This is a genomic window from Vibrio sp. V09_P4A23P171 (assembly GCF_963875615.1).
Taxonomy (GTDB): Bacteria; Pseudomonadota; Gammaproteobacteria; order Enterobacterales; family Vibrionaceae; genus Vibrio; species Vibrio anguillarum.
Window position 1 is genome coordinate 1 of record NZ_CAWNMR010000007.1, and the last position, 83,914, is coordinate 83,914.

General features: G+C 44.3%; 66 protein-coding genes and 1 riboswitch. Of the genes, 40 read left to right on the forward strand and 26 right to left on the reverse strand.

Going from position 1 to position 83,914, the window contains the following annotated elements:
• Positions 1–247 precede the first annotated feature (247 nt).
• Positions 248–1,702, reverse strand: a complete 1,455-nt coding sequence (locus AACT23_RS02980) for an HD domain-containing phosphohydrolase (protein ID WP_094126900.1) — start codon at positions 1,700–1,702, stop codon at positions 248–250.
• A gap of 432 nt (positions 1,703–2,134) precedes the next feature.
• Between AACT23_RS02980 and AACT23_RS02985 the strand changes: the two genes are divergently transcribed.
• The 9 genes from AACT23_RS02985 to AACT23_RS03025 are packed head-to-tail and all read left to right on the forward strand — an operon-like array spanning position 2,135 to position 10,949.
• Positions 2,135–3,307, forward strand: coding sequence for a methyl-accepting chemotaxis protein (locus tag AACT23_RS02985; RefSeq protein ID WP_094126902.1), 1,173 nt, complete (start codon positions 2,135–2,137; stop codon positions 3,305–3,307).
• Between the two features lie 17 nt (positions 3,308–3,324).
• Positions 3,325–3,708 carry a response regulator gene (locus tag AACT23_RS02990; RefSeq protein WP_013856759.1) on the forward strand — a complete coding sequence of 128 codons (384 nt, stop codon included), beginning with the start codon at positions 3,325–3,327 and terminating at the stop codon, positions 3,706–3,708.
• Between the two features lie 9 nt (positions 3,709–3,717).
• Positions 3,718–4,029: an STAS domain-containing protein gene (locus AACT23_RS02995; RefSeq protein ID WP_013856760.1), complete on the forward strand. Its 312-nt coding sequence runs from the start codon at positions 3,718–3,720 to the stop codon at positions 4,027–4,029.
• A gap of 17 nt (positions 4,030–4,046) precedes the next feature.
• A complete protein-coding gene (locus tag AACT23_RS03000; RefSeq protein WP_017048611.1) occupies positions 4,047–6,242 on the forward strand; it encodes a chemotaxis protein CheA in 2,196 nt (731 codons plus the stop codon).
• A 35-nt stretch (positions 6,243–6,277) separates the two neighbouring features.
• On the forward strand, positions 6,278–7,897 hold the full coding sequence (locus AACT23_RS03005; RefSeq protein ID WP_094126904.1) for a methyl-accepting chemotaxis protein: 1,620 nt from the start codon (positions 6,278–6,280) through the stop codon (positions 7,895–7,897).
• A gap of 15 nt (positions 7,898–7,912) precedes the next feature.
• Complete coding sequence (locus AACT23_RS03010; RefSeq protein ID WP_228209078.1) at positions 7,913–8,461, forward strand: chemotaxis protein CheW; 549 nt, start codon at positions 7,913–7,915, stop codon at positions 8,459–8,461.
• Positions 8,445–9,323, forward strand: a complete 879-nt coding sequence (locus AACT23_RS03015) for a CheR family methyltransferase (RefSeq protein WP_017050553.1) — start codon at positions 8,445–8,447, stop codon at positions 9,321–9,323. The genes AACT23_RS03010 and AACT23_RS03015 overlap by 17 nt, the downstream gene beginning before the upstream one ends.
• Positions 9,323–9,841, forward strand: a complete 519-nt coding sequence (locus tag AACT23_RS03020; protein ID WP_017050552.1) for a chemotaxis protein CheD — start codon at positions 9,323–9,325, stop codon at positions 9,839–9,841. Before AACT23_RS03015 ends, AACT23_RS03020 begins: the two co-directional genes overlap by 1 nt.
• Before the next feature lie 34 nt (positions 9,842–9,875).
• The gene (locus AACT23_RS03025) at positions 9,876–10,949 is read left to right on the forward strand and encodes a protein-glutamate methylesterase/protein-glutamine glutaminase (protein ID WP_094126906.1); all 1,074 of its coding nucleotides are present in this window, start codon (positions 9,876–9,878) and stop codon (positions 10,947–10,949) included.
• A gap of 65 nt (positions 10,950–11,014) precedes the next feature.
• On the opposite strand, the gene AACT23_RS03030 is transcribed toward AACT23_RS03025, so the two are convergent.
• The 3 genes from AACT23_RS03030 to AACT23_RS03040 all read right to left on the reverse strand — a co-directional run bounded on the left by AACT23_RS03030 (position 11,015) and on the right by AACT23_RS03040 (position 14,747).
• The gene (locus AACT23_RS03030) at positions 11,015–11,314 is read right to left on the reverse strand and encodes a hypothetical protein (protein ID WP_017043621.1); all 300 of its coding nucleotides are present in this window, start codon (positions 11,312–11,314) and stop codon (positions 11,015–11,017) included.
• A 246-nt stretch (positions 11,315–11,560) separates the two neighbouring features.
• Positions 11,561–12,961 carry an asparagine--tRNA ligase gene (asnS, locus tag AACT23_RS03035; protein WP_026028293.1) on the reverse strand — a complete coding sequence of 467 codons (1,401 nt, stop codon included), beginning with the start codon at positions 12,959–12,961 and terminating at the stop codon, positions 11,561–11,563.
• A gap of 154 nt (positions 12,962–13,115) precedes the next feature.
• Positions 13,116–14,747: a methyl-accepting chemotaxis protein gene (locus tag AACT23_RS03040; RefSeq protein ID WP_088728877.1), complete on the reverse strand. Its 1,632-nt coding sequence runs from the start codon at positions 14,745–14,747 to the stop codon at positions 13,116–13,118.
• 305 nt (positions 14,748–15,052) lie between these two features.
• Here AACT23_RS03040 and queD point away from each other — a divergent pair, with 305 nt between their 5' ends.
• Positions 15,053–15,412, forward strand: coding sequence for a 6-carboxytetrahydropterin synthase QueD (queD, locus tag AACT23_RS03045; protein WP_010320709.1), 360 nt, complete (start codon positions 15,053–15,055; stop codon positions 15,410–15,412).
• Between the two features lie 89 nt (positions 15,413–15,501).
• Here queD and AACT23_RS03050 read toward each other — a convergent pair whose 3' ends face one another.
• Positions 15,502–16,701 carry an HNH endonuclease signature motif containing protein gene (locus tag AACT23_RS03050; RefSeq protein WP_064625287.1) on the reverse strand — a complete coding sequence of 400 codons (1,200 nt, stop codon included), beginning with the start codon at positions 16,699–16,701 and terminating at the stop codon, positions 15,502–15,504.
• Between the two features lie 620 nt (positions 16,702–17,321).
• Between AACT23_RS03050 and AACT23_RS03055 the strand changes: the two genes are divergently transcribed.
• The gene (locus AACT23_RS03055) at positions 17,322–21,059 is read left to right on the forward strand and encodes a M66 family metalloprotease (protein ID WP_176428610.1); all 3,738 of its coding nucleotides are present in this window, start codon (positions 17,322–17,324) and stop codon (positions 21,057–21,059) included.
• Between the two features lie 104 nt (positions 21,060–21,163).
• Here AACT23_RS03055 and AACT23_RS03060 read toward each other — a convergent pair whose 3' ends face one another.
• The 4 genes from AACT23_RS03060 to pabB form a co-directional block, all read right to left on the reverse strand.
• Entirely contained in the window at positions 21,164–22,525 is a 1,362-nt protein-coding gene (locus AACT23_RS03060) for an L-serine ammonia-lyase (RefSeq protein WP_088732494.1), read from the reverse strand.
• A 101-nt stretch (positions 22,526–22,626) separates the two neighbouring features.
• The gene (locus AACT23_RS03065; RefSeq protein ID WP_017047579.1) at positions 22,627–23,880 is read right to left on the reverse strand and encodes an aromatic amino acid transport family protein; all 1,254 of its coding nucleotides are present in this window, start codon (positions 23,878–23,880) and stop codon (positions 22,627–22,629) included.
• Positions 23,881–24,179: 299 nt separating this feature from the next.
• Positions 24,180–24,809 (reverse strand): CoA pyrophosphatase, encoded by a 630-nt coding sequence (locus AACT23_RS03070; protein ID WP_017044764.1) that lies wholly within the window; start codon positions 24,807–24,809, stop codon positions 24,180–24,182.
• 65 nt (positions 24,810–24,874) lie between these two features.
• The gene (gene pabB, locus AACT23_RS03075) at positions 24,875–26,266 is read right to left on the reverse strand and encodes an aminodeoxychorismate synthase component I (RefSeq protein WP_094126910.1); all 1,392 of its coding nucleotides are present in this window, start codon (positions 26,264–26,266) and stop codon (positions 24,875–24,877) included.
• A gap of 176 nt (positions 26,267–26,442) precedes the next feature.
• On the opposite strand from pabB, the gene AACT23_RS03080 reads away from it, so the two are divergent.
• From AACT23_RS03080 to AACT23_RS03115, 8 genes are all read left to right on the forward strand, one after another.
• Positions 26,443–27,963, forward strand: coding sequence for a fumarate hydratase (locus AACT23_RS03080; protein ID WP_010320695.1), 1,521 nt, complete (start codon positions 26,443–26,445; stop codon positions 27,961–27,963).
• A 103-nt stretch (positions 27,964–28,066) separates the two neighbouring features.
• Positions 28,067–28,252, forward strand: a complete 186-nt coding sequence (locus AACT23_RS03085) for a hypothetical protein (protein WP_010320694.1) — start codon at positions 28,067–28,069, stop codon at positions 28,250–28,252.
• A 145-nt stretch (positions 28,253–28,397) separates the two neighbouring features.
• The gene (locus tag AACT23_RS03090; protein ID WP_094126912.1) at positions 28,398–29,777 is read left to right on the forward strand and encodes a YcjX family protein; all 1,380 of its coding nucleotides are present in this window, start codon (positions 28,398–28,400) and stop codon (positions 29,775–29,777) included.
• Positions 29,774–30,799, forward strand: a complete 1,026-nt coding sequence (locus tag AACT23_RS03095; RefSeq protein ID WP_094126914.1) for a YcjF family protein — start codon at positions 29,774–29,776, stop codon at positions 30,797–30,799. The genes AACT23_RS03090 and AACT23_RS03095 overlap by 4 nt, the downstream gene beginning before the upstream one ends.
• A 122-nt stretch (positions 30,800–30,921) precedes the next feature.
• Complete coding sequence (gene tyrR, locus AACT23_RS03100; RefSeq protein WP_017043611.1) at positions 30,922–32,466, forward strand: transcriptional regulator TyrR; 1,545 nt, start codon at positions 30,922–30,924, stop codon at positions 32,464–32,466.
• Positions 32,463–33,044, forward strand: a complete 582-nt coding sequence (gene rimJ / locus AACT23_RS03105) for a ribosomal protein S5-alanine N-acetyltransferase (RefSeq protein ID WP_017043610.1) — start codon at positions 32,463–32,465, stop codon at positions 33,042–33,044. The genes tyrR and rimJ overlap by 4 nt, the downstream gene beginning before the upstream one ends.
• Before the next feature lie 65 nt (positions 33,045–33,109).
• Positions 33,110–33,583, forward strand: a complete 474-nt coding sequence (locus tag AACT23_RS03110) for a DUF2947 domain-containing protein (protein WP_010320690.1) — start codon at positions 33,110–33,112, stop codon at positions 33,581–33,583.
• Between the two features lie 141 nt (positions 33,584–33,724).
• On the forward strand, positions 33,725–34,711 hold the full coding sequence (locus AACT23_RS03115) for a GGDEF domain-containing protein (RefSeq protein ID WP_013856784.1): 987 nt from the start codon (positions 33,725–33,727) through the stop codon (positions 34,709–34,711).
• A gap of 10 nt (positions 34,712–34,721) precedes the next feature.
• Here AACT23_RS03115 and AACT23_RS03120 read toward each other — a convergent pair whose 3' ends face one another.
• From AACT23_RS03120 to AACT23_RS03130, 3 genes are all read right to left on the reverse strand, one after another.
• Positions 34,722–35,576, reverse strand: a complete 855-nt coding sequence (locus AACT23_RS03120) for an EamA family transporter (protein WP_026028721.1) — start codon at positions 35,574–35,576, stop codon at positions 34,722–34,724.
• A 142-nt stretch (positions 35,577–35,718) separates the two neighbouring features.
• Positions 35,719–36,942, reverse strand: coding sequence for an alanine racemase (gene alr, locus AACT23_RS03125; RefSeq protein ID WP_094126916.1), 1,224 nt, complete (start codon positions 36,940–36,942; stop codon positions 35,719–35,721).
• Between the two features lie 54 nt (positions 36,943–36,996).
• Positions 36,997–38,628 (reverse strand): methyl-accepting chemotaxis protein, encoded by a 1,632-nt coding sequence (locus AACT23_RS03130; RefSeq protein ID WP_176428609.1) that lies wholly within the window; start codon positions 38,626–38,628, stop codon positions 36,997–36,999.
• A gap of 404 nt (positions 38,629–39,032) precedes the next feature.
• Between AACT23_RS03130 and AACT23_RS03135 the strand changes: the two genes are divergently transcribed.
• The 3 genes from AACT23_RS03135 to AACT23_RS03145 are packed head-to-tail and all read left to right on the forward strand — an operon-like array spanning position 39,033 to position 42,257.
• On the forward strand, positions 39,033–40,451 hold the full coding sequence (locus tag AACT23_RS03135) for an SLC13 family permease (protein ID WP_176428611.1): 1,419 nt from the start codon (positions 39,033–39,035) through the stop codon (positions 40,449–40,451).
• An 8-nt stretch (positions 40,452–40,459) separates the two neighbouring features.
• Positions 40,460–41,797: an ATP-binding protein gene (locus tag AACT23_RS03140; RefSeq protein WP_094126921.1), complete on the forward strand. Its 1,338-nt coding sequence runs from the start codon at positions 40,460–40,462 to the stop codon at positions 41,795–41,797.
• Positions 41,784–42,257, forward strand: a complete 474-nt coding sequence (locus tag AACT23_RS03145) for a response regulator (protein WP_010317964.1) — start codon at positions 41,784–41,786, stop codon at positions 42,255–42,257. The genes AACT23_RS03140 and AACT23_RS03145 overlap by 14 nt, the downstream gene beginning before the upstream one ends.
• A gap of 50 nt (positions 42,258–42,307) precedes the next feature.
• Here the strand turns inward: AACT23_RS03145 and AACT23_RS03150 are convergent, their stop codons facing one another.
• Positions 42,308–42,517 carry a hypothetical protein gene (locus tag AACT23_RS03150; RefSeq protein ID WP_013856790.1) on the reverse strand — a complete coding sequence of 70 codons (210 nt, stop codon included), beginning with the start codon at positions 42,515–42,517 and terminating at the stop codon, positions 42,308–42,310.
• A 279-nt stretch (positions 42,518–42,796) separates the two neighbouring features.
• On the reverse strand, positions 42,797–43,009 hold the full coding sequence (gene cspE / locus AACT23_RS03155) for a transcription antiterminator/RNA stability regulator CspE (RefSeq protein WP_010317961.1): 213 nt from the start codon (positions 43,007–43,009) through the stop codon (positions 42,797–42,799).
• Between the two features lie 566 nt (positions 43,010–43,575).
• On the opposite strand from cspE, the gene AACT23_RS03160 reads away from it, so the two are divergent.
• Complete coding sequence (locus AACT23_RS03160; RefSeq protein WP_094126923.1) at positions 43,576–44,670, forward strand: NapC/NirT family cytochrome c; 1,095 nt, start codon at positions 43,576–43,578, stop codon at positions 44,668–44,670.
• A gap of 22 nt (positions 44,671–44,692) precedes the next feature.
• Positions 44,693–47,140 carry a molybdopterin guanine dinucleotide-containing S/N-oxide reductase gene (locus tag AACT23_RS03165; protein WP_094126925.1) on the forward strand — a complete coding sequence of 816 codons (2,448 nt, stop codon included), beginning with the start codon at positions 44,693–44,695 and terminating at the stop codon, positions 47,138–47,140.
• 69 nt (positions 47,141–47,209) lie between these two features.
• Here AACT23_RS03165 and AACT23_RS03170 read toward each other — a convergent pair whose 3' ends face one another.
• Complete coding sequence (locus tag AACT23_RS03170; RefSeq protein ID WP_094126927.1) at positions 47,210–48,670, reverse strand: DEAD/DEAH box helicase; 1,461 nt, start codon at positions 48,668–48,670, stop codon at positions 47,210–47,212.
• Between the two features lie 274 nt (positions 48,671–48,944).
• Here AACT23_RS03170 and AACT23_RS03175 point away from each other — a divergent pair, with 274 nt between their 5' ends.
• The 3 genes from AACT23_RS03175 to AACT23_RS03185 all read left to right on the forward strand — a co-directional run bounded on the left by AACT23_RS03175 (position 48,945) and on the right by AACT23_RS03185 (position 51,852).
• Positions 48,945–50,381, forward strand: a complete 1,437-nt coding sequence (locus AACT23_RS03175) for a 6-phospho-beta-glucosidase (RefSeq protein ID WP_026028850.1) — start codon at positions 48,945–48,947, stop codon at positions 50,379–50,381.
• A gap of 107 nt (positions 50,382–50,488) precedes the next feature.
• The gene (locus AACT23_RS03180; RefSeq protein ID WP_094126929.1) at positions 50,489–51,493 is read left to right on the forward strand and encodes a LacI family DNA-binding transcriptional regulator; all 1,005 of its coding nucleotides are present in this window, start codon (positions 50,489–50,491) and stop codon (positions 51,491–51,493) included.
• A gap of 137 nt (positions 51,494–51,630) precedes the next feature.
• The gene (locus tag AACT23_RS03185) at positions 51,631–51,852 is read left to right on the forward strand and encodes a hypothetical protein (protein ID WP_010319365.1); all 222 of its coding nucleotides are present in this window, start codon (positions 51,631–51,633) and stop codon (positions 51,850–51,852) included.
• A gap of 131 nt (positions 51,853–51,983) precedes the next feature.
• Here AACT23_RS03185 and AACT23_RS03190 read toward each other — a convergent pair whose 3' ends face one another.
• Positions 51,984–54,365 carry a glycoside hydrolase family 2 protein gene (locus AACT23_RS03190; RefSeq protein WP_094126931.1) on the reverse strand — a complete coding sequence of 794 codons (2,382 nt, stop codon included), beginning with the start codon at positions 54,363–54,365 and terminating at the stop codon, positions 51,984–51,986.
• 329 nt (positions 54,366–54,694) lie between these two features.
• Between AACT23_RS03190 and AACT23_RS03195 the strand changes: the two genes are divergently transcribed.
• Positions 54,695–55,033 carry a YggL 50S ribosome-binding family protein gene (locus AACT23_RS03195; protein WP_026028717.1) on the forward strand — a complete coding sequence of 113 codons (339 nt, stop codon included), beginning with the start codon at positions 54,695–54,697 and terminating at the stop codon, positions 55,031–55,033.
• Between the two features lie 109 nt (positions 55,034–55,142).
• On the opposite strand, the gene AACT23_RS03200 is transcribed toward AACT23_RS03195, so the two are convergent.
• Positions 55,143–55,775, reverse strand: coding sequence for an MSHA operon transcriptional regulator (locus AACT23_RS03200; RefSeq protein WP_013856799.1), 633 nt, complete (start codon positions 55,773–55,775; stop codon positions 55,143–55,145).
• A 253-nt stretch (positions 55,776–56,028) separates the two neighbouring features.
• Here AACT23_RS03200 and AACT23_RS03205 point away from each other — a divergent pair, with 253 nt between their 5' ends.
• Positions 56,029–57,231: an iron-containing alcohol dehydrogenase gene (locus tag AACT23_RS03205; RefSeq protein ID WP_094126933.1), complete on the forward strand. Its 1,203-nt coding sequence runs from the start codon at positions 56,029–56,031 to the stop codon at positions 57,229–57,231.
• Positions 57,232–57,299: 68 nt separating this feature from the next.
• Here the strand turns inward: AACT23_RS03205 and AACT23_RS03210 are convergent, their stop codons facing one another.
• From AACT23_RS03210 to AACT23_RS03220, 3 genes are read right to left on the reverse strand one after another with little or no spacing between them, the layout of a single operon-like run.
• A complete protein-coding gene (locus tag AACT23_RS03210; RefSeq protein ID WP_094126935.1) occupies positions 57,300–60,104 on the reverse strand; it encodes an Hsp70 family protein in 2,805 nt (934 codons plus the stop codon).
• Positions 60,105–60,152: 48 nt separating this feature from the next.
• On the reverse strand, positions 60,153–62,051 hold the full coding sequence (locus tag AACT23_RS03215) for an Hsp70 family protein (RefSeq protein ID WP_094126937.1): 1,899 nt from the start codon (positions 62,049–62,051) through the stop codon (positions 60,153–60,155).
• Positions 62,051–62,683, reverse strand: a complete 633-nt coding sequence (locus AACT23_RS03220; protein ID WP_026028849.1) for a DUF2760 domain-containing protein — start codon at positions 62,681–62,683, stop codon at positions 62,051–62,053. Before AACT23_RS03220 ends, AACT23_RS03215 begins: the two co-directional genes overlap by 1 nt.
• A 357-nt stretch (positions 62,684–63,040) precedes the next feature.
• On the opposite strand from AACT23_RS03220, the gene AACT23_RS03225 reads away from it, so the two are divergent.
• Both AACT23_RS03225 and AACT23_RS03230 read left to right on the forward strand, forming a co-directional pair.
• Positions 63,041–64,564 (forward strand): sensor domain-containing diguanylate cyclase, encoded by a 1,524-nt coding sequence (locus AACT23_RS03225; protein ID WP_094126939.1) that lies wholly within the window; start codon positions 63,041–63,043, stop codon positions 64,562–64,564.
• Between the two features lie 94 nt (positions 64,565–64,658).
• Positions 64,659–65,189 carry a 3'-5' exonuclease gene (locus AACT23_RS03230; RefSeq protein ID WP_047689084.1) on the forward strand — a complete coding sequence of 177 codons (531 nt, stop codon included), beginning with the start codon at positions 64,659–64,661 and terminating at the stop codon, positions 65,187–65,189.
• Between the two features lie 6 nt (positions 65,190–65,195).
• Here the strand turns inward: AACT23_RS03230 and AACT23_RS03235 are convergent, their stop codons facing one another.
• A complete protein-coding gene (locus tag AACT23_RS03235; RefSeq protein WP_026027231.1) occupies positions 65,196–65,639 on the reverse strand; it encodes a tellurite resistance TerB family protein in 444 nt (147 codons plus the stop codon).
• Between the two features lie 83 nt (positions 65,640–65,722).
• Positions 65,723–66,127 carry a hypothetical protein gene (locus tag AACT23_RS03240; protein ID WP_017042483.1) on the reverse strand — a complete coding sequence of 135 codons (405 nt, stop codon included), beginning with the start codon at positions 66,125–66,127 and terminating at the stop codon, positions 65,723–65,725.
• A 240-nt stretch (positions 66,128–66,367) separates the two neighbouring features.
• Here AACT23_RS03240 and hrpA point away from each other — a divergent pair, with 240 nt between their 5' ends.
• Complete coding sequence (hrpA, locus tag AACT23_RS03245) at positions 66,368–70,303, forward strand: ATP-dependent RNA helicase HrpA (RefSeq protein WP_094126941.1); 3,936 nt, start codon at positions 66,368–66,370, stop codon at positions 70,301–70,303.
• Positions 70,304–70,406: 103 nt separating this feature from the next.
• On the forward strand, positions 70,407–70,889 hold the full coding sequence (locus tag AACT23_RS03250) for a porin family protein (protein WP_017044743.1): 483 nt from the start codon (positions 70,407–70,409) through the stop codon (positions 70,887–70,889).
• Positions 70,890–70,978: 89 nt separating this feature from the next.
• Here AACT23_RS03250 and AACT23_RS03255 read toward each other — a convergent pair whose 3' ends face one another.
• On the reverse strand, positions 70,979–71,890 hold the full coding sequence (locus AACT23_RS03255) for a LysR family transcriptional regulator (RefSeq protein WP_013856811.1): 912 nt from the start codon (positions 71,888–71,890) through the stop codon (positions 70,979–70,981).
• Positions 71,891–71,988: 98 nt separating this feature from the next.
• Here AACT23_RS03255 and AACT23_RS03260 point away from each other — a divergent pair, with 98 nt between their 5' ends.
• Positions 71,989–73,392, forward strand: coding sequence for an MDR family MFS transporter (locus AACT23_RS03260; RefSeq protein ID WP_017047601.1), 1,404 nt, complete (start codon positions 71,989–71,991; stop codon positions 73,390–73,392).
• A 72-nt stretch (positions 73,393–73,464) separates the two neighbouring features.
• On the opposite strand, the gene AACT23_RS03265 is transcribed toward AACT23_RS03260, so the two are convergent.
• Positions 73,465–74,946, reverse strand: a complete 1,482-nt coding sequence (locus AACT23_RS03265; RefSeq protein ID WP_094126943.1) for a carboxypeptidase M32 — start codon at positions 74,944–74,946, stop codon at positions 73,465–73,467.
• 220 nt (positions 74,947–75,166) lie between these two features.
• Between AACT23_RS03265 and AACT23_RS03270 the strand changes: the two genes are divergently transcribed.
• Positions 75,167–75,799, forward strand: a complete 633-nt coding sequence (locus tag AACT23_RS03270) for a LysE family translocator (RefSeq protein ID WP_013856840.1) — start codon at positions 75,167–75,169, stop codon at positions 75,797–75,799.
• Between the two features lie 334 nt (positions 75,800–76,133).
• Here AACT23_RS03270 and AACT23_RS03275 read toward each other — a convergent pair whose 3' ends face one another.
• Entirely contained in the window at positions 76,134–77,513 is a 1,380-nt protein-coding gene (locus tag AACT23_RS03275; protein WP_017050528.1) for an alanine/glycine:cation symporter family protein, read from the reverse strand.
• 123 nt (positions 77,514–77,636) lie between these two features.
• Positions 77,637–77,730: riboswitch (glycine riboswitch) on the reverse strand.
• A 358-nt stretch (positions 77,731–78,088) separates the two neighbouring features.
• Here AACT23_RS03275 and AACT23_RS03280 point away from each other — a divergent pair.
• A complete protein-coding gene (locus AACT23_RS03280) occupies positions 78,089–78,247 on the forward strand; it encodes a hypothetical protein (protein WP_010319274.1) in 159 nt (52 codons plus the stop codon).
• 19 nt (positions 78,248–78,266) lie between these two features.
• Positions 78,267–79,001, forward strand: coding sequence for a chromosome partitioning protein ParA (locus AACT23_RS03285; protein WP_094124875.1), 735 nt, complete (start codon positions 78,267–78,269; stop codon positions 78,999–79,001).
• A 68-nt stretch (positions 79,002–79,069) separates the two neighbouring features.
• Here the strand turns inward: AACT23_RS03285 and AACT23_RS03290 are convergent, their stop codons facing one another.
• Positions 79,070–80,176: a M20/M25/M40 family metallo-hydrolase gene (locus AACT23_RS03290; RefSeq protein WP_094124876.1), complete on the reverse strand. Its 1,107-nt coding sequence runs from the start codon at positions 80,174–80,176 to the stop codon at positions 79,070–79,072.
• A gap of 559 nt (positions 80,177–80,735) precedes the next feature.
• On the opposite strand from AACT23_RS03290, the gene hppD reads away from it, so the two are divergent.
• From hppD to AACT23_RS03305, 3 genes are all read left to right on the forward strand, one after another.
• On the forward strand, positions 80,736–81,809 hold the full coding sequence (hppD, locus tag AACT23_RS03295; protein ID WP_017042492.1) for a 4-hydroxyphenylpyruvate dioxygenase: 1,074 nt from the start codon (positions 80,736–80,738) through the stop codon (positions 81,807–81,809).
• Complete coding sequence (locus AACT23_RS03300) at positions 81,802–82,932, forward strand: homogentisate 1,2-dioxygenase (protein WP_064625238.1); 1,131 nt, start codon at positions 81,802–81,804, stop codon at positions 82,930–82,932. The genes hppD and AACT23_RS03300 overlap by 8 nt, the downstream gene beginning before the upstream one ends.
• 23 nt (positions 82,933–82,955) lie before the next feature.
• Positions 82,956–83,914 (forward strand): fumarylacetoacetate hydrolase family protein (locus AACT23_RS03305; protein WP_094126945.1); only part of this gene is annotated, 959 nt, incomplete at its 3' end.

The window sequence follows — 83,914 nt, forward strand, 5'->3', positions numbered from 1 at the left end:
AAATTAAGGTATTTATACCTTTATGAAATATCCGTTACAACACACAAAACAGAAAAACTGAAAATAATTTATGTTGGCTAAGAATCATGAACAAAAAGGCGATTTTTTTAAAAAAACTCTATCATCCACCGTTTTCATGTGGGGAAATTAAATAGGTTTTACTTTGAGAAGTAGTCAGCTCAACGGCAAAATTCATCATCAAATACGATATTTTGCCGTTGAGCGGAGGAGCTACTGTAATAAGAGATTAATGTTTATCCTGATGGCGAGCGGCAATGGCGACAAATTGTTGTTCAACACTCAAAAAAGCCTCTACGACTTGTGGGTCAAAATGTGTCGCTTCGCCCTGTAGAATGATGGCTTTTGCTTCATCATGAGAAAACGCGGGTTTGTAAACGCGCTTTGAGATGAGCGCATCATATACATCAGCCAGTGCCATTAAACGGCCTGAGAGTGGAATCTCTTCCCCTTTGAGTTGTTTTGGATAGCCCGAACCATCCCATTTTTCATGGTGAGTGAGGGCGATTTCTTTCGCGATTGCTAAAAAGGAACTTGTGCCAAGGTGCTGCTCGGCAATCGACAGCGCTTGTGCGCCGATCTCAGGGTGTCCCTTCATAATAGTGAACTCATCATCGGTGAGCTTGCCGGGTTTCAGTAGGACGGCATCAGGGATACCGACTTTGCCAACGTCGTGTAATGGGGCTGATTTGTAGAGTAAATCAATATAAGTGGGCGTTAATAAAGGCTGATATTTCGGTTTTTGGCTTAGATATTGCGCGAGTACTTTGACATATTCTTGAGTACGTAAAATATGAGCGCCAGTTTCATTATCGCGAGATTCAGCTAAAGCGGCCAGGCTGACGATGGCGACATCACGCGTGGTTTTTACTTCATCCTGTGAGTTTTGTAGGCTATCCAACATTTGATTGGTCAACCAAGCCACAGAGCCTAACTCGTTATTTTCAAAAATTGGTAAGCGTTGTGCTATATCACCTTGAGTCACTTGGCATAGCGAATGCTCTTGAGCGTGCAATATTTGCTTCATCAGCCTTCCCCACTGCCAGAGGATAGCGATCACATAACCGCCCAAAACCAAAGAAACATAAATAAACTCTTTAATAATGCTTATCTTGCCATGCCCATTGATTAAACTGGCAGGGTTATGTTCAAGCCAAAAAAGATCTTTCACCGCGACCATCGTGAGTGTGGCTGTCAGAGTGATGATCATCAGCATCATTAACCCGATCATCTGCTTAACAATCGAATGCCTTTCACCTTGGAGTTGTTGACGATTCAATTGTACTGCGTGCTGGCGATATTGAGCTCGTTTGGCGATGAGTTGTAATAAGCTTCCGGTAAAGAAACCAAACAGTGTTAAACCAAATAGAATTTTTATATTGCTATCGATGGTGAATTGATAGCGCTGATTGTAGTAAAGGGATAGTGGAATGCTGACAAGAAAAAACAAAACACTATCGAGCTTCGCATACTGTTCTGTTTTTGCCCACTGGTGGTGAATAAAGAGATATCGACGCATTACCCATGCACAAAATACACTAATCGTCACATGGGCTGTGATTTCTAATGCGCTTAAACTGGACAACATCGGACAGATTCGTCCGCCATAGGTGGCAAATAGCAGCGCAGCTAAGAGGTAGAGCAGTGCGGTGAGTTGGCTGTTGTTTTGCTTGGTATTATTCATGAATTTGATTTCATTACAGTATGTGATGCTTAAGTTTAGGTGATTAAATTCGTTCGATGTTGTGTTTTCGTGATTAACCGATGTGCGGAGGATCAGAAAAGCGATGGATTCTAGTGATGTATTTCTAGGAAAGATAGCTAAATTAAATGAAGCTCATGTGATCCGATCAGTGCGTCATGTTATGAGAACAGAGGAGAGGGCTTAATGACGTTACTCAGCCGAACTTAACGAAAGTTAATCATTACTCTGGCTGATAAGAGTGGACTGTTTAAAATTACCTAACACAACAAAAGTAAAATTACATCTACCGACTACATTGCAGATTCCTCCAAGCTTTCCTATCTTTAGTTATGAGCTCCAGGCGTTGCATAACAACTTCTTACATAACGTCATAGCTTTCGTCAGTGTTTTATGGCTAAAGGATAATAAATCATGCTCCTCATTAGGCTGGTACGTGTTTACGTGCCCTTAGTGCTATTGTCGATAGTTGCTCTTATGCCACAGCCAACACATTTTGGTGTTTGGGCTCTATTATTTGTTACTTTTGCTAGTGTTAGCTATGCAATTTGGAATTACGAATCCTTCATTTCCCAAGTCAAAGCTCAAAAAAAGACGATTGAACACCTTTCTCAAACACAAGAGATCCAACTGGATGGATATCATTCTTTAGAGCCTCTCTTTGCTCAATCTCTGCCAGTGTGGTCTCGTCATATTGATTTAGCCAATGTGCAACTTACCGATTCTGTTACTCAACTGAGCCAGCAATTTGGTGATCTTGTCACGCAGCTTTCACAAGCACTCTCCTTCTCGCAAGGCTCAACCTTAAAAGATGAGCGTAATTTAATGAGCGAAATTGAGCGTTGTCGAGCCATGCTTTCTAAAGCGGTTGATGAGCTTAGAGAAAGCCAAAAGACAAGAGAGCATATGCTTGATGAAATGCGCAGCCTTGATCAATACACAGTCGATTTAAAAAAAATGGCAACCGATGTGGTGGGCATTGCTGAAAAAACCAACTTATTAGCACTTAATGCTGCCATTGAGTCAGCCAGAGCAGGAGAGGCAGGTCGAGGTTTTGCAGTGGTGGCCGATGAAGTGCGTAACCTTTCACAGCGTTCAAGGGAGATCGCTAGCAGCATGACGGAGAAAGTGAACGTTGTCAGTGATGCGATTAATACTACATTTAAGACGGCTGAAATGGCTATTGCGGCTGAGAGTGAACAAATGGAACAAACCGAGCAGCGTATCGATTATGTCATTAACCACTTCCAAGATATGGCACAAACCTTACAGCAACAGTCTGAGCGGTTAAAAGAAGATGCATTTTCGGTGAAGGAAACAATCAGTAATGTGATTGTGAAATTGCAATTTCAAGACCGAGTAAGCCAAATATTAGAGCAAATCAGTACCAATCTCAAAGAACTCAGTGACTCATTAGAGCTGCTCAAACAAGACAGCAATCATGCGATCGCAGGCGAATTATCCCCGCAAAAATGGCTGGAAAAAATGACCAAGAACTACACCATGATAGAACAACATGAAAGCCACAAAGGCAAGGTTACTGAGGTGAAAAGCAAGGTGACTAGCACGGACATTACTTTCTTTTGAGAACCGTAAATGAATAAATGAGGAACTCTGTGATGAACAAAACGGTACTTGTTGTAGATGATTCGGCTTCAATTCGGCAGGTTGTGAGTATGACCTTAAAAGGAGCAGGCTATCAGACGATCGAAGCTCATGATGGTAAAGATGCATTATCCAAATTGGCCGGGAATCGTGTTCATTTGGTCATCAGCGACGTAAATATGCCGAATATGGATGGCATTACCTTACTTAAAGAGCTGAAGCAAAGGCCAGACACAAAATTTACGCCGGTGATTATGCTCACAACTGAATCTGAGGCATCGAAGAAAGAACAGGGTCGTGCTGCGGGTGCGAAAGCTTGGGTTGTAAAACCGTTTGCACCTGAACAGATGCTTGCCGCCGTAGCAAAACTGATCCAAGCCTAAGGGGGGATTATGCTGACTCCACACCAAACCGATGAGCAATTAATGTTAAAACTTGACGGTGAACTGACGATTTATGAGGCTCGAAATTTGTTTGAGCAGCTGACCCCTTTTGTGTCTCATAGCGAGAAGATCGCCATTGAACTTTCCCAAGTCACTGCTCTGGACAGCAGTTGCGTACAAGTATTGATGGCATTTAAAAAAGCAAGAATAGAACAGGGATGTGAACTGATTCATCACAGTGAAGTCGTGGTGGATGTGCTGGGTAAACTGGGGCTAGTGGGATGGTTTCATGACCCTATCGTTCTTTCGAGTTCACAATAAGACAAAGTGACAAGCTAATGACGAAGCCCCAGGGAGATACTATGGACGAAATGATGGCTGCGGCGCTCCAAACTTATTTTAATGAGAGTAGGGAGTTGCTTGAAGGGATGGAATCTGACCTTCTTGAACTGGATAGCGGGAATCTTGATGGCTTAAATGAGCGATTAAACGCAATTTTCCGAGCAGCGCATACTGTAAAAGGCTCAGCAGGGATATTTAACTTAAATGAGATCGTTCGTTTTACTCATAAAGTAGAAAGCTTGCTTGATTTATTGCGCTCAGAACAACTTAAGTTGCATGAAAAGCATATTTCCTTGTTGCTTGAGTGCCGCGATCACATGGTGAGCTTGATTGATGATGCTCAAACGGGGCAAGAGTCATCAGAAGATGACGTTACCGGACAGCGCTTAGGGGCCCGATTGTCTGAGTTTTTAGGTCAATCTGAACCAGAAAGTCATTCACCAACCACGGAATCTGAACCTGATCACACCGCACTCGATAATTTCTGCTGGCATATTTCTTTAACTTTCCCGCTTCATGCATTCCAAGATGGTATGGATCCGCTCTCTTTTCTTTCTTATTTAACTACGCTGGGAGAGGTTATTTATATCGAGGCGGTCGACCGAAAATTACCTGATTGGCACAACTTTGATCCGGAATGTTGTTATTTGGGTTTTGAACTGCGTTTCTATTCGCCGGCATCTAAACAACAAATCGAAGACGTGTTTGAATTCATTCGTGAAGAAGGTGACGTTCGCATCTTTCCACCCAGTGCCAAAGTGGGTGACTTCATTGAGCACATTCAATCAATGCCCGATGAAAATTATAGAATTGGCGAAATATTAGTTCGTTGTGGCGCGCTCACTGAGACTGAATTGAAGCGTGCATTGCAGCAACAAAGTGAGCGGCGAGAAGCGAGTTCGGACGCGATACCCATAGGCGAAATTATCACTCAGGCTGATGCTCAATTAGCACCCGTACTCAATGCGGCGGTCGATAAACAAAGTAAAGCCCGAGAGGCGCTAACCAAAGAGCAAAAAAGCTTGCGAGTGGATGCTGAAAAGTTAGATACCTTAATTAATTTAGTCGGGGAATTGGTCACCGCAGGTGCCGGCAGTGCATTACAGGCGGAGCTAATTGGCGAAAATGTAATGATTGAATCTGTTGCACGGCTTAATGGCCTTCTCGAAGAAGTCAGAGACGCGGCACTACAGCTTAGAATGGTGGCTATCGGTGCGACATTTGCCCGTTTTCAACGTGTTGTTCGTGATATGGCGAAGGAGCTAAACAAAAGTATTCATCTCACGATTACCGGTGCGGATACCGAATTAGATAAATCAGTGATTGAAAAAATTGGCGATCCTTTAATGCATTTAGTGCGCAATGCGATTGACCACGGCATTGAAACAGAGGAAGAGCGTGTCGCAAATGGTAAACCTTCTCACGGCACCATCACGCTCAATGCTTACCATGACTCAGGCAATATAGTGATCGATGTGAGCGATGACGGAAAAGGGCTCAACAGCGAAAAATTGCGCGCAAAAGCGATTGAAAAAGGGCTACTTGATGAAAACCAACTCGTGAGCGATGACGAGATTTTTCAGCTCATTTTTGAGCCCGGCTTTTCAACGGCCCAGCAGGTTTCCAATATTTCAGGACGCGGTGTCGGTATGGACGTAGTGAAGCGAAATATTACTGATTTGCGAGGTCGAGTAGAGATTCACAGCCTACTTAATCGAGGAACAACTATCCGCATTGTATTGCCGCTCACACTCGCGATCATTGATGGTTTCCTAATTGAAGTGAGTAGCGAAACCTTCGTTGTGCCATTGGATGCCGTTCAAGAATGCGTCGAACTTGATGACCAGTGGCTCAAAGATGGCCAAGGCAAACCTTATATTAATCTCAGGGGACAAGTACTGCCTTTAATTGATTTAAGAGTGCAATTTAACCTCACTGCGCGTCGCTCAAAACGCCAAAATGTGGTGGTGGTCAGTAGTGCAGGGCAAAGTGCTGGTTTGATCGTGGATAATTTGTTGGGGGAATTACAAACCGTAATTAAGCCACTTGGGCCGATTTTTTCACGGGTTAAAGGAATCAGCGGTTCGACTATTTTGGGCAGCGGGGATATTGCTCTTATCTTAGATATCGCCAGTTTATCGCAACATATTATGAAGGAAGAGTCGAAGCATCGCTTATTGGCAATGCACTAACTTGGCTCAATTACATCGTCAGAAAGGAATAGGCTATGTTTAAAAATATTTCAGTTAAATTCAAACTAAGTATGCTAGTTGGCATCTTAAGTTTGTTACTCATTGTAGTCGGATCACTCGGGCTTTATGGTATGCAAAAAACACTGCATGGGCTAGAAACGGTCTACTATGACCGAACCGTACCAGCACTGTCTATCGGTGACATTAAATCTCGTCTTCTGAGCAATCGTATAGCGCTGGCTTTTTCACAACTGTACCCAGAAGCGGATATTATTCGTGCTCAGATTGAGACGGTTGAGAACCACCTCAAAGTGATTGATGACAAATGGGGCAAATACAAGTTAACTAAATTAACCAAGGAGGAGGCTGAATTAGCAACACAATTTGAAGAACAAAATAAAGTCTTTGTTGAGCAAGCTCTACAGCCCACCATTGATGCTTTGCGACGTTTAGACATTGATGAAGCGACTCGCCTTGCGGTTGATAAAGTGCGCCCACTCTATGCACCCGTTGAAAAAACAGTAAATGCATTAATTCAGCTGCAATCTAATGAAGCGCAGAATGTTTATAACCATGAGGTTGAGCTTTATGACAACCTACAAATAATAGCCATTGGATCAATTATATTGGGGCTACTGTTTGGTATTGGATTTGCGGTTACCTTGATCCGCGGGATCTGTAATCCTTTAGAGCAAGCAGTGTCGCTGGCTAACCGACTCGCTGTGGGTGATTTAACAGGTAAAATTGAAGCGACGTCAGGCGATGAATTGGGTCGCTTGCTTGAAGCCATGCAAAAAATGGTGGCCAAGTTGTCAGACATCGTAGGTGAAGTGAATAGCTCAAGTAATGCATTGGCTTCGGCATCCGAAGAAGTTTCAGCTACCGCTCAGAACTTAAGTCAAGGGGCGAGCGAACAAGCGGCCAGTGTTGAACAGACTACCTCGTCGGTAGAGCAGATGTCAGCCTCAATCGCGCAAAACACTGAAAATGCGAAAGTGACCGATAGCATGGCAGGCAAAGCGGCTAAAGAAGCGAAAGAAGGTGGAGAAGCGGTAGCTAAAACTGTGTTAGCGATGAAATCGATAGCTGAGAAAATTGGTATTATTGATGATATCGCTTATCAAACTAACTTACTTGCGCTCAACGCCGCAATCGAAGCTGCTAGAGCTGGCGAGCATGGTAAAGGTTTTGCAGTGGTGGCTGCAGAAGTCCGAAAATTGGCAGAGCGCAGTCAGGTTGCTTCTCAAGAAATTGGTGAGGTTGCTAAAAATAGCGTTGGTTTAGCGGAACAAGCCGGAAAACTGCTGGATGAAATGGTGCCTTCTATTCAAAGAACATCCGATTTAGTACAAGAGATCAACGCAGCTTCAATGGAACAAGCAACCGGAGCAACACAAATTAACCAAGCGATGGAACAGCTCAACAGTATCACGCAACAAAGTGCTTCCGCATCAGAAGAGCTTGCGTCGACCTCTGAAGAGATGAGTAGCCAAGCACAGCAGCTCCAGCAACTAATGACCTTCTTCAAAACAGAAAATAATCGCCGTGAAGCAGCAAATAAATCTTCAGTTCACCATGAGCAGCAACGCCCTAAACAGAAGAAAGATGTTGAGTTTGTCTCTATGGACGATGAACCTGAGTATGTGCGCTTTTAGTGGCTGGAGGTGAATGTGGCTAATCTTATCCCGGTTGAGGCTAACTCGATGATATTGGCTAAGTCCAATACAGAATTAGCACAAGATCAACAGTACTTAACATTTCAGCTCAATGGTGAAATGTACGCCTTTGCGATTTTGCATGTTAAGGAAATATTAGAGTATGGCAAAGTAACTCAGGTGCCAATGATGCCTGACTACATTCAAGGCATTATTAACTTGCGTGGTGAAGTGGTACCTGTCGTCAACCTAGCTCGGCGTTTTTATCTTAAACCGCAAGAAGTGAATAAAAAGACTTGTGTTGTCATTATCGAAGTGACGAATGAAGAACAGCGTCAAGACCTAGGTGTTATGGTTGACAGTGTTTCTGAAGTCATTGAAATATCAAGTAAGTTTATGAGACCTGCCCCTAATTTTGGTACCAAGATCCGGACCGAATTTATTTGTGGTATGGCTCAATTCGATGAAGAGTTTGTCATTATTTTAGCGGAGGATAAAGTCCTATCTGTTGAAGAGTTGGCCATGATGGAACAGGTCAAAGAGCAGAATGAACTTGCAAGTTAAGCACAAATCTCAGCAACTTGGGAATTCAGCCATGGAGCAAATGCCCGTCATCAGTGATGCAGACTTTGAGTTGTATCGTGGCTGGATATATCAATCTGCAGGTATCGCACTAACACCTAGTAAGAAAGCGTTGGTGGTTGGGCGTTTAAGCGGGCGCTTAAGAGAGCTCGGTATAAGTTCATATCGGGAGTATTTTGAGTATTTGACGAAATTTAGCGATCAGCAAGTACGCAAACTTGAGCGGCAACGAGTCATCAATTTGCTGACCACCAATGAAACATACTTTTTCAGAGAAGAGGCCCATTTTGCTTACATCCAGCACCATCTCTTCACTGTATGGGGGAAAAAACAGATCCGTTGCTGGAGCGCAGCAAGCTCGACAGGTGAAGAGGCTTATTCTCTGGCAATGTTATTAGACAGCCGTTACCAAGGAGAATGGCAAATAGTTGGTACCGATATCAATAGTCAAGTGTTGCAAATTGCATCACAAGGTATTTATCCGATGCTACGCCATGAACATATACCGAAAGCCTATCTCAAAACGTATTGCCGAAAAGGCATCGATACCAAGCATGACACATTGAAAATCGTTAATTCATTAAGGAAAAAAGTGAAATTCGGATTAGCGAACTTACAAAATCAGTTGGATGAACTTGGTCACTTTGATCTTATTTTTTTACGTAATGTTATGATTTATTTTGATCAAAATACCAAACAAAGAGTCATTAGTAACGTTACGAGCCGATTAAAAAGTGGTGGTATTTTATTAATAGGCCACTCTGAAACATTAAACGGACTCAACTGCGATGACTTGCAATTACTGCAGCCGTCTATCTATCAAAAACGAGGGATTTGTGATTAATGGCGAACGAATTTTTACCTAAAACAGAGGCTCTGAACTTGATGCCTGGCGAGATATTCTTTGGTCATCACAGAGGTTGGATTCATACGCTGCTGGGTTCGTGCGTTGCCATTACGTTATGGCATCCAAAAACGCAGTTAGTGGGTATGTGCCATTATCTGTTGAGCCAGCGATCCGCCCTAGGTGGAGAGGCCAAACAACCTGAAGGCTATTATGCTAGCGATGTTGTGGCGTACTTTTCCCTTCAGTGCCGACGATATCAAATCAATCCTAAGGAATGTGTTGTTAAAGTATTTGGAGGTAGCACTATGTTTGCAGGTCACTACAGTAAAGTCGCTTCGATAAATGTTGCACAACAAAATGTGCGACTGGGTATGCAGTTACTGAAAGAGCACGGTTTTCAAGTAAGCCGCAATGATGTGGGTGGAAAGCGTTATCGTAAAGTATTTTTTGATGTCCAAAATGGTGATGTTTGGGTTCAATATGGGCGATCTTCTGCAAGAGAGGTAGCTTATTAATCAGCCATTGAGTGTCGACTTATAGAGGCATTACATGAAAAAAATAAAAGTATTAATCGTGGATGACTCCGCGGTTGTTCGGCAAGTGATCAGCGCTTTGTTGAGTAATGAACCTGATATTGAAGTGCTTACTCCTGCTTCTGATCCCATATTCGCTCAAAAAAAAATGGCTGTTCAATGGCCAGATGTGATTATCTTAGATGTAGAAATGCCTCGTATGGATGGTATTACGTTTCTTAAGCAACTGATGGCGGAGCATCCGACGCCTGTCATCATTTGTTCTACACTGACGGAACGTGGTGCGGAAGTGACTATGCAAGCATTGCAAGCGGGTGCGTTGACGATTATCACTAAACCCAAAGCAGGGTTGAAAGATTTTCTACAAGAAAGTCGGCAGGAAATGTTAAGTGCGGTGCGCGCCGCCGCACAAGCAAAGCTAGAAAATATTGTTAAACCCAAACCTCATGTACTCAAGAAAGTACAGCAAACAATGCCGAATCCGAATCACTCGACATTAACATTGAAGACCACACAAAAAGTGGTCGTGATCGGCACATCTACAGGTGGGACACAAGCTTTAGAAGCGATCTTAACAGCATTGCCAGCAGTCTCTCCGGGGATTGTTATCGTGCAACATATGCCCGAAAAATTTACCGCGATGTTTGCTGACCGGCTCAATGGGCTTTGTCAAATAGAGGTCAGGGAAGCAAAGAATGGCGACCGAGTTCTTCCGGGGTTGGCATTGATCGCTCCAGGTGGTCGTCACATGCAACTGAATCGAAGTGGTGCACATTATCAAGTCGAAATCAAAGATGGCCCCGCAGTTAACAGGCATAAACCATCAGTTGATGTACTTTTTCGCTCAGCGGCAAAACATGTAGGCCCTAACGCTGTCGGTTTTATTTTGACGGGAATGGGAGATGATGGCGCACGAGGTTTGCATGAGTTGAAAGAGAGCGGTGCCTATACAGTTGCACAAGATGAAGCAAGCTGCATCGTTTTTGGTATGCCCAAAGAGGCAATCGAACGTGGTGGTGCTTGTTCGGTGCTACCACTCAATCAAATAGCGCAGAAAATATTGCAACGAGCTTCATCGAGGCACTTATAGATCAGATCTTCATTTATTTTTAGTTGAAACCGACTTGTTGAGACGCTCCCAACAAGTCGTAGTAGTTACTTTTTTAAACCAATTTGAGATTCGATGGCTTCGGTTTCTATTTCAGGGTGTTCGGCGAGCTTTTCTGAAGCCCATTGATTGATATGCTTCAAAATAGCCGACACGGCATGTTTTTTTGTTGCTTGTTCATTTTCTGCCACATCTAGCGCTTGTTTAGGCTTTAAGCCAGTAGCATCTTCTGCGATATGAAGCCAATCAGGATGCCAGTAGTAAGGTTGACCAGAAGGGGTCATCCAGCCATGAACACCGTTTGTTTCACCATTGTACTGCAAATTATCTACATCATTTTTTTTCATATAAGTTCTCGCCATGGATTGATCTGAATACGTGGTTAATGTAACTCGGTTGCATAGCACAATAGAGTGAACATGATCATGTAATTGAACTAAATGTAACAAAGGAAGATGAAATTGAGGTGATTTTGATCTCATGTTTATTTGAAATTCACTCTATTGTTATTGAGAGTGAACACTGATTGTTGGGGAAATAAAAAAACCACCGAGTTTAACGTCGGTGGTTTTTACAAAAATCGTGTTTGATTTTTAGAAGTTTGCAGAGCGTGGTGTACGTGGGAAAGGAATCACATCACGCACGTTGCCCATACCGGTCACATAGGACACTAAGCGCTCAAAGCCAAGGCCGAAACCCGCGTGCGGTACAGTACCGTAACGACGTAAGTCGCGATACCAACTCATATGTTCAGGATCTATGCCCATTTCAATCATACGCGCATCAAGAACATCTAAACGTTCTTCACGTTGAGAGCCACCGATGATTTCACCAATACCTGGGGCAAGAACATCCATTGCAGCGACAGTTTTACCATCGTCGTTTAGACGCATGTAAAATGCTTTAATGTCTTTAGGGTAGTTCTTGACGATCACAGGCGCTTTGAAGTGCTCTTCAGCAAGGAAGCGTTCGTGTTCAGAAGAAAGATCAATGCCCCATTCAACATCAAATTCAAACTTACGGCCTGAATCGATTAGGATCTTCACAGCATCTGTATAGTCTACTTGCGCAAAATCTGAATTAACGAACTGCTCAAGACGAGTAATTGCCTCTTTGTCGATACGCGAAGCAAAAAACTCAAGGTCATCACGACGTTCTTCAAGAACGGCTTTGAAGACGTACTTCAGCATATCTTCAGCCAGTTTCGCGACATCGTTTAGATCAGCAAACGCGACTTCTGGCTCTACCATCCAAAATTCTGCAAGGTGGCGGCTCGTGTTTGAATTTTCAGCACGGAACGTTGGGCCAAAAGTGTACACTTTGCTTAATGCACAAGCATACGCTTCGGCATTTAACTGTCCTGAAACTGTAAGAAATGTCTCTTTGCCGAAGAAGTCTTCATTGAAATCGACATTGCCTTGCTCAGTACGAGGAAGGTTAGCGAAATCCAGCGTTGAAACACGGAACATCTCACCCGCACCTTCTGCATCAGAAGCGGTAATCAGCGGCGCTGACATCCAGAAATAACCTTGCTCGTGGTAAAAGCGGTGGATGGCTTGAGAAAGGGAGTTGCGTACACGAGCCACTGCGCCAATCACGTTGGTACGTGGGCGAAGATGCGCCACTTCACGAAGATATTCAATTGAATGGCGAGTTTTTGCCATTGGGTAGGTTTCAGCATCTTCAACCCAGCCAACAACCTTCACCTCAGTTGCTGCAAGTTCAAATGCTTGACCAGAAGCAGGGGACTCAACAATCTTACCTGTTACTTCGACAGAGCAGCCAGTAGTGAGCTTTAGCACTTCGTCATTGTAATTATTCAGATTATTAGGGACCACGGCCTGAATCGGGTCGAAACAAGAGCCGTCATAAATGGCAAGAAAAGAGATTCCAGCTTTGGAATCACGACGAGAACGAATCCAGCCTCGGACAGTCACTTCACTGTCAACGGCTAGCTTACCGCTCAATACGTCTGTTACAGGCGCGTAAGTCATGTTTGATATAGTCTCCATTGAGGTAAAAATTCAACCCAATGTTCAAAGGTATTCTCACTCTATAAAGTGGACAAAAAACAAGCGAAACATTGGGTTGCTTATTACTTTTTAATTCAATGGCACATATTACCTGTCAATTCGTTCGCATCAACCTTTATTGTCGATTCGTGGCCGAATTCTTAGCAGAAAGCGTAAATTGATTCATCAATGTTTCTAAGCGCTGCGATAGCTGTTTTAAATTGACGCTGATTTCTCGGGTTTGCGTTGCCGATTGAGACGTATCATCAGCATGTCGAGTAATGACTTCGATCTTCCCTTGAATTTCTTGGCTGACTTGTGTGGTCGTTCGTGTTTGATCTTGAATATTGTTTGCATGATCCAGCACCTGCTGCATCTCTTGTACGGCATTACTCATTGCGGAAGATAAAACTTCGACTTCATTTGAACGTTGATGCGCATGTGAGCAGACCAAATCAACTGAGGTGAGCGATGTTTCACTGTCACGTTGGAATTGAGCGATGATTTTCTCAATGTTTCCAGTCGCTTCTGCCGTTCGTGAGGCGAGTTTTCGCACTTCATCGGCCACGACCGCAAAGCCTCTTCCTTGTTCACCCGCTCGTGCTGCTTCAATCGCCGCGTTTAAAGCCAGCAAATTAGTTTGTTCGGCGATACTTTTAATCGTTTCAAGAATGGAGGAAACCAGCCCTGTCTGATTATTAAGTTCAGAAATTTTATCTTTCACGGACTCGATATCGCTCACTAAACCTTTGATATCAGAGCTAGCTGTATGTGCTTGCTGTGCACTTTGTTGAGCGACGTTAGCGGTATGTTTGATAAGCTTTGATGCATCAACGGTAGCTTGATTAACCGTCTGTTGTTGAGATTGCATCTCTTCAATATTTAGCTGGACGTCAGAGGTTTCACGCTGCTGATTTTTTGCCGCTTGGTTAGTTGTTTGTGCTACGTCGGTTAGCTGGTTTGCTGAATCGGCAAGCGAATGAGAGGTTTCTTGCACTTTTGCCAAACTGTCCGAAACCGTGTCCATTAAAGAGTTGATGGAGATCGCGAGTTGTCCGAGTTCATCTTTTTTGGTGCTGATAAGTCGTTTTGATAAATCTTTGCTCTTACTGATTTCACACATGAATCGTGACGTATGCTGGATAGGGCGAACAATCATCTTGCGGATCAAAAAAAGCGTGATCATAAATCCGATAAAGGCAATGGAAGCCATAATAATAACGGCAATGACAGTGTGAGTACTGATCATTTGGTTTACATGGCTCAGGTTATATTCAAGACGAATAGCCCCTAAAACGGTTCCTTCTTCCGCCATATGACAAGATACGCAGTTTGTGCCTCGGTAATCTAGGCTTGATTTCATCGGTAAGGCGACGACTAATCCTTTCCCCCAGGAAGCATTGAATGGTTCAATGACGGTTTCCCCGGCCAGTGCGCGTTTATCTATCTCGTCCATTGGCTGTTGATTTTCTTTTCCAGGACCATAAAGTTTACTGACCGCCTCTGAACGTAATACTCGCACCTGTTCAATACCATCTTGCGCGAGTGCCTTTTGGCGTAAGGTCTCTTTCTGAGCCATGGTACCAGTCAACATCATCATATTGAGGCTATCAAAGTAGTTACTCGCTTTATCGTGTAACTGCTCGCTCAACACCGAATTGAGCAGGTCACGTTGTTGTATATATTGATAGCTGGTTGATACCGTTAATACAAAAGCAAAAACGGTGATGAGCGTAAGTAGCAATTTAGACGTAATTGTTGAGTTCATGATAATTTTATTATTATTGAGAGGGTGACAGTGTAAATATAGCGTTAATATGCACTAGTGCAAAAGTTGTAGTCTTTGGAGTGTGACCCTATACATACTATAGGTTTAACAAATGTGATGTGGCACGTCATGATTCCCTATTAATGCTTAAAATATCACTCAAAGGCGTGGGATTTTCCGTTGTATCACCGTGATAAATTGTACGGTTTCATCTGTCTTGCAATGTAAACAAAGCTGTCTAGAAACTTGTTTCGTGAGTCTATATTCCTTAGTATTGCCTCTCTTTTAAAAGCTTGAGAACCAAGATGAAAACAGAATTATACAAAGAGTTTATGTTTGAAGCCGCGCATCGTTTACCTCATGTACCTGCAGGGCATAAGTGCGGCCGTTTACATGGGCACTCTTTTTTAGTTCGTCTGTATGTAGAAGGTGAGGTCGATCCTCATACTGGTTGGGTGATTGATTTTTCTGAAATTAAAGCGATATTTAAACCTATTTATGATCGTTTAGATCACTATTACTTGAATGACATTGAAGGGTTAGAGAACCCAACCAGTGAAGTGCTTGCGAAATGGATTTGGCAACAATTAAAGCCAAGCTTACCACTGCTCAGCAAAGTTGAAATTAAAGAAACCTGCACGGCGGGTTGTATTTATAAAGGCTAATACCAGTAGACAATTCCGAACAACAAACAATAAATAACAAGTAGATAGGCACTACTATCGCGCCTATCTACTTACCCAATATAAAGAGCCTAATGACCCCAAATTTGGCTTACATATTCAGGATGATCGATATAGGGATTCCGGTTACCTTGAAATTGATAAACGGCGTCATTGCGCTGGCGTTCTTTAGCACTCACAGGATCTTCTTGGTGCCAACGCTTTAGCATAGCCAGAGCCCAAGCTTCAAAAACCACGGTACTAGTACCATCAAGTATGGCATCAGCGTTGTCAGTATTTCCTTGCCAGCTGCCGATACGGTTCTCGTAGCGGGTTGCTATGTAAAAATAGGCGCGCGCTAGATCGCCTTTAAATTCATCAATAGGCTCAAATACGGTGCCATTATAACCTAGCGTATTGCTTGCACTGCCAAGTTTTGAACCATTACTTGAGGTATAAGTGATATGACCAACTTCGCCAAATGGCCAGTTACTGCGTTTTGCATTGACAAAACCATCAGTGGCAAACAAGTGGTGACCGTCGGAATTCATTGGCTCAACGCTGCCCCCAAACCAACTTTTAGGAAATGAGTGTTCCCTATTGTAACAATCGCCTTCTCGTCGATACTGACCACACTGATCGCTGACTTTAGTAAAACTAACACTGTCGTTGTTGTCAGGTTTCTCAGAATAGATATCTAACATTGAACCGTCATTCTCATAGTAGTTATCTATGTCTGCATTTTGTAATAGTGTCCAAATTGCGGAATAACCGCGGCTATTATGATTCTTTATGATGTTGTATAAGGCCGTTTTTAGTTCAAAACCTGTTTTTCCTATCGCGGCTTGATAATAGTCATGGTTAGCGGGAGGTGTTGATTCACCAAGTAATAAGCTGTTTGATTGGTTGTATTGAAATTCTCCACCAGAGGCCAGTATTTCCGAGCCTTTGGCTAAGGAATAAAGGCCATTGCCAGAGCCACAGCAAATACCATCACCATAACTGTCATGGATGGTGAATTGATATTCACCATCCGATAAGCATATTTCTTGACTATAAGATGTGGAGTCTGAGTAATTATTACCCGCATAAATAACCTGTGAGAGGCTGTTTTTTATTTCCCAACTTGTTTCAGAAGCATATTGATCGGTGGTTAAATTCAGAGTCAGGTTGTGAGCGCGACATGTCACATGGCTTGATGGTTGCTCAGCGTTACTATTTTCTGTCTGCGCACTGGTAAGGGGAGAGCAAAGCAGTGCCAGTAGGGTAAGGTATGAAATTTTCGTTGTCATAATTTTCTCATTGGATAGTTAAATCGCAACTAAGATAACCATTTGCTCAGTCAATAAATTAAACCTATATCGCATTTTAATTTGTTATGTATGTGATGTTTCATTATTTATGCAGGAGATCTCACGTTCAGAAGGCTGTGCAAAAAGGTGTTCATAAAAACTTACGCAGTCTGCATATATACAATCTCTTTTCTTACCGCGACTGACACGCTGCCGTTTAGTCAATATCTGTGCGATAAAATTGCCAAAAAAGTTGATCGCTTAATCCTCTCAATGCTCATGAACAATCGTAATCATTCTCTTTCGGTGTGCGTGTTATATTCTTAAGTATCATTGTTTCTGATTGATTTTAATAAAGTTATTTATTGTTTGTATGTATTTTTGTTGCACACTTTTTCGCGTGAATTCTCACTTTCAAGACGTCAACCTCATTGGGTTGGAACCCTTATCTCGTTACGGACATAGTGATTCTATCGAAATGAAATTAGGTAACTAATAATGAATCGGTAACCCAGTTGTCTATATCCGGAATCGATTGTTGCTTAACCAGCGCAGATTTCGTGGGTTGCTGCTGCTGAAATTCAGGCACGTCACTATAAACTAAAATGAGCAATCCAATGATGAATAAGAAACCATTAACGCTTCTGGTAGCAGGGCTACTGGGAAGCGCACCCGTTTGGGCGCAAAATGAGCTCACCTTGATCCAGATCGGGGAAAAAATCGTCGAGCGGTTAGAATCGATTAAAGCGACCGCCGAACGTGGAGAAGGGGTGTTTGAACGCAACGGTGAGCGTTGGATCCACTATAAAGGCTTCGATTATCGGCTTAGTTACAAAAATGATCTGCAATTCCCCTTTATACCTTATCAAAGTGGCGATGATACGCCTTATCGCAATGTGATCGACTTTGTCGATCAGAGTTGGGAATTCATGGTGTACGACGGCGGTTTTTATCTGATGAGCCGCGAATTTGGTGTTTACGAATCGGACGAGCAAGGCTGCTTTGTCGAATACATTCCTGCGGCACACGGGTCTAAGCGCGCCGATGGTAGCTATATTTGGCAACGTGATGTCATCTATCGTACCGAAACCTCTGATTGTGGTGCGTTAGTGAAGCCAGAGATTACCTCGTTAACCGTCTCGAGCCTGTCTGATGTCGGTGTGTCATTTGACTGGCTTGGGCAAAATGAAGCCGATAAGACTCAGCTCACCTTAACCAATTTGAGTGATGCGAAGGATGTTCGCCGCTATGATTCGGTTTCTGCGGGCTTTTTTATCGGTGACCTTAAGCCAGGCACATCATATGAGGTGGTGTTGAACTCGTGTAATCCAGTGGATTGTGCTGAGCCCAAGGTAGTGCGCTTTACTACTCAAGATGCTCGAGTCGGTTTTGCCGATGAAATCCCAACCCCGAACCATTTGCAAGGCAGTTTAGAGGGTGGGTTGGGCATTACTCAAACCCATACATCAGTCGCGCCGAATAGCAATGAGTTAACTGGTCAAGGTCATCTCGATGCGATCATGAACCGTGAAGCGATGCTGCTGTTTACCCCGCAACAAGGGGAAGAGATTAACCAAGTCCGCGCCGAAGTGTTCCTCGATGGCGAATTAGTGCACACCACCTTGATGCTGCCGCCCAGTGCTCTGGCCGCATCGGATCAGCCAGAGAATGGCCGTATGAAGGTGGTGTTCTCTCATCACGCTTGGTCACTGCCGCTGCAATGGAACTGGATGAAGCCGGAGCTCTCACTGCGCTTGACCGACAACTTAGGCCGTGAAGGTGTGCTCAGCCAAGGAGACATCCAGTTTGGTGGTGCGCCTGAGTTGGTGATTCAAAATATCGACATGGGCATGCTGACTCAACCGCGTAACCGCAATACGATGATTCAAAATCTTCCAACTTTGGCCGCGGATTATTTCCAAAAAATACCCGCGTCTAAATTGGTGATGGCTGACTACACTCCTGCCTATTTCCCTGTTGTCACTATGCCAAATGGTGTGGTCTACACCGATAAGAGTGCGAGTACGGGTGGTTGGCACAGCGGCGATATGCGTGAAGCGATCGGTAAAGCGTTGGTCTCTACAGGTGTTAACAACGCCAACGTCGGCATTGTGAGTAGTGCGGGTTATTCGCAGCAATACAACCGCCGCTACAACCACATTACCGCACACACCAACGTCGGGGTGTATACCAAAGAAGGTACAGATTTAGCTCAAGTTGTGGTTCATGGCGGCAGTGGCGGTGGCGGTAAAGTAACCCTGCAAAATACTACCGGCAATGAATGGTCCCATGAACTGGGCCATAACTATGGGCTTGGCCACTACCCATATATGGCGTCGATTCACGATATGGAATCTGGCTGGGGTTGGGATGCGTTCCAGCAACGCTTTATTGGTAACTTGCACTGGAAAGGCGACGTTTACACCCAACAGCAAGGTGACGATATTGTACCGCCGTTTAAAGATGCGTTCCGTTTCCTGCGTGATGCGCAAAATGGCGGTGAACAAGAGTACGTTGGCACCATCAGCCGCTTTACCTTGGATCATCCGGCTCAGTCGCGCAAAGCACAGCGTTGGATGAACAACGGTTTTAACCTTGATAGCAACAGCCCAAGCGGTTATGTGCAGTGGGATCAGAGTACCCAACGTTATAAAGCGGTAGAAACCGATACACCGAAACCGCAGCAAGTGGGCGTACCCGTAGTTACTTTATTGGGGATTTACGATCCGCAGAATGAGAACCCTAGCCAAATCTATCCTCTGATTTACTCGAATTATGGCAACGTGTTTGAGCTGCCACAGCCAGATCAAGGGGATTATCAGTTGGAAGGTTGGCAAGCGGTGGCGAACCTGACTCAGGCACAGCTCGATAGCGATATTTGGCAAACATTACGCATAGATGGTGAGCAGCAACGTTTGTGTAAGTTTACTTTCCAAGCGGCCAATGGCGATAGATCGCAGTTTGTCGGTGGGGTTGAACTCAGTACCGACCGTTGTTCTGTTGGACGCGATGTGACATGGAACATCAACGTGAACATGACCTCTGCGCAAGGCGAGTATGAACTGCTTTCCAAGTATGGTCGCGGAACGGTGACTTACACACCGACGGCCGATGTCGGTGAAGTGAGCCTATGTACACTCAATAAGTCTGGAAATGATCACGATGGAGCTGGATTTGTCGTTGGTAATCACTGTGAACAGGTTGCAGGTGTGATGCATAAAAATGGCCAAACGTGGCGCTATGCCATTCGTGGCGATGAAGTGTTGCGTCCTACTTACCAGGTTCAGGGCCAGTGTCAGTTGGATGTTGAATTTGCAGATGGGATCCACGAACAAGTTCGATTAAGTGCCTCTCGCCACGCTGGCAATGAAAGTAACAAGTTCCACGTTAACTTATCGATGGAGAATGGAGTACCAACTCAAGTGAGTTTGCATTGTTCGGATCGCGGTGGTGAAACAGAACTGACTCGAATGACGCCAGATCAGAACCCGCCGCTGGATAAGCTCAAAGGCCCAATCATCATTGGCCAAGAGTACGGTTACAGCCAAGTGGTCGATATGACACCAACCTTCGCACAGAATGAAACTCTGCTGAACACGGATTTTGCAACGATCGCTGAGTTTGATGCTTTTGTGGCCGAACACTATGGGCGTGGCGCTCTAAACAATGGCGTGACGAAAGCGGAGCGCCGAGCAGGGGCATTGTATGTCTACCCGAACCCAGAAACGGGCATGCATGATTACTTTGTAATGCGTATGGTAGATGCTGGCGCATTCCCGGCCGATCAAACCAGTAATCAAGGTTGGAAATACCTAGGTTCGGCAGATCGCTATGTGAACTTTGCTTTCAACCCAATCAAGCTCAATAGAGCGGCTGGTGTGAGCATTGAAGCGCGTGTACAAAGCTACTTTGGTGTATCTCGCTTATTGACATGGGATGAGCGTACCTCAACCACTTGGGATAAGGCGCAAAATGCGGTGTTTGTTGGGCAAATCGATGGTGAAAACCATTACTTTATCCAAAAACGCCCAGGAGAGGGGGAAGCTTTCCCGATGCTCGGAGAGTCAAACCTAGATTGGGTTTACCTTGGCAGCGACAGCACCATTCAAGCTTACCTTGCGGAATTAAATCGTGATTTAGCAAGCTTTGAACGTTCGTTACTGGAGTGGTATCAACAAGATGCGATGGGCGTGTGGGGCAGTGATGGCCAGCGTGGCCAAGTGAACGATATTTATCAATACGCTTTCCGTGGCGGCTATCATTATTACCGCTTGAAAGTGACTAAGTACGGTTATTTCCCTTACCCAACCGATCCCAATCCAACCAACAGTAGCTGGGAATATCTCGGTCAGTTTTAAGTTCCTCACGGGATCGTGAGGTAAAGTCGTAAAATGCGCCACTCGCTGTTAAGCGAGTGGCGTTAAGTTTTAATGAACGAGGTTTTTAAATAGGTAGGTGCTCGTTAGCAAACGACTTTAATCGCTAAACCACCTTGGGACGTTTCACGATATTTGGCGTTCATATCTTTACCTGTCTCAAGCATGGTTTCGATCACTTTATCAAGCGAAACACGAGGTGCCGATGAGCGGCGTAGCGCCATACGCGTTGCGTTGATCGCTTTCACGGCAGCAATACCATTGCGCTCGATACAAGGCACTTGTACTTGTCCCGCGACAGGGTCACAGGTTAAGCCCAAGTTATGTTCCATCGCAATTTCAGCGGCCATGCAAACTTGTTCAGGGCTTCCACCCATCAGTTCTGCAAGGCCCGCGGCTGCCATCGAACAGGCAACACCTACTTCACCTTGACAACCCACTTCCGCACCAGAAATAGAAGCGTTACGTTTGTAAAGCCCACCGATAGCGCCAGAGGCGGCAAAGTAACGGATATAGTCTTTTTCAGTAACGGTCTGAATGAATTTATCGTAATAGGCTAACACTGCAGGAATAATACCGCATGCGCCATTAGTAGGTGCTGTCACCACACGCCCACCCGCGGCATTTTCTTCGTTCACTGCAAAAGCGTACATGTTTACCCAGTCAACGACCGCCATTGGATCGTTAGTGGTTTTTTCTGATGTCATTAACTGTTGACGAAGTGCTGCTGCTCGGCGTGGAACACGAAGAGGCCCTGGTAAGATACCTTCAGTATTCATACCGCGGTCCATACATTCGCGCATGGTTTTCCAAATATTGGCAAAGTAAGTACGAACTTCTTCATCAGAATGCAGTGCTTTTTCGTTAGCCATAACCAGCGTACTGATGGAAAGACCACTATCTTTGCATTGGTTCATCATCTCGTCAGCGCTAGTGAAGACATAAGGAACTTTAATTGGGTTCTCTTTTTCTTTACCAAAGTTTTCTTCATCAACGATAAAACCACCGCCGATAGAGTAGTAGGTTTTTGAGTAAACGACCTCATCATCGATCCACGCGTGGATCTGCATGCCGTTTTCGTGCAAGGACAAATTCGTTTTGTGGAAATTCATTCCACCTTCTTTAGGAAACGATACGGTATGACAGTGCATACCAACGGGAAGACGCTCGGTTTCTTCAACGCGTGCGATAAAGCCTGGAATAGCATCGATATCAACTTTCTCAGGGGTATTACCAGCAAGACCCATGATGATAGCGATATCTGTGTGGTGACCTTTCCCTGTCAGTGATAATGAACCATAAACGTCCACGGTGATTTTAGTGATGTCGCGCAATTTTCCCATTGAACGTAAATCATCAATAAACTCTTTACCCGCTTTCATCGGTCCCACTGTGTGTGAGCTTGAAGGACCAACACCGATTTTATAGATATCAAATACACTAATCATATCGATTACCTCAAAAGTAAGCCCCCCTAGCTAAGAGGGAGGCTCATTATTATAGTTATGTTCTGTATGCAGTATTCATGACGGTTGATATAACCACCAGATTAAAGAGCGCCGTAGATTACAGAAGTAATAGCAGCAAGACCACAGATAGTTGTGAAAATCTGTACTGGTGCTGAAGTCTTGAACTTCGCCATTGCAGGGATCTTGTGCATTGCAAATACAGGCAGCAGGAACAAGATGCCAGCAATCATCGGTGCGCCCATGGTTTCAATCATGCCTAGGATGCTTGGGTTTACAATCGTTACGATCCAAGTTGTCAACACGATGAAGATCAGTGACATTTTTTCAATCTTGCTTACTGAGCTATTTGAGCGAGATTTAATCAAACCAACTAGGCCTTCATGTGCCCCTAAAAAGTGACCAAAGTAGCTAGAGGTAATCGCTGCAAAGGCAACAAGAGGACCCATGTAAGAGATGATTGGTGATTCATGGATGTTTGCTAGGTAAGAAAGCACAGAAATGTTTTGCTCTTTTGCTAACGCGAGTTGCTCTGGCGACAGAGACAGCACAACAGAAAACACGAAGAACATTACAAAACCCATCAGCATCATGGCCGAGCCACCAGTGATCATATCGGTTTTCTTAACCGCGTTGTCACCATGTTGTAGGCGTTGCTCTTTAGAGAACTGGCTAATGATTGGGCTGTGGTTGAATGAAAACACGATGATAGGAATTGCAAGCCAAACGATGGTTGGCATCGCAGACCAATCAGGTGCGACTTCAATCATAGAGGTGTTCCACTCTGGAATAAGGTAGAAAGAAAGTGCTAATAAAATGAAAACCAATGGATACACCATGGCAGACGTTGCTTTTAGCATCAGCTCTTTACCAAATACTACGCCAGCCGTCATTGCCACAATCAACGCACCAGAAAGTAACCAACGAGGAATCGATTCCATGCCAACTTGGTTAACAAGGAAGGAATCAACGGTGTTTGTGATACCAACGCCGTAGATAAGAACGATAGGGTAGATGGCGAAAAAGTATGCGAACGTAATAAGGTTTGCGCCAGTTTTACCAAAATGCTCTTCTACTGTGTCAGTAATATCAGAATCAACATTTTTTGAAGAAAGAACAAAGCGAGCTAAGCCTTTATGTGCGAACCAAGTCATTGGCGCCGCAATTAGGGCTAACATTACTAATGGCCAAAAACCACCCGCACCAGCTTTAATTGGAAGGAAAAGTACACCGGCACCAACGGCTGTACCAAAAAGTGAAAGACACCAAGTGAAATCTTTATAAGTCCACTTGCTAGAGGATTGTACGGCAGATGCCGACGAAGTTGTTGTGTTCATATTGTATTACTCATTTTTGGGAACAGGAAATAAGTCGAGCGCATTTTGCATAATTTTCTCATTCGAAAACTAGATCTAAATCATGTAACGTTCTGGCTTATTGAATGATATGTCAAAAACCCATTTTTGATCACGAAAATGGCGTGCTACATGTGAGTAATGTTAATGATTTGGATTAGTAAAAGTTATCAATATAATGCTTCGATTAACATTTATTCATGCCAAACGTTTGCTTTTGGGTGGGATAAGGAAAAATAATCATCCGTGTTATTTAAACTTATGTTTGGATAGTTTGAATATTAATGAGGTTGAATAACTTGTTTTTGCAAAACATGGATGATCTGCGCTGTCATCCCCCAAATAAAATGATGTTGATAAGGGATGGCGAAAACGCGATGTCGTTGATTTTTTACTTGAAATAATTCGCTATAGAGTTTGTTTCGATCAAACAGATGGTGGGCGGGAACTTCAAATATTTCGTCCACTTCATTGGTATCAATAATGGCCTTGTAATTGGGGTTGATAAAAGCAAGAAAGGGCGTCACTACAAATTTACTGACGGTAACCAATTCAGGCAGTTGCCCAAAAATAGTAATGTCGTTTGCTAAAATTCCAATTTCTTCTCTTACTTCACGAAGCGCAGTGATCTGCAGCGAGCCATCGACTTCCTCATATTTCCCGCCAGGAAAACTGATTTGTCCCGGATGATGTTTAAGGTGCGCAGCTCTCTTGGTTAATACCACATTTAAACCATTCTTCCGCTCAACAAAACCAATTAACACTGAAGCCTTGCGTAAGGTTTGAGGAGCAAGGTGTGCCACACGACGGATAGATTCTTCATGATAAGGCACAGGTTGTTGCAACTGAAAGCGCTGGATAAGCCGATCTTTTGTCAAGGGGGTCGCAGTCTGTACGCTGTTTCTCTTCATTTTCGTTACCTATTCGGATTTTGCGTCTACCTCTTTTTAGCCTAGTTCAATAAACCTTGGAAAGGTTAACGAGGTTGTTCGAGCACAGGTAAAATTCGGCTCAGTTTATCCAGTGTCTCCTGATATTCAAGCTCACACTGACTATCGGCAACAATACCGCCACCAGCCCAAACGTGCAGTTGTTGCTTCTCTGCCACCAAAGTTCGGATAGCAATACTGCTGTCCATTGTCCCGTGGCGGCTAATATAGCCGATGCTGCCACAGTAAGCGCTACGGCGGTGAGGCTCTAACTCCTCAATAATTTCCATTGCACGTACTTTTGGTGCGCCAGTAATTGAGCCTCCGGGGAAGCTGGCTCTTAATAGATCGGCCGCGCAATAGGCGGAATCAAGTTCTGCGCGAATGGTACTAACAAGGTGATGCACGGCAGGAAAACTTTCAATATCGAACAGCTTAGGCACATGTACAGACCCCGGCTTTGCCACACGGCCAACATCGTTTCGTAATAGGTCAACGATCATCAAGTTTTCTGCTTGATCTTTTTCTGCGCAAGCAAGGTCTGCCGCGTTAGCGGCGTCAATGCTGGGGTTATCGCTTCTTGGTCGGGTGCCTTTTATCGGCTTAGTTTCGATGATGTTGTGTTTGACCTGCATAAAACGCTCGGGGGAGACACTCAAAATCGCTGACTCCTCTAAGCGAATAAAAGCCGAAAATGGTGCGCAATTAAACGCTTCCAGTTTTTGATAAGCTTGCCATTCACTGCCTTCATAATGCGCTTGAAAACGCTGTGCAAGGTTGATTTGATAACAATCACCACTGAGCAAATAGTGCTGGATTTGCTCAAATTTCCGTTGGTAGCTCTCTTTACTCATGTTGGATTGCCAATCAGAGCGTAATGCAAAATGGCCGTTGTTTTTGGAGTTCTGAGTGTTGAGCCATTGCCATGCTTCATCAATATGATTGCCCACCACGTAGGCGGCTTGGTGCAAATGATCAACGACCACAGCCCATTGATAGAGACCAATCGCCATATCAGGTGTGGATAGATCGTGCTCAGCAAGCGTTGGAATTCGTTCTATCTGCCGCCCTAAGTCATAGGCAAAATAACCGAGTGCACCGCCCACGAAAGGAAGGTCTATATCGCTTTGAACATCGGGCAAATACTGCTGCTGCAACTGTTTGAGCAGTTGGAATGGGTCTACTTGAGAATCATAATGAGACTGCGGTTCGCATACCGTCGTTTTATCCCCTTGTGTCACTAAGGTGACCAGTGGTTCAGCGACTAAAATATCAAAACGGCTATCGATATGCGTCTTAGAGGCGGAGCGCAACAGCATAGCCCACGGGCAGTCTTCGATTTTAGAAAACAATTGGTGAGCGAGATCGACATGGTAAGTCAGTGCGTTAACTTGGATATGATTGAATTCGTTGTTGTTCATTTGCGTAATTTGTGACAAAGAGACCGATCACTGCATGGCGTGTTGAGTAAAGCAAGAGTATCATAAAATGCAAATTAAAAGCTGCTACTTGATTGAATCACATCAATAAGTTGATTTTTTGCTGAGAAGCTTACCGCTTATTGAATGAGGAACACGCAACAGTCAAGGGAAGCATAACAATAACGAGGCACGCAATGACGGTAATTCGCAAGCAGGATGTGATCAGCAGTGTCGCTGACGCTCTTCAATATATCTCTTACTACCACCCTCTGGACTTCATTCAAGCGCTAGAAAAGGCTTATCATCGAGAAGAGAGCCAAGCTGCGAAAGATGCGATCGCACAAATTCTCATTAACTCGCGCATGTCAGCAGAAGGGCATCGACCCATTTGCCAAGATACCGGCATCGTAACCTGTTTTGTTAACATTGGTATGAATGTGCAGTGGGAGTCTGATCTCACGGTGCAAGAAATGATTGATGAAGGAGTTCGTCAAGCGTACACCAATCCAGATAACCCATTGCGCGCTTCTATATTAATGGATCCTGCTGGTAAGCGTATTAATACTAAAGACAATACGCCTGCTGTCGTTCATATCAATATGGTGCCAGGAAATAAAGTCGACATCCAAATCGCAGCCAAAGGCGGCGGCAGTGAGAACAAAACCAAGATGGTAATGCTCAATCCTTCCGATGACATTGCTGAATGGGTAGAAAAAACCGTACCCTTGATGGGGGCGGGTTGGTGTCCTCCGGGTATGCTCGGCATTGGTATTGGCGGCACCGCGGAAAAGGCGGCTGTGCTTGCTAAAGAATCACTGATGGAGCATATCGATATTCAAGAACTGATTGATCGTGGTCCACAAAATGCGGAAGAAGAACTGCGGTTAGATATTTTTAACCGCGTGAACCGTTTAGGCATTGGTGCGCAAGGGCTTGGTGGCTTAACCACCGTTGTGGATGTAAAAATCAAAACAGCGCCGACTCACGCCGCGTCTAAACCTGTTTGTATGATCCCTAACTGCGCGGCGACCCGCCATGTTCACTTTACGCTAGACGGCACGGGCCCTGCTGAACTTACACCACCAAAGCTAGAAGATTGGCCACAAATTGTGTGGGACGCAGGAGCAAGCGCGCGCCGCGTCAACCTTGATGCGGTCACTAAAGAAGAGGTTCAAGAGTGGAAAACCGGTGAAACACTTCTTCTTTCCGGTAAGATTTTAACCGGCCGCGATGCCGCACATAAACGACTCCAAGCAATGTTGCAAAATGGCGAAGGGCTGCCTAAAGGTGTCGATCTTAAAGGTAAATTTATCTACTACGTTGGCCCCGTTGATGCGGTGGGTGATGAAGTTGTTGGTCCAGCAGGCCCGACCACATCGACTCGCATGGACAAGTTTACCGACATGATGCTTGATGAAACAGGCATTATGGGGATGATAGGCAAAGCAGAGCGTGGCCCTGCGACGGTGGAGTCAATCAAAAACCACAAAGCGGTCTACTTGATGGCGGTGGGTGGCGCGGCTTACTTAGTGGCGAAAGCGATTAAGAAAGCACGCGTGGTGGCATTCGAAGATTTAGGTATGGAAGCCATTTATGAATTTGAAGTTGAAGACATGCCAGTCACGGTTGCGGTGGACTCGCGTGGCGCGAATGCTCACCAAATAGGCCCAGACACATGGAAAGTGAAGATTGCCGAAGCTCAAAAGAAAGCTTAATCTGATCTCATCGCGTTCTCACGATAACTGCAGCTTAGGCTGCAGTTATCGTCTATAAATCAGTAGATAATTGAAATGCTCATTTGCAAAACTAGGAGGGTAGATGCCTCGTTTTATTAAAATATTACAAATTATTATCGCTATTGTGGTTGGGGTTTTCCTCGGCTATGACCTTATTCTACATGGCATCAGCATCTTCGATGATAAGTACGTCACAATTACCTGCGTGTTATGGGTGATGCTTGAGGCTGCATTGTTTGTGATTTATAAATTAATAGAAGATGATTGAGCCGATGTGAGCAGCTCAACACAGAACAGCGAATTTTTTGGCCAAAAAAGCCTAAGCCTCTGATTCTTGTCAGGGGCTTTTTGTTCATCTCTGATTAAGGTGAATACACATAAAGTAGCGTCATCAAATGAAGTGGAGTGAGTGAATGAAGCACATTCGTCGAGAAATGACTGATTTAATTAACCGTGGATTAGATTCGCACGTTCGAATTGCTGTCACGGGGTTATCGCGAGCGGGGAAAACGGCTTTTATTACCTCCTTAGTGAACCAATTACTGCACACCTCTACCCATGATAATTTACCGCTATTTTCCGCAACGCGTGACCGACGCATTGTGGGTGCAAAACGTGTCCCTCAAACTAACTTAATGGTTCCACGCTTTGCTTACGATGAAGCGATGTCACAGTTACACAGCGAACCGCCACATTGGCCTGTGCCCACTCGTGACGTCAGCGAGATTCGCCTAGCGATCAAATACAAACCTAAAAAGCGCAGTAAAAAATTATTTGGTCACACGGCCACACTTTATCTCGATATCATCGACTATCCGGGGGAATGGCTGTTGGATCTGCCTCTGCTCGAAATGACCTATGAACAGTGGTCAGAACAGCAGTTTTCAGCGCTAAGTGAACTACGTTCCTCATTAGCCGAGCCGTGGCTTGAAGGGTTAGCTAAACTTGATGTAATACAAGACGCCAATGAGCAAAAGCTTGCTTCACTGTCGATGCTGTTTACGGAGTATTTGCACGCGTGTAAAAATGCCGGTTTGCATTGGGTGCAACCGGGGCGTTTTGTGTTGCCGGGAGAGCTAGAAGGTGCGCCTGTTCTGCAATTTTTCCCATGCCGTAATCCGTACGGTGAAGACAAGCCGGCTCCCAATAGTAATTACAGCATGTTAAAAGCACGCTATGAAGAATACCAAAACAAGGTTGTGAAAGCTTTTTACAAAAATTATTTTGCCACGTTTGATCGGCAGATTGTGTTAGTCGATTGCTTATCTCCACTCAATGACGGCTACGACTCCTTTTTGGATATGCGTCGTGCGCTTGAACAGATTATGCATAGCTTTCGTTATGGTCGTAATGGTTTACTCAAGCGTCTGTTTGCACCCAAGATAGACAAAGTGCTGTTTGCCGCAACCAAAGCGGATCATGTCACCCCTGAACAACACCCGCATTTGGTGTCGTTACTGCAGCAGATGGTTCATCCTGCTTGGCAAAGCGCCGCCTATGAGAATATTGAGATGAGTTGCATCAGTATGGCATCGATACAGGCCACACAAGCGGGTTTTATTGATAGCGGTGAGCGCACCATTCCAGCCTTACAAGGTGTGACGCTCAATGGCGAAACTTTGACCATTTTCCCCGGTGATGTGCCGAAAAAGTTACCTAACAAAGAGTATTGGCAGCATCAAGGGTTTGAATTCACCAGTTTTAAACCAAGAGCATTTAGCTGTGATGAACCTTGCCCTCATATCCGTTTAGATAAAGCGTTGGAATATTTAATTGGAGATAAGCTGAAATGAGTGATTTAAAAACCAAGCAAATCTTTAATCAAAAATTAGAACCACAACAGAAGAGTACGCCAGAGCTTACGGCTCAACAGCAATTTCAAAATAATGAAGCCTTCATTCCAATGCCGATCAGCAATGAAGAGAGTGTTGCGGAAAAAGAGTTGGAGCAAATTATTCGCCCACCACAAGGTCGGAAATGGCGAGCTGCGGCGTTAGTTATAAGCTTTGCAGGTTTAATCGGTTGGCAAGCTATCGATTCAGTTATCACGGCGATTCAATCAGCGGACTGGTTAGCATTAGGCTGGGCGGGATTTATTGCTGGTTTGGCATCGTTAGGCTTAAGTACCTTAATCAAAGAGCTGTGGAAGTTACGAGCACTTCGCCATCATTTTAGTATTCAAGAGCAAAGCGAACAGCTTATGCAAACCGACAGCGTTGGCCATGGGCTCGCGTTCTGCCAAGCTCTAGCTAAACAAAGTGGCATAAAAACCGAAAGCCCAGCCTATGATCGTTGGTTAAACAGCGTTAATGCTTCACACAGCGATGCTGAAATACTCGATATGTACGATGCTATGGTGGTGAGTGAACAAGATAAACAAGCAACCAAAATCGTCTCACAATATTCAACAGAAGCGGCAGCACTAGTGGCAATTAGCCCTTTAGCCATCGCAGATATGTTGTTAGTGGCATGGCGTAATTTCACTATGATTGATCAACTAGCAAAACTGTATGGAGTGCCATTGGGTTACTGGTCTCGTCTCTCTTTATTTAAGTCAGTATTGGTTAATATGGCAGCGGCAGGTGCCAGCGAACTCGCCATCGACGCCAGCATGGATCTCCTTTCTATGGATTTAGCCGGAAAAGTATCCGCGCGGGCAGGGCAAGGTTTAGGAGTGGGAATATTGACCGCTCGTCTTGGTTTGAAAGCCATGGCACTGCTCAGGCCGATGACATGGCAGCCAGACAGAAAAGTGAAATTAGGGGCGATTCGCAAACAGATCGTCGCAAGAATCGCCGCGCTTACGGTGAAATAAGCAACATTTATCAAATAATATGCCCGAATGTGAACCTCAAAACATGAGATAACTTGACGCCATACAAGGCTTGATAGAAACTACTGTCAACTTTTCCTGACACTTTTTATTAGGATTTTTAAGTGCGTCTTGAAGTCTCTTGTGAAGATAGACTCGGTCTAACCCGAGAACTGCTCGATATTCTTGCATCGAGAAACATTGATTTGCGTGGGATTGAAATCGATGTCATCGGCATTATTTACCTCAACTGCCCTGACATTGATTTTGAAACATTCAGTGAATTGATGGCTGAAATTCGCCGAATTTCTGGCGTAAAAGATGTTCGGAAAATTCAATTCATGCCCATGGAGCGGCATAACACCGAGTTAATTTCATTACTCAACAACGTGCCTGATGCGGTGCTGGCGATTGATCTGAAAGGGTTTGTTGATATGGCAAACTATTCAGCACTATCGCTGTTTAACAAAACAGAGAAAGAGGTGATAGGGCAGCCCATTTCTGCATTATTACCTTTCTTTAACCTATCACGCTGGCTTGAAGGCAACAAAGCACGACAACGTGAGGAGATCGTGCACGATGGTCTCGATTATCTGATGGAGATGATGCCTGTTTATATTACGGGTGAGTCGAAAGAATCCACCTTGGCGAGTACCATGATGATGATTCGTTCTAAAAGCCCTAGCGGCGTCGTCGATGATGCTTTGCCCTTACACAATAACCTTGGTTTTGAACATTTTGTCGGAGTGTCTAACCGCCATAAAGCGCTCATTAGCCAAGCTAAGAAGCTGTCAATGCTTGATCAACCTTTGCTTATAGAAGGCGAAACCGGAACGGGTAAAGAGATGTTGGCCAAGGCTTGTCATAATCGCTCTCACCGTGCCTCCTTTCCTTTCTTAGTTCTGAGTTGTGCTTCAATGCCGGATGATGTTGCGGAAACGGAGTTGTTTGGTCATGCGCCAGGGTCATTTAATCATCAACAAGGCCATAAAGGTATTTTTGAACAGGCGAATGGCGGCACCGTTTTTCTTGATGAAATCGGGGAGATGAGCCCTCATTTACAAATTAAACTACTGCGCTTCTTGCAAGATGGTACATTCCGCCGCGTTGGTGAGGAGCATGAAGTTCATGTTAATGTTCGTGTGATTGCCTCGACGCGTCACAAGTTGGCAGATTTAGCCGAATCAGGCGCATTTCGTGAAGATCTTTTTTATCGTCTGAATGTGTTAACTCTCCGTATTCCTACTTTGCGTGAGCGGCCTAACGACATTCAGCCATTGCTTGAACTGTTCGTGGCGAAACACATTAAGAAAATGGGTATGGCCAAACCACTACTAGCGGAAGATTTGGCGGATCAGCTCTCTCATTACCAATGGCCAGGCAACGTACGACAGTTGGACAACATGGTGCTCAGGGCGCTAACGGAGATGTCTGATAATCAGTTAACAGTGGATCTCTTCCATCTGCCACAGCTTGAAACCGTTCATACTGGCAATACCCATGTCAATCTTGATGGCTCATTAGATGACATCATGAAAGAGTATGAATCTCAAATTTTGGAACGTTTATATCAGTCTTTCCCTTCAAGCCGTAAGTTGGCCAAGCGTTTAAACGTATCACACACCTCTATCGCCAATAAGCTACGCGACTACGGAATTAGGAAAAATTGATGCAGTCATGCAGCACCTTGTCTCAAGTGTATGAAGTGGATAATGATATTTTAGTGCGAACCGCAAAACTTGAAGATGCGGAGATGATCGCTGCCTATTTTACGAGTAATCGTGAACATTTACGGCCTTGGGAACCTAAGCGAGAAGCGGCGTTTTTTGAGGCTCACGGGTGGGCACAGCGGCTGATTAAACTTGGTGAGCTGCATAAAATGCAATTAGGCTATTATTTGCTCATCATCGATATTAACAGTGGTGACATGCTTGGCACCATTTCGTTCAGTAACCTCTCACGCTTTCCATTTTATGCTTGTAATCTCGGCTATTCGTTAGCGAAGAATGCACAAGGTAAAGGCATCATGGGCCGTGCATTAAAAATGGCGTGCCACTACATGTTTAAGGTACAAAACCTACACCGTATCATGGCTGGTTATATGCCAATCAACAAACGCAGTGAAGCGGTGTTGATGAAAATGGGCTTTCAGGCCGAAGGTCACGCTAAAAATTATTTGCTCATTGATGGCCAATGGGAAGATCACAACCTAACAGCATTGGTTAATGCTGATTGGCGCCCAAGCTAATGGGTTATCGTTTTAAAAGTAAAGCGGCTATATTCACAAGTCAGCTAAAACATTAAGGAAATTCAATGTCGTATTTGCCTTTGGATCAATACCAAAGAAAATGGATTTTCACTCACCAATCAATGCCAGTTCCTGAGCAAGATCTGGTGCATATTAAACCCATGTCTCAAGCCAGAGCGGCTCAGTTTTGGCTGGAAAATATCAGTGCTCAAAGCCCAGATTCAGAGAGGTTAAGTTCTCAAGATTGGCCTCGTAAAGCAGGCAGTTGGATCAATGAAATCAGTTGGATGAAAGAATGGGAAAGTGACGATGAATCATTACCCGTTGATATTTTGGCCCATATTGATTGGCAAAATGACGTGACCGTTTATTTTTGTTATGAAAAGTACAATATTATCGAAACCCAATGGTCGGTATTTAAAAAATACTGGAAAAATTTCTTATTTTACGATGATGGACCAATCTTATTGGGGCGTCGCCGTGCTCAAGCGTTATGGTTTGGTTCAAATGGCAAAGTCAAATTGGGTAATAGAAAGTAACGAATAAACGAATAAAAAGCAGCCTAGGCTGCTTTTTATTCGTTCTACAGTACTCGAAAGTTATTTAATTGATACAAACTTTATAACATCACGCTACCCATTCTTTCCTATACTGATCATAAGAGATGTTCGGGAGGGCGCATGGACGATAAAATTCTCCAGTCTGTTGTTGAAATTACGGGGCAGAAAAATGCGGTGTCATTGGGTTATTGTGTCATCAGCGCTCTAGTCGAGATGTTGCCTCTGAAATCGGCCTGCTTAGAACATTACATTGGACCTCATTCCTATGTCATTGCAAAAGCTACTATCTGTAGCCGGATACCTGGAAAATTTGAAATTAACTGGGAATATGAGGGCGAGACGGTTCCAAGTTATGAACATAACCATTCTGATATCGAGCCTAAAATAGAAGATTTAGGTACAAACGGATACCATTGCATTTACCCTATTGCGATCAACGATAGTTTTTCTGCTAGGTTGTCTCTGATTCTAAAAGTTCCGCCCAAACAATATCGAATGCTCATTGAAGGCTTTGTTAAAATTTACCAAAATTACGTTTTATTATTGCATGAAAATGAGCGTGACAAGCTGACAGGGTTGTTGAATCGAAGGACGTTAGAGGATAGGTTGCGCCTTAGCTTTGATGTGCTTCCTGAAACGGCGACAGTAGGCTCAGTGATGCCTTGGGTTGCCATCATTGATCTCGACCATTTTAAACGGATCAATGATAATTTTGGCCATCTGATTGGCGATGAAGTTTTGCTCTTGGTGGCTCAGCAAATGCAGAATTTTTTTCTTAATCAAGAACAACTGTTTCGGTTTGGTGGAGAAGAGTTCGTCATTATTTTTCCTGCCAGTGAGTATGAGGTCGTGCTAAACAGAACCGAGAGGTTTAGACAGCACATCGAGCAGTTTCGTTTTCCTCAGGTTCAACATATCACGCTTAGTATTGGTATCTGCTCTATCTCGCCAAGAGAATATCTCTCAACGATTTTAGATAGAGCAGACAAAGCACTCTACTTCGCCAAAAACCACGGCCGCAATCAAGTACAATGTTATGAAGACTTGTTGCGTAGCGGTGTATTCATTGAAAACGAAGAGGGGGACAGTAGTGCCGAACTATTTTGAACGGTTCACCTTATTTCTTCGCCGATAGCGTGCTACCCATTGAGGCAGTGATGATCATCGTAATGGCGATCCATTGCGTTAAGCTTAATTGTTCTTGAAGAATAATTAATCCAGCTAATGCGGCGATGGCGGGCTCTAAGCTCATTAACACACTAAAGTGTTGTGTAGACAAACGCTTTAAAGCCGACATTTCTAGGCAATAAGGTACGGCGCTTGAAAGAATCGCGACAGATAACGCCATAGGCAGTATTGACCACGTAAAAATAGACGCCTCTGATAATACAACGCCGATTGGAAACGCAAACAGGGCCGCAATCGTCATCCCTATCGCAACGGTTGCGCCTCCAGAACCGACACTCCCCGCCCTTTGACCAAACCATATGTAGGCTGCCCAGCATCCGCCAGCCGCTAAAGCCAGTGCAACGCCAATCGGATCAAGTGCATCGACACCCGTTAGATCGGGCAATAAAAAAACAATACCCAAAATAGCAAGCGCAACCCAAATCAGATCTTTTTTGCGTTTAGATGAGAGAAATGCAATGAGTAATGGCCCAGAAAACTCCAACGCAACCCCAATACCAAGAGGAATTCGTTCAATAGCAAAATAGAACATCAGTTGCATGCCACCTAGGCTTGCTCCGTAAATGATCATTGAGCGCCATTGTGAAAGAGAAAGTCGTAACTGCCATGGGCGAAAAATCATTAACAGTATTAATGCAGAGAGACCAACGCGCAGTGCAATTGTTCCACCTGGGCCAACAATAGGAAATAGCTGCTTGGCTAGTGACGCGCCAGATTGAATGGTGGTCATGGCCAAGAGTAGAGTTAACACAGCCAAGAATATAGGGGATTTAATCGGTCGCATGCGCATCCATATGAAATAAAAGGAACGGGCCGATTATGCCTGAAAAATAAAGGGGTTAATAGGAACAACGAGCGGTGAATTAAAAGGGGATACCGTGAGTGCAAAACACTCACGGACCAAAAGATAAATAAGTGGGCTTGGCTTAGTGGATGTAGAAACGTGGGTTTGCCGTTCCCCAAATCGTATACAGTTCAGGGAATATGAGCTCTGCATTTTCTTCCAGCTCACTGACAGTGATTCGGCCTTGCTTTTGCGCGCCAAACAAGGTGACTTCCTGATTAGGAAGGACGCCTTTCACATCGGTTACGTCAACCAATGTGGTGTTCATTGAGGTTACTCCAACCACCTTTGCTCGTTGACCGTTAATCAATACGTCACCGCGATTGCCCATTTTTCTTGGGTAACCATCTGAATAGCCAACAGGCAGATTTGCCAAAACACTCTCTTTGGTTACGCGGTATGTACTGTCATAGCCAACAGTGCTTCCTTTAGGAAGATGATGCAATGACGCAATACGTGTTTTGAATGAGACGATTGACGGATATTCCGGGTTAGTTGGTAAGTCGCCATACAGGACGCCGCCAGGACGTACCATATCGAGTTGTGCTTCCGGTACATTGAGAGCAGTGTAGGAGTTGGCAACATGCAAAATCAGTTCATCGCGTTTTAGGTTTGCTTGCTGAATCAACCAAGCTGAATTGGTATTAAAACTGGCCAACTTGCTGCGGATTTCGTCTGGATTGTAATTGGGGAAATGAGTCATTATCCCAACAATTTGTATGCCACTTTGAGTAGCAATCGCAATCGATTCTTGTTTTCCTGCATCGGTTGACATATCGATACCATTGCGTCCCATACCGCCATCATTTAATGCCAAATGTACTCTTATCGTTTTACCTTTTTGCTGGCTTAGCTGAGCGAGTTGCTCAGCTTGCATTTTGCTACCGATGAGCTCTTCGATATCTAACTCGACACTTTGTTCGATTTCATCAATGCTCGCAGAGCGAACACGCATCAACTGGCCTTTAAACCCGCTCTCACGTACGGCTCTAGCCTCTGCATTACTGGTAATTGCGATACAAGGGATCCCTTGCGCGAGAATAGTTGGCATTAAACCGCGAATACCGTTGCCGTAAGCATCAGCCTTCATCACGGCGCAAATTTTAGTTTGGCTGTTGATGTGGCTCTTAAACTGCTCAATATTTTGTTTGAATTGGCCAAGATCGATCTCAAGCCAAGTATTGGATTGCTGAATTTCTTGTATAGAAGGCTCACTGACGTTAAGGCTTAAAGGTGCAGAAGTCGCTGAAAAAGAGGGTAAAGCCATGGCAATTGACAGTGTAAGAAAAGAGGCTTTGAAATTCATTCTATCTCCTAGGTAAGTAAAAACAAGAAAGCCCCGTTAGGGGCTGACTCTATTTTAGTTAAGTTTGAAACGCCCCATTGCGTCTTGCAATGTGACCGATAATTGACTGAGTTCGTGGCAAGCTTGCGCCGTTTGTTCTGAACCCTGCGCGACTTCTTGTGAAGCCGTATGGATATTTTCAATGTTGCGGCTTAGTTCATCGGCAACGGAATCTTGTTCACTACAAGCACTGGCGATTTGTGTTCCCATATCCGCAATTTGAGCTACTGAGTTTTCAATTGAAACCATCAATTGCTGCGAGTGGGTTCCTTGAACGACGCAAGAGTCAATGCTGACGCGCGAACGTTCGGTTGCTTCTTTTGCTTCGCCTGCCATGGTTTGTAATTTTTCAATAATGGTTGTGATTTCGCCAGTTGAAGCTTGAGTTCTTCCCGCAAGGGTGCGCACTTCATCGGCAACAACAGCAAAGCCTCGGCCAGATTCACCAGCGCGGGCTGCTTCAATCGCAGCGTTCAGTGCCAATAGGTTTGTTTGCTCAGCGATGTTACGAATAACGTCAAGTACCACGTTAATTTGTGTGGATTGTTGTTCTAAATTTGCAACGGTTTCGCCAGCCTGACCAATAATTGTAGCCACTTGTTGAATGGAGCTCACCATCGCGGCATTGTCTGTCGCACCCTCTTTGGCTTTAGTGTTGGCACTACTTGCTTGTGATGCTGAGTCTTCCGTGTTGCGTGCTACATCGGCCACTGCGGCTTTCATTTGCGTCATCGCTGTTGCGACTTGTGTGATCTGATATTGCTGCTCTTTCATACCTTGAGCTGAGATATTGGAGATTTGACTCATCTCTTCCACAGCACTGCTTAGTTGTGTTACAGCGGAGATGATCTCTTCGATCAGTTGACGTAAATTGTTCTGCATCTTTTGTGAGGCATCGGCAAGTTCACCTAATTCGTCATTGCCAATAGCATTACGATCGATCTGTTTTGCTAAGTTACCTTCTGCAATCGCGTTTGCTTGGTCAACAACCAAACGCAAAGGCCCACAAATTATGCGAGTCAAGAAGAGGGTGATAATGACCATGACGACGATAATGGAAACATTACTGATACTTGATGAAGTGTTCAGTGTGTCAACTGCTTTAAGAATATAGCTTTTGTTGCCATCCATTGCTTTTTGCAAGATGCCAATCAGCGCTTTTATGTCGGCTTCAATTTTCGTGAAAGTTTCAAGCGATTGATTCAGTAGTTTGTGGGCATCGCTTTTATTATTGCTTTCTAAAGCCTGATTAAACTGAGTCACAATGTTGATATAACTATCCCAGTTACTCATCAGTTTTCTAAATGTCTGCTCTTCTTCGCCTGGCCAAACACTTTTACCATACTGTTTTAAACCTGCATCAACCTCTTGTTGTAATTGACGGCTAGTCACTAGGCGTTGTTTCACTTCGTTTATATCATCGGTGAGCAAGGAAGCAAACTGCGTACGACGCCAATAGGAGAGTTTATCTCCCATTGAATCTACGTGTTGTAGTGCAGGCAGTGTATCGTCGGCAAAATTCACCAACTGACTTTTGACTTCTTGGAGTTCGCTATATAAAAACCAAGCGAAGAGGATGTTGATTAAAGCGATGAGGCTAAATGAGCCTGCAATTTTCTGTCTGATGGATAGATTTTTTAAAAACATGAATGAGTTACCTTTGATTGTTTTTGTCAAAAGTCGCTTGAGCGAACAACATCCATTTACCGACAATGTGATCTACATCCTAATTGGTCGCGGATATTATCATGTTATCTATAAATTGACGATACCTATACTATTAAAGTAGCAGATGTTTGATTGTGCAAAGATAAAACGATTGATTAATTTTAATGATGTGAGGGTGGTTGATTATTGGTTTAACACCTAAGAGTGGTGAGAGGATTTGCAAGCGACCCCTCATTCTGAGTATTTGCCTTAGTGGTAATCGTTGTTCATTGATCTAACACCAAACTTTTTGCTGAGTAACTGTAACATAATGGCAACGTTGTTCGAGATTCAAGTACACCTCTAATTATCGTTTCTATGAGTACTCAGGAAGAGTTTATATGGTGCGTCCTTACTTAAAATTTATCATCCCTATTTTAGTTCCATTACTTATTTTATTGTTGCCTATGACCGCTTTCCCTTTTGAAGGGATGACCGTAATACAGCAGCGAGTGATTGCCATCTTTTTGCTCGCCGCTCTTTGTTGGGTATTTGAACCGATCCCAATCTATGCCACATCGGTAGTCGTGATCGTGCTAGAGCTCCTAATGGTATCGGATAAAGGTATCTGGTTTATGAGGCTTGCTGAGGGAGAAGCTCATTTTGGTGGCTTGCTAAAACATACTGATATCATGGCGACGTTTGCCAGCCCAATTATTATGTTGTTTTTGGGTGGCTTTTTCTTAGCCATGGCCGCCACTAAGTATCGCTTGGATGTCAACCTTGCACGAGTGCTGCTCAAACCATTTGGCCAGAATCCCAAGTATGTCATGTTAGGCTTGATGTTAATTACTGGCATCTTCTCGATGTTTATGTCCAATACCGCAACAACAGCGATGATGCTTTCCATCTTAACGCCAGTCATCGCAGTGTTTGGCCCAAAAGATCCAGGGCGAATTGCTTTTGCTTTGTGTATTCCGGTCGCCGCTAATATTGGCGGTATAGGTACGCCAATAGGTACTCCTCCCAATGCGATCGCATTGAAATATCTGGTCGGTGAAAATTTAATTACCTTTGGTGAATGGATGGCCTTTGGGGTGCCGTTTGTGATCATAATGATGGCACTCGCGTGGGTATTGATTAGCGCCATGTTTAAAGCAGAGCAACAAAAAATTGAATTGACCATTAAAGGTAAATTTTTAAAAACACCAAAAGCCATTATTGTGTATATCACATTTGCTCTGACCATTCTTCTTTGGTTGATGGGCTCAACCCATGGTATGAACTCTTATACTGTTGCACTGATACCCGTGGCTGTTTTTTCTCTTACTGGCATCATCAACAAAGAAGATCTAAAGAAAATTTCTTGGGATGTGCTGTGGTTAGTGTCTGGTGGTATTGCGCTAGGACTTGCATTAGACAAAACGGGGTTAGCGCAACTAGTGGTGAACAGCATTCCTTTTGCACAGTATTCACCTTACGTTGTTTTATTTGGTGCGGCATTTTTGTGTCTCATTATGGCCAATTTTATGTCACATACCGCCACCGCGAACTTATTAATGCCGATTATGGCCGCGCTTGGTGCTTCAATGACTTCGCTTACTCCATTAGGTGGAGAAATCACGTTGATTCTCGTGGTTACCTTTGCTGCATCACTTGGTATGTCATTACCTATCAGTACACCACCTAATGCGTTGGCGCATGCTACCGGGCACGTTCAAAGTAACCAAATGGCTAAAGTAGGGGTTGTCCTCGGTGTGATTGGGGTGCTGCTCAGTTTTGTTATGGTTTGGTTACTTCATGCGGTTGGTCATATCGGTTAGGTAGCATTATGTCGGATAAAAGACTTGTTGCACTCATTGATCGTTATTTTCGCCATCCTGAACGGATGGTGAAACTGCCTTCGGGAAGTATTGTCATTGAGCAAGAAGGTTATAATGATCGACTCTATTTCGTATGGTCGGGAGAATTGAGTGGCTATTACAATGAAAAAGGCGATAAACCGATAAAAGTTTTTTCAGCCGGTGCTGGTGCTTTTATTGGCGTGCACAGTTTTTTTTCTGGTGAATGGATAGCTTCTTCAACAGTGGTGGCTGAATCTACGGTAGAGCTTGCCTGGATCGACCGAACTACGGCTGTTTTAGAAGAAGATCAATATGGACCTTTAACCGCCCAGTTTATCCCCGTTATTGTGAATGAATTATCCCGCCGTCAACGACGCGCAACTCAAGAATCAGTGGCAAAAGAAAAAGCATTAGAAAGGTTATATTCGGCTGAGCAAATGACGACCTTGGGCCAGTTAGCGGCGGGCATTGCCCATGAATTGAACAATGCCATCGGGGTAGTGAGTAGCAAATCTGAGCGATTAGAAGTACTGTTTATGGAGCTGCTCGAAGAGGTTCATCCTGAAGCGAGCCTCTTTTTCGATTTTGGCTTGATGTATGGTCAGAAAGTATCGTCAAACGAAGCTAGAAGGCGAGGTGCTCTTTTCGAAAAGCAATACGCCCTGCCTAAAAATGTGGCAAGAGATTTAGCAAAAGCGGTTCCAGAAGACTACTTATCTTCGCACTGGCTGAAAAATCCACATTTAGCTATCCGTTATTGGCAAATGGGCCGTGACTTGCATGATTTACGTTTGGCCTCTAAACATACTGTTGGCATTGTTAAATCAGTAAAACAACTGGGCCGAACTGAAATTACTCAAGATGAAGAGTTCGATATTAACGATACGATCAATCGAGCATTGGCACTATTACAGAGTGATTTACGACGTGTCAGTGTCCGTATTAGGCCTGCTGCATTACCCTTATTTAAAGGATCTCAGACAGAGCTGGTACAAATTTGGGTAAACATCATCAAAAATGCCTGTGATGCCATGGCTAACATAGCAGAGCCAATGATAGAGATACAAACCAAATTAAGTAAACAACGTATATTGGTAACCATTGCTAATAACGGTCCTGAAATTAACGAAGCCACTAGACGGAAAATATTCCAACCAAGCTTCACCACCAAAAAAGGAGGGTTGTCGTTTGGTTTGGGACTAGGGTTATCAATAGTGAAACGCATTGTTTCTGGGTATGGTGGGAATGTCGTACTCAAAAGTGACAATGAAAGAACAATATTTAGAATTAAATTACCCACGGAGAGCGATTATGGAGAAGCTTAATATCATTTGTGTCGATGATCAAAGGGAAGTATTAAGTGCGATACTGCAAGATCTTCAGCCACTCACTTCTTGGTTGAATATTGAAGATTGTGAATCGGCTTATGAAGTATTGGATCTAATGGATGAGTTTGACGAACAAGGTGAGCATATTGCGCTGTTGATGTCAGATCATGTGATGCCAGGAAAGACAGGAGTCGAATTATTAACCGAAGTCGCAGCAGATTCCAGATTTAAGAAAACAAAGAAAATTCTGTTAACAGGGCAAGCAACACACACAGATACGATCAATGCGATTAACACTGCAGGTGTAAATAGGTATTTTGAGAAACCATGGAATGCGAAAGAGCTGGTAGATTGTGTTCGCACTTTAGTGACAGAATTCATCTTTGAAGTAGGTTTAGATTATAAAGACTATCACAACGAATTAGATCAGAAAATAGTGCTAGCAAAACTGAGATAAGTGAATAATGCCCAAATAACTTTAACGGCGGCTATTAAAGTGTTTGGGTATTAATCGATGATATTAAAATGGCCAATAAGCTTGTCATCAGCATTCAATATTTGTCCTTGAGAAGATTCTTCATCATAAATAAAATTGAGATGAAGAGTGTCTAAATTGCAATTTATCTGACTTAATATATGACGTGTCAATATGTCACTATTAAGTTGATGAATAGTCGCATTCCAAGAGCAATGTTTAATATTAAAATGAATATTCATAGTGAGCGTAATTTTTGTGTTGCTTTAGATTTAGCAAACCAAAAACGCTTTCTACCAGTTGTACGAGACATAGTAGATCTCCTTTGTAAAAATGAAAATATTACATAGATAGAAATAGGATTGTCAAAACGGTTTATGCAAAAATGGCTGAATGTTCGAACGGGATAAGCAGAGGGAACGGAGCAGAAGTTTGAGCGATAACGTTGATAACTATAATTTATAATCTAGGTAAAAATAAGAGCGCTGGCGTGGTGCCAACGCTCACACATTCATGCGAAATTATTCAGCACGTACGTTAGCAGCTTGAGGACCTTTAGCACCTTGTTCTACAACAAAAGATACTTTTTGGCCTTCTGCTAAAGTTTTGAAACCTTCAGAAGCGATAGCGCGGAAGTGTACGAATACATCTGGACCGCCGTTGCTTTGAGAAATGAAACCAAAACCTTTAGTTTCGTTGAACCATTTTACAGTGCCAGTAGTAGTGTTAGACATGTTATGTCCCTTATAAAAATAAAAAATTTTAAAATACAGGTGTTGCTTTGAGACGAATTATTTAAATGAGACCATGAAACTAGAGGACACTTTGAATTGAATCTGAAAGGGAACTTTGGCTTACTTGTTACATTAATAACCCTGTTCAACAGAGCGGACACATAATCGCATGGTCCTCAATCAAAGTAAAGCATTTATTTTAAAATAATTGAGCATTAGGAATCTGAGCAGGTTATTCGTGATTTTTGTTACTTTTCAAACCATTTTTAGTCAACATTATCAGTGATAAGGCTCTGCCTATCTTTGGGGTTTTTGTCTTTTATTTTTAATATCAATCTGTTGTGTTTTATGTATTTTTAATTTCTATCATCTGTGTGGCTATTTATTTTCTATTTTATCAATTTATAGGAAAGGTGACATAGGTCACGCCTGTTCCTTGTCTAAATTGACTACTGTCAAGTTGACATCCCTCTTTGGGGGTATGATTTCCTTATGGAATACGATGCGCATCACATAAATGCAACGTGTTCTGTCAAAACCACATCCGTTGAGATTTGTGAGGAATAATGAATATTAAAAAAAGAATGATAGTGGGAGTTCTTGCTATTGGGGTGCTGCTCGGTTGGTTAAGCCTTGGAGGGACTCATGTCATCTTAGAAAAAACGTCGAGTACGGAATTTTGTCTCTCTTGTCATACTATGCAAGCACCCTTTCAGGAGTATCAAGGCTCGGTACACTTCAGCAATGCCAAAGGCATCCGTGCAGAATGTGCTGATTGCCATATACCCACTGATACTATGGATTATTTAGTCACTAAAATCAGGGCGTCCAAAGATATCTATCATGAGTTTATTACCAAGAAGATCAGCACACCTGAAAAGTATGAAGCGCATCGAGCCGAGATGGCTGAAACTGTCTGGGCGCAATTAAAAGCGAACGATTCTGCGACCTGTCGTTCATGTCACAGTGAAGATGCGATGGAGATTTACGACCAAACGGTGCAAGCACAAAAAATGCATCAGTACGGTATCGACAATAATCAAACCTGTATTGATTGCCATAAAGGTGTGGCGCACATGCTTCCTGAAGTCAAAATGGACAGCCAAGCATTAGCCCATTTAGTCGAAGAGGCTAAGTTAACCCCTGTGGGCACTTCTATTGTTTATGCGATGCAATCTACGTCCATTTCTGATTTCGGAACGATCAATCCAGCGACGCCGCTGAAAGTATTGAATGAAAGCGATGGCAAACGCACCGTTGAATTGAGTGGTTATCAGATGCAAGGTGCAGAACAAGTCTTGTATATGGGTGAAGGTAAGCGTGCTGTGATTGCTATGTTAACTGAAGCAGGGCAAAAAGCATTGAGCGTAAAAGAGTATAACGAAGATGCCTACGGAAATCAGTGGCGTCAAGTAACACTTGCCGGGGACATCGACACGCCAGTGTTGGGTAAAATGGATTCGCTTTGGGCATACGCTGAGCAATTGGACAATGTTTACTGTTCAACATGTCATGCCAAAATTCCGAGTAACCATTTTACGGTTAACGCGTGGCCTTCTGTGGCAAAAAGTATGGGGGACCGTACCTCTATTTCCGCAGAGGATCTAGAAATCCTCACGAAATATTTCCAATATAATGCGAAAGATGTTGTTGCCCAATAAAAAATGAAATAAGGATTCAGTGATGACTACTCTCACACGTCGAAGTTTTCTAAAAAGCGCTGGTGCAACTGCAGGTGCGGTCGCTATTTTTTCGGTTAAACCTATGCCAGTTCTCGCTTCCGCACCGCGAGGAGCTGGTGTACTGACTGCTGGGCGTTGGGGCGCTATGCTGGTTGAAGTTAAGGATGGGAAAATTATTTCCTCCAAGAATGCATTGCCGCAAACCGTACCCAATAGTCTACAAACCTCAGCGCCAGATCAAGTGCATACTCAAGCGCGGGTCAAATACCCGATGGTGCGTAAAGGTTTTCTAGCCAATCCCCGTATGCCAGATGGTAAACGAGGAGACGATGAGTTCGTCCGCGTTAGTTGGGAAAAAGCGCTGCAATTAATCCACCAACAGCATGCCCGTATTCGCACTGCTTATGGAGCCGAGTCAATTTTTGCGGGCTCTTACGGCTGGCGATCCAGTGGGATTTTACATAAAGCCCAAACCCTACTGCAACGCTATATGAGTATGGCGGGAGGCTATTCGGGTCATTTAGGTGATTATTCTACGGGTGCTGCGCAAGTCATCATGCCTTACGTTGTAGGCTCAATAGAAGTGTATGAACAACAAACAACTTACCCTGTTGTACTTGAAAGTAGTGATGTTGTGGTGCTTTGGGGGCTTAACCCTATTAATACACTGAAAATAGCATGGAGCAGTACCGACGGCGCGGGGCTTGAGTTTTTTAATCAACTCAAACATTCTAAAAAAACCATTATCGCTATCGATCCTATGCGTTCGGAAACCATCGAATTTTTTGGTGAAAACGCTCAGTGGATTGCACCGCATCCTGGTACTGACGTTGCGATGATGTTGGGGATCGCCCACTCATTAGTTGAAAAGGGCCAACATAACCTCGAATTTTTGAATAAATACACCGCTGGTTACGACAAGTTTGAAGCTTATCTGCTAGGTCATTCTGATGGCACGCCAAAGACAGCACAATGGGCTGAGGCAATTTGTGGCGTTCCTGCCAAACAACTAGAGCTATTGGCTGATATTTTTAGCAAAAATAGAACCATGATCATGGCTGGTTGGGGAATCCAACGTCAGCAATATGGTGAACAAAAACACTGGATGCTTGTCACTCTGGCTGCAATGCTAGGGCAGATCGGTTTACCCGGTGGTGGGTTTGGTTTTTCATATCACTATTCCAATGGCGGTAACCCAACGCGAACTGCGGGTGTTTTACCTGCTATATCAGCGGCTATTGATGGTGGTTCATCTGCGGGTAATGATTGGGCCGTTTCTGGAGCAGTAAATAGTTTTCCTGTGGCTCGTATTGTTGAAGCGTTGGAAAACCCATCCGGTCAATATCAACACAACGGGCATGAGAAAACATTTCCTAACATCAAAATGATCTGGTGGGCAGGCGGTGCAAACTTTACTCATCACCAAGATACCAACCGTTTGATTAAAGCGTGGCAAAAGCCGGAACTCATCGTTATATCTGAGCCTTATTGGACTGCGGCCGCAAAACACGCTGATATTGTACTGCCCATCACGACGTCATTTGAGCGTAATGATCTCACCATGACAGGGGATTATAGCAATCAACATTTAGTGCCGATGAAACAAGCAATTGAGCCTCAATTTGAAGCGCGAAATGATTTTGATGTATTTGCTGATATGGCGGAGCTGTTAAAACCGGGCGGACGTGCAGTGTATACGGAAAATAAATCCGAAATGGAATGGTTGGCTGGTTTCTATAAAGGAGCTCAAGCTATCGGTCGCCAGAATCGGATTGCAATGCCTAACTTCAGCTATTTTTGGAAACAAAATCAGCTCATTGAGATGAAATGGAACGAAGCGAACGCGAAGTTTGTGCGTTATTCCTCTTTCAGAGAGGATCCTATCCTGAACCCTCTTGGTACACCAAGTGGCAAGATTGAGATCTTCTCCAAAACCATCGAAGGCTTCAAATATAGCGATTGCCCGCCACATCCTATGTGGATGCCGCCAACGGAGTGGGTAGGGAATGCTCAAGCCGATGAACTGCAATTGATGACATCGCATGCGGCTCATCGTCTCCATAGCCAGTTAAACTATGCGGCACTACGCGAGCAATATGCGATAGCAAACCGTGAACCGATCTGGATTCATCCAGAAGATGCAAAAGTTCGAGGGATCAAAGATGGCGATCTTGTTCGTGCTTATAACCAACGTGGCCAAGTCTTAGTTGGCGCGCTGATCACGGATGGAATTAAGCAAGGTTCGGTCTGTATTCATGAAGGGGCATGGCCCGATTTTGATAAACCTCATGGTTTATGTAAAAACGGAGGATGCAACGTACTGACCGCTGATATACCTACTTCAAGGTTAGCCAATGGCTGTGCTGGTAACTCTTCAATTGTGAAAATAGAGAAATATACAGGAGAGCCACTTCCTCTAACCGCATTCACACCGCCCAAAGGCGCGTAAAAGCAAAAAGGCCACTAGATGAGAGTGGCCTTTACTTTTTAATCAGAGAGTCGTAGTCAGTGAGTAATATCAGCTCGCCGCGATTTTGTTTGTTCTACGAGGTCTATTTTGTCCAGCCGATCCGCTTCTCGTGGGTTGGTTTGCACTTGGTTTGTTACTGTTTGAACGAGTGGAATTGGCCGCTTTCGGCTTTCTGTCATTAGTTTTGGTATTCGCGCTTATGCTGTGACCTTTTGCTACATCACCAGAGCGCTGTCCGTCATTATGTTCTGGTTTGTTCTTTTTCGGCTTTTTCGCTTTAATCGGTTGTAGCGAAGGAGATGCCGGTAATTTGTTCACTGGCGCAAAGCCTTCAACCTCAATTCGTTCTAGTAAATTTTGGGTAAGGCGCTCAATGGCAAACATGTCTTTTGCTTCATCGGCGCAGACCAAAGAGATCGCATTGCCTTCAGCGCCTGCGCGGCCTGTACGGCCAATTCGGTGAACATAATCTTCAGGGACGTTAGGCAATTCAAAGTTTACCACTTGTGGTAATTGGTCAATATCAATGCCGCGAGCGGCAATATCCGTTGCTACTAAAATGCGGATCTCACCACTTTTAAAATTGGCCAATGCCTTAGTACGTGCGCCTTGACTTTTATTGCCATGAATAGCGGCGGCGCTGATGCCACTGCCTTCAAGTTGTGCGGTTAAGCGATTAGCGCCGTGTTTAGTTCGTGTAAATACCAACGCTTGTTGCCAATTATTTTCTTTGATTAGTTGAATCAATAGTGCTGGTTTTTTCGCTTTATCTACAGGATGTACCCACTGTTTGACGGTTTTGGCGGTACTATTGCGTGGCGTAACCGAAATCTCGACTGGGTTATTAACTAACTCTTTCGCAAGTTGGCGAATTTCATCAGAGAAAGTGGCCGAAAAGAGTAGGTTTTGACGTTTTGCTGGCAGCAGTGCAAGGATCTTTTTAATGTCACGAATGAAGCCCATGTCTAACATGCGATCCGCTTCGTCTAAGACCAAAATTTCTAATTGGTTAAATTTAATCGCATTTTGGTTGTATAAATCCAACAGTCGACCCGGTGTCGCGACCAAGATATCTACTCCACGACGCATTTTCATCATCTGTGGGTTAACTTTCACACCGCCAAAAATAACTTCAGAGCGTAGTGGAAGGTTTTGTCCGTAAGTTGCCACATTGTCGGCAACTTGCGCGGCTAATTCACGTGTCGGCGTCAGAATTAATGCACGCACTTGGTTGGGGCCTACTTTTGGGCCTTTAATTAATAGATCCAAAATGGGCAGGGTAAATCCTGCTGTTTTCCCGGTACCTGTCTGGGCCGCTGCCATCACATCTTTGCCTTCAAGAACGGCTGGAATAGCTTGCGCCTGAATTGGCGATGGTGTTTCGTAACCTTGAGAAGCAACGGCTTTCAGGATGGCATGGGATAAACCCAGAGAGGCAAAACTCATTAAAATGTCTCGATATGTAAATAAGGAAGTGATCCGCATCACGTTGCGGAAAGGCGCAAGCATACAGTAGTCACAGCAAAAGTGCTACGGAATGTCTCTGTTTGCCACTTGTCAGTAACAAATAGTGCGTATTTTCTTCCGAGAACATTAGAATTATTAATTTAAATGTAACCGGTTTCCGAAACCGGTTACATTTTTAAGATAATCGTTTATGATGTCACGCAAAGTAGCAAAGCGATGATGTATTTCTATACAACGTGTCCACATGGCGTGAAATAGCATATTAGATCGACATAAGGGTACATTGAGTCAGCAAATGAAGACGAGGTAGATGACGATGGCAACGAATGGTTTTCCAAAAGATTTTTTATGGGGTGGGGCTGTAGCAGCACATCAAGTTGAAGGTGGATGGAACCAAGGTGGAAAAGGAGTCAGCATTGTCGATGTGCTCTCAAAAGGAGCGCATGAAGTACCTAGGGTGATGACCTCCGGTGTGGATGCAAATTATTTCTATCCTAATCATGAAGCCGTTGATTTTTATAGTCATTACAAAGGTGACATTGCACTTTTTGCTGAGATGGGTTTTAAATGTTTTAGAACCTCAATTGCTTGGACTCGTATTTTTCCACAAGGTGACGAAGTCTCGCCCAATGAAGCAGGGCTACAATTTTATGATGATCTTTTTGATGAATTGCTGAAATACGGCATTGAGCCAGTTATTACGCTTTCGCATTTTGAGATGCCATTCCACCTTGTACAACAATACGGGGGATGGGCAAATCGCAAGCTTGTGGATTTTTTCGTTAACTTTAGCCAAGTGGTGATGGAGCGTTATAAACAGAAAGTGAAATACTGGATTACCTTCAATGAGATCAATAACCAGCGAAATTGGGAATTCCCACTGTTTGGCTACTGTAACTCAGGGGTGATCTTCACTGAACATGACAACCCAGAGCAGGTGATGTACCAAGTCATGCATCACCAATTTATTGCCAGTGCTTTAGTGGTCGATCTTGGTCATAAGATCAACCCTCAATTTCAAATGGGTAGCATGATTCATATGATGCCGCTTTATCCCGCGTCGTGTCGTCCAGAAGATATGATCCGCTCTCAAGAAATGATGAGAGAGAAGTACTTGTTCAGCGATGTGCAAGTTCGTGGCTATTACCCAAGCTATATTTGGCGTGAATGGGAGCGAAAATCGATAACCGTTGATATGCTCGATGGCGATGAAGCGATACTGCGTAAGGGTTGTGCCGACTACCTTGCGATCAGCTATTACATGACAAATATTGTCTCTGATGATCGCAACGCTGAAGGTGAAACAACCAGTTTATTTAAACAAAGTCGCTTAAACCCTTATCTCACAGCGTCTGATTGGGGATGGCAAATTGACCCGGTAGGGCTTCGCTACGCGCTTTCTGAGTTGTATGAACGCTACCAGAAACCGATTTTTATTGTCGAAAATGGTTTTGGGGCGATCGATGAAGTCGATGAGCAAGGCCAAGTGCAAGACGATTATCGGATTGAGTATTTACAAGCACATATACGAGAAGTGAAGAAGGCCATTGCTATAGACGGCGTTGATGTCATGGGCTACACCCCTTGGGGCTGCATCGATTGTGTGTCGTTCACCACTGGTGAATATAAAAAACGTTACGGTTTCATTTATGTAGACAAACACGATGATGGTTCTGGTTCAATGGCTCGCAGTAAAAAGAAAAGCTTTTACTGGTATCAGTCCGTGATCAAAACCAATGGCGAACAATTATAAACGTGGAATGACAATAATAATTGTTGATTGAGAGCGTTCATCCAGCTTAGGAAATTAGGTAAACTCCCTCGGCTTCCAAGAGTCGGGGGTTTTTATTAGGAGTCACCATGGCGACAATCAATGACGTTTGTAAAGCAGCGGGCGTGTCTAAAGCCACCGTATCGCGCGTACTCAACCAAACTGGCCAAGTAAAAGCAAGTACGCGAGAAGCCGTTTTACAAGCCATGTCCACCTTGGGTTATCAACCTAATGTGTTGGCGCAAGCATTAGCCACAAACAGTGCAAATGCGATTGGGCTGATACTTCCTCAGTTTCAAGGGAGTTATTTTGGTAGCTTATTGCATCAAGCAGCACAAGGTGCCGAGCAAGCACGTAAGACCTTACTTGTCATGGACAGTCACGATAATGCGGCAGGCGAATTAGCAGCAGTGCGCTCATTGCTCACTCAGCGTTGTGACGCCATCATGCTTTACAGCCGCCATTTGTCGAATCATGAGCTGGCATCATTGCAATCTGATGTTTCAGTGCCACTGATTGTACTCAATCGAACCTTGGAAGAGGTCGGTTTGCATAGTTTTGGTTTTGAGCAGCATCAAGCCGCTTCTTTAGCGATTAATCACTTGCTTGAACTTGGCCATCGCCGCATTGCTTGCATCACTAGCCCTTTGGACAGTGATACAGGACAACAGCGATTTGCTGCTTACCAGTCAGGCTTGCAGCAGACTGGTATTAAGCTCAATCACACGCTCGTTGTTGAAGGTGATAATTCTATGCTGGCGGGTTATGTCGCGGTTCAACGGTTATTAGAACAACAGAGTGAGTTCAGCGCTATTTTTGCCTGTAACGATGATATGGCACTAGGAGCAATGCGCGCACTTTACGAACATGCCATTTTGGTACCTAATCAGGTCTCTGTGATGGGGATTGATGATGAGCCTGCGGCTGCGTATTCGGTGCCCAATCTCTCAACAATATCGCTTCCCATTGAGCAACTGACGAAGGACGCAGTAGCCTTAGCCCTACAATTGGCTGAAGGGAAGGGCTCGGATGATGCCAAGATACATCGCTATCTAGGTAAGCTAGTGCTTCGAGAATCAACGTGCGCACCTTAAGAGGCCTCGCAGATTAATGACTCATTGAAATAATGAGCATTTATTTTAATTAACTGTATAAATCCACAGTTAATCGCTTGACATTATGTCACTCTTTACTAAGCTGTATGTATGCACAGTGAAGTTGGAGGTGAAATATGTTGTGGGAAACGCTAGAACGAGTTAACCGCCTTCGCCAAGAAGCGTTAGCCAACCCAGACTTTGTCCAATCCGCGCAAGACCATGAAGAGACATTGAAGCAGGTCGAGCAATACTTTGAACCAACGAAACGACGCAAGGCAGCAAAACGTGCAAAAACCCTTGCAGATATTTATCAACAGACTGAATTTGGTGAAAATCCATCTGGTGTTCAACATTAGTCAGTGTTTGACATGAGCCAATGTTTAACATGCATTAGCAAAAATGGTTTAGCTTGCAAAGAGCTGCTTGATGCGCAGCTCTTTTTCGTTTCCTTCCTTAAGGCTGAGCGTTTGTCTTTATTCGACTCAGTTCATTCAGCCAGTTGATAAATAGTACAGTTTAAGTGAGATTTATCGTCTGATCTAAAGGAGATTGTCCGCATTTGGTTGGGGAGCAAAAAGAAGCTGGAGTCAGAAAATTGTAGTACGTTGTCATGTTCTAGGTGAACGTAAAGTGCAGGTCGGTCAGTGGTCAAACAGAGACTGCCCGCACGATATTCACACAATATGCGGGCCGATTTTAAGGGCAAGCGTTTGGGTACATCCGGCAGCCAAAAATTATCCCGCTGGCCATCCGTACTGACAAAGTAGATCGCTCCTTTTTCTGGTGTGAAATCCTTTATTGTGTGTTGCCACACGATTTGGTTACTCTCTTGGGGCAGCCGTTCATTGATTGACCAATGCTTTCGCAATTCTCCTTCCCATCCAAACCAATATATGTCACCCACAAGGTATTGCTCACCGGGCGCATCATTAATGGCTCTCAGTGATAGGTGTTTCTCATCTTCAGAAAAACAGGCCAAAAGCGGGTTATAAAACCGTTTGGCGTGATAATGTAATTGCTTCCAGCGTCCAGAATACTCAATGCTTGACCAAGACGCGACGGGCCAGTTGTCATTGAGTTGCCAATATAATATGCCACGACAAATCGGTGAGGTTGCCCGCCACGCTTCGACAGCCGTTTTAATCGCCATGGCTTGCTGAACTTGGCTCAAATAAAGCATCTGCTGGAAGCCATTCGGGAAACGGAAATAGCGAGTAAACATTTCGGTGATGATGCTATTACCACGAGCATTCTTTTGGTGATGTTCAAAATGAGGCGCACTGATATTCCAGTCGCTTTCTGGGATAATCTGCTTCACTTCACTAAATGAAGGCCAAGACTGATAACCGAATTCTGAACAAAATCGTGGGGATATTGAATGGTAAGCGTCAAAGGATTTACCTGAATGCCACACATCCCAAAAATGCATGTCACCTTTATTATCATCATGCCAAGCGTCACCAAAATCTAACTCACCATTGCAAGGTGAGCTTGCCCAAAAGCGGCGATTTGGATCTTGCTCATTGACGAGGATTTCTAAAAAACGATTAAGTCGGTCGTAATTGACTAGGTATTTTTCACGGTTTTCTCGAGATTCTGGATACCAAGTTAATGAGCCAATCACCTCATTATCACCACACCAAATGGCAAGGCAAGCATGGTGCTTCAAACGTTGTATTTGTTGTGTGACTTCTTGCTTTACCTCTTCTAAGAAACTCGGTGTTGAAGGGTATTGCGCGCAGGAAAACATCAGATCTTGCCAGACTAATAATCCGAGTTGGTCGCAAAGTTGATAGAAATGATCGTGTTCATAATCACCTCCTCCCCACACACGAATCATATTCATGTGAGCTTCTTGTGCGGCTCGTAGCAGCTGTTGATAACGGGAAAAATTGACTTTGCTTGGCATGGCGTCCATTGGTATCCAATTCGCGCCCTTCACTGATATCGAGACCTCATTCACGATAAAGGTCATTTCACTGCCGATGGAATCTTGCTCAGTGCGCAACGTGAGACGTCTTAAGCCAACTTGGCGGTTGATCTGCTGCTGTGCCATGGTAATAGACAGTGTGTATAAATAAGGGTCACCGTAACCGTTTGGCCACCAGAGATGCGGATGGTGAACATCAATATCCACACTGCTTTGGTTGCAAAATGCCTCACTATCGATCGTAATAGTTTGATCGCCAAAAGTAAGTGTGATGGGTGTGGAGAGCGATTCGCTATGCCGTATTTTCACGTGCAGCGTAACGTGTGTTAAAGCATGCCAAACTTGTTCAATATCCACACCCAGCAGTGAATATTCTTGTACCGTTTTTAATTGCATTGGTGCAAAAATACCACAAACAGCAAGGCATATACCCCAATCCCAACCACTGTGGCATTGAGGTTTTCGCACGGTGTTCATGTGAGGAAGTTGATTATTCCCTTGCGCCCACGGAATGGGAAAGGGTAGCTCATCGGCTCTTTGCTTGGCTACCGAAGCGGCAGGTTCAAATCGCCATTCAAAATGATTTACACCAATTTGCAGATAAGGGCGAATATTAACGGTATAGGTTTGAAAAGCATTATGGCACTGTAAAACCTTCTGTCCGTTGATCCATAGATCAGCAAACGTATCGACCTTATTCAGCTCCAGTAAGTGGTTTGGGCATTGAAGGTCTGCCGCATTTAAAGTGATCGCTTTTGTTAATACCCAATGACATAAACCAGCCCACTGAACCTGAGATTCATTGGATGCATAATAGGGATGAGGGATCAAACCCGCTTGCAGTAATGCATGATACTGGTCACCGGGCAGTGTCATCGCGATTTGGATATCGGGATACTCGGGTGAGCTCAATCGCCATTCACCGTTTAAATCAAACATAAATCCACCTCAAAAATACGATTTACAAGGGCTAAATGAGCTGATTTAACCATGCACTATGAAATAAAAATGTGCATGGGTGGCAGGCTCAAAAGTTGTGCGAAGTTTTTAGATTAAGTTGCGAAGCAGTCAATAATTATGATTTTCTTGACTTTAATTTGACGTCACTAAGCTTGACGAGCGGCTTGTTTTAACTTGTTTTGCCTTGGCACATCTTGAAACAATTTGTTGTGAAAGTGTCCGCTTGTGGCGGTTTATATAAAGAATCATTTTGGAAATGGTGCTGAAAGGTGTATAAATGCCGCATTCAAACAGAGAGAGAAAATATGATGAAAATCGACAAGCTAGAAAATAAAAACCGCCGTATCCGTAAGAAACTGTTTTTAGGTGAATTTGCGATCCTCGGTTTTGAAGTTAGCTGTACAACGTCTATCAAAGACTTTGAACAATACGATCTCTTCGTTGATGAGTTTATTGATTACGTTGATAACATCGGTCTTTGTTTCGGTGGTGGTGGATTAGAGATTTTTGACGGCTTTGTGTGCGCAGCCGATCGCTACCGTTCAGCAACAGAAGAAGATAAAGCGTTGGTTGTAAAATGGTTAGAAAATCGTGCTGAAGTGAGCAAAGTTGTTGCTGGTGAATTAGTGGATGCCAATTACGCTTAATTGCTCTTCTATTCTACGTTATTCAGCCAGTGCTTTTCATTTGCGATGTCTGACAAAAAAGCCGGAGTGAAACCACTCTGGCTTTTTTATTACGCTAAATTTTATTACGTTAAAAATCAGCATGTTTAACAAAGTAAGGATTGTTGAATTTATTGGCGTGACCAACAATCGAAACCACTAAACGGTTCCATAGCGCTTTATCAAAAGGTTCTTTAGGAATGGCAGGATAAAGTGTTTCGACCTCTTCTCTGGCAAAGGCCATAAACTCTTTCTTTTTCCTCTTGTTATACTCTTGGGCGACATTATTGTAGTTGCGGATCCACTCTTTCTTAAAGCGAAGCAAGGCGGGCTCGGCTTTTTCTAAAGGTAGCCGAGAGAGATAAACGCGCTTATATGAGATTTTACGATCAATCATCGTTCGCATACTGGTTTGAATGTAGGTACCGTGCTGCGTAATGGAAATATCGCTCTCATCAAACAGATTCACACACCAGCCCTTAGGCCAAAAGTCAGCCTGTTTATACTGATTATTTCTAGCAGTTAATACTTGATGAAGCACTAAATCAGAAGTGCCTTTAAAGGTTTGCTGCCATGTGGCTATGCGAATTTGCAATGAACCAGGCAAGCGATAGACATTGGTAAACTTATCTTCGTTCATGACTTCTACAGTAATTGGTTGAATAAAATACAATTTTTGAATGCCATTTGAGTGCAGGGAATGCACCTCAAAGACGAAAGCCAAACGACGTGTCGATTATTTTATGACACATAAAATTATGTGCAGAGTACTCAGCTAATGATTTCAATTATAAGTATAAAAAGTGAGCGAGGTGGATTTTACAAGGTTTGCATTAAAATGCGAGCTTAAGTTGGCGTTAAATCTAATAATGATCAGCGATTATTTGCCTTATCTTGCAAAATTTGACTTTCTAGGTAGAGATAACTCGTTGTATTGCCTAGTCTAACTAATAGAACTTCACAACTCGAGACCAATCATGGAGATCAAGTACCAGCAGTGGCAGCATAAGCTATACATGAAAGTGCTCAAATTGGCCGCAGCGATTCTGCCCATCTCCAAGCCAACCTTGTTTATTGGTAAAGAATCGTTCAAGCAACTCTGTTATTCGGTTTCTTTGATGGGTATTGAACGCGTGCTTGTCGTAACAGACCAAGGCATTGAAAAGCTTGGTTATGTAAAAAAACTAACCTTTGAGTTTGAGCGCGTTGGTGTCAGTTGTGTGGTGTTTAACCATGTATTGCCTGATCCTACTTATGATCAAGTTGAAGCCGGCCTCCATCAGTACCGATTGGAGAAGTGCCAAGGCGTTGTCGCTATTGGTGGCGGCTCTTCAATCGATTGTGCAAAAGTGATCGCCGCTTGTGCTACTAACCGCAAGTCGATCAAACGTTTAGTGGGGTTGTTAAAAGTATGGAAAACACCTGCGCCGCTGTTTGTGATCCCAACCACGGCAGGAACGGGCTCTGAAGTGACCGTCATTGCGGTGGTTTCTGACCCTCAAACTCAGCAAAAAACACCGATTACTGACCCGAAACTTGTGCCACTTATTGCAGCGTTAGATCCGATGCTGATGATGGCCTTGCCTACTCATATTACTGCGCAAACGGGGTTGGATGCACTCACGCATGCAGTGGAAGCCTTTATATCACGTAATGCCACGCCAGAGACTGATCGCTATGCCATCGCTGCGGTTAAACTGATCCACGATAACTTGGAAAAAGCGGCGTTCTTTGGCCAAAATTTGACGGCGAGACAAAACATGGCTCTGGCCTCTTATTACGCTGGACTTGCTTTTACCAAAGCCAGTTTAGGGTATACACATGCCATCGCCCATGCGGTTGGGGCGAAATACCATTTCCCGCACGGCTTAGCGAATGCAGTTGTGTTGCCACATGTATTGGAATACTCCAAAGAGGCGGCGAAAGATAAGCTGGCTAAACTGGCTGACGTACTCAAAATAACCGATCCACATTTGACCGATTCAATGAAAGCGGACGCCTTCATTGGGTATGTGAAAGAGCTCAATCACACACTGCATATCCCTAAACAGTTACAGGGGGTCATGCCAGAGCATATTCCAGAATTGGCCAAACAAGCTTTTCGTGAAGCGTTTTGGAATTATCCTGCGCCAAAATACATGCAGCAAACGGATTGCGAAGCGATTTTTAGGAAATTGTAATCTACATTCAGCGTTATCTTTGACCGCTCTCGTCATCATAGCAACGAGAGTGGTCAAATTAGGTCGATTCATTTTTTAAGCAGTATCAACCCACTTGGCAGAGTATCACCGAAGACACGTTTGGATTCTGTGTCAGACAGGTCATGCACTTCATTAACCAAAGTAAACCAAGTTTCTGGAACCTTACTCTGCTTTATCTTGGCTAAAACGAGCTGACGAACATCATCGCTAATATCAAAAAGACGATCTCCTGTCTTGCGACACATCATTACCGCGGCAAAGGCAATCATCGGTTCTTTTTGCCAGTTTTGATCAAGCAACTTCGGTAACCATTGTTCCACTTGCGCTCTTGGGATGACTGAATGTTGACTACCATACAGTAGCGTCCGAGAGGCTAACCGCCCAAGGGCCCACCAGTGTGCTTGTTCACATTGAGTTTGATTAATAGCTTTGTTCAAAAACCACGTGGCAAGTAATACTTTATCTTCCACTTCTAGATGTTCCAGCGAAGCGGCAAGCCGCACCATTGCTTCGTACCCTTTGTCGTGCGCTTCTTGAGCTGATTTTGGATTTTTGATTGCGCTAGGGTGAAGATACTTAGCGATATCTGCCAGAATCGTTTCTTGTTGTTCCTGCCTCAGTCCGCCAGCAATACGCCGCCAAAATACCCACCAATCGCTCCAGCCTTGATGATTTTGGAATTGAATACCTTGTTGATACAGATTCCACATCTGTTCCATACGCCAAGGATCAGTTGGGTCGCCAAATCCTGGTCGCAGGGCAAACCCAGCCAGACGCAACCAGTTTTTCTCGTGTTGCTCTGAGCGACGTCGACGTTTACGGCCTTGAGAAAATGCATCAAAGAGCGGTCGTAGCGTGGTGAAATCCCATTCATCACGTGGCCCTAAAAGCTTATCTAAATCTTTGCCAAGCGTTTTTATGGCTTGGTTATCAGAGGCTTTTTTATTGCCACTATAAAGGTGTGTGATGAGCGAAATCGCCTCTGACAAGCGAGGATGACGTTGGATTTCACTGTCTGACTCACTGTGCTTGCGAACTTCAAACTCAAGTTGCCATCGGTTTTTTTCGTCCTCAACACTGACACATTCAATCTTAAGCGTGCCGACTTCAGTTAATTGACAAGCCAGTTGAACTTCCACTCGTTGCTTTTGGTTAGCGTGCAATAGAGCATCATCATTTCCTTTTAACGCCGTTATATAAGGAGGCAGTGGCGTAAAAAGCTCATGTTCAACAGCCAATAACAGACCATTTTGAACGCGGCGATCAGTAAACATATCGTGAGTCGAGGTCAGGATGTTGAAGCGTACTGGTTCACCTAACGTCAGTGAAAATCGACGGCTGGTTAAGCGTATCTCTTGTCCTTCTTCGGTGCCTTTAGCCAAGACACACAGAGCATGTCCCGCACTGTTTTTTTCAGGCAGGTGTAAAAAATAAGAGCGTGCCGATCCGCCGCCGATTTTAAGCTGTGCACCTTGGCGAGCTTTACCATACGCGACAGCACCGAGTGCGACTGCCCAATCAGGATGAGGATTATCAAGCAGGGTGATCGGTGAACCGCGCCAATCGGTCAATAATTGAGTGATGCGCTTTGTGATAAGCTCACTATTAAATACGCCGCCATTAAGTAGTAATCCAACTGGAATGGCCGTTGCGTTTGACTCTTGCTTGAGCGCAAGGCGAGAAACGGCTTGGTGTTCAGCTAAAAATTCAGCAATGTGTTTACTCACGGCAGGGTCGGCTGCGTAGGGCAAACCGAATTCCACCACTGCACTGCGGCGTTTATTTGGACGTTCTTGTACCGAGCAAAGTGGGAAAAAGCCTTCCAGTGCAATCTCATGCACCTCTTGTTTCGTCAGGGAAATGCTTTTTGCTGCGCCTAATAGCTTTGAACCACTGCCAAGGAGCGTAATTTTTAGCTGCTCTGGGGCTTGGTTTGATAAGAGTTGCTCTTTGACTTGGCGAGTTTGCTGAATTAGTTTGCTCAAACTGGCGGCGGTTAATTTTTTCGAACCGTCAAAGCGTTGCTCAGCTAGATGAGCTAATGCTAAATCAAGGTTGTCACCTCCGAGCATTAAGTGCTCGCCCACGCCAATTCGGTCAAGAGAAAGTTGGTTGTCTGCGCTGTGTTTTGCTTCAATTAAACTGAGGTCTGTCGTACCTCCGCCCACATCACAAACCAAGATCAAAGGGAGTGATTGCAGTTGCTGTGAGGCACAATGGCGGTGACGTGCGTACCAGTCATAGCAAACTGCTTGTGGCTCTTCAAGTAGTACAATTGAGCTTAAGCCAGCCAGTGTTGCAGCTTCGATGGTGAGCTTACGAGCCGTTTCATCAAATGATGCCGGTACGGTGATAATGACATTTTGATCTTCAAGTCGATGACTTGGATGGCGGTAGTTCCATGCTTGCCGGATGTGATTGAGATAACTGGCGCTGGCAATGACAGGGGAAACTTTCGCCACATCGTGAGCGCCTGCCCACGGTAAGATGGCTTGCTTGCGATCAACCCCTTGATGGGAGAGCCAACTTTTCGCGCTGGATACTTGTCGCCCTTCTACTTTTGCACCTAAATCTCTTGCCCATTGGCCAATAATTACCTCTTTGCTATCGCCCATAACCGGTTCAATTTGCCAAGGGAGCGATAGGGCATCAGGTGCGATCTGCCCGTTGGCTGGGTGATAACGAAATGACGGAAGGAGTGGTTTTCGAACCACTTCACCGGGGCCAATCAATTGGTCGACCTCAAAAAGATGCACGGGTGAGTCTTCTAACGATTCGGTGATTTCACAAAATGCCACCACAGTATTGGTGGTGCCTAAATCGATACCGACGAGAAAGCGAGGAGAAGACATGGAGGCTCCTGAATTTCAAAAAAGGCATCCGAAGATGCCGTGTGGGGATTATTGAGTGACTTGAGGATCTTCACGCACATCGAACTCAACGTGCCATGTTTGGCCGTTGTCGGTCGCAATGGCTTCTAAGTGAAGTGTCCCGAGTTCTGTGATCGTTGAGGCTAAGTGAACCGGAACGACTTCGCCTTGTCGACGTCCTTCAGAAACAGGCAAGGTGACGTGGATCTCGGGCAGCTCTACAAGTTCTTCTGGAGCCCAATAATCTAAGTGCATGCCAGCTTCGTCATCGCGGCGTATTGTTGAACCAAAGAATTGAAAATGTACAGGCTCACCAATGACCAATCCAAACTCTTGGCTTGGTACGCGGACACTGCTTCCTTCTTCCATGCCAAATGGAGCGACGCACAAGGCTTCCATCGGCGGTGTGATCCCCGGAATGGCAGGCATAGCACTTTCAATACCGACGTAATAACTCGAGGCAATGCCACCGCGAATACGCACACCTTGTCCACGACGAACTGCGCCGTAATACGCTGCGCCACATGCGACGGCTAAATCAAGGTCTAAGCCTGTTAAGCGCTTCATCTGTGGTGCTCCCACAGTGCTCAACCAAGCATTAATAGTGCTGAGAAGACGGTTTGCTAATAAATCGGATTTTAACACGCCACCGTTTAGTAAGATGGCGGTCGGTTTGATAAAATCCATCTCCGGAGCTTCGCCCATACCGGGCATGCCAGCAAATGGGTTATCATTCAGAGCGGATTGTTCTAGAGCGGATATGTCGCCACCCATTGCATGGGCTTGTTTTGCCAAGAACGCGGCGATATGGCGGGTAATTCCAGCGTCTTGCGCGTAGGGAAGGCCCATTTGCGTTAATGCGCCACGTGCTTTTTGTACGGGATGATCAGTGATATTCACTTGTGGGAAAAAACCATCGACCAAGGTTTGTTGCACTTCTTGTTGAGTCAATTCGGTTTTAAGCGTTGTACCGAGCAGTTTTGAACCGCGACTTGGTACCACAATCGGTACGGAATGTAGGGCACTGTCATTAAGAAGCGCCTCTTTGGCATCTCGGCAAGCGTGCGTCATCGCTTGTACTTGCCAAGGGGCTAATTCTTTACCTTCTTGCGCCAATTTCATTTTTAAACGGTAAGCAAGGGCAAGGTCCATGTTGTCGCCGCCGAGTAAGATGTGCTCACCAACCGCAATCCGATTGAGCGTTAAGTTACCAGCGTCTTCAGTCACTTCCACTAAGGATAAATCAGTGGTTCCCCCACCAATATCAACCACGAGAACAATGTCACCCACTTTGACTTCATCGCGCCACGCATCGTGGCTATTATCTATCCAACTGTATAAAGCCGCTTGTGGCTCTTCAAGCAGCGTTAATTGCTCAAAACCAACGTTGCGTGCTGCTTCAGCGGTTAAATCTCGGGCGGCTGGATCAAATGAAGCGGGTACTGTTAACGTGACATCTTGTGTAGCTAAGGGGAAGTCAGGGTGAGCGTGATCCCAAGCGCTTTTTAAATGCTCTAGATAGCACTCAGTGGCTTTTAATGGCGAGATCTTTTCCACTTCATCGCTGCTACCCACGGGTAAAAATGCATCACGTCGATTGACGCCACCATGACATAGCCATGATTTGGCACTGGCGACTAAACGAATCGGTGTCTTACTGCCAAGGTTGCGCGCAATGGCACCGACTAAAGCTTTTGGCTCGGACGACCAAGGCAAAACACGTGCGGCAGGGCTCATCTCATGTTCATGAGGCTGGTATAAAAACGAGCCTAATTGATGACGGCTTTCAACCGTACCGGGCGCGGTAAGTTGAGGGATGCTCATTACTGAAACGCGAGCGTTTTCATCCTGTGTATCAACATAAGAGAGCACGCAATGTGTTGTGCCTAAGTCAATACCAATACTAAATTTTGCCGCTGTCTGTTCCATTACAATTCAACCTCGGCAGGTGCGATGATTGAAGCATCATACTGTTCAGCCAATTTAGGCAAAGTGATAGCTGTTGCTTTCCAGCCTTTATGGACTAAGGTGCCATTAAAGGGGGCTGAACCCGTCACATTACCCGTTAAGCGAACTTCTTGCGGGTTGAAACCGGCTTCAATGGTAATTCGGCTCTCTTCATCTTCGCCGCGAATGGGCGTGAGCTGAATGTAATCTTGTAGGACTTTTTTACCACCGGCGTGGATCACGCGCGCCGCGGCTCCAACTTCCTCATCAGAAAAAGCGGTGACATCTTCATTTAAGAAGTCAATCAGACGAGCTTCTTGCTGCATTAACGACAAAAGTTGTAGGGCGGAATCGGTTGGCGCTGTCGCTAATTTAGATTCGACTTCAACTACGCGCTCAATCACTTTTTCTACTTCTACGATTTTTTCGACTTCAACAATCGTTTCAACCGGCTTTTCGACTTCGACAATTTTCTCGACAGGTTTTTCAACAACTTTCTCAACGACTTTTGATTTGCGTGATACCACAATGAGAAGTAGCAAAAGGCTTGATGCACTGAGCCCAGCATGCAGCATGTCAAAGGTGGTAGGGATCATATTTAAATCGAAGTTCATCACAATTCTCTTTACACAATGAAGTAGGCGTGGGAATTCTCGTGAGCCTACGGTGAATAGACTTAAAAATAGGGGCGCAGCTTACCATATTCAAGGCGAATACAGGATAGAAAGTCCGCATCATCACGTTTAAGCTAAAGTGATTGCTTGCGTTTTGAGCAGTATCAATCATTAATTCTCTATTCTGGTTCAACTTTAAGATTAATTGGTTAATAAATTGGTGACTGGCTATTGATTTACCTACTTTTATAAGAGTAATTTGAGTCCTGAGTCCTGAGTCCTGAGTCCTGAGTCCTGAGTCCTGAGTCCTGAGTCCTGAGTCCTGAGTCCTGAGTCCTGAGCCACGGAGAGGCTGTTATGTTCGAGAGCGACAAAAAGGTGATCTATCCTTTATGTATTTCAATTATTACCTTAATGATGACAGCGTCAGTCATCTCATTACTCTACATTAATCAAAAGAATCATATTGTCATGTTGTTTGATAGCCACGCCGAGCATCAAGCAAGCATATTAGACACGTTGGTTGCAAATGATGTCAGTTTTATTGGTTCGGCTGCCAATTTTTTGCATGCTACCGAGGGGGGGAGTGTGCAAGGATTTGACGTTTTTGCCCATGGGGTTATGTCAACATCCTACAGCCTTATCGGTTTGCAATGGTTAGCGAAAGTAACAAAAGATGATGCTGACGAATTTGTAACATTAATGAGGGATCGTTTGCCTCAATTTGAGTTATTTACAGTACCTAAAGCGGCTCAAAAGGTGATTGGATTTTCTGAAGAGAATGAACAACCCGTTTATGTTCTGAGTGATATTTATCCTCAAACCAAAAGTAACCTTGAATTGCTCGGCTTCTATTCGCTACGCCCTCGCTTTCAAAGAATTGCTGCACATATTGAGAGTACGGGGCTACCTGCTATATCCGATAAGGTCCGCCTATTGCAAGATGGCATAGAAGCACACCACAAAAAGGATGGATTATTGGTGTATCATCCCGTTTTTAACTACAACAAACAGGAAATGATTGGTGTGGTAGTGGGTGTTATTCGACTCTCTACTTATTTTGATGGATTGGTGAGCCGCACGGCGTCCGATCATCGATTGTATATGAAAGTAACCGATCTCGGATTTGATGCCGAAGATGATCCGATTCTATTCCAAAGCCCAGATTGGGATTCAATCAAAGGCATAGAAATAGAGAAACGCTTATCTCTGCCTAACCGTGATTGGAAAATTGATTTTAAGTTCTCAGAACCAATAGCGAGCAACATACAGTGGATTTTAGTGGCGCTCAGCGTCGGTGGTTTAATTATTTCGATCTTGTTAGGTTATGTTGTCTATTTGTTGATGAGAGAAAAACTTCATCTTAGCGAGATGCTAGAAGAACGTACTGAAGAACTGCGCTTTTTAGCGGACCACGATAGTTTGACTGGGTTGTATAACCGACGTGCATTCGGACGTTTACTGCAAGAGAACGTCTTACAGAAAAAAGCTTTTTCGTTGGTAATGTTTGATGTCGATGATTTTAAACTGATTAATGACAACCATAGCCACATTGCAGGCGATGAGATGCTAATACATATCGCAACGGTTATTTCACGTCATATGGGAAATAATGATGTTTTAGCTCGGTTAGGTGGGGACGAATTTTGCATTATTTGTGAATTGTCAGAACTTCAATCTTTGCAGTGTTATTTAGAAACATTACGAGCGGCTGTTGAATCAACCGGATATGAGTTCATGGATGAGGTGCTGTATTGCACGCTCAGTATTGGGGCGGCGATCAATCATACTTATGATCAAGAGTCTTTATTACATTTGGCAGACAGTAAGTTATACGAAAGTAAAGAAAATGGCCGCAACCGAGTTTCAATCGCCCAATAACTGTCCGAACGAAAGGGCGAGAGTCGAGTTTTTGAGAGGAGTCGAGTAAGATAGTGTTCTTTGACCACTTATATTTAAAGGATACGCCTGAACAATGAACTATAACCGAGTTGTCTGCTTCGATTTAGAAATGTGCTGCTGGAATGAAAATGGGGTTGGGACAACGGGTGAAATCATTGAAGTGGGTTTAGCTGAAATTGATGTGCAGTTGGGCACGATTGTGAAGCGTGCTCAATATTATGTCAGGCCAGAGCAAGACGAAATTTCGCTGTTTTGTAGTGAGTTAACCGGGATAACTCCGCGTAAAATTGAAAAACAGGGGCGACCACTTGCAGGTGTCGTTCAATCAATGGTCAAGAATTTTGGCGGCCCAAACAAGATTTATGTTTCGTGGGGGCGTGATGACCAAATTTTAGCTAAAGAGTGTGAGCAGAAGGGGATCGTTATGCCTTTTAGCGAGTTCATCAACCTAGCAACGCTCTACCGTATTCAGCAGAGAATGAAAGAAAAACGTATTGGTCACCGCGCCGCACAAGAAGCGCAAGGCATTGAGTGGGAAGGGCGACAGCACTCCGCTTATGTTGATGCCTACAACCTTGCGAAATTGGCGTTAACGATGTTGTAATCCGCTCTATTTTTGAGCGGAAAGTTTAGCGCGGATAAATTCACTGTGGTCGACATACAATAATTCTGCCGCTTTGCGGATCACCGCCTCTTCGAGTGGGTCTATCTCACCGTCCGCGTGCGCCACTTGCCACATCGCCTTGATAAGTTCATATCGCGTATCTTGCGAGAGCTCGCGTAATTGTGAAGTGAAATCATACAATGAAGCTGACTGTTTGACGCTTTGTTCTGCCCGAATGAGCAGTTCCGTGGTTTCTGTATCATCTAACGCTAATAGTCGTTTAACTAATTGAAACTTAGCGTCATTTTCTCGTGTGTCAATTTGATGATCGGCTCCTGCCACTTCTCTGAGCAAACAAGCAATCGCTAGGTTGGGGTTAGTGTTGGAGCGCTGGCCTAAATCTTCTCCGTCCAAGAGTTGCTTGAATAGCGATGTAATGGCATTAAACATAAAAAACCTACTGAAAATTTCGAGTCATTATTGTTTAAATAGTGGCGTATTGAGCAAAACACAAGTCAGAATAAAGTGAGATTCTAAATATCACGAGATTCATCTTCATCGTTCTCGTGATAAAAATCATTCGGATCTTGAGGAACGCTAGGGTCTTCTAGTATTTCAATGACTTCTGAACTTGAGTATTCATGCCCCATCAGGAAAAGCGCTAACATGGCATCGGCTTTGGATTTATTGTCCGCTTTTTCTAGCAAAATTTCTTCAAAGCGTCGCCGTATCATGGCAATCTCATGTTCAACAAAACCGCGACCTTCTTCCTCTCCTTCACCTTCCTCGGGCGCATTATCAAACTCCAGAAACAGAAAATGGCCGTCCAATTGTGTGTCAATAAGACGTTCAGGCAACCAAGCCTCACCCATCACCAATTCTGGATCGGTGTTATCGGGTAGTGAATCGAGTATGTGTTTCAGTTCAGATGCTTTCACAGTTTTATCGTTTCAGTAATCATGTCGCTATTGTAGCGGCGATTTTCTTATAAACATAAGAAATCCTGATCCGATTGCCCAATTTTAAATCGCTTAATCATACGAACGATGGCAAAACATACCGGAATCGAGGAGGAAGCGAATAAATGCTCGCCGTTTGTGAAAGGATAACTGATTGCAGGTGCGTTGATTATGCTACAATCCGCTCAGTTTTATGTAATGAAATGAATAGGAAATGCTTTGACCTCGTCACAGCCCAATCAACACAAGTCAATGAACGCTAGCAGCAACAGTGCGGCATCTCTGCGCAATGCATTGAAAGAATGCATGATGCGTGATCGTTTTCGTCTGAGTAAACGCATCTCTGGTGCGAGCAAAATAAAAAATGAGCAAGCCAAACATGCCGTTTTTGATCAAATTGCGCTCGATATTGCTCAGTCAATGATGGTGGCGCAGCAGCGTCTCAACAGCCGCGTTACCATCGACTACCCTGATTTATTGCCCGTAAGCCAAAAACGCGATGATATCGCCAAAGCGATTGCTGAAAACCAAGTGGTAATTGTGGCGGGTGAAACAGGGTCAGGCAAAACGACTCAGTTACCCAAAATTTGCGCAGAACTTGGGCGCGGTAAATATGGCCTGATTGGCCATACGCAACCACGTCGTCTTGCTGCGCGTTCGGTCGCGAGCCGAATAGCGCAAGAGATGGAAACAGAACTGGGGGGCTTTGTTGGCTATAAAGTTCGTTTTAACGATCAAATTTCCGAGCAGACTCAGATCAAATTGATGACTGACGGGATATTGTTGGCCGAAATCCAGCATGATCGTTTTCTCAATCAGTACGACACCATCATTATCGATGAAGCGCATGAGCGCAGCTTAAATATCGATTTTATCTTAGGTTATTTGAAAGAACTGCTGCCGCGTCGTCCGGATCTCAAAGTCATCATTACTTCGGCCACCATCGATCCTGAACGCTTCTCTAACCATTTTAGTGGCGCGCCTATCATTGAAGTGTCGGGTCGTACTTATCCGGTCGATACGCGTTATCGACCACTGCTTGGTGAAGAGGACGCAGACCGCGATCAACTTGAAGGTATTTTTGAAGCCGTCGATGAACTCTGTGCTGAAGGACTTGGCGATATTCTGATCTTCATGAATGGTGAGCGAGAAATTCGTGATACGGCCGATGCGCTCAGTAAACGTAACTTACGTGATACTGAAATTGTGCCGCTTTATGCACGATTATCCGCCGGTGAGCAGAATAAAATCTTTCAGCCCCATATAGGGCGGCGCATTGTTTTAGCCACCAACGTGGCAGAAACATCCCTTACCGTTCCGGGTATCAAATATGTCATTGACCCAGGTACGGCGCGTATCAGCCGTTATAGCTACCGCACCAAAGTCCAACGTTTGCCGATTGAACCAATTTCTCAAGCGAGTGCAAATCAGCGTAAAGGACGTTGTGGTCGTGTTGAAGAAGGGATCTGCATACGCCTCTATTCCGAAGAGGATTTTCTTTCACGCCCAGAATTTACCGATCCGGAAATACTGCGTACCAACTTAGCCTCGGTTATTTTACAAATGACCGCACTTGGGCTGGGTGATATTGAAGCATTCCCGTTTGTGGAAGCGTCGGATAAACGCAACATTCAAGATGGTGTGCGTTTGCTTGAAGAGCTTGGTGCGATTGTTCCTGATACCAATAAACACGGTCACGACAGCAAAAAGCAGTTGACGGATATGGGGCGCAAATTAGCACGCTTGCCGATTGACCCCCGTTTGGCGCGTATGGTGCTTGAAGCGCCAAAGCTTGGCTGCGTAAAAGAGCTAATGGTGATTGCCGCTGCACTTTCGATTCAAGACCCACGTGAACGCCCATCAGATAAACAACAAGCCTCAGATGAGAAACATCGCCGATTTTTTGATGAAGAGTCCGATTTCCTGAGCCTAGTGAATTTGTGGAACCACATTCAAACTGAGCAAAAAGCGTTAAGCAGCAGCCAATTTCGTAAGCAGTGTAAACAAGATTACCTCAATTATTTGCGGGTACGCGAATGGCAGGATGTCTACTTCCAAATTCACCAGTCGATGCGTGAAATGGATTACAAATTGAACGACGAACCGGGCAATTACCAAAGTATCCACAGTGCAATTTTGGTTGGTTTACTGTCGCACATCGGTATCAAAGACCAAGAGAAAAATGAATACCAAGGGGCTCGTAACGCTCGCTTTAATATTTTTCCCGCTTCTGGTCTGTTTAAAAAGCAGCCCAAGTGGGTGATGGTCGCCGAATTGGTGGAAACCTCTAAACTGTGGGGGCGTATTGCAGCTAAAATCCAGCCTGAATGGGTGGAACCGCTGGCACAGCATTTGATCAAGCGTAGCTACAGCGAACCGCATTGGTCAAAAAAACAAGCCGCCGTCATGGCCTATGAAAAAGTGATGTTATATGGCATTCCTATTGTGCCTAAACGTTTGATTAACTACAGCACCATTGACGAGCCACTATGTCGTGAGATTTTCATTCGCAGCGCATTAGTTGAAGGTGATTGGGAAACCAAACATGCGTTTTTCAAGCAAAACCGTCGCTTATTACTTGAAGTCGAGGAGCTTGAGCATAAATCTCGCCGCCGCGATATTTTGATTGATGATGAACAGCTTTTTGAGTTCTACGATCAGCGAGTAGCAACGGATGTGGTCTCTGGGCGTCATTTTGATGCGTGGTGGCGAAAAGTCAGCAAAGCCACCCCAGATCTACTCAACTTTGAAAAAGAGATGTTATTTAAAGGTGATGCTAGCCACATCACTGATTTAGATTATCCCAACTTTTGGCATCAAAACGGTATTAAGCTGAAGCTCAGCTATCAATTTGAACCTGGCGTGGATAGTGACGGTGTCACGGTACATTTGCCATTGCCGATCCTAAATCAAATTGAGCCGACAGGGTTTGATTGGCAGATCCCCGGGTTACGTCATGAATTGGTTGTCAGCCTCATCAAGTCTTTGCCTAAAACACTGCGCAAAAACTTTGTACCGGCACCTAACTATGCGGATGCGTTTTTAGCTCGTGTCACACCGATGGAATTGCCTTTATTGGATGCGATGGAAAAAGAGTTAAGACGCATGACGGGCGTCGAGGTGAAGCGTGAAGATTGGAAGCTAGAGCAAGTTCCGGATCATTTAAAAATCACTTTTCGCGCGGTGGATCATAAAAATCGCAAACTCAACGAGCATAAAGATTTATATCAGCTGAAAGAGAGTTTGAAAGAGAAAGTACAAGAAACACTCTCTCAAGTGGCAGACGATGATATTGAACAGCAAGGTCTGCATACGTGGAGCTTTGGTGAATTACCGAAAGTGTACCAACAAAAGCGCGGCGGTTTCGAGGTTAAAGCCTATCCAGCGTTAGTGGATAGTAAAGAAAGTGTTGAAATTAAGCTTTTTGAGACCGAGCAAGAACAACTCAATGCAATGAAAGCAGGGCAAAGGCGTCTGATTTTGCTGAACGTTCCTTCACCGATTAAATATCTGCACACCAATTTACCGAACAAGTCAAAATTGGGGCTCTACTTTAACCCGTATGGCAAAGTACTGGACCTGATTGATGACTGTATTGCTTGTGGGATTGATAAGTTAATTGAGCAGCAAGGCGGTTTAGTGTGGGAGCCGGAGCAGTTTGAGGCACTGAAAGAGTTTGTGCGCGCTGAATTGGGCGATACTGTGGTCGATATCGCCCAACAAGTGGAGACGATCCTTACCACGGCATTCAACATTAATAAAAAGCTGAAAGGGAAAATCGATTTTACGATGGCTTTTGCGTTATCGGATATCAAAGCGCAGATCGAAGGTTTGATCTTTAAAGGCTTTGCCACCGAATGCGGCTGGAAGCGTTTGCCGGATATTCTGCGTTACATGCGCGCGATTGAACGTCGGATGGAGAAGTTACCCATTGATCCAAATAAGGATCGTTTGCACATGTTGAAAATTGAAGCGGTAACCAATGATTACAAAGCGCTACTAAACAAGATACCTCGCGGTGCAGAAGTACCTGAAAATGTTAAAGAGATCCGTTGGATGATTGAAGAGCTTCGCGTGAGTTTATTTGCTCAGCAACTTGGCACTCCTTATCCAGTTTCAGATAAACGTATAAAAAATGCGATTGATGCTTGTTAGGTATAAGATTTGCATCTAACCAACAGTTCACTATAATTTGACGCTATGTGGCAATCGGTCGCCGTTTTGAGGCCACTGCCAAATTAAATAAAGAAGGTTCATCATGAAAAAGACTTTAATCGCACTGGCGCTGATCAGTACATCTTCAATGGCGTTTGCTGACTCTTGGATTTATGGCGGCGCATCAGTAGGCCAATCGGATTTGAATGGTAAAAGCGGTACTTCGTACAACATTCATGCCGGTACTGGTATTCTTCCTCTGATTGGCCTCGAAGCGGGTTACACCGACCATGGCAAATTTGAAGTCACTGCCACGAATGAAATCGCGGCCTCTTCTGTTTATTTTGCGGTAAAGCCAAGCATTGATTTTGGCCCTCTGCATGTGTATGCCAAGGGTGGTTTGCATTCTTGGGATAAAAAATTAAACAGCAATAAAATAGATGATGGTTTTGACATCATGTACGGTGTAGGCGCTGAATACTTCCTGATGGGGCCAATTTCAGTTGGTGCAAGTTACATGAATTACACTTTGGGCGATGACGATATTGGTACGGTTTCATTCAACGCGACCTTCCACTTTCTTTAATCTAGTCACTCAATCGCTTTCAACCACTTCTTGCTCGTTAGCAGCAAGAAGTGGTTTTTTATTTGAGCAGTATGGTGTGGTGTACATTCTCAAGTACGCCAGTAACTGAAAGCAAAGCGCGACCAGTGATTGATGATGTAGTCAATAAATGCCTGAGTTCGCTCAGGAAGAAAACGTCTCTGAGGGTGCAGCAAATAAACATCCGCTCCTTCAATCTGCCAATTAGGCAATAATGGCACTAATCGTTTCTCCTCTAACTCCTTATCAATTAATCCTTTAGGTAACCTTGCAATACCCATATTCATGAATGTGGCTTGTAAAATCGTATCAATTTCCTCAGAGCTAATACGTGCCTGAGGGATAAATTGAAAACGTTCTTTGCTTTGCTGATGTTCAAATATCCACGCTTGTTTGGTATTTAAAGTCAGTAGTGGCAGAGAAAGTAATTGCTCTGGATGTTTTAGCAGCAAAGAGGCCGAGTAGTCAGGGCTTGTGCACAACACGGAAGGGTTATTAGCCAGTTTGCGCGCAACCCAATCGGATTGCGGTTGTGGACCAAAACGCAGCGCTATATCAAGGTCGTGCTGGGTATGATAATCCAGCCCTGCACCGACTTGAATACGAATGTTGACTTTAGGATGTTGCTGACAAAATTCCAGTGCTAATGGACTTAGCTGATGCCGAATGGGTAGGATTGGCGCGTTAATGACGATCTCGCCTCTAAACTCTTGTTTGGCTTTTAAAGCTTGTGCTTGTTTATCTTCTATTTGGCTAAATAGGTTGGCATAGGTTTCAAACAAATGCTCGCCTTCTTTCGTTAGTACCACTTCTTTACTGTTTCTGATCAGTAGAATGCTGCCAATATCTTGTTCCAACTGCTGAATTCTGCGGCTCAAAGTGCTGGTGGACAAGGCTTTTTGTTTTGCTGCCAGCGTAAAATTGCCACATTTCACTACCGTTAAAAAGAGTGATAAATCATCAAGTTTCATCATTAATCCCATTTATGCAATAAGCCATCCCATTCTATCCTATTTTAGGATGTGCACTATTACGTTATCGTGTCGGTCGCGCATTCTAATCAAGTTCATATGAGGGGCACATGCCTACCGATTCAACTTATTCGGCTAATCCGAAAATTATTTTTGCCAGCGTTGCTTTAGTCATCGCTTTAGGCTCTCTTGAAAAAAGCATCGTTACCACACCATTGGCTCTTATTGGGCAAGATCTCTCGGCAGGACAAGCATTAACATGGGTGATTACTGCTTATCTATTAGCATCGACCGCTGTATTGCCCGTCTACGGTAAACTGAGCGACTTGTTCGGACGAGTTCGGATGCTAAATGTCAGTATCGTGATCTTTATGTTGGGTTCCGCGCTGTGTACCTTTGCTTTTGATTTACCCAGTTTAATTGGTGCTCGTGTGATTCAAGGGATTGGCGGTGGAGGCTTAATAGCTCTGGCATTTACCGTTATCGCCGATTCAATTCCTGCGCGCGAAGTGGGCAAGTACCAAGGTTATATTTCAGCGGTTTATGCGGTGTCCAGTATTGCAGGGCCACTGCTTGGCGGCTATTTTGCTGACTACCTCAGTTGGCGGTGGGTATTCGGTATTAATTTACCGCTAGGGTTGGTGGCACTTTACATGGTTAACCGCTATTTGAAGCATCTCAATAAGCGCAGAGATAGTCGCTTTGATTGGGTGGGAGCAGCGTTACTCATGAGTGCGACGACTTTGCTGCTGTTATTACTTTCTTCACATTCATTTATCCCTACTGGCTGGGGTGCGTTTGTATTACTGGCGTGTTTAGTTGCTTTGGTGGTTGTTGAACGCAGAGTGAGTGATCCTATTTTACCGGCGCGTTTAGCACGTCTTCCGAATTATCTGACCGCGATTGTTCTTATTATGGGATCGCAAATGCTGATGTTTGCGCTTTTGGTCTATTTACCACTGCAGTTTCAATGGCAAAAAGGACTCACTCCGTCAGAAAGCGGTGCCATTATGGTGATCTTCATGGTCTGTATTACCTCTGGCGCTTATGTGGGTGGGAAGCTCATCGCGAAGTTTGGTCGTTATAAGATGTTAGTGATCGTCGGTTTTGCTTTAGCTATGGCTGCATTGTGGCAAGTTCATTACGATATGTGGGTGAAATTTGCATTGGGTTTTGCGGGTATAGGTATTGGTTTAACCTTACCGGCCTTAGGCGTTGTTGTACAAAGTGTCTTACCCGCACGCGATCGCGGCATTGGCATGTCACTGTTTAATTTTGGACGAGAACTCGGCGGTGCACTCGGTGTTGCGTTCTGTTCCGCGCTCTTTTACCTGAGAGTGCCAAGCGAAGTCATGGTTGCTGAACACGGTGCCGAGCAGGCCGGCGTTTCCACTCAGGTATTATCACAAGGTTTTAGCTTGGTTTATATTGGCATGAGCGTACTAGCGTTACTGGCGATGTTACTGACAGTATGGCGCTTGCGTAAAGATGCATTGATGAAAAGTTCATCATGAATTCCTGCGTGTTATTGAGCGTTAACTAAGTGTGAAAAAAGCAGCGATTTAAGCTGCTTTTTAAGTTTGGCGCTAAAGGTATCTATGCTTTAGGTGGTCTTGGAAATATTGAGCGTTAAGCACATCCCCAGTCGCTTGTTTCACCAATTCATCGGTTGTTAATAAGCTACCTTTTCGCCAAATATTATCGGCAAGCCAAGTAAATATTGGTGATAAATCACCACTGCGAATGGCGGCATCAACATCCACCGTTTTCTTCATTGCTGCCATAAACTGCGCAGCGTACATCGCGCCAAGTGTATAACTTGGGAAATATCCGAAAGCGCCATCTGTCCAGTGGATGTCTTGCATACAGCCGTTTTGGTTATTTCCTTGGGTAGAAAGGCCGAGGTAAGCCTGCATTTTTTGATCCCATAGCTCAGGCACATCGGTATGTTTGATATGACCATTGATCAAATCACGTTCAATTTCATAACGTAAAATGACATGCGCTGGATAAGTGAGCTCGTCGGCATCGACACGAATAAAGCCTTTTTCAGCTCGAGTGTAGATCTTCTGGAAATTCGCTTGTGCAAATACTTTATCTTCACTACCTGAAAAATAGCGGGCGGCTAGGGTGGCTAAGTGCTCAATAAAGGGTTCACTGCGCCCCATCTGCATTTCAAAAAAGAGCGATTGAGATTCATGAATACCCATCGAACGCGCTTCTCCTGCTGGTGTACCTGCAAGATGTTTAGGCAAGCCTTGCTCATAACGTGCGTGGCCCGTTTCATGGACAATGCCCATTAGAGACTGAATAAACTCCGACTCATTATAACGAGTGGTGATCCGAACATCGGTTGGAACACCGCCGCAAAAAGGGTGAACGCTTTCATCAAGGCGACCGTGTTCAAAATCAAACTGAAGCAGTTTCATGACTTCTAAGCCTAGCGCCTTTTGCTTTTCAGCAGGGTAATGGCCAGTCGGTATGATTATCTCTTCGGCGCGTTGCTTCTCTATGACTTGATCGATTAATGTTGGCAGCCAAGTTTTAACATCGCTGAAAACAGCGTCCAATGATTGAGTTGTTGTACCCGGTTCGTAAAGATCGAGCATCGCATCATAAGGCGTTAAACCTGTAGCATCAGCGCGGATCTGCGCTTCTTGCTGTGAGAGTGTGACCACCTCAGCCCAGTTTTTCTCAAAACCGACCCAATCATTGTTTTTGCGTTGGGTACGCCAAGCATGTTCACACTTTGAACCAGCAAGAGATTTCGCTTGCACCAAAGCTTCAGGTAGTACGTTTGCCTGCTGCCAGTGGCGTTTGAGTTCACGCAGAGTTGCTTTTTGCTCATCGTCCAATGGCTCATTTTGTGCTTTATCAAACCATTCAGCCAATTGAGGTTGAGTATGTAAACTATGAATATGAACGGACAAGTGCGCCATCGCTTCCGAGCGAGCTTGAGCGCCGCCAGCAGGCATTACTGCGGCTTGATCCCAGCCACAAATAGCCGCTAAATGATTGAAATGTGAAATTTTCTTAGAATGTTGAACTAATTGATTGAATGCATCCATGGAATTAGCCTTCCGTGACGTAAAAGAGAAGTAAGTGTAGCAACCATTAAGTGTCTAACCAAGGCTATCCAAGTCAATCAAGGTGAAAGAGCGTGACCCAAACCAACAAAGCTGAGGGGATTTCATTATTTTCTTATCCAGTGAAAACTGTTAAAGACTTTATAAAAGAGCTCAGGTATAAAAAGGCAAACGATGACATTTCTTTTATACAAGGACGGGTATGTATATCCAAAACGTTGAAGCCTTTCTGATCGCAATTACTATATTAACGCTAACTCCGGGGCTAGATACGGCACTGGTGATTCGTAACACATCACGAGCAGGGTTCACTGACGGCAGCATAACAAGTTTGGGTATTTGCATGGGGCTATTTGTGCATGCGACCTTTTCCGCCGTTGGTATTTCGGCGATTTTGGCACAATCGGCCGAGCTGTTTCATGTGGTTAAAATGATTGGTGCGGCGTATTTAATTTGGCTGGGACTATCCAGCTTAAAAGCGTTGCTGAAAAATAGCCAAGGTATGCAGGTTACGGCGATTTCACACAGTGAATTTACGCTGAAGCGGTCATTGCGTGAAGGCTTTCTTTCCAATGTGTTGAACCCTAAAACGGCAGTATTTTATCTCGCATTTTTGCCGCAATTTATTAACCCAGAATATTCTCCGTTGTTGCAATCGCTTTTGATGGCTGCCATTCATTTTGTTATCGCTATGTGTTGGCAGTGCGGTTTAGCGGGCGCATTAAGCTTTGCAAAAAACTTACTCAAGAATGCGTCGTTTATGAAATGGATGGAAGGGACAACAGGCGTGGTTCTAGTTGCTCTGGGTCTAAAATTAATGCTTGAGAAAAGATAATTTAATCAATTAGTTGTAGGAGTTTTCTGAACAAAGCTAGAATGACATTTTTTGAAGTTACTGCTTTAAATTTACGATATAAAACCTTGCATGGATTACGAGACATCACGTGTTGAGGGTAATTTGAATATATTGGTTATTTGTGCAGTTATCTTAGTGTGTTTTTTGTTGTTTCTGGAAGGATTAGCCTTGGGATACGGTGTTCCTACCTCGATAATCATTTTAGCTGTTTTAAACTTATCGTATTCTTGTTTGGATAAACAGATTAAAAAGCGGAAAAGACAGGCTTCAAACCGCAGGTAGGCGATTTAATGCCTACCTGCGATGTGGTTACTCAGTATTGAGTTTGAGGATTACGCGCCAAAGGCGCTGACTGTTTTTCAAAAAATAGCTTGGTCTCTTCAAGCACAATATGACGTAATGCGATTAATCCGATCAGATTAGGGATAGCCATTAAACCGTTAACGATATCAGCAATAATCCAAATCATATCAAGGTGCAAGAATGCACCTGATGCCACCAAACCGATAAAAATCAGCTTATAGGGCATTACTGCTTTGGTGCCAAACAAAAACACCACGCAGCGTTCACCGTAATAGTTCCAGCCTAAAATCGTCGTAAAAGCAAAAAACATCAAACCAATGGAGACCATCATCGGGCCCAAGGTTTGCGCATTTAAGCCCACGGCAAATGCATAGGTTGTCATAGCGGCACCAGAAAAATCACTTTGCCATGCGCCAGTTAAGATCAGCGCAAGCCCGGTCATGGTGCAAATAATGATGGTGTCAAAGAAAGTACCAGTCATTGAAATCAACCCTTGTTTTACGCAAGAGTCAGTTTTCGCTGCCGCCGCGGCCATTGGCGCGCTGCCAAGACCAGATTCATTAGAAAATACACCGCGCGCAATCCCTGATTGAATCGCTAGCATGATGCTCGCTCCTAAGAAACCACCAGTAGCGGCTGTGGAAGTGAAGGCAGAAGTAATAACTAAACTGATGGCCGTGAGTAATTGATCGCTGTTGCTGATGATCACACTCAAACACGCAAGGATGTAAAAAAGGGCCATGGCAGGTACCACTTTCCCAGCCACTTTAGCAATTGATTGAATACCACCGACCGTGACAAATGCGACTAACAGCGTTAGAACCACTGCTGATATTTCGCGTGACACACCAAAAGAGATTTCAGTAGCATCTAAAATCGCGTTGACTTGTGGGAATGTACCAATGCCGAAACAAGCGACGCCGATGGCAAATAGGGCGAATAAAACCGCCAAAGTTCGCGAGCCCACGCCATATTGCAGGTAATACATCGGGCCACCAACCATTTGGCCTTTGTCATCCACTTGACGATACTTTACTGCCAGTAAACATTCAGCGTATTTGGTCGCCATACCAAACAGCGCGGCTAACCACATCCAAAATAGCGCGCCCGGCCCACCGAGCTTAATCGCTGTCGCTACGCCAACGATATTACCGGTTCCAATCGTCGCGGAAAGTGCGGTACATAAGGCGGCAAAGCTTGATACATCGCCTTGTTTACCGGCGTCTTTGTCTTTACTAAACACCATCTTAAGTGCGGTAGGTAAATGTCGAAATTGGATAAGACCGAGACGAAACGTAAAATAGATGCCTGTACCGACCAATAAAATTAAAAGTGGTGGTCCCCAGACAAAGTTGTCTATAGATTCAAGAATAGATTGCAGGTTGTTCATTAGTTCCCCTTAATAAAACGACAGTTAAGGAGAAGAGGGAAAGGGCAGTAATCTGAAAAGATCCCACAAAAAGATCACAGCAGGCCAGTGGTGAAGAAACCACACCTATTTATGATTGTAACTTTCCACTCCTCTGTCCTTTTGCCTGAGAGTTTCACCCCAAATAGGGTTTGCTCCTTCGGCGACCGATTAAACGGTTCTCTCCAGAGGTTCCTCCAACTACAGTCCTCGCCAGCTCTCATAAGAGAGAGCATTAGCACCTGAAAGATTTACTTCTTCGGCGAGCCTGTTTACTCATACTTTGAATAAACTAAGGCTACTCTCCTGCAGTCTTCATCGGAACTGATGATAAGTGCGCTTACCATCAAGGCGAGATATGTTACATAAAGCGTTTTTCAAGACAAGAAAAATTGTGCTTTTGATCTCAATTTGCTGCCGTTTGGTGGTTTGTTAACCATTTATAGACGTAAACGTAGGATGAGGGGTGAAAACTTTACGCTTGTTGTCGATTGTTCTACTTTTTTCTGACTTATCGCGTGTTATAAATGATATACACTACGTGAGAGGATAGGCTAATGACACGACTCATCACCATTATTTTATTGATCGCCATTGCTTTTATTTTTATTCGTTATCGTACCAACGAAAAGTTGCAAAAAGGTGTGGTGGTTTCTTTACTCACTGCTTTTGTCATTTATGCTGCCTCAATTGTGATTACTGAATTAACTCGCTGAGATAGATAGGAGCGAAAGAGTGAACAAACAGACGGACATTGATGCACAAGACGATGTCGTAGTGATTGAAGAACGAGACAAACGCACCTACGTCTACATCGCGTTAGCAGGGGTGTTGGGGTTAGCATTAGGTGGCTTAATCGGTTCAAGTATCACCACGAATAACTGGCAAAAAACATACCATCAGCTAGAAGAAAAATATGAACAGCTCACCCAAGATAAAAGCCAATTAGCTGAAAAAGTGCAATTAAAAGTCGCCAGTGTCGAAACTGAAGTAGCAAATAAACTTCAACAAGCATTAGAAGAGCAACAAAAGCAGTATCAACAAGAGCTGGATCAAGCGCAAAGCCAATACCAAGCATTAATGGCAGAAAATAAAGCGCTGCAAGCGAAACTTAATACACAGGAAAATACACTAGCGCAAGTTGAGAACAAAAATTCTAAATTAAATCGGCAAGCCGATATGCAGGCAACGATTTTTGAACGTTCACGCGAACTGTTCCAACGTGAATTGAAAATTAAGCAAGAGTTAGAAGCGCTGCAAAAAGAGAAAGAAAGTTTAGTACCGAAGTTAAAAACGCTCAAAATCGATTGTGATGTCTACTTAGAAGGTAAGTCGTGGGATGCAAAATCAGACGCATGTGATAAGCAAGATGAAGCGAATTCAAGAATTAGCCAAATCGATCAGATGATCCAAGTCCACCGCATGGATTTAGAACAAATCAAAGCGTTAACGGAAAATATAGGCTTATAATTTATACAAATCCCACCAATGTTTCTTTAGCAGGCCTCGCGAAAATGAGGCCTGTTTTATCGTAAGGCTTATTCGGTCAAATACGTTGTTAGGAATTCTGCAATCTTCACCATATCACTGATCGCAATATACTCTTCGGTGGTGTGAACTTTCGCCATGCCCGTTGACAAATTGACGGTCACTAATCCTTTTTCGTTAAAGTTGTTTGCATCACTGCCTCCACCAGTACGTTTGGTTTTTGGTGCAATCCCAACCGATTCAAAGCTCTTTTTGATCGCAGCGATATGCGGATGCTCTTCATCCAATACAAAGGCGTTGTAAGCACGAGTAGATTCAATCTCAACCTGCGCGCCATGCTTGTGCGCCGCGGCCTGAAATGTTGACACCATATGTTCAACTTGTAGGCTCAACTTATCATCATTCAATGAACGGGCTTCAGCGACAATTCTAAGATCAGGCATGACGATATTCGTTGCGCCACCGCCATGAACAAGGCCGATATTCGCCGTGGTTTCCTCATCAATACGCAGCAATTTCATTTGGGTAATCGCATCGGCTGCGACGGCGATAGCGCTAATACCTTCTTCAGGAGCAAGGCCTGCGTGTGCGGGTTTGCCTTTTATATTAACGATGATTTTTTGCTGCCCTGGGGCGGCTTTAACGATGGTTCCTATTGGACCACCAGTGTCGAGTACAATCGCCTTAGCCGATTGAATATGAGACATATCAAAGTGTTTGGAGCCTTGTAGCCCGCCTTCTTCATGGACGGTGAATGCAATTTCAATGGTTTTATGAGGTTGTTTTTGCGCTTTAATCGTTCGAATCGCCTCCATAATGGCCGCAATACCCGATTTGTCATCGCCGCCCAAAATGGTTTCACCGTTAGAGCGAATGACGCCATTTTCAATGACGGGTGTAATGCCAATCCCCGGTTTGACGGTATCCATGTGACAGCTCAGTACGACACTGTCATCGAGTTGTCCTGCTAGGCGAGCATAAAGGTTAAAGCCATTGGAAACATGTTCAGGTACGAGCAGTTTTTGGACTGAAAAACCAAGCTCACCCAATTGTTCAGACAGCGTTTCTGCAATCTGTTTTTCGTTACCCGATTCGCTGTCAATTTGAATTAGTTGTAGAAAGTGCTCAACCAAGCGCTGTTCATTTATCATGGTCATTTTGTTATCTCGTAGGAAACAGAAGCCATACCATATCGCGTGTGGATGACGCGATGTTCTGCGATAAATCAAAGAAGCACGACAAAATAACCGAATTTTTCGCTTATATATAGCCAATGGCTATTGTTTTAAACTTAATGATTCACCTGTGTTGGCCTAATGTTTTGTTCGTGTAGCTCGACATATAAAAATCATGTGCGCCTAACACCTCGCCCGATTGTGTGTTTTTTGCCGGAGGCAGTGTCGGCTTTTGATAAATGTAGCTAAAATGTTACGCCGTGCTATTTATCTTACTGAGCAACTGGTTATGATTGACTTGTGATTAACGTGGCCAATTAAGTAAAAGTGCTTAGTATTCAGTCAAATAAAAATAAATCATCTCTGTGAAATTCGCTAATTTACTATCCTATTGCTCATTAATAGATTTGTGTAACATTTTAATTACATTGACACTATTTGTTCTCCGCTAAACCGTTTTTCGTTATAGGGTTCATTTTTGCTGAAAATTACGCCATGTTCGCAATACTCAACACAAGCGTTAACAAAAAAGGAGCGCGAGATGACCTCAACATTTAACCCATTGGGAACAGACGGTTTTGAATTTGTGGAGTACACCGCGGCTGATCCCGCTGGAATCGCGCAGTTAAAAGAGCTGTTTACTTCTCTTGGCTTTGCTGAGATAGCCAAGCACCGCTCAAAAGAAGCGTGGTTATATCGTCAAGGGGATATCAATTTTATCGTTAACTCTCAACCCCACAGCCAAGCTGCAGCGTTTGCCAAAGTGCATGGACCTTCAGTGTGTGGGATGGCGTTTCGCGTTCATGATGCATCTGTCGCCATGCAGCATGTGCAGGCAAATGGCGGGCGAGAATACAAAACACAAATTGGCCCAATGGAACTGAGCATTCCCGCGATTTATGGAATTGGCGATAGCTTGCTCTATTTTGTCGACCGTTACGGTAGCCAGAGCATTTATGATGTGGATTTCAAGTTCTATGCCGATGCCAATCAACGAATGACTCACGCCAATGTTGGCTTGTTCGAAATTGACCACTTAACGCATAACGTCAAACAAGGCCACATGGACGTTTGGTCTGGCTTTTATGAGCGGATTGGTAACTTCCGTGAAATTCGCTATTTTGATATTGAAGGTAAGCTAACAGGACTAGTTAGCCGTGCCATGACAGCCCCTTGCGGCAAAATTCGCATCCCAATCAATGAATCGTCTGACGATAAATCACAAATAGAAGAGTTTATTCGTGAATACAATGGCGAGGGGATCCAACATATCGCTTTATCAACTGATGATATCTACCAGACGGTACGTACTCTGCGCGAGCGAGGGATGGATTTCATGCCGACACCGGATACTTACTACGAAAAAGTCAGTGATCGAGTTGAAGGGCATCAAGAAGATGTTGATCAGTTAAAAGCGCTGCGGATCCTGATTGATGGCGCACCGATGAAAGATGGAATTTTGCTGCAAATATTTACTCAAACCGTTATTGGCCCAGTCTTTTTTGAGATCATTCAACGCAAAGGCAATGAAGGGTTCGGGGAAGGTAATTTCAAAGCGTTATTTGAGTCGATTGAAGAAGATCAAATTCGACGAGGAGTACTCAGCGATGCATAAATGGATCACATTTCCTCATCGAGAAGGGGTATGTTCAAACCAAGCTCATGCCGACTTCCCGCAAGAGGCCATCTATGAAAGAGAAGCAGGACGCAGTGGCTTTTTTGGCCCTGCGGCCCATTTCCATCACCAACATGCACCGACTGGGTGGAGTGAATGGCAAGGTGAGTTAAGGCCGAGAGCCTTTAATTTTAATTTGATCGAGCAAGCCAAACAAAGTTCACCGTGGAGCGTGCCACATCTATTGCATAATGCACAATGTAAAGTCCGAGTATGGAAGCTGGCTCAAGCGATGGATCATTTAGTGCGTAACGCCGATGGTGATGAGTTACTTTTTATTCATCAAGGAAGCGCTGATTTTTATTGCGATTACGGACACTTGAGCGTTTCAGAAGGGGATTATGTGTTGATCCCGCGCTCAACCAATTGGCGGCTTGAGCCAAGTGAGCCGATGTTCATTCTAATGATAGAGAATACGGATGCGGCGTATGCTTTGCCAGAAAAAGGGCTAGTAGGGAACCACGCCATATTCGATCCTGCGGTTTTGCAAGTCCCGTCGATTAATCCAGAGTTTAAAGCGCAGTATTCAGAAAAGACCACCCAAGTTCATTTAAAACGTCATGAGAAAATCAGCGTCATTACTTATCCATTTAACCCATTGGATGCAGTAGGTTGGCACGGTGATCTTTCCGTGGTGAAACTCAACTGGCGAGACATTCGGCCGTTGATGTCGCACCGCTATCATTTGCCGCCCTCCGCTCACACAACGTTTGTTGGTCAAGGTTTTGTGGTCTGCACCTTTGTGCCTCGGCCGATTGAGAGTGACCCCGGCGCTTTAAAGGTTCCGTTTTATCATAACAATGATGATTACGATGAAGTGCTCTTCTACCATGCGGGTGATTTCTTTAGCCGCGATAATATTGAAGCTGGCATGGTCACTTTTCATCCTGCCGGGTTTACCCATGGCCCACATCCGAAAGCGTTCCAAGCTGGGCAAGAGCATAAGAAAAAATTTACCGATGAAGTGGCAGTGATGATTGATACGCGGCATGCATTACACTTTAGTGAGGCGGCGCAGCAGGTTGAAAATCAACAGTACGTCTACAGTTGGAAGAGCGAATAAACGAATAAGAATAAGGAAGTGACATGAAGTTAGCTACGCTAAAAAACGGCACAAGAGATGGTTTATTGGTCGTGGTCAGCCATGACTTATCAAAATGCGTTGCTGTGCCTGAGATTGCCGAGCATTTACAGCAAGCCTTAGACCGTTGGCAGGAAACCGCACCGATGCTCAGCGAAATTTACACGGCGCTGAATGAAGGCGAATTGCTGCAAGAGATGCAGTTTGATCAAACCTTGTGTCATTCGCCGCTGCCTAGAGCGTATCAATGGGCCGACGGTTCTGCTTACGTCAACCATGTCGAGTTAGTACGAAAAGCACGAGGTGCGGAGATCCCTGAAAGCTTCTGGAGTGATCCGTTAATGTATCAAGGTGGTTCGGATGCTTTTCTTGGACCGCGTGATGATATTCAAATGCAAGATGAAGCATGGGGAATTGATTTTGAAGCCGAAGTGGCCGTGATCACTGATGATGTCAGAATGGGTGCAACCCCAAGTGAAGCGGCGCAAGCGATTCGATTGGTGATGTTGGTTAACGATGTATCGCTGCGTGGTTTGATCCCTCAAGAGCTTGCTAAAGGATTTGGTTTTTTTCAATCCAAACCGTCTTCAGCATTCTCTCCTGTCGCTGTCACACCCGATGAACTAGGCTGCCATTGGGACGGCGGAAAACTCAACCTGCCATTGCTATCAACCTATAACAATAAACCATTTGGTTGCCCCAATGCTGGCGTGGACATGACGTTTGAATTCCCACAGTTAATTGCTCACGCAGCAAAAACGCGCCCATTGTGCGCGGGCACTATTATTGGCTCTGGCACGGTTTCCAATAAACAGGGAACCGATTTTGGCAGTGCGATTGCTGAAGGAGGTGTCGGTTATTCATGCATTGCAGAAGTGCGGATGATTGAAACCATTCGGGACGGTAAACCAAGCACCGAATTTATGAAGTTTGGTGACAGGATAACGTTAGACATGCGTGATGA

What these genes read in the sequence shown, in the direction of transcription:
- AACT23_RS03235 (WP_026027231.1), bottom strand. Translation starts at nt 65,639, where the DNA reads ATGTTTAATGCCATTACATCGCTATTCAAGCAACTCTTGGACGGAGAA.
- AACT23_RS03300 (WP_064625238.1), top strand. Translation starts at nt 81,802, where the DNA reads ATGCATAAATGGATCACATTTCCTCATCGAGAAGGGGTATGTTCAAAC.
- AACT23_RS03085 (WP_010320694.1), top strand. Translation starts at nt 28,067, where the DNA reads ATGCCTCGTTTTATTAAAATATTACAAATTATTATCGCTATTGTGGTT.
- AACT23_RS03190 (WP_094126931.1), bottom strand. Translation starts at nt 54,365, where the DNA reads ATGTTTGATTTAAACGGTGAATGGCGATTGAGCTCACCCGAGTATCCC.
- AACT23_RS03255 (WP_013856811.1), bottom strand. Translation starts at nt 71,890, where the DNA reads ATGGGATTAATGATGAAACTTGATGATTTATCACTCTTTTTAACGGTA.
- AACT23_RS03230 (WP_047689084.1), top strand. Translation starts at nt 64,659, where the DNA reads ATGAACTATAACCGAGTTGTCTGCTTCGATTTAGAAATGTGCTGCTGG.
- AACT23_RS03145 (WP_010317964.1), top strand. Translation starts at nt 41,784, where the DNA reads ATGGAGAAGCTTAATATCATTTGTGTCGATGATCAAAGGGAAGTATTA.
- AACT23_RS02990 (WP_013856759.1), top strand. Translation starts at nt 3,325, where the DNA reads ATGAGGAACTCTGTGATGAACAAAACGGTACTTGTTGTAGATGATTCG.
- AACT23_RS03215 (WP_094126937.1), bottom strand. Translation starts at nt 62,051, where the DNA reads ATGGAACAGACAGCGGCAAAATTTAGTATTGGTATTGACTTAGGCACA.
- AACT23_RS03005 (WP_094126904.1), top strand. Translation starts at nt 6,278, where the DNA reads ATGTTTAAAAATATTTCAGTTAAATTCAAACTAAGTATGCTAGTTGGC.
- AACT23_RS03175 (WP_026028850.1), top strand. Translation starts at nt 48,945, where the DNA reads ATGGCAACGAATGGTTTTCCAAAAGATTTTTTATGGGGTGGGGCTGTA.
- AACT23_RS03280 (WP_010319274.1), top strand. Translation starts at nt 78,089, where the DNA reads ATGACACGACTCATCACCATTATTTTATTGATCGCCATTGCTTTTATT.
- AACT23_RS03225 (WP_094126939.1), top strand. Translation starts at nt 63,041, where the DNA reads ATGTTCGAGAGCGACAAAAAGGTGATCTATCCTTTATGTATTTCAATT.
- AACT23_RS03025 (WP_094126906.1), top strand. Translation starts at nt 9,876, where the DNA reads ATGAAAAAAATAAAAGTATTAATCGTGGATGACTCCGCGGTTGTTCGG.
- AACT23_RS03160 (WP_094126923.1), top strand. Translation starts at nt 43,576, where the DNA reads ATGAATATTAAAAAAAGAATGATAGTGGGAGTTCTTGCTATTGGGGTG.
- AACT23_RS03290 (WP_094124876.1), bottom strand. Translation starts at nt 80,176, where the DNA reads ATGACCATGATAAATGAACAGCGCTTGGTTGAGCACTTTCTACAACTA.
- hppD (WP_017042492.1), top strand. Translation starts at nt 80,736, where the DNA reads ATGACCTCAACATTTAACCCATTGGGAACAGACGGTTTTGAATTTGTG.
- AACT23_RS03170 (WP_094126927.1), bottom strand. Translation starts at nt 48,670, where the DNA reads ATGCTTGCGCCTTTCCGCAACGTGATGCGGATCACTTCCTTATTTACA.
- AACT23_RS02985 (WP_094126902.1), top strand. Translation starts at nt 2,135, where the DNA reads ATGCTCCTCATTAGGCTGGTACGTGTTTACGTGCCCTTAGTGCTATTG.
- AACT23_RS03250 (WP_017044743.1), top strand. Translation starts at nt 70,407, where the DNA reads ATGAAAAAGACTTTAATCGCACTGGCGCTGATCAGTACATCTTCAATG.
- AACT23_RS03150 (WP_013856790.1), bottom strand. Translation starts at nt 42,517, where the DNA reads ATGAATATTCATTTTAATATTAAACATTGCTCTTGGAATGCGACTATT.
- AACT23_RS03090 (WP_094126912.1), top strand. Translation starts at nt 28,398, where the DNA reads ATGAAGCACATTCGTCGAGAAATGACTGATTTAATTAACCGTGGATTA.
- AACT23_RS03270 (WP_013856840.1), top strand. Translation starts at nt 75,167, where the DNA reads ATGTATATCCAAAACGTTGAAGCCTTTCTGATCGCAATTACTATATTA.
- AACT23_RS03195 (WP_026028717.1), top strand. Translation starts at nt 54,695, where the DNA reads ATGAAAATCGACAAGCTAGAAAATAAAAACCGCCGTATCCGTAAGAAA.
- AACT23_RS03020 (WP_017050552.1), top strand. Translation starts at nt 9,323, where the DNA reads ATGGCGAACGAATTTTTACCTAAAACAGAGGCTCTGAACTTGATGCCT.
- AACT23_RS03140 (WP_094126921.1), top strand. Translation starts at nt 40,460, where the DNA reads ATGTCGGATAAAAGACTTGTTGCACTCATTGATCGTTATTTTCGCCAT.
- AACT23_RS03055 (WP_176428610.1), top strand. Translation starts at nt 17,322, where the DNA reads ATGAATAAGAAACCATTAACGCTTCTGGTAGCAGGGCTACTGGGAAGC.
- AACT23_RS03180 (WP_094126929.1), top strand. Translation starts at nt 50,489, where the DNA reads ATGGCGACAATCAATGACGTTTGTAAAGCAGCGGGCGTGTCTAAAGCC.
- AACT23_RS03130 (WP_176428609.1), bottom strand. Translation starts at nt 38,628, where the DNA reads ATGTTTTTAAAAAATCTATCCATCAGACAGAAAATTGCAGGCTCATTT.
- AACT23_RS03060 (WP_088732494.1), bottom strand. Translation starts at nt 22,525, where the DNA reads ATGATTAGTGTATTTGATATCTATAAAATCGGTGTTGGTCCTTCAAGC.
- AACT23_RS03000 (WP_017048611.1), top strand. Translation starts at nt 4,047, where the DNA reads ATGACGAAGCCCCAGGGAGATACTATGGACGAAATGATGGCTGCGGCG.
- AACT23_RS03110 (WP_010320690.1), top strand. Translation starts at nt 33,110, where the DNA reads ATGTCGTATTTGCCTTTGGATCAATACCAAAGAAAATGGATTTTCACT.
- AACT23_RS03185 (WP_010319365.1), top strand. Translation starts at nt 51,631, where the DNA reads ATGTTGTGGGAAACGCTAGAACGAGTTAACCGCCTTCGCCAAGAAGCG.
- AACT23_RS02995 (WP_013856760.1), top strand. Translation starts at nt 3,718, where the DNA reads ATGCTGACTCCACACCAAACCGATGAGCAATTAATGTTAAAACTTGAC.
- AACT23_RS03095 (WP_094126914.1), top strand. Translation starts at nt 29,774, where the DNA reads ATGAGTGATTTAAAAACCAAGCAAATCTTTAATCAAAAATTAGAACCA.
- AACT23_RS03260 (WP_017047601.1), top strand. Translation starts at nt 71,989, where the DNA reads ATGCCTACCGATTCAACTTATTCGGCTAATCCGAAAATTATTTTTGCC.
- AACT23_RS03115 (WP_013856784.1), top strand. Translation starts at nt 33,725, where the DNA reads ATGGACGATAAAATTCTCCAGTCTGTTGTTGAAATTACGGGGCAGAAA.
- AACT23_RS03210 (WP_094126935.1), bottom strand. Translation starts at nt 60,104, where the DNA reads ATGTCTTCTCCTCGCTTTCTCGTCGGTATCGATTTAGGCACCACCAAT.
- AACT23_RS03120 (WP_026028721.1), bottom strand. Translation starts at nt 35,576, where the DNA reads ATGCGACCGATTAAATCCCCTATATTCTTGGCTGTGTTAACTCTACTC.
- queD (WP_010320709.1), top strand. Translation starts at nt 15,053, where the DNA reads ATGAAAACAGAATTATACAAAGAGTTTATGTTTGAAGCCGCGCATCGT.
- asnS (WP_026028293.1), bottom strand. Translation starts at nt 12,961, where the DNA reads ATGACTTACGCGCCTGTAACAGACGTATTGAGCGGTAAGCTAGCCGTT.
- AACT23_RS03015 (WP_017050553.1), top strand. Translation starts at nt 8,445, where the DNA reads ATGAACTTGCAAGTTAAGCACAAATCTCAGCAACTTGGGAATTCAGCC.
- AACT23_RS03050 (WP_064625287.1), bottom strand. Translation starts at nt 16,701, where the DNA reads ATGACAACGAAAATTTCATACCTTACCCTACTGGCACTGCTTTGCTCT.
- AACT23_RS03030 (WP_017043621.1), bottom strand. Translation starts at nt 11,314, where the DNA reads ATGAAAAAAAATGATGTAGATAATTTGCAGTACAATGGTGAAACAAAC.
- AACT23_RS03220 (WP_026028849.1), bottom strand. Translation starts at nt 62,683, where the DNA reads ATGAACTTCGATTTAAATATGATCCCTACCACCTTTGACATGCTGCAT.
- cspE (WP_010317961.1), bottom strand. Translation starts at nt 43,009, where the DNA reads ATGTCTAACACTACTACTGGCACTGTAAAATGGTTCAACGAAACTAAA.
- AACT23_RS03165 (WP_094126925.1), top strand. Translation starts at nt 44,693, where the DNA reads ATGACTACTCTCACACGTCGAAGTTTTCTAAAAAGCGCTGGTGCAACT.
- AACT23_RS02980 (WP_094126900.1), bottom strand. Translation starts at nt 1,702, where the DNA reads ATGAATAATACCAAGCAAAACAACAGCCAACTCACCGCACTGCTCTAC.
- AACT23_RS03205 (WP_094126933.1), top strand. Translation starts at nt 56,029, where the DNA reads ATGGAGATCAAGTACCAGCAGTGGCAGCATAAGCTATACATGAAAGTG.
- alr (WP_094126916.1), bottom strand. Translation starts at nt 36,942, where the DNA reads ATGAATTTCAAAGCCTCTTTTCTTACACTGTCAATTGCCATGGCTTTA.
- AACT23_RS03040 (WP_088728877.1), bottom strand. Translation starts at nt 14,747, where the DNA reads ATGAACTCAACAATTACGTCTAAATTGCTACTTACGCTCATCACCGTT.
- AACT23_RS03080 (WP_010320695.1), top strand. Translation starts at nt 26,443, where the DNA reads ATGACGGTAATTCGCAAGCAGGATGTGATCAGCAGTGTCGCTGACGCT.
- AACT23_RS03265 (WP_094126943.1), bottom strand. Translation starts at nt 74,946, where the DNA reads ATGGATGCATTCAATCAATTAGTTCAACATTCTAAGAAAATTTCACAT.
- AACT23_RS03065 (WP_017047579.1), bottom strand. Translation starts at nt 23,880, where the DNA reads ATGAACACAACAACTTCGTCGGCATCTGCCGTACAATCCTCTAGCAAG.
- AACT23_RS03275 (WP_017050528.1), bottom strand. Translation starts at nt 77,513, where the DNA reads ATGAACAACCTGCAATCTATTCTTGAATCTATAGACAACTTTGTCTGG.
- AACT23_RS03070 (WP_017044764.1), bottom strand. Translation starts at nt 24,809, where the DNA reads ATGAAGAGAAACAGCGTACAGACTGCGACCCCCTTGACAAAAGATCGG.